Consider the following 112,683-nt stretch of genomic DNA (forward strand, 5'->3'; position numbering starts at 1 on the left):
CCCACCCCCAACCCCTCCCCTGAAGGGGAGGGGCTTGATCCTTGCCGCACTGGCGCTCTCCGCCTGCACCGCGACACCGCCGGTCGCGGTCGCGCCACCGCCGGTCGCCGTCCCCACCATCCCTCCCGGCATGCAATATCTCTACGGTTCGGGCGAAGCCGCCGCGGAGTCGGTGCAGATGTGGCAAGGGTTGGTCAGCTATGCAGAGACCCAGGTGCGCGCGCGTCCAAGCGCCAGCGTAATCCTCGACGAAGGCGCGACGTTGGCTTCACCGCGTTTCGTGTCCTGCGGCGCAAAGCCGTTTGCCGCCGTGTTCGACGTCGATGAGACAGTGTTGCTCAATCTCGGGTTTGAGTATGATGACGCAACACACCCCGGGCGCAGATACGACGAGAAGCGTTGGCAAGAGTGGGAACGCACCGGCGGTGGCAAGGTAGATGCTACGCCAGGCGCGACAAAGGCGCTTAACGCACTGCGCCAGTTGGGCATTACTGTCATCTTCAACACGAACCGGAGCGTCGAAACCGCCGACAGCACTGCCAAGACGCTAACCGACGCGGGGCTGGGCCCGGCGGTCCACAAGCAAACCTTGTGGTTAAAGGGCGACGACAACACCGGTGGTCTCAAGGATGTCCGCCGTTGGTGGATCGCTGACAAATATTGCGTAATCGCAATGGGCGGCGACCAGCTCGGTGATTTCAGCGACCTGTTCAACGCTGGGCTCGCCCCCGCCGCCCGCCGCACCGCGGTAATGAGCGCGCCGATCGCCGCCAAGTTCGGCGCGGGCTGGTTCGTCCTGCCCAACCCCGTTTACGGCACCGCGCTCAAAGGGGGCATCGACCAGGTCTTCCCCGCCGACAAGCGCTGGACGCCCCCTGTATCTGGAGAGAAATAATGGCCTGGACTCGTGACCAAATGGCAGCCCGCGCCGCGCGCGAATTGCAGGACGGCTTTTACGTCAACCTCGGCATCGGCATCCCGACGCTCGTCGCCAACCATATCCCCGAAGGCGTCACCGTCACGCTCCAGTCGGAGAACGGCATGCTCGGCATCGGCCCCTTCCCGCTCGCGGGCGAGGAAGATGCCGACCTCATCAACGCCGGCAAGCAGACGATCAGCGAGCTCCCGCAATCGGCCTATTTCGGCTCGGACCAGAGCTTCGCGATGATCCGCGGCGGGCATATCGACCTGACCGTGCTCGGCGCGATGGAAGTCGCCGAGAATGGCGACATCGCCAACTGGATGATCCCGGGCAAGATGATCAAAGGCATGGGCGGCGCGATGGATTTGGTCGCGGGCGTCAAGAAGATCATCGTCGTGATGGAACACACCAGCAAAAACGGCGACCCCAAGTTCATTCCCGCCTGCACGCTGCCGCTGACCGGCAAGAACGTCGTCGACATGGTCATCACCGATCTCGCGGTGTTCCAGCGCCCAGACCACGCCTCGCCGTTCAAGCTGATCGAGATGGCGCCGGGCGTCAACGCCGACGAGATCGCCGCCAAGACCACCGCGCACTATCTGGCGTAAGGCGATGGGCTATACGCTGATCACCGCGAACCGGAATTATTCGAGCTGGTCGCTGCGGCCCTGGCTGCTGCTGCGCGCGCTCGATATTCCGTTCGAGGACCGGCTCGAGCCCTTCACGCAGGCCGTCAATTACGACGCCTTCCGCGCCTTCTCGCCGACCGGGCAGGTGCCCGTGCTGATCGACGGCGACCGCACCGTGTGGGATTCGCTCGGGATCGTGCTGTACATCGCCGAGCGCCACCCCGGCGTCTGGCCCGAGGACGCAGCGGCGCGGGCCTGGGCGCAATGCGCCACCGCCGAAATGCACGGCGGCTTCGGCGCGGTGCGGAACGCCTATACGATGAACGTCGGCGTCCGGGTGCGCCCGCCCGCCCCGACCCCGACGCTCGCCCGCGAGGTCGCGCGGCTCGCCGAGCTGTGGTCCGAGGGGATCGATCGCTTCGGCGGCCCGTGGCTCGGCGGCCCGACGTTCGGCGCGGTCGATGCCTTCTTCGCGCCGGTCGCGTTTCGCGTGCGCACCTATGGCCTCGATGTCGGCGCCCACGGCGCGGCGTGGGTCGCGCGCATCCTCGAGCATCCGGCGATGCGCGAATGGGAAAGCGCCGCGCTCGCCGAAAGCTGGCGCGAGGCGGCGCACGAGGCCGAACTCGCCGCGGCCGGAACGCTCACCGCCGACTATCGCCTATGATCCGCTGGGCGCTGACGGGCATCGCGCTGCTGGTCGCGATCGCCGTCGGATCGATCTACGCGTTCGTGTCGCCGCCGGGCCAGCTCAGCTTGCTCGACGCGGCGATGGGCGGCGGCTCGGGCACCGAACGCCCCGGCAGCGCGATCCCCTTCGGCAGCGAGGGCCAGACGCTCGACGTTTGGCGTCCCGCCGGACCGGTGACGAAACGCCCGGTGCTGATTTTCTGGTATGGCGGCGGCTGGGTCGCGGGCACGCGCCAGGGCTATGCCTTCGCCGCGCGCGCCTTTGCGCGAAACGGCTTCGTCGTCGTAGTGCCCGATTACCGCAAGGTCCCGCAGATCCGCTTCCCCGCGATGCTTCAGGACGGCGCGCAGGCGGTGAAATGGACGCGCGACCATATCGCCGAATACGGCGGCGACCCCGCGCGGATCGGCGTCGCAGGCCATTCGGCAGGCGCGTACACCGTCGCGATGCTGACACTCGACCCGCGCTGGCTGAAGGCGGAGGCCGTCGATCCCGGGATCATCAGGGCTGCGATCGGCCTGTCGGGCCCGTACGATTTTTACCCATTCGACAAGAAGCGCTCGATCGACGCGATGCAGGGCGCGAAGGACCCGCTGATGACGCAGCCGATCCACTTCGCGCGCGGCGACGCCGCGCCGATGCTGCTCGTCACGTCTACAAAGGACACCGAGGTCCGCCCGCGCAACGCGATCCATCTGACGGCAGCGCTGAAGGCGAAAGGCGGGGCGGTCGAGTTCCGCAACTATCCGGGCATCACGCACGAGAATGTCGCGATGGCGCTGTCGGTGCCGTTCCGCGGCAAGGCGCCGGTGCTCGCCGACAGCGTCGCCTTCCTTAACGCGCATCTCGGGAGGCCGTAACGATACGCGTCCTGCCGACCCGATCGTCGGGTTGGCTGGGTCGTTTCCTCGCCCCGTTGCTGCGCCACGCCGGGCACGGCGTCACGAGGCTCGACGTCGCCCCCGGCGCCCGCACTAACACGATCGGCAGCGTCGCCGGCCGCCCGCCGAACCGCGACCCGCGCAGCGCGCGGGGACGCCGCGGCGTGGATCGACGAGGATGACGACACGCTTCGCATTCTCGATGGCGAGAACATGAAGGCCGACGAATGCCGCCATCGTGCCTTCAGTTTAAATCACCCCCGTCATCCCCGCGAAAGCGGGGATCCCGCTTCTGCTGCTCGAACCGGGCGAGGCAGCGGGCCCCCCGCTTTCGCGGGGGTGACGAGGGCTGTGCTCGATATTATCGCGGCTGGGCCTCGACGCCCGATTGCCACAGCACCACGGCATGCTGCTCGCGTGCCTCGCCCGGGCTTTAGAATCGTCCCGACTTGCCGCCATACCCCGCACCCAGATCGGTCTCGATCAGCGACACCCGCGATCCTGCGCGCGCTCCGCGACCACCTGCCGCTGCCGTTCGAACACACTTCACACTCCATTCCGCCGATCCTCGCGCAATAAGTGCCACGTCAAGCTTCCCGCCCGCGCATCTTTCGGCTACGGGCCGCGCATCATGGCCACCAAACCCCGCACCCTGTACGAAAAAATCTGGGCCGACCACGTCGTCGAGCAGCGCGACGACGGCACCTGCCTGATCTATATCGACCGTCACCTCGTCCACGAAGTGACCAGCCCGCAAGCCTTCTCCGGCCTCCGCGCCAACGGCCGTGCCGTCCGCCGCCCCGACCTCACGCTCGCGGTGCCCGATCACAATCTCCCGACCACCGCGCGCCGCGATGGGGCAGGCCGTCCGCTGCCGATCGCCGATCCCGAAAGCGCCGCGCAGCTCGACGCGCTGACGCGCAACACCCAGGATTTCGGGATCGACTATATCGACGCGCTCGCGCCTGCGCAGGGCATCGTCCATGTCGTCGGCCCGGAGCAGGGCTTCACGCTGCCCGGCACCACGCTCGTCTGCGGCGACAGCCACACTTCGGCGCATGGCGCGCTCGGCGCGCTGGCGTTCGGCATCGGCACGAGCGAGGTCGAGCATGTCCTCGCGACGCAGACGCTGCTGCTCGGCCAGTCGAAGACGATGGAAGTCCGCGTCGACGGCAAGCTCGGCTTCGGCGTGTCGGCGAAGGACGTCGCGCTCGCGATCATCGGCAAGCTCGGCGCCGCCGGCGGCACGGGCTATGTGCTCGAATATACCGGCTCGACGATCCGCGAGATGTCGATCGAGGGCCGCCTGACGATCGCCAACATGTCGATCGAGGCGGGCGCGCGCGCCGGGCTCGTCGCGCCCGACGAGACGACCTTCGCCTATCTCGAGGGCCGTCCGATGGCCCCCAAGGGCGCCGATTGGGACGAAGCGCTCGCCTATTGGCGCACGCTGCCGAGCGACCCCGGCGCGGTGTACGACGCCCTCGTCACGATCGACGCCGCCGAAATCGCCCCGCTGCTCACCTGGGGCACGTCCCCGGAAGACGTCGTGCCGATCACCGGCGTCGTCCCCGATCCCGACAGCTTCGCCGATCCCGCCAAGCGCGATGCCGCACGCAAATCGCTGGCCTATATGGGCCTGACCGCGGGCACCGCGATGCAGGACGTCGGGGTCGATTACGTCTTCATCGGCAGCTGCACCAACAGCCGCATCGAGGACCTCCGCGCCGCTGCCAAGGTCGCCGACGGCCGCCACGTCGCCGATGGCGTCACCGCGCTCGTCGTGCCTGGCTCGGGGCTGGTCAAGGCGCAGGCCGAATCCGAAGGGCTCGACCGCATCTTCATCGCCGCCGGCTTCGACTGGCGCGAGCCGGGCTGCTCGATGTGCCTGGCGATGAACCCCGATAAAGTCCCGCCGGGGCAACGCTGCGCTTCCACTTCGAATCGAAATTTCGTAGGGCGCCAGGGACCGGGTGCGCGGACACATCTGGTTTCACCGGCGATGGCGGCTGCGGCCGCGGTCACCGGACGATTGAGCGATGTTCGTAATCTGGTTACGAATTCCTGAGGGGCATGTGATGAAACGCGTTCTTGTTCTGCTCGTAATGGGCACCTTGTTGAGCGGGATGGCCGCCTATGTCGCCACCGCCCAGACCAGCGCCGCCACCCCGCCGACCCCGACCGGGCGCTAACGCATGCAGCCAGTGACGCAGGTTTCGGGCAAAGCCTATCCCTGGGGCCAGAAGAACGTCGATACCGACGTCATCATTCCCGCGCACTGGCTCAAGACGATCACCCGCGAGGGGCTCGGCAAGGGTGCGTTCGAAACGGTGCGCGCGGTCCCCGGCAACATTTTCGACGATCCGCGCTACGCCGGCGCGCCGATCCTGATCGCCGGCGACAATTTCGGCTGCGGTTCGAGCCGCGAGCATGCCGCCTGGGCGCTCGCCGACATGGGCATCACCGCGGTGCTCGCGCCGAGCTTCTCCGACATCTTCTCGGGCAACGCCTTCAAGAACGGGATCGTCGCGGTCGTGCTGCCGCAGGAGGCGATCGACCGCCTGCTCGAGGTCGCGCAGGACCAGCCGATCACCGTCGATCTCGAGACGATGACGGTCACCACCCCGTACCAGGATCGCTTCGGCTTCGAACTCGACGCGTTTCGTCGCCAGTGCCTGATGGAAGGGCTGGACGAGATCGGCCTGACACTGGCAAGAGATACCCAGATTTCGAAATACGAAGCCGGGGTAAAAGAACACCGGCCGTGGATGAGCGGAGACCGGGCACATGCGAGCACTTCTGTCGAAAGCGGCGGGCGGACCTGAAACTCTAGTCCTCGACGAGCTGCCCGATCCGGTGGCGACTGCGGGCCAGGTCGTGGTCGCGGTCAAGGCGTGCGCGATCAACTATCCCGACGTGCTGATCATCGAGGACAAATACCAGTTCAAGCCGCAACGCCCGTTCGCGCCGGGCGGCGAGATCGCCGGCGTGATCGAGAGCGTGGGCGAAGGCGTCACCGGCTGGAATGTCGGCGACCGCGTGATCGGCATGACCGGGCATGGCGGGCTGGTCGAGAAGGTCGCGGTACCGGCCGGCTCGCTCTACCCGCTCCCGCCCGAGCGCGATTTCGCCGAGGGCGCGGCGCTGCTGCTCACCTACGCCACCACCATTCACGCTCTGCTCGACCGCGGGCATCTCGCCGAAGGCCAGAGCCTGCTCGTGCTCGGCGCGGCGGGCGGCGTCGGTCTTGCGGCGATCGAACTCGGCAAGGCGTTCGGTGCGCGCGTCGTCGCGGCGGTGTCGTCCGAGGAGAAGGCGCAGGCAGCCCGCGAGGCTGGCGCCGACGAGACGCTGATCTACGCCCGCGCGCCGTTCGACAAGGACCAGTCGAAGGCGCTCGCCGAACAGTTCAAGGCACTCGGCGGCAAGGCCGGCTATAACGTGATCTACGATCCGGTTGGCGGCGATTATGCCGAACCCGCTTTGCGCTCGATCGGCTGGGAAGGCCGCTACCTCGTCGTCGGCTTCCCCGCCGGCATCCCCAAACTCCCGCTCAACCTGACGCTGCTGAAAAGCTGCGACGTCTGCGGCGTCTTCTGGGGCGCCTTCGCCGCGCGCGATCCCAAGGCCAATGCCGCGCATATTGAGCGTCTGTTCCAGCTGTGGGAAGACGGCAAGATCGCCCCGCGCGTCACCGAGACCTTCGCGTTCGAGGATGGCGGCAAGGCGATCGCCAAGATGGCAGCCCGCGCCGCGATCGGGAAGCTGGTGGTCAAGATCGCCGACTGACGCCCCTTCCCGTCACCCCCGGCCTCGGCCGGGGGGCCGCCCTGGGTCGGATCGAATCTCTTCTTTCTCCGCGTCCTTCGCGCCTCTGCGCGAACCAATCTTTTTTTTGCGCGCAGAGGCGCGGAGGACGCAGAGAGGTTGCCCTTCGTGTCTTCGCGCCTTCGCGTGAACCACCCTTCCTTTCCACGCGAAGCCGCGAAGACGCGAAAGCGGCTTACGAGCTGGCTACGCGCTCCGCCGACCGGCGCTCGGAGACCCAGACATAGAGCGCAAACACCACCACCACCGCTGCCATCACCCCAACCCAAACCGGCCCGATCGTCTCCCACAGCAGATAGACGTTGAGCGCCGCGATCACGCTGCAGATCGCGTACCCGACCACCTTCACCCACACAGGATTGGCATAGTCCCCCATCCGCGCGCGGCTGCTCGTCACCATCATCAGCGGGAAGATCGCGAACGGCAGCTGCATCGACAGCACGACCTGCGACACCACCAGCAGCGCGACGGTATCCTTGCCGCCCGTCGCCGAGATCACCACCAGCGCCGGCACGATCGCGATACCGCGCGTCACCAGCCGGCGGATCCACGGCGCGATGCGGATTCGCAGGAACCCCTCCATCACGATCTGCCCGGCAAGCGTGCCGGTAATCGTGCTCGACTGCCCCGAAGCGAGCAGCGCCAGCGCAAACGCCGTCGCCGCCACGCCGCCCAAAGCCGGCCGGAGCAACTCGAACGCCTGCCGCAGATCGTCGACCACGATCCCGCTGCGCCAGAACACCGCCGCCGCCAGCACCAGGATCGCGGCATTGACGAAAAACGCCGCCCCAAGCGCCAGCGCGGTATCGACCGTGTTGAACCACAAGGCCGCCTTGACGTCGCGCGGGGTGCGCCCGAACGCGCGCGTCTGGACGATCGAGCTGTGCAGATAGAGGTTATGCGGCATGACGGTCGCGCCGAGGATGCCGAGCGCGACCAGCAACGCCGCGGTATTGGGAATCGCCGGCGTCACCGCCCCCAGCGCCACCGCGCTCCAGTCGGGCCTGGCGAGCACGATCGTATAGACGAAGCACAAGGCGATCGTCGCGATCAGCGCCATCACCACCGCCTCGATCTTGCGGAAGCCGAGGTTGATCAGCAGCAACAACAACAGCACGTCGAGCCCGGTGACGATCACGCCCCACACCAGCGGCAGCCCGAGCAGCAGATTGAGCGCCACCGCCGAGCCGACCACCTCGGCCAGGTCGCAGGCGATGATCGCGATCTCGCACAGCAGCCACAACGCCACCGCCACGGGCCGCGGATAATATTCGCGGCACGATTGCGCGAGGTCCCGCCCGGTGACGATGCCGAGCCGCGCGCAGAGGATCTGCAGGAAGATCGCCATCAGGTTCGACGCGAGGATGACCCACAGCAAGCTATAGCCGAACTGGCTCCCGCCCGCGAGATCGGTCCCCCAATTGCCCGGGTCCATATAGCCGACCGACACCAGGAACCCCGGCCCGGCAAAGCCCAGCCATTGCCGCCACCCGGCCCGCCGCGCGTCGCCCGTCGCCCAGACCTTGAGCGTACGGTGCGCCTCGGGCAGCGAAGGCGCCAGGTCTTGCGCAGAGGATCGGTCGGGCAATGTGGCCATTGATGGTCGAAATCCCGGCATTGGACGGTGAAGCGATCGATTGCGTTTAGACCGATCCGTGCTGTCCCGGCTACGGCCAAGCAAGCGTTTCAGATGCGACAAAGCTGCTTTCGGTGCCAAGCCGCGCGGCGGGCGTTGCGCAAGCCCTGCAGCACGCTTATCTCGAAGGCGCTATTCGACAGGCCCAAGGGGACCGACCATGACCACTTTCGACGATCGCGAGCGCGCTTTCGAGACCAAATATGCCCGCGACGAGGAAGTTGCCTTCCGGATCGTGGCGCGCCGCAACCGTCTGCTCGGCCAATGGGCGGCGACGCAGATGAAGCTGACGCAGGAGGAATCGGACGCCTATGCCACCGCCGTGGTCCAGGCCGATTTCGAGGAAGCCGGCGACGAGGACGTGATCCGCAAGCTCGTCAGCGACCTCACCGCCGCGGGCGTCGAGATCGACGAACCGGCGATCCGCCACGCGATCGAGGAAAAGACCGTCGAGGCGCGCCGCCAGTTGATGGGGACCGAATAATGCCGATGCCCGCCGAAGAGATCGTCTCGCTGATCGTCGCCGGCATCCCAGATGCGCAGGTCGAGATGACCGATCTCGCGGGCGATAACAACCATTGGGCGGCGCGCGTCGTATCCGAGAGTTTCCGCGGGCTTCCCCGCCTCAAGCAACAGCGCGCCGTCTATGCCGCGCTCGGTGACAAGATGGGGGGCGTGCTCCACGCGCTCCAGCTGACCACCGCAGTCCCCGTCCAGGAGTGAGTATCATGAGCACCGACCCCGACCAGATCCGCATCGCCGAGCTCGTTCGCAAGGACGACGTCGTCCTTTTCATGAAGGGCAGCCCGCTCTTCCCGCAGTGCGGCTTTTCGAGCCGCGCCGTCGCGATCCTCAACCATCTCGGCGCCGAGTTCGGCAGCGTCGACGTGCTGCAGGACCAGGGCGTCCGCCAGGGGATCAAGCAATTCTCCGACTGGCCGACGATCCCGCAGCTCTATGTGAAGGGCGAATTCGTCGGCGGTTCGGACATCATGATGGAGATGTACGAGAGCGGCGAACTCGCTGCGCTGCTCGAGGAACAGGGCGTTTCGACCGAGAAATGAGGATGCCGGGTCGGGCGGGCCGCGCTCTGAAGCGCTGGCCCGCCCTGCTGAAGCGATTACCGCTCGGCGTACCCAGAGCGTTGCACCCTGCGTGCCAGTTTTAGAAAAGCCCGGTTCCCGGCGGTTTAGATGGTTAACGAACCCAGCCGTGATACCGGAGCTGTAAAAAATTCCGACATATCTGCAGGGAATGCACGGACGTACCGGATATCCGCGGGGCCCCGACAATCGCGGTGTCACCTGTACCGATGCGGTTCTAATCTCCTAAAAGCCCCTCCCCTTCAGGGGAGGGGTTGGGGTGGGGAAGTGCCTGCCGCTATCAGCCTCGCTGAGCCTTCCCCGGTGAAGGCCGGCGAACGCGGTCTAACCCGCACCACGCGCGGCTCTCAGACCTACCCAAGCCATCACACCCCCGCTACAAAATGGCGATGACCACCTCCCCCACCCCCCGCACCGGCGGGCGCATCCTCGTCGATCAACTCGTCGCGCAGGGCTGCGACCGGATCTTCACCGTCCCCGGCGAGAGCTTCCTCGCGGTGCTCGACGCGCTCCACGACACGCCGCAGATCGATCTGGTGGTGTGCCGGCAGGAAGGCGGCGTCGGCTTCATGGCGTGCGCCGACGGCGCCCTGACCGGACGCCCCGGCGTCGCCTTCGTCACGCGCGGACCCGGCGCGACCAACGCGTCGATCGGCGTCCATGTCGCGATGCAGGATTCGCAGCCGATGGTGCTGTTCATCGGCGACGTCGATCGCGGCACCAAGGACCGCGAGGCGTTCCAGGAAATCGATTTTCCCGCGATGTTCGCGCCGATCGCCAAATGGGCGGCGAAGATCGACGACGCCCGCCGCATCCCCGAATATGTCGCGCGGGCGTGGAACGTCGCGATGTCGGGGCGGCCGGGGCCGGTCGTGCTTGCGCTGCCGGAGGACATGCTGCTCGACGAAGTCGTGGCTGCCGACCGACCGCGCGTGGAGAAAATCGTCCAACCGTGCGACCCCGACGCGATCGCCCACCTGCAGGACATGATCGCAACCGCCGAACGCCCGCTCGCGATCGTCGGCGGCGCCGGCTGGGACAGCACCGCAGGTGCCACCCTTGCCGACTGGGCGGCCGAGGCCGGCGTCCCCGTCGCCGCCGCCTTCCGCCGCCAGGATGCGATCGCCAATGCGTCGCCCGCTTATGCCGGCAATCTCGGCTACGGCCCCAACCCCAAGCTCGCCGCCCGTGTGCGCGAGGCCGATCTGCTGCTCGTCATCGGCCCGCGCCTTGGCGAGGCGACGACCGATGGCTATACGCTCGTCACCCCAGAGCATCCCGGCCAGCGCCTCGTCCACGTCCATCCCGACACAGCCGAGCTCGGCATGACCTATCGCACCGATCTTGCGATCTGCGCGACGATGGCCGAATTCGCCGAGGCGCTGCGCGCGGTGCCCGGGCCGCTGCATCCGCATGCCACTGAGTCGCATGTCGATTACCTCGACTGGTCGACCCCGGTCGCGCGCGACGGCGTCGCGCTGGATCTCGGTCCGTGCGTGGCGGAGATGCGGGCGCAGCTTCCCTCCGACAGCATCATCTGCAACGGCGCGGGCAATTACAGCGGCTGGTGGCATCGCTACTGGCGCTATGCCGGCCCCGGCACGCAGCTCGCCCCGACCGCGGGCGCGATGGGCTACGGCGTCCCCGCCGCCACCGCCGCCGCGCTGCGCCACCCGGAGCGCACCGTCGTCGCACTCGCCGGCGACGGCTGCTTCCTGATGAACGGGCAGGAACTCGCCACCGCGGTCGCGCACGGTGCGAACATGCTCGTGCTGGTGATCGACAACAGCACCTACGGCACGATCCGGATGCATCAGGAGCGCGAATTCCCCGATCGCGTCAGCGGCACGGCGCTGCGCAATCCCGATTTCGCCGCGCTCGGCCGCGCTTATGGCTGCTGGGCGGAAACCGTCGAGACGACCGGCCAGTTCGCCCCGGCGCTCGCGCGCGCGATGGCGGAGACCGGCGTGCGCCTGCTCCACCTCAAGACCGACATCGAGACGATCACCGCCGCAACGACGCTGACCGCAATGAAGGCGCGCACGAAAAAGGCCGCCCCGTAACCGGAGCGGCCTTTCCTCACGCTTTACGCAAATGATCCGAAGATCAGATGTCGTCGCCGAGCGCGCCCTTGACCTTGCCAGCAGTCTGCTGGGCCTTGCCCTTCAGTTCCTGCGCGGCGCCTTCGGCCTGCGTGTCAGGATTGTCACTGTGCTGCTTGGCCTTGCCAATGGCTTCATTGACGTTGCCTTTGATCTTGTCGACGAACTCGCCCATGATACTTTCCTTCCACTGAGGGATGTCGGGGGGCCGACATCGTTTGCACCTGCCATCTCAACGGATCGGCACAAAGCTGGTTCCATGACGTATGTGTCATTTCGTGGCCGAACCGGTTATATCAGCCCCGCGAGCGGGCTCGACGGATCGGCATACATCCGCCGCCCCATCCGCCCCGCGCGGTACGCCAGCCGCCCCGCCTCGACCCCGGCTTTCATCGCCGCCGCCATCATCACCGGGTCCTTTGCTTCGGCGATCGCCGTGTTCATCAGCACGCCGTCGCAGCCGAGCTCCATCGCCTGCGCGGCCTCGGATGCGGTGCCGACGCCTGCATCGACCAGCACCGGCACCTTGGCGCCCTCGACGATCAGCCGGATCGTGACGCGGTTCTGGATCCCGAGCCCCGACCCGATCGGCGCGCCCAAGGGCATGATCGCGACCGCGCCGACATCCTCGAGCCGCTTCGCCGCGATCGGATCGTCGACGCAATAGACCATCGGCAGGAAGCCTTCCTTGGCGAGGATCTCGGTCGCGCGCAGCGTCTCGACCATGTCGGGATAAAGCGTGCGCGCTTCGCCCAGCACTTCGAGCTTGACCAGATCCCAGCCGCCCGCCTCGCGCGCCAGGCGCAGCGTGCGGATCGCCGATTCGGCGTCGAAGCAGCCCGCGGTGTTGGGCAGATAGGTGACCTTCTTGGGGTCGATGAAGTCGGTCAGCATCGGCGCATTGCGGTCCGAAACGTTGACGCGCCGCACCGCGACGGTGACGATCTCGGCCCCCGACGCCTCGAGCGCGGCGGCGTTCTGCGCGAAGTCCTTGTACTTGCCGGTGCCGACGATGAGGCGCGAGCGGAAGGTCCGGCCAGCGACGCTCCAGGTGTCGGCATCGAGCGCGGCGGCATGATCCCCGCCGCCGACGAAATGGACGATCTCGAGCTCGTCGCCGTCCTCGACCAGCACATCGGCGAGCGTCGAGCGCGGCACGACCGCGAGATTGCGCTCGACCGCGACCTTCTCGGGCATCAGCCCGAGATCGGCGGCGAGGTCGGCGAGGCTCAGCCCGGCGCGCACGCGGCGATGCTCGCCATTGAGCTGGATGGTGATGGTTCCGTCGCTATGCGATTGCACGATTGTCCAACTTCCGTTCGGGCGGGGTCTGACCCTGTCCCCGTCCTGCCCGGCAGAGGAGAACAGCCCTTCGACAAGCGCTGGGCGAACGGGCTATGGAGCTTTGCACCTAGGCCCCGCCCTGCCCGCATTCAACCGCCCACAGCCGGAAGTCCCCTCCGCGATGCCCGAAACCATCTTCGTCCTCAACGGCCCCAACCTCAACCTGCTCGGCACGCGCGAGCCCGAGATCTACGGCCACGACACGCTCGACGACATCGCCGGCCAGCTCGAGGACCGCTCGCGCGAGCTCGGCCTGTCGATCGACCTGCGCCAGTCGAATCACGAAGGGCATCTGATCGACTGGCTGCACGAGGCGCAGGCGCTTCCCGCCAAGGCGGTGCTGCTCAACGCCGGCGCCTATACGCACACCTCGATCGCGCTCTACGATGCGATCAAGGCGATCCGCACCCCGGTGATCGAGGTGCATCTGTCGAACCCGCACGCGCGCGAAACCTTTCGTCACGTGAGCCGTATCTCCCCCGTGGCGCACGGGACGATCTGCGGTTTCGGCGCGCTTTCCTACATGCTGGCGCTTGAAGCCGCCGCGCGTCTCTGACAGGACGCGCCCCAACAAGGGAGATACGGGTCTCATGGCCGAAGATTCACACAAGGACGCAATGCGGATCGACGTCGATCTGGTGCGTCAACTCGCCCAGCTGCTCGACGACACGCAGCTGACCGAGATCGAAGTCGAGGATGGTGGTCGCAAGATCCGCATCGCGCGCAAGGCCGCAGCCGTCGCCGGCGCGGTGCAATACGCCCCCGCGCCTGTCGCTAGCGCACCTGCGGCCACGAGCGCGCCCGAGATCGTCGCGTCGCCGGCGGCTGCGATCAACGCGGTCAAGTCGCCGATGGTCGGCACCGCCTACCTGTCGCCCAACCCCGAGGCGAAGCCGTTCGTCAGCGTCGGCGACAGCGTCGCCGCGGGCGACACGCTGCTGATCGTCGAGGCGATGAAGGTGATGAACCCGATCCTCGCGCCGAGCGCGGGCCGCGTCACCGCGGTGCTCGTCACCAGCGGCCAGCCGGTCGAGTTCGACCAGCCGCTCGTGGTCGTCGAGTAATCATGCCCGAGATCAAGAAGCTCCTGATCGCCAATCGCGGCGAGATCGCGCTGCGAATCCACCGCGCCTGCCACGAAATGGGTATCCAGACCGTCGCGGTGCATTCGACCGCCGACGCCGATGCGATGCACGTGCGACTCGCCGACCAGGCGATCTGCATCGGCCCGCCGTCGGCGACCGAGAGCTATCTCAACATCCCCAACATCATCTCGGCGGCCGAAATCTCGGGCGCCGACGCGATCCACCCGGGCTACGGCTTCCTCTCGGAGAACGCCAAGTTCGCCGAGATCATCGAAGCGCACGGCATCATCTTCGTCGGGCCAAAGCCCGAGCATATCCGCACGATGGGCGACAAGATCGAGGCCAAGCGCACCGCCGGCGCGCTCGGCCTGCCGCTCGTCCCAGGGTCTGCCGGCCCGATCAGCGATCTTGCGGAAGCCAAGGAAATCGCGGCGCAGGCCGGCTATCCGGTGATCATCAAGGCCGCGTCGGGCGGCGGTGGCCGCGGGATGAAGGTCTGCACCTCAGAGGACCAGCTCGAGACGCTGATGCAGCAGGCCGGCAGCGAGGCGAAGGCCGCGTTCGGCGATGCGACGGTCTATCTCGAGAAATATCTCGGCAACCCGCGCCACATCGAATTCCAGGTGTTCGGCGACGGCGAAGGCAATGCGATCCACTTGGGCGAGCGCGACTGCTCGCTCCAGCGCCGTCACCAGAAGGTGCTCGAAGAGGCCCCCTCCCCCGTGCTCGGCGAAGAAGACCGCGCGCGGATGGGCGGGATCTGCGCCAAGGCCATGGCCGACATGGGCTATCGCGGCGCCGGGACGATCGAATTCCTGTGGGAAAACGGCGAGTTCTATTTCATCGAAATGAACACGCGCCTCCAGGTCGAACATCCCGTCACCGAGGCGATCACCGGGCTCGATCTGGTGCGCGAACAGATCCGCATCGCGGAAGGCCACGGACTGACGCTCCGCCAGGAAGACGTCCAGTTCCGCGGCCATGCGATCGAATGCCGCATCAACGCCGAGGACCCGCGCACCTTCGCGCCGTCGCCGGGGCTGGTGAAGGCGTATCACGCGCCGGGCGGGATGAACGTCCGCGTCGATAGCGGGCTCTATGCCGGCTACCGCGTGCCGCCTTACTACGATTCGATGATCGCCAAGCTGATCGTCTATGGCACCACCCGCGCCGGCGCGATCCGCCGCCTGCGGCGTGCGCTCGAGGAGTTCGTCATCGACGGCCCGACGACGACGATCCCGCTCCACCAGGCGCTGATCGAGGACCCCGACTTCCAGAAGGGCGACTATACGATCAAGTGGCTCGAGGAATGGCTCGCGCGCCAGGACGGCTGATCCCAATCCCCTTGTTTTTCCTTGCGAACCCGTAATGATGCAGTCGTTGCTGCAGCTTATGGGCGGTGAGGACTAACAGGGGGACGACGGCTTGCGCACACGGATCTTCGGTGCAATCGCGGCGGCGATCTTCGCGTCGCTGTTCGTCGCCTTCCTTTACGTCCGCAGCCCCGACACCGATCCACACGCGATGCGCGCCAAATACGGCGCGGCGCCGTCGCAGTTCGTCGATCTCGGCGACGGGCTGACCCTCCATCTGCGCGATACCGGCCCGCGCGACGCGCCGGTGCTGCTGCTGCTTCACGGCATGAACGACTCGCTCTTCGCGTGGGAGCCCTGGGCGCAGCGCCTCGACGCGCGATATCGCGTTATCCGGATGGATTTGCCCGGCCACGGGCTGACCGGTGCGAGCCCGACCCGGGGCTATGGTCCGATCGCCATGGCGAAGGTGATCGAACGACTCCGCGCGCGGCTCGGCGTCGCGCGGATGGTCGTGGCGGGCAATTCGATGGGTGGCGGGGTCGCCTGGCATTATGCGCTGCTCCACCCGCAACGCGTTCGCGCCTTGGTGCTAATCGACTCGGTCGGGCAGCCCGGGCCCGCCGATGACGGCGCCTCGCTGGTGATGCGAATCGTGCAGACGCCCGGGCTGCGCGACCTCGCGCTCCAGATCACGCCGCGCTCGATGATCGCCGACGGCTTGCGCGGTGCGTTCCACGATCCCGCAAAGGTCAGCGCGGCGATGATCGATCGCAGCTGGGAGCTGTTGCGCTATCCCGGCAACCGCCGCGCGATGCTCGATCGCTTCGCCTTGCCCGCCGACGTGGCGACTCCGGCCGAGCTCGCGCGCCTGACGATGCCCGTCCTCATCCTGTGGGGCAGCGACGACCAGATGATTCCGGTCGCGTCGGCGCACTGGCTCCAGTCGCATATCCCCGGCAGCCGGCTGATCCTCTATCCCGCGACCGGCCACGCCGTGATGGAGGAACGCCCCGACCAGAGCGCCGCCGACGTCGACCGCTTCGTCACGGGGCTGCCGGCCGGATAGATCGTTCCCGACGCCCTACCCCGTCACCCCGGCCCTGTGCCGGGGTCCACCGCGACGCGCGTTCTGCCGCTCGAACACAAGCGGCACGGCGGGCCCCGGGAAGAGCCCGGGGTGACGAAGGAGAGGATCGCGTCGCGTCTTCCTCTGCGCCCCTCCGCGTCCTCCGCGCCTCTGCGCGAACCAATTTCTTTTTGCGCGCAGAGGCGCGGAGGACGCAGAGGGGTTGCGCATCGCGCCTTCGCGCCTTCGCGTGAACCAGACGTCTCTCCTACGCGAAGACGCGAAGACGCGGAGCGAGAGGATGACGCGACCGCCCCCGTCCGTCACCCGGCCCCGTGCCGGGGTCCACCGGGACACGCGTTCTACGCGTGCAGCGCTCGCGGGACGGTAGGCCCCGGCACGAGGCCGGGGTGACGAAGGAGGGCATCCGTCTCGCACCACGCACCCCGCGCTAACCGCTTGGCCTCCCAGCCCTACCCCCCTAAGCTCCCCCCCGACCGCCCCGGAGCCGCCATGACCCTCATCGAAAATCTCCGCACGCTTACCCCCTCGCAACGCAACTCGATCTGGGCGAGCTATCTCGGCTGGACGCTCGACGCGTTCGATTTCTTCCTGCTCGTCTTCATGCTGTCGGCGATCGCGACCGAGTACGGCACCGACGTCAAGCATGTCGCCGAGGCGACCTTCCTCACGCTCGCCGCGCGGCCGTTCGGCGCGTTCTTCTTCGGCTGGCTCGCCGACCGCGTCGGGCGGCGGCCGATCATGATGATCGTCATCCTGCTCTTCTCGATGTTCTCGCTCGCCTCGGCCTTCGTCACCTCGCTGACGATGCTGTTCGTCGTCCGCGCGGCGTTCGGCTTCGCGATGGGCGGCGAATGGGGGATCGGCGCGAGCCTCGTCATGGAATCGATCCCGCCCAAGCTGCGCGGGCCGGTGTCGGGCCTGCTCCAGTCGGGCTACCCGTCGGGCTATTTCCTCGCGAGCCTCGTCTATTTCCTGCTGTTCGACCAGATCGGTTGGCGCGGCATGTTCGTCGTCGGGATCGCGCCGGCGATCCTCGTCTTCATCATCCGCTCGCACGTCGACGAAAGCCCGGCGTTCGAGGCGCGCAAGGACGAGGCCAAGCCCAATCCGTTCGTCGAGCTCGCGCGCCACTGGAAGATCGCGCTGTATCTCGTTGTCCTGATGACCGCGTTCAACTTCTTCAGCCACGGCACGCAGGATCTCTACCCGACTTTCCTCAAGCAACAGCACAAGTTCGACACGCACACGATCGGCGTGCTCACCGCGATCATGAATATCGGCGCGATCGTCGGCGGGCTTAGTTTCGGCATCTGGTCCGAGACGATCGGTCGCAAGCGCGCGATCATCATCGCCAGCCTGCTCGTGCTGCCGGTGATCCCACTCTGGGCGTTTGCGCAGACGCCGCTGCTGCTCGGGCTCGGCGCCTTCCTCGTCCAGGTCGCGGTGCAGGGGGCGTGGGGGATCGTGCCGGTGCATCTCAACGAGCTGTCGCCGGCGCTGATGCGCGGCATGTTTCCGGGCTTCGCCTATCAGCTCGGCAATTTGATCGCGTCGCGCAACGGCCCGTTCCAGGCGGGAATCGCCGAGGCGCATGGCGGGAGTTACGGATACGCGATGGCGCTGGTCGCGGGGATAACTGCGGTGGTGCTGGTGATATGGACCTGGCTAGGCCCCGAACGCCGCGATGTGGATTTCGTGGCGGAAGCCAAGGCCTAGCCCCAAATCCTCCCCCGGGAACCGGGGGAGGGGGACCCTGAGCATTCAGCGAAGGGTGGAGGGGGCCTCTCCGCAAGCGTTACGCCCGTGGCGGCCCCCTCCACCACCAGCCTGAAGAAGGCTGGCGGTCCCCCTCCCCCGGTTCCCGGGGGAGGATTTAAGGGCGCTGTCCTACAGGCCGTGTTTCTGTTATGTTCCAGATCGCTCGTTGAAATCGTAGAGACCGGCAGCAGATCATCACAAATTCGGAAACAATCCCCCCGCACAACATCACGTCTAGGGGTCAATCGAGTCAACCAAACACGCTTCGTCGCACATCGCACCCGCGTGACAAGGGTGACGGACGCGCAACCGCCCGCTAAAGGCACAGCCATGACCGACATCACCCCAGAGATCGTCGCCCAGCACGGGCTGTCCACCGAAGAATATGAGCGCGTGCTCGTCGCGATGGGCCGCGAGCCCAATCTCACCGAGCTCGGCATCTTCTCGGTGATGTGGTCCGAGCATTGCTCGTACAAATCGAGCCGTATCCACCTGAAGAAGCTCCCCACCACCGGCCCGCAAGTGATCTGCGGCCCCGGCGAGAATGCCGGCGTGATCGACATCGGAGACGGCCAGGCGGCGATCTTCAAGATGGAGAGCCACAACCACCCGTCGTACATCGAACCCTATCAGGGCGCGGCGACCGGCGTCGGCGGCATCCTGCGCGACGTCTTCACGATGGGCGCGCGGCCGATCGCCAACCTCAACGCGCTGCGCTTCGGCCGGCCCGATCATCCCAAGATGCGCCATCTGATCGCCGGCGTGGTCCACGGCATCGGCGGCTACGGCAATTGCGTCGGCGTCCCGACCGTCGGCGGCGAGGTGAACTTCCATCCGGCCTATGACGGCAACATCCTCGTCAACGCGATGACCGTCGGCGTCGCGCAGCAGGACAAGATCTTCTATTCGGCCGCCTCGGGCATCGGCAATTCGATCGTCTATGTCGGCTCGAAGACCGGCCGCGACGGCATCCACGGCGCGACGATGGCATCGGCCGATTTCGGCGAGGATTCGGAATCGAAGCGCCCGACCGTTCAGGTCGGCGATCCCTTCACCGAGAAGCTGCTGATCGAGGCGTGCCTCGAACTGATGGCCTCGGACGCGATCGTCGCGATTCAGGACATGGGGGCGGCCGGCCTCACCTCCTCGGCGGTCGAGATGGCGTCGAAGGGCGGCGTCGGCATCGAGCTCGACATGAACGCCGTGCCGCAGCGCGAAACCGGCATGACGCCGTACGAGATGATGCTGAGCGAGAGCCAGGAGCGCATGCTCATGGTGCTGAAACCCGGCCGCGAGGACTTCGCCGAGGCGATCTTCAAGAAGTGGGAGCTCGATTTCGCGGTGATCGGCAAGGTCACCGAGACCGGCCACATGGTGCTGAAGTTCAACGGCGAGACGGTCTGCGACATCCCGCTCGCCCCGCTCGCCGACGAAGCCCCGCTCTACGATCGCCCCGCCGCGTCGAAGGAAGAGTATCAGGCCTGGGCGAAGGTGCCCCCGCTCGGCGCCACCCCCGAGGCGAGCGACATCGCCGCCGACCTGCTCAAGCTGATGGCCTCGCCCGACATCGCCTCGCGTCGCTGGATCTGGGAGCAATACGACACCCAGGTCGGCGCCGACACCGTCCAGCGCCCCGGCGGCGATGCCGCCGTGGTCCGCGTCCACGGCACGCAGAAGGGGCTCGCGATGAGCACCGACTGCACCCCGCGCTATTGCTATGCCGACCCGTATGAAGGCGGCAAGCAGGCCATTGCGGAGTGCTATCGCAACCTCTCCGCGGTCGGCGCGACCCCGCTCGCGGTGACCAACTGCCTCAACTTCGCCAACCCGCAGCGCCCCGAGATCATGGCGCAGATCACCGGCTGCCTCGACGGCATGAGCGAGGCGTGCCGCGCACTCGACTTCCCGATCGTCTCGGGCAACGTCTCGCTCTATAACGAGAGCAAGGCGACCGGCGGCGGCTCGGCGATCCTGCCGACCCCCGCGATCGGCGGCGTCGGCCTGCTCGCCGATTGGTCCAAGTCGGCGACGATCGCGTTCAAGGGCACCGGCGACGTCATCGTCCTGATCGGCGACCGTCGCGGCCATCTCGGCCAGTCGCTGTGGCTGCGCGAAGTCCATGGCCGCGAGGAAGGCCCGCCCCCGCCGGTCGATCTCGACGCCGAGCGCCGCAACGGCGAATTCGTCCGCGCCCACATCGCCACTGGCGCGCTGACCGCGGTGCACGACGTGTCCGACGGCGGCGTGGCGGTCACGGTCGCCGAGATGGCGCTCGCCGGCAATGTCGGCGCGATGCTCCACGCGCCGCTGCCGTGCGGCGTGGCGTGTTCGCTGTTCGGCGAGGACCAGGGCCTCTACGTCGCGACGATCGCCGACCATCTGCTGCTCGAGACGCTCACCGCCGCCGATGCCGCCGGGGTCGAGATCGAGCGGATCGGCCGGACCATCGCCGGCCGGCTGATCTTCGAGCTGCCCGACGACGATCATGTCGTCACGCTCGACGCGCTGCGGACGGCGCATGAAGGCTTCTTCCCCGCGCTGATGGGGACGACCGAGGCGGTGGCGGCCTAAGCGCCGCCGCCCAGGTCAGGCGATGTCGGGGGACAGCCCCTCGACGCAGACCCGGTTCCGCCCCTCGCGCTTGGCGCGATAGAGCAGCGCATCCGCCGCGGCGATCGCGTCGAGCGCGGCCCCGTGCGAGGTCATCACGATCCCCGCCGAGAAAGTGATCGGATCGAGCGCTTGATCCGTCTCGCGCAACCGAAAGGTCCGGCGTTGCAGCGCCTCGTTGGCCGCGGTGATGACCGCGCGGGCTTGGCTCCGCGTGACCCCGCGCATCAGGATGACGAATTCCTCGCCCCCCCAGCGCGCCACGATATGCGGCGCGCAACTGCGCGCGATCGCCTCCGACACCGCCTTGATCACCCGGTCGCCGACCGGATGGCCATAGCGGTCGTTGATCGCCTTGAAGCGATCGATATCGCAGATCGCCAGCGCGACCGGCGTACCCGCCTCCGCCTTGGCAAGCTCGGCTTCGAATCCGCGGCGGTTCACCAATCCCGTCAGCGAATCGCGCAGCGCGTCGTTCTGCGCGGCGGCGACCTCGGCATGGAGCGCATCGATCTCCTTGAGCGCCGACACCAGATGCCGCTCGGTCTCGCTCGAGCGCGCGATCATCGTGGTGATCGACTTGGCGATCGGCAGGTCATCTTCGTCGATCTGGTCGAGCTCGGCGCTGAGGTCACGGCCGAACCGCCCCGTCGCCGAGGCCGCATCGCTGGCGAGATCGTGGAGCTGGAGCGTCTGGTGCCGCAATCGCACGCCATTGCGCGACTCGGCCGCGATCTCGACGCCGGCGCCGCCCGTGGACGACAGCGCGCGATAGGCGCTGTAGATTTCGTCGGCCTGATCCTGCGAAAGCGACGCCCCCGTGATCAGAATCGCGTCGATCGCGCGCGCCGCGAGGCACGCCGGGTCAGTCTGGTAGAGATAGCCCAGTTCGTAATTGGGCGGAGTCGGATCAAGCGACTGCGTGGCAAGAAAAGCCAGGACGTCCGCCGCGACCGACTCGCTCGCCACGAAGCGTCCCGCATTCGTGATTGGCCCTTTCCGCGCGCGTCCGACGTTCATCACTCTGCCCTTTTCCTCCGGGCATAGTAGCGAGGGTCTCGTTAATAACGGATGCAAAACGACCCAAAATCGTATCCGGGTCGGCCCTTTTTACTCGACCCCATTCCACGTGCCGAACACGTCGAGCATCTGCGGCGTCAGCCAGCCGAAATGGAAGTTGAGCATGTAGAGCGACCATAGGATCGTCGCGACGATCGTCACGCGCTTCGCAATCTTGCCAGGATGGAATTCGTGCGGCGCACTTTCGGCCTGGCCAGGAACGCGCTCGACGCCGGCTTCATCGCTCGTTTTGACGCCGAACGGCAGCACGAAGAACACCGAAAACGCCCAGAACAGGAAGTAGATCGCCAGCGCCGAAGTCCACCGCATTGGTCCTGGTCCCGTCCTAGCCACAAGGTCGCCCCTCCCCTTCAGGGGAGGGGATGGGGGGTGGGGAAGTGCCTCGCAGAGACCTGCGCTCGCGACTGCCCCACCCCGACCCCTCCCCTGAAGGGGAGGGGCTAAGCTGTAGGCCTTACGCCTCGATCAGCAGTACGTCGACGTTCGGCTTCTTGCCGGTCCAGCGCGTCGCGACTTTCCGCGTGGCCAAGCGGATCTGCTCGCGCAGCTTGTCGCGGTCGCGTCCGCCCTGCTTGGTCGCCGCGATCACCGCGCTGACGGTTTCCTCGAGGAACGGCTCGCGATCCTCCTCGACCGGGATGCCCTGGATGCGGACCTGCGGCGTACCGATCAGCCCGCGCGAGCCAATCGCGACCGCGACCGAGATCTGCCCGTTTAGCGCCAGCTTGCGGCGCTCGTTGATCGTCTGGCCGTCACCCGGCAGGATCACGTCGCCGTCGAGCACGAGCCGGCCGACCGGCGCATTGCCGATCTTGGTCGGCGCGCCCGGCGCGAGCCGCACGATGTCGCCATTGGTCTGAACGAGGGCGCGCGGGACGCTCTCGGACAGGCCGAAGCGCGCATGCTCCATCAAATGGCGCATCTCGCCATGGACCGGCATCAGGATCTCGGGCTTCATCCAGCGGTACATCTGGAGCAGCTCGGGGCGCCCCGGATGACCCGACACATGGACATGTGCCTGGCGGTCGGTGATCATGATCACGCCCTTGGCCGCAAGCTGGTTCTGAATCCGCCCGATCGCGACTTCGTTGCCCGGGATCTGCTTCGACGAGAAGACGACAGTGTCGCCGGTCGCCAGCGCGATCGGGTGCTGGCCGTTGGCGACGCGCGCGAGCGCGGCGCGCTCCTCGCCCTGCCCGCCCGTCGCGACGACGAGCACCTTGTCGCGCGGCAGCCGCATCGCCGCCTCGGCGTCGACCGTCTCGGGGAAGTCCTTCAGATAACCCGTCGCGCGCGCGACCTTGAGGATGCGGTCGAGCGAGCGGCCCTGAACGCAGAGCGAACGGCCTGTCTCGATCGCGACCTTGCCGAGCGTGTGGAGGCGCGCGGCGTTCGACGCGAACGACGTCACCATCACGCGGCCCTTGGCCTTGCTGATCACGTCCATCAGCCCCGAGAACACGTCGCTCTCCGAGCCCGAAGCCTCGTTGTTGAAGATGTTGGTCGAGTCGCAGACCAGCGCCAAAATGCCTTCCTCGCCGATCGCCGCGAGTTCGGCCGGGCTCGACGGGTGGCCGATGACCGGGGCAGCATCGAGCTTCCAGTCGCCGGTGTGGAAGATCCGGCCATAGGGCGTGTCGATCAGCAAGGCGCTCGCCTCGGGGATCGAGTGCGACATCGGCACGAAGGTCACGCCGAACGGCCCAAGGTCGAACGGTGCGTTTGGCTGGATCACGCGAAGCTTGACGCGCGACGCGTTGCCCTCTTCCTCGAGCTTGCCGCGGATCAGGCCGGCGGTGAACGGCGTCGCATACAGCGGCACGCCGAGGTCTTCGGCGAGATACGGCAGCGCGCCGATGTGATCCTCATGGCCGTGCGTCAGCACGATGCCGACCAGATCGTCGAGGCGTTCCTCGATGAACTGCAGGTCGGGCAGGATCACGTCGATGCCGGGATATTGCGGATCGGCAAAGGTGATGCCGCAATCGACCATCAGCCACTTGCCTTCGCAGCCGTAGAGATTGACGTTCATGCCGATTTCGCCCGACCCGCCAAGGGCCAGGAAGAGAAGCTCGTTCTTTGGTTTCGTCACGTAGAATCGGTACTTTCATTTCGGCCGCGCCAAGCGCGTGCCTTCAGGTTTGCGCCTGTTAAGCGCGGAATATCGTAAGAGTTTGGGGAAGCGGGGCTCCGAAACACGGCGCACACTCGCTGACTCTAGGCTCCTATATGGGCGCGATCCCACAGAATCGCCAGCCCCTGAATGGTAAGATCGGGTTCGACCACGTCGAACATGCTGGTGTGCTGCTCGAACAGGATCGCGAGGCCGCCCGTCGCGACGACCTTGATCGGCCGGCCGACCTCGGCCTTCATCCGTGCGACCAGCCCCTCGATCATCGCGACATAGCCCCAGAAGATGCCGATCTGCATCTGGCTGACGGTATCGCGACCTATCACGCTGGCGGTCGCCGGCGCCTCGATCGCGATGCGCGGAAGCTTGGCGGCGGCGGTGACGAGCGCGTCGAGCGAGAGGTTGATCCCCGGCGCGATGATCCCGCCTTTGTACGCGCCGGTGTAATCGACCACGTCGAGCGTGGTGGCGGTGCCGAAATCGATCACGATCAGGTCGCCGGGGTGCCGCGCGTGCGCCGCGATCATCGTCACCGCGCGATCGGCGCCGACGCTCTTGGGCTCGAGCACGTCGAGCGCCATGCCCCATTCGACCGGCGGCTCGCCCGCGACGAGCGGCTCTGTGTTAAAATATTTGCGCGCGAGCGTCTGGAGGTTGTGGAGCGCGCGCGGGACGACGGTGGCGATGATCACGCCGGTTACCGCCGCGCGGTCATAGCCTTCGAGCGTGAGCAACTGGTGGAGCCACACGGCATATTCGTCGGCGGTGCGACGCGGATCGGTGGCGATGCGCCAGCGCGCCTTGATCGCTTTGTCCTCGACCAATGCGAAGACGATGTTGGTGTTGCCGGCATCGATCGCGAGCAGCATGGGTGTTGGCCTTCTACGAACGGATGGGACGCTAGATCAGAAACACGTCGCCGGCGTGAATGACACGGCTGCCGCCGTCCGCCAAGCGCAGGATGAGCGCGCCGTCGCCGTCGAGCCCGCCGAACAGGCCGTCGATCGCCTGTCCATCGGGCAGCCGCGCGGTGAGCGCGGTGCCGACCGGGTGCGCGCGCTCGAGCCAGCGCGCTCGGATCGGGGCGAGCCCCTGCCCGCGCCAGATCGCGAGCCAGCGGGCAAAGGCTTCGGCGAGGGTTTCGGCGAAGTCGGCAGGGTGTGGGGTTGCGCCGTGCTGAGCGAGGCTGGTGGCAAGGCGGTCAGTGTCGTCGGGGTAATGCGCGAGATTGACGCCGATCCCGACGATCACTGCGTCCCCGGAGCGCTCAAGCAGGATACCGGAAAGCTTCGCCCCGCCAAGGAGCAGGTCATTGGGCCACTTGATCCACATCGTCGCCCCGGCGGAGGCCGGGGCCGCTGGCGTATCGCGCGCGCCGGCCGGTGCGCTCCCCAACGCAGCGGCCCCGGCCTTCGCCGGGGCGACGGCCTTTTTCAGATAGACCCGAACCACCTCTTCCAAGGCAATCGCAGCAACCAGAGCCAGCGTCGCCGTCGCCGGATCCCCAGCGCGCACCCGCACCACCGTCGACCCGTAGAAATTTCCGACCGGCGAGGCCCAGACCCGCCCCTGCCGTCCACGCCCGCCACTCTGCCGCTCGGCCCGCAGCCACAGCCCCTCCACGGCGCCCGCAGCGGCGAGGAGGAGCATATCGGCGTTGGTAGACCCCGTCTCGGCGACGGTGCAGATCATAGGGTTCAGAACAGCGCCTTCGCCGCGAACATCGTCGCCACGCCGAGGGGCTTGAGCAGCAGCCAGCCGACCGGCGACACGAACACTGCCGACACCGCGATCACCGCGCTCTCGACCGGCGTCGCACGGCCCGAATAGGCCTCGGCCGGATCGTCGAAGTACATAACCTTGATGACGCGCAGGTAGTAATAGGCGCCGATCACCGAGGCGACGAAGCCGACCACCGCGAGCGGATAGAGCCCCGCATTCACGGCTGCTGTAAACACCGCCAGCTTGGCGTTGAAGCCGAGCAGCGGCGGGATACCCGCGAGCGAGAACATGAAGATCGCCATCGCCAGCGCGAGACCCGGCCGCGAACGCGACAGGCCGGCAAGGCTCGCCAGCGTCTCGACCGGCTGGCCCTCGGCATCCTTCATCTGCAGGACGACGACGAAGCTGCCGAGCGTCATCACGACATAGACGGTGAGGTAGAACAGCACCGACGCGACGCCCTCCTGCGTGCCGGCGGCAAGGCCGACGAGCAGGAAGCCGACATTGTTGATCGACGAGTAAGCCAGCAGCCGCTTGACGTTGGTCTGGCCGATCGCCGCAACCGCGCCGAAGATGATTGACGCGAGCGACGCGAAGATCACGATCTGGCGCCACTGGTCGGTCGCCGGGCCCATCGCCTCGATCGCGACGCGCACCGCGAGCGCGACCGCCGCAACCTTCGGCGCCGAAGCGAAGAAGGTCGTCACGGGGGTCGGCGCGCCTTCGTAGACGTCGGGCGTCCACATGTGGAACGGCACCGCGCTCATCTTGAAGGCGAGACCGGCGAAAACGAACACCAGCCCGAAGGTCAGGCCTAGCGAGTGGCCCGCGCCATACGCCGTCGCGATCGAGGAGAAGAGCGTCGTGCCGCTGAAGCCGTAAACGAGGCTGATACCGTAGAGCAGGATGCCGCTCGCCAGCGCGCCGAGCACGAAATATTTAAGGCCCGCTTCGGCCGACCGCGTATCGCGCCGCATGAAGCTCGCCAGCACGTACGCCGCAAGGCTCTGCAGTTCGAGACCGACGTAGAGCGTCAGCAGATCGCCCGCCGACACCATCATGCCCATGCCCGCTGCCGAGAGCAGGATCAGCACCGGATATTCCGGCCGCAGATCGTCACCGCGACCCTGTTCAAAGAACCGCGGCGCGATCAGGATCGCAACCGCCGAGGCGACGTAGATCAGCACCTTGGCGTAAGCCGCAAAGGCATCGGCGCGATACAGACCCTCGAATGCAGCGCCACCCTTGGAGGCCGGACCGAGCAGCGCCAGCCCGGCGCCGATCAGCACCGCAACCGAGGCCCAGGACACCAGACGCGTCGAGCCCTGCCCACCCCAGGCGGACACCAGCATCAGCGCAATAGCCCCCGCCGCGAGCACCAGCTCGGGCAGCGTCATCAACAGCGAAGCGTTCATGGCCGTGCCTCCGCATGGACCGCGGGTGTGGCCAGAGCCTTGCCCGGCGTCGGCAGCGAGTCACCCTTGGGCGTCGCGCGTGCGATCCGTGCCTCGAGCGTCGCGACATCGCTGCGCATCGGGGCGAGGAAGCTCTCAGGGTAAACGCCCATCCACAACGCGACCGCGGCGATCGGCACCAGCAACGCAGCTTCGCGCAGGCTGATGTCCTTCATCGCACGAACGTCGTCATGAACGATCTCGCCGAAAACGACACGGCGGTAGAGGTAGAGCATGTAGGCGGCACCCAGGATGATGCCCGTCGTGCAGAGCAAGGTGGCAGTGGTGGAGACGCGGTAGGTCCCGGCGAGCGAGAGGAACTCGCCGACGAAGCCGCTCGTCCCCGGCAGGCCGATCGAGGCCATCGTGAAGAACAGGAACAGCAGCGCATACCGCGGCATGTTGATCGCCAGGCCGCCATAGCGCGAAATCTCGCGGGTATGCAGCCGGTCATAGATCACGCCGACGCACAGGAACAAAGCCGCCGAGACGAGGCCATGCGACAGCATGACGATCATCGCGCCCTCGATGCCCTGCCGGTTGAAGGCGAACAGACCGATCGTCACGATCGCCATGTGCGCGACCGACGAATAGGCGATCAGCTTCTTCATGTCGGACTGCACGAGTGCGACGAGCGAGGTGTAGATCACCGCCACGGCCGACAGCGCGAGGATCAGCCAGGTCAGCTGTGCCGAGGCTTCGGGGAACATCGGCAACGAGAAGCGCAGGAAGCCGTATCCGCCGAGCTTCAGCAGCACGCCCGCCAGAATCACCGACCCTGCGGTCGGCGCCTGCACGTGCGCGTCGGGAAGCCAGGTGTGGAACGGCCACATCGGCATCTTCACCGCGAACGAGGCGAAGAAAGCGAGCCACAGCCAGGTCTGCACCTGCACCGGGAAATCGGTGTTGAGCAGGGTCGGGATGTCCGACGTACCCGCAAAATTCACCATCCACAGCATCGCGACGAGCATCAGCAGCGAGCCGAGCAGCGTGTAGAGGAAGAATTTGTACGACGCGTAGATCCGGTTCGCACCGCCCCAGATACCGATGATCAGGTACATCGGAATCAGCCCGGCTTCGAAGAAGATGTAGAACAGGAACAGGTCCTGCGCCGCGAAGGTCCCGATCATCAGCACTTCGGTGATGAGGAACGCCGCCATATATTCCTGGACGCGCTTCTCGATCGCGACCCAGCTCGCGCCGATGCAGATCGGCATCAGGAACACGCTGAGCATCACCAGCAGGAGCGCAAAGCCGTCAAGGCCGAGCTTCCAGCTGAACACGCCGAGGCTGCCGGCATTCTCGACGAACTGCCACTGCGCCCCGCCGATGTCGAAGCTCGACCACAGATAAATACCGAGGACGAAATCGATCAGCGTCGCGATCAGCGCGATCCAGCGTGCACCCTGCGCACTGACGAAGAGGCACGCGACCGCCGCAAGCGCGGGGATGGCGAGCATCACGGAGAGGATGGGGAAGCCGCTCACCGGGTGATCGCCCAGGTGACGGCGCCGGTCAGACCGAGCAGCATGACAAAGGCATAAGTGTAGACATATCCAGTTTGCAGCTTTCCAGCGACGCGCGAGCCTTGCGACACGACCCAGGCCGAACCGTTGGGGCCGAGCCGGTCGATCGTCTGCTCGTCACCGCGGTGCCAGAAGAAGCGGCCGATGGCGAAAGCGGGTTTGACGAAGAGCAGATTGTAGAGCTCGTCGAAATACCATTTGTTGAGCAGGAAGTCGTAGACCGGGGCATAGGTCTCGGCGAGCTTCCGCGGTGCGTGCGGCGAGCGGATGTAGAATATGTAGGCGCCGAGCAACCCGGTCAGCATCGCTATCGACGCCGACAGTTTCACACCCAGCGGCACTTCGTGCATCGCGTGCATCAGATGCTCGCGGAACGCGATCGCGCCGTGCCAATATTCCTCGCCCGCACTCGGCTCGATGAAATAGCCGTGGAACACGAAGCCCGCAGCGATCGCACCGATCGACAGGATGATCAGCGGCAGCAGGATCGGGAACGGGCTCTCGTGCGGATGATAGCCGCCCGTGCCGTCGCCATGCGTGGTGAACACCGGATGCGCCTGGACGACGTGGCCGTGGCCATGCGGCTCGCTGCCCTGCCCTTCCTCGGCGGCTTCGCCGTGGTGCGCATGCGCCGCGGTCGTGCCGTGGTCGTCATGGCCAGCGTGCACGGCGTCATGGCCGTGGCCATGCGCGTCGTGGATCGCATGCTGGATATGCTCGGACTGCTCCCAGCGCGGCTTGCCCCAGAAGGTCAGGAACATCAGGCGCCACGAGTAGAAGCTCGTCAGCAGAGCGACGATGATCCCGACGATCGACGCGCCATGCTGGCCCGAAGCCCAGGCCGCCTCGATGATCGCATCCTTCGAGTGGAAGCCGGCGAAACCGATTGCGAGCGGGTTGCCGAACACGGCCGGGATGCCGACGCCGGTGATCGCCAGCGTCCCCATCATCATGCCCCAGAAGGTGATCGGGATCGATTTCCGCAGGCCGCCATAATAGCGCATGTCCTGCTCGTGATGCATCGAATGGATCACCGAACCCGCACCGAGGAACAGCAAAGCCTTGAAGAAGGCGTGCGTGAAGAGGTGGAACATCGCGGCGCCATACGCACCACAGCCAGCGGCAAAGAACATGTAGCCGAGCTGCGAGCAGGTCGAATAGGCGATCACGCGCTTGATGTCGGTCTGCACCAGCCCGACCGTCGCCGCGAACAGGCAGGTCGCGGAACCCACCGTCATCACGACGGTCAGCGCGAACGGCGAGGTCTCGAACATCGGCGACAGGCGGCACACCATGAACACGCCTGCGGTGACCATCGTCGCCGCGTGGATCAGCGCCGACACCGGAGTCGGGCCTTCCATCGCGTCGGGCAACCAGGTGTGGAGCCCGAGCTGCGCCGACTTGCCCATCGCGCCGACGAACAGCAGCAGGCAGAGCACCGTCATCGTATCGAAGCGGCCACCGAAGAAGCCGATCGTCGACCCGGCCATCCCCGGCGCAAGCCGCAGGATCTCGGGGATCGAGACGGTGTTGAACACCAGATACGTGCCGAAGATGCCGAGCATGAAGCCAAGGTCGCCGACGCGGTTCACGACGAACGCCTTGATCGCCGCGGCATTGGCGCTGGGCTTGCGGAACCAGAAACCGATCAGCAGGTAGGATGCGAGACCCACGCCTTCCCAGCCGAAGAACATCTGGACGAGGTTGTCCGCGGTCACGAGCATCAGCATCGCGAAGGTGAACAGCGACAGATACGCGAAGAAGCGCGGCTGGTCGGGATCCTCCTCCATATAGCCCCAGCTATACAGATGGACGAGCGCCGACACCGACGTGATGACGACGAGCATAACCGCGGTCAGCGCGTCGACGCGCAGCGACCAGTCGATCCGCATGTCGCCGGAATGGATCCAGTCGAGCACCGGCGTGACCGTCGCTTGGCCACCACCGAGGTAGTGAATGAAGATCGGCCAGCTGAGCGCGCACGACGCGAACAGCGCGCCGGTCGTCACGACCTTCGGCAGGATCGCGCCGAAGCTCTTGTTCGCGAAGCCCGCGACGATCGCTGCGAGCAGCGGCAGGAAGACGATGAAGAGGATCGAGGTCATGCGGCGATTTCCGTCATCCCCGCGAAAGCGGGGATCCCGCTGCCTTGGCAACGGTCGAGGAGAAGCGGGACCCCCGCTTTCGCGGGGGTGACTGCGTAGTCAAACGTCACGGCCATCACCCCTGCATCCGGTTGGCGTCGTCGACCGAGATCGTCCCGCGGCTACGGAAATAGATGACGAGAATGGCGAGCCCGATCGCGGCCTCACCCGCCGCGACGGTCAGCACGAACATCGCGAACACCTGGCCGACGAGATCGTGGAGATACCCAGAGAAGGCGACGAAGTTGAGGTTCACCGCGAGCAGGATCAGCTCGACCGCCATCAGCATGACGATGAGGTTCTTGCGGTTGGCGATGATGCCGAGCACGCCGAGCGCGAACAGGATCGCGCCGACCACGAGATAATGGCCGAGACCAATCACAGCTCAATTCCCTTGCCGACGATGGGTTGCGTGTTGCGCGTGGCATCCTGCGGACGTCGCGCGTTCTGGCGGCTGACATTTTGCGCGCGCGCGCCCTTGCGCTCGCGGTGCGTCAGCACGATCGCGCCGATCATCGCGACGAGCAGCACGAGACCCGCGCCCTCGAACACGAACAGATAGCGCGTGTAGAGCAGCATCCCGAGCGCCTCGATATTGGGCACCGTGTCGGGCGTCGGCGCGGCGCGGCGCGCGAGCTCGATCTTGCCGGCGCTCCAGGCACCGAACGCGACCATGATCTCGGCGGCGAGGCCGACCGCGAACACCGCGCCGATCGCCGCATATTTGGCGAAGCCGGCGCGCAGCTCGGCGAAGTCGATGTTGAGCATCATCACGACGAACAGGAACAGCACCGCGACCGCGCCGACATACACGATGACGAGCAGCATCGCGATGAACTCGGCGCCCACCAGCACCATCAGCCCTGCGGCGTTGAAGAAGGCCAGGATCAGCCACAGCACGGCGTGCACCGGATTGCGCGCGGTGATGGTCAGCGCGGCGGACGCGATGACCAGACCAGCGAACAGGTAGAAGGCGATGGCCTGGATCATGCCGGCGCCCCCACACGACCAGCCGTCACCCCAGCGAAAGCTGGGGTCTCGTGGGGCGAGCACGCGCCCTTACGGCTTGAGATCCCGGCTTTCGCTGGGATGACGGGGGTTGGGTGCATCGTCGGGTTTCCAGAATTCATGGCGCGCTTAACGGTACGGTGCATCGGCGGCAAGGTTCGCCGCGATGGCGCTTTCCCAGCGGTCGCCGTTGGCGAGCAGTTTCGCCTTGTCGTAGATCAGCTCTTCGCGCGTTTCGGTCGCATATTCGAAGTTCGGGCCTTCGACGACGGCGTCGACCGGGCAGGCTTCCTGGCACAGGCCGCAGAAGATGCACTTGGTCATGTCGATGTCGTAGCGCGTCGTGCGCCGGCTGCCGTCGTCGCGCGGTTCGGCCTCGATCGTGATCGCCTGCGCCGGGCACACCGCCTCGCACAGCTTGCACGCGATGCAGCGTTCCTCGCCGTTCGGGTAGCGCCGCAGCACGTGCTCACCGCGGAAGCGGGGGCTCAGCGGGTTCTTCTCGAACGGATAGTTGATCGTCGCCTTGGCCTTGAAGAAATATTTCAAGGTCAGCGTGTGCGCCTTGAGAAATTCCCAGAGCGTGTACGACTTGATGATCTGCCCGATGTTCACGAGCGTTTCTCCGACTGGTTCGCCGACGCGGCCCGGCACACACCATCGGTCGGATAGCGTGGACGGCCGTCATCGTAGAGATATTGCTTGGTATGGACGCGGTCCTGCGGGGCGCACTCGGTGCCGACGCGGGTGAGCATCAGCACACCCGACACGAGAAACACCCAGAACAGCGACAGCGGAAGGAAAATCTTCCAGCCGAGCCGCATCAGCTGGTCGTAGCGATAGCGCGGGACGGTCGCCTTCACCCAGCTAAACAGGAAGAAGAACAGGCCCATCTTGAGCAGCAGCCAGATGATCCCCGGCACGAGATAGAGCGGCGCCCAGTTGAACGGCGGCAGATACCCGCCCCAGAACAGCGTCGCGTTGAGCGCGCACATCAGGATGACGTTGGCGTACTCGCCGAGCCAGAACAGCGCGAACGACATCGACGAATATTCGGTCTGATACCCGGCGACGAGCTCGCTCTCCGCCTCGGTCAGATCGAACGGCGCACGCTGCGTCTCGGCGAGCGACGAGATGAAGAACATCACTGCCATCGGGAACAGCAACGGGTTGATGAAGAAGCCGTTGACGATGCCGAGGCCCATGCCGCGCTGCGCCTCGACGATGGCCGTCAGGTTGAAGCTGCCGGTCCACAGCACGACCGAGATGAGGATGAAGCCGATCGCGACTTCGTAGCTCACCATTTGTGCCGCGGCGCGGATCGCCGAATAGAACGGATATTTCGAGTTCGACGCCCAGCCGGCGAGGATGATGCCGTAGACGCCGAGCGACGACGCCGCGAGCACGTAGAGCAGACCGACATTGATGTTGGCGACCGCGGCGCGCTGATCGAACGGCACCACCGCCCACACGATCAGCGCGACCGTGAAGGTGATGATCGGCGCGAGCAGGAACAGCGCCTTGTTCGACGCGGTCGGGATGATGGTTTCCTGAAGGAAAACCTTCAGACCGTCGGCGAACGACTGCAGCAGACCGAACGGCCCGACCACGTTGGGGCCACGGCGCAGCGCCATCGACGCCCAGATCTTGCGATCGGCATAGATGATCATCGCGACCGCGAGCATCAGCGGCAGCGCGATGACGAGAATGTCGATCAGCGTCGCGACGAACCAGGCCCAGCCGAACGGCAGGCCGAGATAGGTAAACCAGGAGGTCATGCGAGAATATCCGTCACCCCGGCGAAGGCCGGGGTCGCCAAGGTGGGAGAGAGACGGTTGGTCGTGCGAGACAACCCAGCGGCCCCGGCCTTCGCCGGGGCGACGTTGACGCGCATCATTCCGCTGCCTCCGCAAAGTCGACGCCGTGGACGAGTTCGGCCGAGCAGCGCTGCATCGTCGGGCTCGCCCGGCAGATCGCGTTGGTCAGATAGAAGTCCTGGATCGGATAGCCGGTGATCTCGCCGGTCACCGATGCGTCGAGCGCAGGCGGTGCCCAGTCGAAGCTGGCGAGGCCGAGATTTGCCAAAGCGGGCGTATCGACGGCCATGTTCGCGCGCAATTCCTCGATCGTGTCGAACGGCAGCGTCTTGCCGAGCACCGCCGAGAGCGCGCGCAGGATCGTCCAGTCGTCACGCGCGTCACCCGGCGGGAACACAGCCCGCTCGCCGCGCTGTACGCGACCTTCGAGATTGACGTAGGTGCCCGACTTCTCGGCATAGCTCGCGCCCGGCAGGATCACGTCGGCAGCCGCAGCGCCCTTGTCGCCGTGATGGCCGACATAGACCTTGAAGCTGCCAGCGAACTTGCTGAAATCGACTTCGTCCGCGCCGAGGAAGAATGCGAGCTTAGGCGACGCCGCGACGAGATCGGCGATGCCGCCCTTCTGCGCGTAACCGAGCATCAGTCCGCCCATCCGGCTCGCCGCCATATGGACGACGTTGAAGCCGTTCCACGCATCCTTGATCAGCCCGAGCGGCGAAACCAAAGCGAGTGCTGCGCCGAGCGCCTTGAGCCCTGCCCCGCCGACGATCACCATCGGACGCTCGGCCGAAGCGAACGCCTCGGTGACGGCTTCCGGCAGATTGCCGAGCAGCGCCAGATCGGCGCCGAGCCACTCGACCTTGTAGGTCAGCTCGGTTTCCGGCCCGATCGCGAAGACCTTGGCGCCCTTCTTGATGGCTTTCCGGATCCGCGTGTTTACCAGCGGCGCTTCCCAGCGCAGATTGCTGCCCACGAGCAGGATCACGTCGGCCTTTTCGGTGCCGGCGATCGTCGTGTTGAAATTGACCGCCGCGAGGCTCGACGTGTCGTAGTCCATACCGGTCTGGCGGCCTTCGAGCAGGGTCGATCCCATGCTCGCGAGCAGCGCCTTGGCGGCATACATCGTCTCGGCGTCGACCAGATCACCCGCGACTGCAGCAACGCTCGACCCTGCATCGACCGCGGCGATGGCAGCGAACGCCTCGTCCCACGTCGCCTTGGTCAGGCGCCCGTCCTTGCGGATGTACGGCGTGTCGAGGCGTTTGCGCACCAGACCGTCGACGGCGTGGCGAGTCTTGTCGCTCGCCCACTCCTCGTTCACGTCCTCGTTGATCCGCGGCACGGCGCGCAGCACCTGGCGACCACGGCTGTCGAGCCGGATGTTGGTGCCGACCGCGTCCATCACGTCGATCGTCAGCGTCTTCTTCAATTCCCACGGACGCGCCTCGAAGGCGTAGGGCTTCGAGGTCAGCGCACCGACCGGGCAGAGATCGACGACATTGCCCGACAGCTCGCTCGTGACCGCGCCTTCGAGGTACGACACGATCTGCATGTCCTCGCCGCGACCGATCGCGCCGATTTCCTCGACGCCGGCGACTTCCTCGGCAAAGCGGATGCAGCGCGTGCACTGGATGCAGCGCGTCATCACCGTCTTGACGATCGGGCCCATATACTTCTCGGTGACCGCGCGCTTGTTCTCGTCATAGCGCGAGTGGCCGCGGCCATAAGCGAGGCTCTGGTCCTGCAGGTCGCATTCGCCACCCTGGTCGCAGATCGGGCAATCGAGCGGATGGTTGATCAGGAGGAACTCCATCACCCCTTCGCGCGCCTGCTTGACCATCGGCGAGTTGGTGAAGATCTCCTGCTTGTCCGCCGCCGGCAGCGCGCACGACGCCTGCGGCTTGGGCGGCCCTGGCTTCACTTCGACCAGGCACATCCGGCAATTGCCGGCGATGCTCAGGCGCTCGTGATAGCAGAAGCGCGGGATTTCCTTGCCGGCGATCTCGCACGCCTGGAGCACGGTGGCGCCAGCGGGCACTTCGACTTCGACGCCATCGACTTTGACTATGGGCATTATTGAGTCTCTTCGGTGAGATCGAGGCGACGGTCGATGCGGTCCAGCCGATGATGGATCGCACTGATATCGGCCTGCATTCCAAACACGGACGTTGTCAGTCCACGCGAATAGTCTTCGAGCGCGGACATTCGCACCGCGAGCGAAGCGAGATCGCGCTTAACCGAGGCCATGTCGCCCTGCATCCGCTTGAGAATTTCAAGGATGAGGTCGCCCTGCTCCAGGGTCATTCCGCCGCCTCCATCATTGGGCTCAGCCCACCACCGCGCTTCTCGGTGATGCGCCGCTCCATCTCGGGGCGGAAGTGCTTGATCAGGCCCTGGATCGGCCAGGCCGCGGCATCGCCGAGCGCGCAGATCGTGTGGCCTTCGACCTGCTTGGTCACCTGATACAGTGTATCGATCTCGGAGATGTCGGCGTCGCCGGTGCGCATCCGCTCCATCACGCGCCACATCCAGCCGGTGCCTTCGCGGCACGGCGTGCACTGGCCGCAGCTCTCATGCTTGTAGAAGTACGAGAGGCGCGAAATCGCGCGGACGATGTCGGTCGACTTGTCCATCACGATGATCGCCGCGGTGCCGAGCCCCGAGCCGACCTTCTTCAGGCCGTCGAAATCCATCGGGCAGTCCATGATCTCGGCCGCCGGTACCAACGGCACCGAGGAACCGCCGGGGATCACCGCGAGCAGATTGTCCCACCCGCCGCGAATGCCGCCGCAATGCGTCTCGATCAGTTCGCGGAAGGTGATCGACATCGCCTCTTCGACGACGCACGGCGTGTTCACATGGCCGCTGATCTGGAACAGCTTGGTACCGCGGTTGTTCTCCGCGCCGAAGCTGGCGAACCACTCGGGGCTGCGGCGCAGGATCGTCGGGACGACCGCGATCGACTCGACGTTGTTGACCGTCGTCGGGCAGCCATAGAGCCCCGCCCCGGCCGGGAACGGCGGCTTCAAACGCGGCTGGCCCTTCTTGCCCTCGAGGCTCTCGAGCATCGCGGTCTCTTCGCCGCAGATATAGGCGCCGGCGCCGCGATGGCAGAACACGTCGAAATCGTAGCCCGACCCGCTGGCGTTCTTGCCGATCAGACCCTTGTCATACGCTTCGGCGATCGCCGCGAAGAGCACTTCGGCCTCGCGGATATATTCGCCGCGGATGTAGATGTAGGCCGCACGCGCACGCATCGCGAAGCCCGCGATCAGCGCGCCTTCGATCAGCTTGTGCGGATCGTGGCGGATGATCTCGCGATCCTTGCACGAACCCGGCTCGGATTCGTCGGCGTTGATGACCAGGAAGTTCGGGCGATCGGCCTTGGGCTCCTTGGGCATGAACGACCATTTGGTGCCGGTCGGGAAGCCGGCGCCGCCACGGCCGCGCAGACCCGACGCCTTGACCGCGTCGATCAGCGCATCCTGCCCGAGCGCCATCAGGCCCTTGGTGTCGTCCCAATCGCCGCGCATGATCGCGGCGTCGAGGTTCCACGGCTGATAGCCGTAGACGTTGGTGAAAATGCGGTCTTTATCAGCGAGCATCAGCGGGCATCCGTTAGATCAAGCCGGCGTTCAATTCGCTCCAATCGACTATCAAGCCGATCCATGCGATTGTTGATACCCGTCGTGGAAATGAAGATCCCCGACAGATGTTCGTCGGTCGCAGTGGCACGCATCTTAAGTTCGCCGATATCGGCTTTCATGTCGGCCATGTCTGCCTGCATCTTTTTCAAAATCTCATAAATGAGACTGGGATCGACTTCAGCCATCGATCTTTTCCCACTCATCGCGATAGTCGTGGTTCTCCTCGACCATCGCCTTGAGGTTGGTCGGGCCGCCCAAGGCAGCGCTGTCGCGACGCCCGATCTGCGAGCCCGGCGTGATCGGCCTTCCCTCGGCGAGCGCCTCGAGCACCGCGATCGTGCGATCATAATCGAGATCTTCGAAATTGTCGTCGTTGATCTGGACCATCGGCGCGTTGGCGCAGGCGCCGAGACACTCGACCTCGGTCAGCGTGAACATGCCGTCGGGCGTGGTCCGCCCCTTGATCAGGCCCTTGTTCTTGCATGCCGACAAAACGTCGTCGCTGCCGCCGAGCAGGCACGGCGTCGTGCCGCAGACCTGGACGTGATAGCGGCCGACCGGCGCCATGTTGAACATCGTATAGAAGCTGACGACTTCGTAGACGCGCATATACGGAACGCCGATCTGGCGCGCGACGAACTCGATCACCGGAACCGGCAGCCAGCCTTGCGTCTGAGTCTCGGCGCCGACCTGGCGCTGCGCGAGATCGAGCAGCGGCAGCGACGCGGATTGCTCGCGCCCCTTGGGATAGCGGCCGAGGATCTCGTTCGCCTTGGTCTGGTTCTCTTCGGTCCAGGCGAAAGAGCCCCAGCGGGCGCGAGTCTCTGCTTCGTCGGGGATCTTGGGGGCTTCAGCCATTAGCGGTCACATTCACCAAAAACGATATCCATCGCGCCGAGGATCGCGGTCGTATCCGCCAGCATGTGGCCCTTCGACATGAAGTCCATCGCCTGCAAATGCGAGAAGGCGGTCGGGCGGATCTTGCAGCGGTACGGCTTGTTGGTGCCGTCGGCGACGAGATACACGCCGAACTCGCCCTTGGGGCTTTCGGTCGCGACATAGACGTCGCCCGCCGGCACATGGAAGCCCTCGGTGTAGAGCTTGAAGTGGTGGATCAGCGCTTCCATCGAGCGCTTCATCTCGGCGCGCTTGGGCGGCACGACCTTGCGGTCAAGCGACGCGATCGGCCCTTCGGGCATCTCGCCCAGGCACTGCTTCATAATCCGCGCCGACTGGCGGACTTCCTCGACGCGCACCATGAACCGGTCATAGCAATCGCCGCGCGTGCCGACCGGCACGTCGAAGTCCATCCGGTCGTACACGTCGTACGGCTGCGACTTGCGCAGATCCCAGGCGATGCCCGAGCCGCGGATCATCGGGCCCGAGAAGCCCCACTTGATCGCATCGTCGCGGCTGACCGTGGCGATGTCGACGTTGCGCTGCTTGAAGATGCGGTTGTCGGCGACGAGCGAGATCGCGTCCTCGAACAGACGCGGCAGGCGCGTGTCGAGCCAGTCGGCGATGTCGGTCAGCAGCTTGAGCGGGGCATCCTGATGGACGCCGCCCGGACGGAAATAGGCGCTGTGCATACGGGCGCCCGAAACGCGCTCGAAGAAGTTCATGCAATCTTCGCGGATCTCGAACAGCCACAGGTTCGGCGTCATCGCGCCAACGTCCATGACGTGCGAACCGAGGTTGAGCATGTGGTTCGAGATGCGCGTCAGCTCGGCGAACAGCACGCGCAGATATTGCGCGCGCAGCGGCACTTCGAGATCGAGCAGTTTCTCGACCGCGAGCACATAGCTATGCTCCATGCACAGCGGCGAGCAGTAATCGAGCCGGTCGAAATACGGCAGCGCCTGCATGTAGGTCTTGTATTCGATCAGCTTCTCGGTGCCGCGGTGGAGCAGGCCGACATGCGGATCGACGCGCTCGACGATCTCGCCGTCGAGTTCCATCACGAGGCGCAGCACGCCGTGCGCGGCGGGATGCTGCGGGCCGAAGTTGATCGTGTAGTTCTGGATTTCGACGTCGCCGACCTCGGGCTTTTCGCCGTCGACATGCTTTTCCAGCTGATCGAGATAGTCGCTCACTGGTTCTGCCCTCCGCCGGTCCCGCGACCGCTGCCGTTGCTCGGCAGCACGTCGGGGTTCGGGTTCTTGCCGGGCGCATCGCCCGGGTTGGGATTGCCCGCGCCCGTCTGGGCAGTGGACTCGCTCGTCTTGGGCTCGCTCGGTGCGGCCTTGGCCGAGACGTTGGCGTCGGCCTTGACGATCTCGTCGGCCTTGAGCGGCGTCGGCGCGCCCTTCTCTTCGGGCAGTTTCGCCTTCTCGTCACCCGGAAGGACGTATTCGGCGCCTTCCCACGGGCTCATGAAGTCGAACGTGCGGAAATCCTGCGCGAGCTGGACCGGTTCGTACACGACGCGCTTGGCCTCTTCCGAATAGCGCAATTCGACATAGCCGCTCAGCGGGAAGTCCTTGCGCTGCGGATGCCCGCGGAAACCGTAATCGGTGAGGATACGCCGCAGATCGGCATTGCCCGAGAAGAGCACGCCGTACATGTCGTAGACTTCGCGCTCGAGCCAGCCGGCGACCGGCCAGATCCCCGTCACCGATGGCACCGGCTTCTCGTCATCGGTCTGCACATGCACGCGGATGCGATGGTTGCGCGTCAGCGAGAGCAGGCAATAGACCACTTCGAAGCGATCGACCCCGCGATCGGGATAGTCGACACCGGCGATTTCCATCAGCTGCTGATATTCGAGGCCGGGCGTGTCGCGCAGCGCGACCATCGTCTCGACCAGCGAGGCGCGATCAACGTGGAGCGCGACTTCGCCGACCGCGTCGAGCGAATGCAGCAGACGGCCACCGAGCGCAGCGGCAGCCGCATCGATCACGCCGTCATTGGCGACATAGGCAGGTGCGGGCGCCCTCACCGTTCAATCGTCCCGACGCGGCGGATCTTCCGCTGGAGCTGCATGATGCCGTAGAGCAAAGCTTCGGCGGTCGGCGGGCAGCCCGGCACGTAGATGTCGACCGGAACGATCCGGTCGCAGCCGCGCACGACGCTGTAGCTATAGTGATAATAGCCGCCGCCATTGGCGCACGAGCCCATCGAGATGACGTATTTCGGCTCCGACATCTGGTTGTAGACCTTGCGTAGCGCCGGGGCCATCTTGTTGCACAGCGTACCCGCGACGATCATCACGTCCGACTGGCGCGGGGACGCGCGCGGTGCGGCGCCGAAGCGCTCGAGATCGTAGCGCGGCATGTTGACGTGGATCATCTCGACCGCGCAGCACGCCAGACCGAACGTCATCCACCACAGCGAGCCGGTGCGTGCCCAGTGGAACAGGTCCTCGGTCGAAGTGACGAGGAAACCCTTGTCCCCGAGTTCGCCGTTGAGATCGTTGAAGAACGCCTGATCCGGCTGCACGATCGGGTTCGGCCCGGCATCACGCAACAGTTCGACAGGGCCCGAGTGACCGGGCAGGCTTGGTGCTACTCCCATTCGAGCGCTCCCTTCTTCCATGCATAGACGAGGCCAAGCGCGAGTTCGACGATGAACAGCATCATCGAGCCCCAGGCGACCCAGCCGAGTTTGAAGACCGATACGGCCCAGGGATAGAGAAACGCCGCTTCCAGATCGAAGATGATGAAGAGGATGGCGACGAGGTAGAAGCGCACGTCGAACTGGCTGCGCGGATCCTCGAATGCGGGGAAGCCGCATTCATATTCGCTGAGCTTTTCGGCGGTAGGCTTGTGTGCGCCCGTGAAGCGTGCCGCGATGATCGGCAGGAACACGAACGCGCTCGACAGCACCAGGGCTACGCCCAGGAACAGCAGAATCGGGAGATATTGCGACAGGTCGAGCATGATCAGCCTTGGGTGCTTCTCGCATGTGCGAACGGATGCCCGGGGCTTTAGGACGATGGTCCCGAGCGGGCAAGGCTCTGGACAGTGAGAATGACTCGCAAGAGTCACGGTTGCAATTGCCGTCCTTCCGGGGCACTCTTCGCGCAGACTCTGGCGGAGGGGGAACGCCCATGAGACTCAACGGACTTTACGCGATTGCTGCGGTTGCCATGATAACCGTCGCCACATCGGCGACGGCGCAGACGGTCGACGCCGCCCGCCCTTCCTCGCTGGTCGCAGCGCTGCAGGAAGGCGGCTACAAGGCCGCTCTCGACACCGATGGTTCGGGCGATCCGCGGATCAAGAGCGCGGCGTCGGGAGCGAACTTTTCGATCTATTTCTACGGATGCACGGCGAACACCAACTGCAAGTCGATCCAGTTTTCGACGAGCTATACCGTCAAACCGAAATTGACCTTGCAGAAGATCAACGAGTGGAACGCGAAAAACCGGTTCGCGCAGGCCTATCTTGACCAGGATGGCGATCCGGTCATCCAGTTCGACGTGGTGCTCCAGAACGGAGCACCGTCGCGCTTATTCCTCGCATCCGTCGAACGCTGGACGACCGCCATGGGGGCTTTCCAGACCTTCATCGGCTGGTAGGCCCGCCACTCCTCAGCGCAGTGCGTTCGCCAGCAGCTTGTGCAGCCGCGACTGCAGCGCATCGTTCGCCGCGAGGATCTCGCTGCGCTGGACCATCTGGTCGCTGCCGCGGAAATCGCTGACGAAACCGCCGGCTTCCTTGACCAGCAACAGCCCGGCCGCGACATCCCACGGCTTGAGGCCGCTTTCCCAATAGCCATCGTACCGGCCCGCCGCGACCCATGCGAGATCGAGCGCCGCCGACCCCATGCGGCGGATACCCGCGACTTCGGGCGCGATCGCACCGAAGATGCGGCTCCACTCGGTGAAATTGCCATGGCCGAGGAACGGAATGCCCGTCGCGATCAGCGAGTCGGCGAGGTCGCGGCGCGCCGAAACGCGCAAGCGCTGCTCCTGGACCCAGGCGCCCCGCCCCTTTTCAGCCCAGAACGCTTCATCGGTGATCGGCTGATAGACCATCGCCGAGGTAATCTCGCGCTTACCGTTGGGCAGCGTCTCCTCGACCGCGATCGAGATCGAGAAATGCGGAATGCCGTGGAGGAAGTTGGTCGTGCCATCGAGCGGATCGACGATGAAGCGCGGCTTGTTGGGGTCGCCGGCTACTTCGCCGCGCTCCTCCATCAGGAAGCCCCAATCGGGACGGGCGCGCGACAGTTCCTCGTAGATCGTCTGCTCGGCGCGCTGGTCGGCGATCGAAACGAAGTCGGCCGGCCCCTTGCGGCTGACCTGAAGCTGCTGGACTTCGTTGAAGTCACGGCGGAGACGCGGGCCAGCCTTGCGGACGGCGCGGTCGATGATCGTCATGAGACCGGAATGGGAGGGCATTCTTTTTCTTCCTTCTCCCTCTCCCCGCTTGCGGGGAGAGGGTCGGGGAGAGGGGGAGTATCGAGCGTTACCGCCGATGACTGCCCCTCTCCCTCGCTTCGCTTCGCTCGCTTGCCCTCTCCCCGCAAGCGGGGAGAGGGAGAGATTCAGTCAGCCCGTCGCACGTAGGTCTGCTCGTATACATCGACGACGATCCGCGTGCCTGCACCGATATGCGGCGGCACCATCACGCGCACGCCATTCTCGAGGATCGCAGGCTTGTAGCTCGACGAGGCGGTCTGCCCCTTCACGACGGCGTCGGCCTCGACGATCGTCGCCTCGATCGTGTCGGGGAGCTGCACCGAGATCGGACGCTCGTCCCACAATTCCATCACGACGTCCATGCCGTCCTGCAGGAAAGCCGCGGCATCGCCGAGGATGCCGGCGTCGAGCGTGATCTGCTCGTAATTGATCTTGTCCATGAAGGTCAGCGTGTCGCCCTCGCGGAACAGATACTGGAAATCGACCGTGTCCATGCGGACCTTCTCGACGCTTTCGGCCGAACGGAAGCGGACGTTGGTCTTGCGGCCGTCGATGAGGTTCTTCATCTCGACCTGCATATAGGCCCCGCCCTTGCCCGGCTGGGTATGCTGGATCTTGACGGTCTTCCAGATACCGCCTTCATATTCCAGGATATTGCCGGGACGAATTTCGACCGCGTTGATCTTCATGGGGGAGCCTGTAGTTGGAAAGAGCCAAGCGCACGGCACGCCGCGCGGAGGTGCGCCTTAGCGGGGCAAGGGCTTTCCGGCAAGATAGGGGTAGGGATCGACGTCCGTGCCCTCGTACCAATGCTGGTCGGGCGTCGTGTGGGTCAGCCCGAAATGAAGATGGAAATTCCCGGCCCCGGCGTTGCCCGTGTCGCCGACATAGCCGAGCACATCGCCGACCTTGACCGACTGGCCTTCTTGCAGCCCGGGTGCATAGCCGCTGAGATGGGCATAGTAATAGGTCCAGTTCCGCGCCGGCGAGCGGACATAGACCGTGGTGCCCCCCGCCGCGCTCACCCACAGCTTTTCGACCATCCCCGGCGCTGCGGCGGTAACCGGGGTGTTGGATGGCGCCATCAGGTCGGCGCCGTGATGTTCGCGCAAGCCATTCTCGCGCGGATCACCCCACGAATCGCGAAGGTCCTGCCGTCGCATACCGCCGACCGGGACCGCGAGTACGCTTCCCTCCCCCAGCGCGGCCGCCCCCGCCGCCGGCAAAGGCGTGCCGGCGGGGGATGGCGCTGCACTGCTCTCGATCCGGCGTGACGCCTCGGGCAGCAGGGCCAGCAGCGCGATCCACGCTGCCGCGATGATCGCCAGCGAGATCAGGATGAAACGCGCAACCCGGTTCACGCGATCACTTCTCGAAAATCGCCGGCGTGCCCGGCTTGACCATCATCGACAGCCGCGCGACGTCCCAATTGGTCAGGCGAATGCAGCCATGGCTCTCGGCGCGCCCGATCGTCTCAGGCGACGGCGTGCCGTGGATGCCGTAATGCTCCTTGGACAGATCGAGCCACACCACTCCGACCGGTCCGTTCGGCCCAGGGGGAAGCAAGGCAGCCTTCGCGCTGCCCTTGGCGTCCCAGAACAGCTTGGGGTTGTAATGGAACGGCGGGTTGTACGACGGACCGTTGATCTTCCACGTCCCGATCGGCAGCGGATCATGCTCGCTGCCCATCGTCGCCATGAACTGCGCGACGAGTTTGCCGTCCTTGTCGAGCACGCGGAGCACTTCGCGCGATTTGCTCACCACGATCTTGGCGCCTGTGGGCTGGGTCGAATCGATGTTGAGCGACGCGAGCGTCTGACGCCATTTCTCGGGCAGTTTGGGATTATACGCCATCGAGGATGCGACGGCGTTTGGCACGACGATCTTGCTGCCGGGCTTGAGCGGCGTGGTCGGGCTGTTGAGTTCGACCAGGACCGCCGGGGTGGTGTGGAACATCTCGCCAAGCTTCTCCATCGCATTGCGATAGCCGAGCTCCGTCAGCTTCGCCTGGAGCGCCGGGTCCTTCGGCAAGGGATTGGTATACGGCCCAGCAAGCATTTCCGGCGTCAGCGTCACCGTCACCGACGGACGCCACTTACGATCGGGGTACAGCGCCTGCAGCGTGGGCTTATCCAGTTCGCCGGTTTGCTGGAGGCCGCGCGCTTCCTGGAAACCCCTGAGTGCAGCGACCAGCGACTTGCCTTGGCGACCGTCGAGCACCCCCGGCGAAAAGCCGAGATGATCAAGGATGACCTGGACATGGAGCGTGGAGGGATCGAGCGTTGTCGCAGCGGGCGCGGATTTTGTTCCAGGCGCGGCTGCGGCGATCAGCCCAAAGGAGGCTATCGCCAGACAGGCCGTTCCGGCCACCATGTTCCGCATTACGCTCGGCTCCTACATATTCACTATGCAGACAACGACTTGTGACACGCTTGTGTCCGACCAAATACACGCCCCCGAAATGAAACTTTCGCGGCGGGGCCTGCTCGGTGGCGTTCTCGCCGGGGGCGCGGCGCTTGCTTTCCCGCTTCCCGCAATGGCGGTCGGCACCGAATGGCGTCTCGCGATCCGCAACGTCCATAATAATGAGACCGTCGATGCGCTGTTCGCGCGCAACGGCGCGTTCGTCCCGCAGGGTCTTGCCGAGCTCAATCACGGCCTGCGCGACTGGCGCACTGGTCAGGCGACCGCGATGGACCGGCGGTTGCTGGCTCTGCTCGTCCGGTTGCGCGACAAGCTCGAACTGACCGGCCGCACCAAGATCGACCTGATCTCGGGCTATCGCTCGCCGGCCACCAACGCGTCGCTACGCGCCAGGGGCGGCGCGCATACCGGCGTCGCGAGCCAGAGCCAGCACATGCTGGGCAAGGCGACCGACATCAAGATCGGCGGCGTGACGCTCGACCGGTTGCACGGCGCGGCGTTGGCGCTCGGCGGCGGCGGTGTGGGGTTCTATCCGCGCGACGGGTTCGTCCATGTCGATACCGGCCGCGTGCGGCACTGGTAACGCGTTAGGGGTAACTCTGGCGTGTATGCAACACGCGGACGACCCTGACGAGATCATCGTCGACCCGATAGACGACGACATAATTCGGGGTCACGACCGCTTCGCGCGTCGGGCCGACGCGGCCGCGACGATAGAGGTACGGATTGACCGTGATCAGCTCGAGAGTCCGATCCACGGCATCGTTGAGTCGTGTGGCAGCCGCTGGATTGCGATCCCCGATGTACCCGAGGATCCCGCGAAAATCGTCTACGGCTCTATCGTCCCAGATCAGCCGCATCGAGCTTCTTCGATTCGATCAGCGCGCGCATCTCGGCCATGACCACATCATGCGGAATGCCTGGGCCCGGCTCATCCAGCGCTTCCTGCACCTTGGCGCGAAACCAGAGGTCATACGCCTCGGCCTCCTCGGTGGTGGCGAATTCGGACTCGATCGGAGACAGTTTGGCCATGGCGGGTCCATAGCATAAATGCCCGCGAGTCTCTACCCGCCGAGCACCGCCGCGAAGGCCTGGACCGCCGCCGCCTCGTCCCCGCCCCACACCGCGTTAGACACCGCGACGAAGTCCGCGCCTGCCGCGACGAGCGGCGCGGCATTCGCCGGCGTGATCCCGCCGATCGCGACGCACGGGATTTCGAACACCGTTGTCCACCAGCTCAGCAGCACCGGATCGGCGACGTGTTCGGTAACCTTGGTCGTCGTCGGATAGAAGGCGCCGAACGCGACATAATCCGCCCCCGCCTCGCCCGCTTCCATCGCGAAATGACGGCTGTCGGCGCACGAAACCCCGATCTGCGCCGCCGCACCGAGTTCGGAACGCGCTTCGCGTGGGTCGCCGTCGTCTTGCCCGAGATGCACGCCATCCGCCCCGAGCCGCTTGGCGAGCGAAATGCTGTCATTGACGATGAACGCGACGTCGGCGTCGGCGCAGATCCGCTGCAGCGGATCGGCCAGAGCCGCCGCGACATGCTGGTCGACATCCTTGACGCGGAACTGGAACGCCGCGACCGGCCCCGCGTCGAGCGCGCGCCGCAGCCGATCGGGGAAACCGCCGGTCACGTCGAGCGGCGAGACGAGATAGAGCTGGCACGGCGGTCGCCGGATATCGCGCGTGAAGCGCGCCGCGAAATTGGGGTCGAGCGGGCCGAGCGGATCTTCGCCGCGTGCGTCTTCAATGTCCATGACGCGGCGATAGCGCCGCGATAGCGGCATGGAAAGCCACCGGATCATCGAGCTTGTGCGCGACGGCGTAGAGCTTGCGCCCGCGGCGCAGCTCGATCGGCGGGTCGAGATCGACGACCACGCTCGGCCAGCTCGCCAAAGCAAGGTTGAGGACACCGCGCTGCTTGATCGCCGCCGCATCCCAAGTCGCGCGCAAGCCCGCGATGTTCGCGACAGGGATCGTGACCGATCGCAGCGACCCGGCGCGCATCGTCAGCGCGCCGTCGGCCAGCGTCACCGGCAAGCGTCGAAACGATCGGATCAAGCCGATCAGCGCAATCACCAGTGACGCATCAAGTACGCCAGCCACCAGCGCCGCCCACCATCCGAGCCAGACGACGACGACGAGATGCACCACCAGCATCTCGACGATCGCGATGCCGAGCAGAACGCCTATCATCGGAGCCAGGCTACGATGATAGGCGAATTCCACGGCTTATTCTTCGTTCTTGTAGATCGAAATGATCTTGGCGAGCATCTCGAGCGCTTCCTCGCGCGGGCGCTGGAAGGTGTTGCGCCCGATGATCGAGCCGTTGCCACCACCGTCGCGAATGTCGCGCGCGTCCTGATAGATTGCGTCCGACCCCTTCGACGCGCCGCCCGAGAAGACCACCACGCGCCGTCCGGCGAAGCTCGCCTGGACGACATGCTTGACGCGGTCCGCCTGGTTCGACCAGTCGGTGCCTTCGTACAACGGCTTGGCTTCCTTCTGCTCGATGTGATCGCTCGGCAGCTTGACCTTGATAATGTGCGCGCCGAGCAGCGCCGCCATGTGCGCGGCATAGGCGCCGACGTCGAGCGCGAGCTCGCCCGACTTGGGGAGCATACCGCCGCGCGGATACGACCAGATCACGGTGGCGATACCGACCGATTTGGCTTCGGCCGACATTTCGCGAATCTGCCCGATCATCTCGAACAGATCGTCCGAGCCCGGATAGATGGTAAAGCCGATCGCCGCGCAGCCGAGCCGCACCGCATCCTCGACCGAGCCGGTCACCGCCTGGTTGGCGCCCTGCGCCCAGCTGTTCGAGCTGTTGACCTTGAGGATCGTCGGGACCTGCCCGGCGAAGGTCTGCGCGCCCGCTTCGATCATGCCGAGCGGCGCGGCGAAGGCCGAAAGGCCGGCATCGACCGCAAGCTGCCAATGGTAATGCGGATCGTACGCCGGCGGGTTGACCGCGAAGCTGCGCGCGGGGCCATGTTCGAAGCCCTGATCGACCGGAAGGATCACCAGCTTGCCGGTACCGCCGAGCTTGCCGTGCATCAGGATACGCGCCAGATTCGCCTTGGTCGCAGGGCTATCCGATTCATATTTGTCGAGAATGGCTTGGACTACGGGCGTCATCGACAGCTCTCCATGTGTGACTCTTTCAGCGGCTGATAGTCAGCCAGCCCCGCGACTGCAACGCAGCAATCTGCGGCACGGCGATTGTCGCGTGCGCACTTGCCTTTTGGCCGCGCCCACGCTTTCGCAGGCGGCATGAGCGATCCTGATACGCACGACCTGTCCCCCGCCGTCACCACGCTGATGGCGATCGCGTGCGGGGCGATGGTGGCGAACCTCTATTACGCGCAGACGCTGATCGGCATGATCGGCCCCGACATCGGGCTCTCGCCCTCGGTCGCGGGCGGGATCGTCACGCTGACCCAGCTCGGCTACGGGCTCGGCCTCGCCTTCATCGTGCCGCTGTCGGACCTGATCGAGAACAAGCGGCTGATCCTTGTCGCGACTGCGGGCGCGGCGCTCGGCTGTATCGGCATCGCGCTGGCCGAGGGGCCGCGGACCTTCCTGATCGCCGCCTCGGTCACCGGGATCTGCTCGGTCGGCGCGCAGGTCCTCGTCCCGCTCGCCGCCAAACTGAGCAGCCAGGCACGGCAAGGCCGCACGATCGGCCTGGTGATGAGCGGATTGCTCACCGGCATCATGCTCGCGCGACCGGTGGCGAGCTTCGTTGCGGGAAGCCTAGGCTGGCGCGCGCTGTTCTTCTGCTCGGCGGGTGTCACCGCGCTGGTCGGCCTCGCCTTGCTGCTGATGCTGCCGGCGCGGCGGCCCGACAGCACGCTGCGCTATTCGGCCCTGCTCGCCTCATCGCTCGACCTGCTGCGGCGCTATCCCGTGTTGCGGCTGCGGGCGGCGTATCAGGCGTTGCTGTTCATCGCGTTCAACCTGTTCTGGACGGCGGCGCCGCTCGTGCTGACGCAGCGTTTCGGTCTCGGCGCGAACGGTATCGCGCTGTTCGCGCTCGCCGGCGCGGGCGGCGCGCTCGCGGCGCCGATCGCCGGCCACTACGCCGACAAGGGGCACGCCCGCGCGACGACGCTGCTCGCGTTGCTGTTGCTGACCGTGTCGTTCGTCGCTGCCGATCTGGTCGTCGCGGCAAGCGGCCTGATCGCCTTCGCAGCAACCGCAGTGCTGATCGACGCCGCGGTGCAGCTCAACCAGATCTCGGGCCAGCGCATCATCTTCGGGCTCGACAGCGCGGCCGGCGGGCGGATCAACGCCGCCTATATGACGATCGTCTTCGTGTTCGGCGCGAGCGGATCGCTGATCGGCAGCGCGAGCTTCGCCGCGGGCGGCTGGCTGCTGTCGAGCCTGATCGGCGCGGCGATCGGCGGCACGGCGCTGTTGCTGTACCTGCTGTTCGATCGTCGCTCCGCGAGTGACGGAGCCGAGCCTCGCCAGGATTGACCGCTTCCGCGATCCGCGACACTCTCATGCGATAGCGGGGGGCGGGACGATGCGGATTTTATCGGGGATTTCACGGTGCCTGGGGCTGGTTGCTGTCGTGGCGCTATCGGCCGCGGCGAGCCCGCAACCCAAGGTCGGCGAACTCGCTCCGCGGTTCGAGCTGACGCTGATCGAAGGCAGCAAGGTCTCGTCGGACCAACTCCGCGGCCAGGTCGTCGTGCTCAATTTCTGGGCGACGTGGTGCGGACCATGCAAGAAGGAGCTGCCGCTGCTCGACGCCTATTACGAGGCGCAGAAAACCCACGGCCTCAAGGTCTTCGCGATCGCGACCGAGGATTCGCTCCAGCCGTTCCAGTTGAAGAAGCTGTTCGCGGTGATGCACATGCAATCGGCACGCCGAATCAAGGGGCCCTACACCGCGCTGGAAGGCGTGCCGACCAACTTCATCATCGATCGAGCGGGTCGGTTGCGCTACGCCAAAGCCGACGCGTTCGACCTCGATGCACTCAACACATTGCTCGTCCCGCTGCTGCAGGAGTCCGCACCGCAAGGATGAGGACGGCCAGTCCGCCCCTCTCCCCATTGCGTCCCAAGCCCCGCTTACCGCGACAGAGCAGCAACGCCTGGCAAGTCCTTGCCTTCCATCCATTCCAGGAACGCGCCGCCCGCGGTCGAGACAAAGGTGAAATCGTCGGCCGCGCCTGCCTGGTTGAGCGCGGCGACGGTATCCCCGCCACCCGCGACCGAGACGAGCGAGCCGCTCTTGGTCAGCGCCGCGGCGGTCTTCGCCAGCGCGACCGTCGCCGTATCGAACGGCGGGGTCTCGAACGCCCCGAGCGGGCCGTTCCACACCAGCGTGCGGCAGTTCTTCAGAACGTCGGCAAGCGCCTCGGTCGCGGCGGGGCCAACGTCGAGGATCATCTCGTCGGCGGCGACCTCGTGGACGTTGACGGTGCGCACCGGCGGATTGGCGCGGAATTCCTTTGCCACCACGACGTCATAGGGCAGATGAATCGTGCAGTTCGCGCGCTCCGCAGCTGCGAAGATTTCTTCGGCAGTGGCTGTAAGCTCATGCTCGCACAGGCTTTTCCCCACATCGACGCCGCGCGCCGCGAGGAAGGTGTTGGCCATACCGCCACCGATGATCAGATGATCGACGCGCGCGACGAGGTGCTTGAGCACGTCGAGCTTGGTCGACACCTTGGCGCCGCCGACCACCGCCGCGACGGGATGCTCGGGATTGCCGAGCGCCTTGTCGAGCGCGTCGAGCTCAATCTCCATCGCCCGGCCGGCGAACGCCGGGAGCAGATGCGCGAGCCCCTCGGTCGAGGCGTGCGCGCGGTGTGCGGCAGAGAAGGCATCGTTGACGTAGAAATCGCCGAGCGCGGCGAGCTCTGCCGCGAACGCCGGGTCATTCTTCTCCTCGCCTGCGTTGAAGCGCGTATTCTCGAGGATCGCGACGTCGCCCGGCTGGAGGTTCGCCATCGCGTCGGCCGCGCCGTCGTAATCGACGAACTGGACCGGGCGGCCGAGCACGTCCGAATACGGGCGCGTCAGCAGCGCGAGCGACATATCGGGATTGCGCATGCCCTTGGGCCGCCCAAAATGCGCAAGGATCAGTATGATCGCGCCCTTGTCCGAGAGTTCGGTCACGGTCGGCAAGGTTGCGCGGAAGCGCGTGTCATCGCTGACTTTTCCGTCCGCCATCGGCACGTTGAGGTCTTCGCGGACCAGCACGCGCTTGCCGCGCACGTCGCCCATGTCGTCGAGGGTCTTGAAAGCCCGAGCCACTGAAGAGTCCGTCATGGTTCCACCCTGATAGAATCGCCGACGCGGATGATCCCGCCGACAAGAACACGCGAACAGGCGCCGCCACGCCAATCTAGCAGGAGCGCCGCTTTCAAGCCCGGCGCGAGCGCTTCCATCCGCTCGCACGGATCGGTCTCGCGCGTGATGGTGAGGACGACGTCGTCGCCGATGCGCAGTTTCGCGCCCGCAAGCTGTGGAAGATCAAGACCTTCGACGAGGAGGTTAGATCGCCGTTCGAACCATGGCAGGCTATGCCCAACCTCGGCCATCGCGGCATCCCAGTCGGTCCGCTCGATTAGCGTGACCTGCCGTTTGCCCTTGCCGCCGGGTTTGATCGTCCCGCGGAAATCACCGTGGAGCCCGCCGTCGAGCGTGACCTCGACATGATCGACGGTCTCCATCGGCCCCTTGGGTCGGCCGTGGCGCGCGATGCCCGCCAATGTTCCAACCACGGTACTCAGCACACCCGCCGTCACCCCCGCGAAAGCGGGGGTCGCGCTTCTTTCCGCCGGAGCAGAAGAGGCGGGATCCCCGCTTTCGCGGGGATGACGGGGGGAGGCAAACGTCACCTTAGAGGAACTTCCCCATCGCCCCGGCGGTATCGACCATACGGTTCGAGAAGCCCCATTCGTTATCGTACCAGCTGACGACGCGGACGAGCTTGCCGTCCATCACCGCGGTCTCGAGGCTGTCGATCGTCGACGATGCCGGCGTGTGGACGATGTCGATCGAAACGAGCGGCTCGTCCGAATAGACCAGCACGCCCTTGAGCGGACCGCTCTCCGACGCCGCCTTGAGGATCGCGTTGACCTCGTCCTTGGTCGTCTCGCGCGACGGCATGAAGGTGAGGTCGATCAGGCTGCCGTCGGGAACGGGGACGCGGATCGCCGAACCGTCGAGCTTGCCCTTGAGCTCGGGCAGAACCTCGCCGACGGCACGCGCGGCACCGGTCGTGGTCGGGATCATCGACATCGCGGCGGCACGGGCGCGACGCAGATCGGGGTGGATCTGGTCGAGGATCTTCTGGTCGTTGGTATAGGCGTGGACCGTCGTCATCAGGCCGCGCTCGATGCCGATCGCATCGTTCAAAACCTTGGCGACGGGCGCGAGGCAGTTGGTCGTGCACGAGGCGTTCGACACGATCGTATGCTCGGCGGTCAGCTTGTCGTGGTTGACGCCGAACACGACGGTCAGGTCGACGCCCTTGCCCGGCGCCGAGATCAGCACCTTCTTGGCTCCCGCATCGAGATGCTTCTGGCAGCTCTCGCGGTCGGTGAAGAAGCCGGTGCATTCGAGCACGATGTCGACGCCGAGTTCCTTGTGCGGGAGATCGGCGGGGTCACGCTCGGCAGTGACGCGGATGCGCTTGCCGTCGACGACGAGATCGTTGCCCTCAGCCGAGACCTCGCCCGGATATTTGCCGTGGACCGAATCGCGGCTGAACAGCCAGGCGTTCGACTTGGCATCGGCGAGATCGTTGATCGCGACCAGTTCGAGGCCGGTATCGCCGCGCTCGAGCACCGCGCGCGCGACAAGGCGACCGATGCGCCCGAAACCGTTGATCGCTACCTTGATCGTCATCGTCCTGGCTCCTTCAAGCACTTGGGTCGATCGGCGGCGCGCCGCCGACTCTGTTTCGATGGGCGCGTCTTTGCGGGCGCGCGGGCAGCGCGTCAACCGCCCCGAACGCGCGGCGAGTCGGGCGGCGCGAGCGCCGACGCGCCTTGTTCGAGCGGTGTGCCATGCTATCTCACTCGGAATGGCAGACACCACGACATCTTCGACCCTCGACCGTATCGACCGTGCGCTGGAGCGCATCGAGGCCGCCGCCGCAGCCCGCACGGCCAGCACTGTTGCCCTTCAGAAACGCCACGAAAAGCTTCGCACGCGGATGGCCGAGGCGGTTTCCGCGCTCGACGCAGTGATCGCACGCGAGAGCGAAGCCTGATGGCCGACGTCACGCTCGAGATCGGCGATCGTCGCCACGTCGTTTCCTCGCCCGACGGGCAGGAAGACCAGTTGCGCCGCCTCGCGGCAATGCTCGACGAGCATTGGCCGATGGCGGTGCGCGCGTCGGGCGGACTCAGCGGCGAGCGTACGATGATGTTCGTCGCGCTGATGCTCGCCGACTCGCTCGAGGAGGCCAATCGCCGCCCGGCCGAGATCAAGGACGAGGTGCTGCTCACCACGATCGCCGAGCGGCTCGAATCGCTTGCCGACTCCCTTGAGCAATAGTCGCGGAGCGCCTATATCGGTCGGTGGCGGGCACTGCCCGGTACGAGCCTTTATTATCCCTGAGGCTATTCATCATCCAAGGGGGTTGTCCCTGCCAGGGTCTTGGCCCGAAGCACATGATCCCCACCTGACGTACCGCGCGTCAGAGGATAACCCGGCACACGGCCATGGCGGTCCCGCCACCGCTTCTGAAACCATGCGACGCTCCCGTCGCCCCGGCGCAGGCCGGGGCCGACCGGCGGTGCGCACGCGGCCAACCCAGCGCGCCCGACATAGCGGCCCCGGCCTACGCCGGGGCAACGGCTCGTGATCGACAAGCGCGCCTTGCGCGCGCGCATCCGTGCCGAGCGGGACGCCTTCTTCGCGAGTAGTCCGCCCGCCATCGTGCCGCCTCCGCAATTCCTCGCGCTGCTGGACTCGGGTCTAACGGTGACCTCCTACGTCCCGATCGGCAGCGAAGCCGACCCCTCCCCGCTCGCGCGCGCGGCGGTCGAGGCCGGATGCAGCATCGCGCTGCCGCACGTCACGACGCGAACCGAACCGATGCGCTTCCTCGCCTGGGATACCGAAGCCGCGCTGCAGGCGGGCCCCTACGGCCTCCACCAGCCTGCCAGCGCGGCCGGCGCGCTCGCCCCCGACATCATCCTGACGCCGCTGCTCGCGTTCGACGCCAAGCTCGACCGGCTCGGCCAGGGCGCGGGCTATTACGACCGCGCCTTCGCGCAATTCCCGCACGCGCGTCGGATCGGTGTTGCGTGGAGTGTTCAACAGGTCGACACCCTGCCGACCGATCCGTGGGACATGCCGCTCCACGCGATCATCACCGAAACCGGATGGATCGAACGCCGATGACCCCAAGCTGGCGCAAACCCGTCGGGATGCTCGCCATCCTCGCCTTGATCGGCTTGTGGTGTGTGGCGGCGGCAAGTCTGTCGGGCGTGGTCGGCCAGTGGCATCCGCTGCTGCAGGCGCTGTTCTACCTCGTCGCGGGAATTGCCTGGATCTGGGTTTTGCCGCTGCGGCGGATGTTGGTGTGGATGGAAACCGGCACCTGGTAGGCCGCGGATGGTTCGCAGAGATGCGCCCTGGCGTCCCAGACGATCCTATTCAACAGGACCAACATTCCTGCCGCAGCCGGACGGTGTCGGGAGGTTTGCGCTCTAATGTCTGGGATCCAAGTCCGCGAAACGCCATCCCAAATCAGGGAATGGCGCGAGTGACGGGACTCGAACCCGCGACCTCCGGCGTGACAGGCCGGCGCTCTAACCAACTGAGCTACACCCGCTTATTCAGCGTGAGGCGCGTCTCTATGGGGGTGACTCCAGCCTGTCAACCGCCCGTTTCGCGTTCATCCGAAGAATTTGCAAAATTGCCGGGACGGCGCTGGGTCAAGGTCCCGTGTTCAAACAGGAAACCCGCAATGTCGGGTTTTCCCGCCGCCCCCAGCACCGTCTGCAGGATGATGAGCAGCGGCACCGCGAGCAGCGTTCCCGCCGTCCCCCACACCCACGACCAGAAGGAAATCGACACGAGAATCATGATCGGGTTGATCGTGAGGCGATGCCCGACGATCAGCGGGGTGATCGCATTGGCCTCGACCAGATGGCAGCCGATCATCACCAACGCCGGCACCAGCGCGACCCAGATATCGTGGAAGGTCATCAGCCCGCCGAGCGCGAGCAGCAACGCTGCGGTGATCGGCCCGAAATATGGCACGTAGTTAAGCAGGGCGACGATCCCGCCCCACATCAGCGGGAAGGGCATCCCCATCAGGTAGAGCAGCCCCGAAATGGCGAGCCCGAGCGCGAGGTTGATGATCGTGATCGTCCCGAGATAGGCCGACGTGTCATCGACCACGCTCTGGATGACGCGCGCGGTCGCCATCGCCCCACCGAAGCTCGAGCGGCTGGTGATCGTGCGACGCCGCAGCCGCGTCCAGCCCGACAGGAAGAAGAAGACCACGAGAATCCCGAAGAACACCTGGACGATCACCGACGGCGCGAAACTCGCGGCGAGTTCGAGGATCGAGCTCGGCGGCGTCACTGCAGTGGTCGGCGGTGCCTTGACCGGCCCGGTCGCGGCGAGATGCTGCACCGTGCGATTGAGATATTTCTGAAAGCTCGAATAGAGATCGATCAGCGGCGCGATGTTCATCTGGATCCGGTCGATCCGCTCGGGCAGCCGCCGGAAGAATTCGGTCGCGGGCACGATGATCGCCGCCAGCGCGACGTTCGCGGCAACGAGAAACAGCAGCACGCAGGTCAACGCCGCAAGCGCCGAAGGCACGCGCCGCCGCTCGAGCCATTCGAGCACGGGAACGAGCGCGATCGCGATCACCAGCGCCGCGGTCGTCGGGAGGAAGAATTCCGCCCCCGCCTTGAGCGCGAACGGCAATGCGACCGTCAGGCCCACCCCCGCGATCAGCGTCAGCGCCGCCAGCAGCCGGTCGCGGCGCATCGCGATCCGCCATTCATCCTCGGGCTCCTCGGTCGGAACCGGCGGCAGCCCGAGCGCCCCGCTGTTGTTGATGTCGCGATCTGCCATAGGCGTGACCGTAGCGGCATTCGCTCGCCACGCAAACGCCGTGCGTTTCCCACACTATCCGGGTCGCATGATGCCGCCGGCGCCGATGCCTGCCCTTGGCGCGCCGCTGCGGCGCGGGTACCGTCGGCACCGCAACGCGGCGGTCGTCGGGGATTTGACCGCCAGGAAACAGGAACAGCGATGACCGATACCGAAGCGACGAAGCGCCCGCGCGCGCAATGGGCCCATCTGTTCTTCGGAAAGGACGGGTTGCGCGCGGGATGGAGCATGGCGCTGTTCCTCGTCCTCGTCACGGTCCTGACCTTCGTGGCGGTCGCCGTCACCACCGGGTTCCACCAGCCGACCACGAGCAAGGCCGGAACGCCGCAGCCAGTCTGGCCGACGATTGGCGTCGAGGCGGCGAGCTTCGCGGTCGTCGGGCTCGCCGCCTTTATCGTCTCGCTGGTCGAGCGTCGTCCGTTCACCCGCTACGGCCTGCGGCGCGAGGCGATGCTGCCCGACCTCCTCAAGGGCATGGCATGGGGTCTGGCGATGCTGTCGGTGTTGACCGGCCTGCTCGCGCTCGCGGGGGCGCTGGTGTTCGACGGCGTCGCGCTGAGCGCTGGCGCCGCATTGACCTATGGCGCGCTATGGCTCGTCGCGTTCGCGCTGGTCGGGCTGTTCGAGGAGTTCCTCACGCGCGGATTCCTGCAATATACGCTCGCACGCGGCGTCGCCGGGATCGTCACCGCGGTCGCGCCAAACAATCGCCATGCGCGGACGATCGGCTTCTGGGGCGCCGCCGCGGTCTTCTCGGTCGGGCTGTTCGCGATCGGGCATCTCTTCAACAAGGGCGAGACCGCGATGGGGCTGGTCAGCGTCGCGCTCGCCGGGCTGACCTTCGCCTATGTGCTCTACCGCACCGGCTCGCTGTGGTGGGCGATCGGCTTCCACGCGACGTGGGACTGGGCGCAGTCCTTCCTCTACGGGGTGCCCGATTCGGGCGCGATGATGCAGGGGCATCTGCTCGTCACGCACCCTGTCGGCGCAACCTTGCTGTCGGGCGGGCCGACCGGCCCCGAGGGCAGCGTGCTGATCGTGCCGACCTTGCTGCTGACGCTCGTCATCATCCACCGCACGCTGCCGCGCCGCGCGACGGCGTTCGACGCCTGAGCTTCAGGCCGCGCGCGGGCGCAGCCGGCCGGCGGGCTGGCGTGCGGNNNGAGCCGGCGCAGGATCGCCGCCAGCGTCCAGCCCGCCGCGAGGATCAGGAATGGCATTGCGGGATAATGGTAGCGCGTCTGCCCGGTGAAGCCGAACGCCGTCAGCGTCGCGAACGCCGGCATGCACCCGAGCAACAGCAGCGGCGCATGATCGAACCTACCGCGCAGCCGCTCGCGCACCGCCACGCCGAGCGCGAACAGGCCAAGTCCGACAATCGCCATGTAATAGAGCTGATCGATCCCCTGCACCGCGCGCCACGCGCCCGGGCGATCGGGATAGGTCTTGTCGAGCGACCAGAAGGCGTCTGAATCCTTCACCCACAGCAGCGCCATCTTGCGGACGCCGAGCGCGGTCCATTGCGCGGGGTGCGCCTTGATCCATGCGGTCGCGCGCGCCTTGAAGCGCCGGTCGAGCTCGACCTGTTGCGCGACGCGCTCGCTATAGGGAATACCGACCATCTCGTCCCAATACGGGGTCCGCTCCCATGCGAACCAGTCGCCGGTCGCGCGGTCGTTCGCGCCATAGAAGAGCGCGACCCCGCCATTGGTCGACACGGGGACGAACGCCCCCATCTGCTCGACATTGCGCAACGACCACGGCAGGACCACCGCCGCGAGCGTCACCTGGACCAGCACCGCCGCGCGCAGCGCATCGCGCCAGCGAAAATCGCGATATGCCAGCAGCAACGCGACGATGACGCCAAGCGGGAACAGCATCATCTGCGCGCGCATCAGCGTCGCCAGCCCGAACAGCGCCCCTGCCGCGATCAGCAGCACGCTGCGCTTGCGCCCGACGACCAACAGCGCGAACGCCACCATGCCGAGCGCGGTCGACGCGGTCTCCGAGCAGGGCTGCCCGGCATAGGCGATATGCGCCGGATAGAGTGCGTAGAGCAGCAGCGCGATCCGCGTCGCGAGCGCCCCCACACCAAGCGCGCGCCCAAGCCACACGATCGCGCCGAGGATCACCGCGACCGACAGCAGGTTGAGCAGCAACGGCCCGAACAGCCCGGGCCCGAACAGCATCATGCTCCCCGCGAGCAAGGCCGGATAGCCGACCGGCCAGAACGCGGTCGGGTGCCCCGCCTCCTGATAGCCCATCCCGCGCGCCATCTCGGCGGCACGGACCATATACCATTCGCCGTCGGACACGGCGTGCTGCGGCAGCAGCAGCAGCACGGCGAGCCGCAGCAGCAGTGCGAGCGCAAAAAGCGCCGGGACGACCCATGGCGCGGTTTCGAATGTCGCGACGCGCGCGCTCCATGATCGAATCGCTGCCATGCCCTGCCCTTCCGTGTTCCCCGCGAACAGCAAAGCGCGAAAGCGGGTCGCGCGGCTAGGGCGTTAATGACGAATGTACCCGGCGCGCGTGCGCGCCCACCGCCGGGGCCTTAACGAAGCGGGTTAAGGTCCTCGGCTGGGACCGCTCACGCCACCGCGCTCAGCCGATCCTCGAACAGCGCCTTGAGATCCTTTTTGAGGATCTTGCCATTGGCGTTGCGCGGCAAGGTGTCTTCGACGAACCGGATCGCCACCGGCGTCTTGAAGACCGCCAGCCGCGCGCGGACCCACGCCTGGAGCTCGGCCTCGCTCGCGCTCGTGCCGGGCCGCAGATGCACCACCGCCGCCGGTTCCTCGCCGAGCGTGCGGTGCGGGATGCCGATGAGTGCGCAATCGGTCACCGCGGGATGCGCGTAGAGCACGTTCTCGACCTCGGACGAATAGATGTTCTCGCCACCGCGGATGATCATGTCCTTGGCGCGATCGACGATATAGAGGAACCCCTCGGCATCGAGCCGCGCGAGATCGCCCGTGCGCACCCAGCCATCGACGAAGGTCGCCGCGGTCGCCTCGGGCTTGTTCCAATAGCCCTTCACGATCATCGGCCCACGCGCCCACAGTTCGCCGACCTCGCCCACTGCGAGCTCGGTCGTCCCGTCTTCGTCCATGATCTTGAGATCGGCGACCGGCGCGGGCGGCCCGGCGCTCGTCGGCCGCGCAAGATAGTCCTCGCCGCCATGCCCGGTGACGGTCGCCATCGTCTCGGTCATCCCCCAGCCGTTCGACGGCAGCGCGCCGAATTCGGTGTAGATCCGCCGCACCAGTTCGGGTGCCGAGGGAGCACCGCCATAAGCGATCGCCTCGAGCGAGGAGAGATCGTAATTCGCGCGGTTGGGATGTTCGAGGATCTGCCAAGCGATCGTCGGCACACCGCCGGTGACCTGCACCTTCTCGCGCTCGATGATCTCCATCGCGCGGACCGTGTCCCATTTGCGCATGAACACGAGCGTGTTGCCGAGTGCGACCGACATCATCATCGTCGCACTGCACGCGGTGACATGGAACATCGGGATCACGGTGAGGAAGGTCTTCGGCGTCGGCGCAGGCGGCACTTCGCCGCGCCGCAGGAAGGCACGCGCGCCACCGAACGCCGAGGTCAGGATGTTGGTGGTGAGGTTGCGATGCGTGCCAAGCGCGCCCTTGGGATGGCCGGTCGTGCCGCTGGTATAGAAGATCGTCGCATCGTCGTCGGTGTCGAGCTCGACCGCCGGGAGATCGCGTTCGGCAAGGCTCGCATAGGCGTTAGGCGTCCCGATGATATCCTCGAGCCGAACCGCGCCCGCACCCAGCGCGATCGAAGCGCGCGCGACGACGGTCGTTTCGAGCGCGGGAAAATCGGGCGCGTCGGCGATCAGCCGCTGATAGCGCTCGTCATCGACGAACAGCAGGCGGCAACCCGAATCGATGATGCCATAGGCGAGCTCGCCCGCGGTCCACCATGCGTTGAGCGGCACGACGATCGCGCCGATGCTCGCCGCGGCGAAGAAGATCACCGGCCATTCGGGCAGGTTGCGCATCGCCAGCCCGACGCGGTCGCCCTTGCCGATCCCCAGCTCGACGAGTGCATGGGCTAGCGTCGCGACGGCGCGGAAATTGGCGTCGTAGCTGACCCGCTCGTCCTCATAGACGGTGAAGATCCGCTCGCCATGCGCGCGCGACGCCGCGATCAGCCAGGCGAGCGTCGGCGGCGCGTGCTTCCACACGCGAGTCGGGATGCCGCGAATCGGGACGGTCTCGATCTCGAACTTCCCGCCTGGCGTGACCAGCGCTGCATCGACCTGATCGAGCGTCATCTTGGGCCAGGCCGGATCAAGCGCGACGAGCGGTTCGATATCCACGATCATCTCTCCTTCAGCGCGCCAAATACCCTGCGAGTTGAAACTCGGGTTTGCCGCGAAACACCGTTCAAGCAAGGTTAGTGTTGATTCGCGCGCCGCTCAAGGCAATAGGGTGTCTTCGCTTTCGAACAGGGGGTATGGAAACGATGATGCTGGATACCATGCCCTCCGCCACGCGATTCGACGCGGGCCGCCTTGCCCGGATCGATGCCTTTCTCAAGGATCGCTATCTCGATTCGGGCAAATTGCCCAATGCGCAGATCCTGATCGCACAGGGTGGCGAGATCGCGCACTTCTCCTCGCTCGGCGCGGCGCGCGAGGGGGGCGGCGCGATCGACGAAGGGTCGCTGTTCCGCATCGCCTCGATGACCAAGCCGATCACCTCGATCGCCTTCATGATGCTGGTCGAGGAGGGCAAGGTCGCGCTCGACACGCCGGTCCATCACGTGCTGCCCGAATTCAAGGATATCGGCGTCTATAATGGCGGCGGCGCGGGGGTGCCGTTCCAGACCAAGCCGACCGGCGAGCCGATGCGGATGATCGACCTGCTGCGTCATACCTCGGGGCTGACCTATAGCTTCCAGAACCGCTCCAATATCGACGCCGCGTACCGCGAGGGCCGGATCGAGAATTGGCATGGCGGGCTCGACGTCGACGGCTTCGTCGCGGCGCTCGGCCGGCTGCCGCTCGAATTCTCGCCCGGCACGGCGTGGAATTATTCGGTGTCGACCGATGTGCTCGGCGCGGTGGTCGAGCGCGTGTCGGGACTGACGCTGCCCGATTTCTTCGCGACCCGCATCTTCACGCCGCTCGGGATGCACGACACCTTCTTCCATGTCCCCGCCGACAAAATCGACCGGCTGACGGACTGCTACACGCTCGCGCCGGGCAAGGGCCGCGTGCTGTATGATCGCGGCGAGGCGAGCGCGTGGAGCAAGCCGCCCAGGCTCGTCTCGGGCGGCGGCGGGCTCGTCTCGACCGCGCTCGATTATCATCGCTTCTGCACGATGCTGCTGAACGGCGGCGCGCTGGAAGGCGCGCGGGTCGTCGGGCGCAAGACGATCGAGCTGATGACGATGAACCACCTCCCCGGCGGCGCCGACCTTTCGACGCTGTCGAAGTCGCTGTTCAGCGAGGCGGCGAATGCCGGCACCGGCTTCGGGCTCGGCTTCGCGGTCAATATCGATGTCGCGCGTTCGATGATCCCGGGGTCGGTCGGCGAATATTATTGGGGCGGCATGTTCTCGACCGCCTTCTTCGTCGATCCGGTCGAGCGGCTGCACATGGTGTTCATGACGCAGGTCTCGCCGTCGAACGTCTACCCGATCCGACGTGAGTTGAAGACGTTGATCTACAGTGCGTTGACGTAACCCATCCGTCGCCCCGGCGCAGGCCGGGGCCGCTGGGTCGGGCGCGCGTCGCTGACGTCGCGGACCACCTCCAGCGGCCCCGGCCTTCGCCGGGGCGACGCCCGTAGCAGGAGAAAACCATGACTTCGCCGATCACCACCGAACTTCACGACGACATCCTCGTCATCATCTCGAACAACCCGCCGGTCAACGCGCTCGGCGCGGCGGTGCGGCAGGGGCTCGAGGCTGGCATCAAGCAGGGCCTCGCCGATCCGCAGGTCAAGGCGATGGTGATCCGCTGCGACGGCCGCACCTTCTTCGCCGGCGCCGACATCACCGAGTTCGGCAAGCCGATGCAGGAGCCCGGCCTCCCCACCGTAGTCGACATGATAGAAGCCTCGGACAAGCCCGTCGTCGCCGCGATCCACGGCACCGCGCTCGGCGGCGGGTGCGAGGTGACGCTTGGCTGCCACTATCGCATCGCCGTGCCGAGCGCGAAGATCGGCACGCCCGAGGTCAAGCTCGGCCTGCTCCCCGGTGCCGGCGGAACGCAGCGCATCCCGCGCATCGCCGGCGTCAAGCTCGCGCTCGAAATGACCGCCAAGGGTGACCCGATCCCCGCCAAGCTCGCGCTGTCGGCCGGCTTGATCGATCGCCTGGCGGGCGAGGACAGCCTCGAAGCCGACGCGATCGCCTTCGCGCGCGAAATCGCCGACGCCCGTCCCCTGCCCCGCGCCCGCGAGAAGGTCGCGCAGGCCGACCCCGAAGCCGTCGCTGCCTTCAAGAAGGACAATGCCAAGCGCTTCCGCGGTTTCGACGCGCCCGCCGCCAACATCGCCTGCGTCGAGAAAGCCGCCGACGGATCGAGCTTCGACGAGGGGATCGCCTTCGAGCGGCAGGAATTCATGAAGCTGATGATGGGCGTGCAATCCGCCGCACAGCGCCACATCTTCTTCGCCGAGCGGCAGGCCGCCAAGATCGACGGCATCGACGCCAACATCCAACTGCGCGAGATCAAGCGCGTCGGTGTGATCGGCGCGGGTACGATGGGCGGCGGCATCTCGATGAACTTCCTGTCGGCCGGCATTCCGGTGACGATCGTCGAGATGGCGCAGGAGGCGCTCGATCGCGGCGCGGGCACGATCCGTAAGAATTACGAGGCCTCCGCCGCCAAGGGTCGCTTGAAGTCCGAACAAGTCGAGGCTGCGATGGGCGCGCTCAACCCCACGCTCGATTTCGAGGCGCTCGCCGAGTGCGACCTCATCATCGAGGCGGTGTATGAGAATATGGAGGTGAAGAAGGACATCTTCACCCGGCTCGACGCGATCGCCAAGCCCGGCGCGATCCTCGCGTCGAACACCTCGTATCTCGATATCGACGAGATCGCATCGGTCACCAAGCGGCCCGGCGACGTGGTGGGCATGCACTTCTTCTCGCCCGCCAACGTGATGAAACTGCTTGAAGTCGTCCGCGGTGCGCAGACCGACGACGATGTGCTCGCGACTGTGATGGCGCTGTCGAAGACGATCAAGAAGGTCGCGGTGGTGGCCGGCGTGTGCGACGGGTTCATCGGCAACCGGATGCTCAAGCCCCGCCAGGTCGAGGCGATGAAGCTGCTGATGGAAGGCGCGACGCCCGAGCAGATCGACCGCGTCCATGTCGCCTTCGGCATGCCGATGGGTCCGTTCCAGATGAGCGATCTCGCCGGCGTCGACATCGGCTGGCACCGCGACCCCAATCGCATCGAGAACATCCGCGACGCGCTCGCCGCCGAGGGGCGCTGGGGGCAGAAGACCGCCAAGGGCTTCTACGATTATGACGAGAAGCGGAACCCGACGCCCAGCCCCCGCGTGGCCGAAATCATCGAGGATTTCCGTTCCAAGTCGAATATGCAGAAGCGCGAGATCAGCGACCAGGAGATCGTCGAGAAGACGCTCTACACAATGGTCAACGAAGGCGCGCTGATCCTCGAGGAGAAGATGGCGCAGCGCGCGAGCGATATCGATGTGGTGTGGATCTACGGCTATGGCTGGCCAGTCTATCGCGGCGGGCCGATGTTCTGGGCCGATACCGAGGGGCTCAAGACGATCGTCGCGGGGTTGGAGAAGCACGGCTTCGCGGTGGCCGAACTGCTCAAGTCGAAGGCGGAAAGCGGCGGTCGTTTCAATGGATAACCTTCTTCTCCCTCTCCCCGCTTGCGGGGAGAGGGTCGGGGAGAGGGGGACGCACGCGATCGCTGGCGTTTCTCACTCCCCCTCTCCCGCGCTTCGGCTTCGCCTCGCTTGCCCTCTCCCCGCAAGCGGGGAGAGGGAGAGATGAGATCCGCAATCCAGACCGCCGCGGCGATCCGCAGCGGTGAAACCACCGCGCTCGCCGAATGCGATGCCGCGATCGCGCGCATCGAGGCCGGCAACGCCGAGATCAACGCCGTCGTCGTCCGCGACTATGACCGCGCCCGCGACGCCGCGCGCGCGATCGACGCCGGCTCGAAGGACGATCGCGCCCTCCTCGGCGTGCCCATGACGGTCAAGGAAAGCTTCGACATCGCCGGGCTGGCGACAAGCTGGGGCTTCTCCGAACACGCCGACCACATCGCCACCGAAGACGCCGTCGCGGTCCAGCGCCTCAAGGCCGCGGGCGCGATCATCCTCGGCAAGACCAACGTTCCGGTCGGCCTTGCCGACCTCCAATCCAACAACCCGGTCTACGGCCGCACCCGCAACCCGCACAATCATGACCGCGTCAGCGGCGGTTCGTCGGGCGGGTCGGCTGCCGCGCTTGCCGCGGGCTTCGTGCCGCTCGAATTCGGCTCGGACATCGGCGGCTCGATCCGCGTCCCCGCCGCCTTCTGCGGTGTCTGGGGCCACAAGCCGACCTTCGGCATGCTCGACACCGACGGCCATTACTTCCCCCGCACCCGCGGCGCGGCGCTCAATCTCAGTGTGATCGGCCCGCTCGCGCGCGATCCCGATGATCTCGCGCTCGCGCTCGATCTGACCGCCGACTTGCCGCTGCCCAAACCCGCCGCCCGTGAACCCCGAGAATGGCGCATCCTGCTCCTTCCCCAGCACCCGCTCGCCCCCGCCGCGCAAGCGGTCCGCCATGCGGTCGAGGCGATCGGCGCGGCGTTCGCCGCCGCCGGCGCGACCGTCGAGCGCGAAAGCGACCTGCTCCCCGATCTCGTCGAGCAGCACGCCGATTACATGCGCATCCTCGCGGTCGCGATGGCGCGCGGCCAGCCGCCCCGCGCCGGCCCACCCTCGACGCCGATGCCCGTGCTGCTCGATCGCCAGGCCGAATGCCGCCGCGCGTGGCGCCGCCTGTTCCGGCAGTTCGACGCGGTGATCGCCCCCGCCTGGGGCACCACCGCCTTCGCGCACGACGACACGCCGATCGAAACGCGCGAGGCGTGGATCGACGGCGCGCCCAGCCCGTTCGGCGCGCAGATCGCCTATCCCGGCCTCGCCACCTTCCCGCTCCTGCCCGCCACCAGCGTCCCCGTCGGCACCGACCCCGACGGAATGCCGATCGGCGTGCAGGTGATCGCCGAACGTTACGCCGACCATACCGCCATCGCCGTCGCGCGCCTCGCGCACGACCTTACTCGGAGCCGATAGATGACCCAGGATCTCGACACCTTCCGCAGCGAAACCCGGGCCTGGCTCGAAGCCAATTGCCCGCCCGAAATGCGCGAGCCCGTGCGCTCCGAAAAGGACGCCAATTGGGGCGGCCGCAATCCCGATTTCCAGCCCGGCCAGAAGGAATGGATGGACGCGATGGCGTCGCGCGGCTGGACCGTGCCCGACTGGCCCAAGGCCTATGGCGGCGGCGGCCTCAACCCCGCCGAGACCAAGATCCTCCGCGAGGAAATGGCGGCGATCAAGGCGCGCAACCCGCTCAATTCGTTCGGCATCTCGATGCTCGGGCCGGCACTGCTCAAATACGGCACCGAAGAGCAGAAGCTCACCCATCTCACCAAGATCGCGCGCGGCGAGATCCGCTGGTGCCAGGGCTATTCCGAGCCCAACGCCGGCTCGGATCTCGCCAGCCTCGCCACCTCGGCCGAGGATGCCGGCGACCATTACATCGTCAACGGCCAGAAGGTGTGGACGTCGTACGCCGACAAGGCCGACTGGATCTTCTGCCTCGTCCGCACCGACAAGAGCAGCAAGCAGGGCGGGATCAGCTTCGTTTTGTTCGACATGGCGAGCGAAGGCGTGTCGACCAAGCCGATCCTGCTGATCTCGGGCTATTCGCCGTTCTGCGAGACCTTCATGGACAATGTGAAGGTGCCCAAGTCGCAGCGCGTGCATGACGAGAACAAGGGGTGGGACGTCGCCAAATATCTGCTCGGGCATGAGCGCGAGATGATCTCGGGCATGGGTCTCGCGTCGAGCGGCGGCAATCCGTTGCTCGACGGCGCGATCGCGACGATCGGGCTCGATGCCGAGGCGCGGCTCGCCGATCCGCTGCTCCGCGCCGCGATCGCGATGTTCGAGGTGCGTGCGAAAGCCTTCGGGTCGATGTCGGAGCGCTTCATCGACGAGCTGAAGGCCGGCCGCGCGCACCCCGCCCAGCCCTCGATGATGAAATATTACGGCACCGAGCTCAACAAGAGCCGCCACGAGCTGATGATGGCGGCCGGCGGCTCGGACGCGCTCGAATGGGAGAGCGAAGGCTCGCGCGGCGGCGCCGAGGCGCGCGCCTGGCTGCGCACCAAGGCCAATTCGATCGAGGGCGGGACGAGCGAGGTCCAGCTCAACATCATCGCCAAGCGCATTTTGGAATTGCCGAGCTAGGTACGTCACCCCAGCGAAAGCTGGGGTCTCCCCGCAACGAAGCGTGCCCGTGCGGCACGAGACCCCAGCTTTCGCTGGGGTGACGGAGTAAGAAATGCCCCTGTTTTTGAACGAAGACCAAACCGCCCTGCAGGACACGATCCGCGATTTCGTCGCGGAACAAGCGCCGGTGAGCCACATGCGTGGCTTGCGCGACGCCAAGGACGCCACCGGCTTCAGCCGCGACCTCTGGAAAAACTTCGCCGAAATGGGCTTCACCGGCATCCTGATCGGCGAATCCGAAGGTGGCCTCGGCCTCGGCCATGTCGAGGCAGGCGTCGTGCTCGAGGAGATCGGCCGCAACCTGTCACCCTCGCCCTTCCTTACTACTGCCGTCGCGGCGGTCGAAGCGCTCAAGGGCACGGCGCATGCCGAGCGCTGGTTCCCTGGCATCATCGCCGGCGACACCGTCGCCGCGCTCGCGATCGACGAGGCCGCCAAGCATCGCGACAGCATCGGCCTCAAGGCCGAGCGTTCGGGCAACGGCTTCAAGCTGACCGGCAAGAAGCAGTTCGTCACGCACGGCCATGTCGCCGATCTGCTGATCGTCGCCGCGCGCACCGCCGGCAGCGCCGACGATGCCGAGGGCGTCACGCTCTTCGCCATCCCCAAGGACACCGCCAACCTCACCGCCACCCCGGAGCGCCTTGCGGACGCGAGCCTCGCCGCCCGGCTCGAGTTCGATGGCGTCGAAGTCGATGCCGATGCGGTGATCGGCGAGATCGACGGTGGCCGCACCCCGCTTGAGCGGCTGCTCCGCGCCGGCCGCACCGGCGCGTCGGCCGAACTGCTCGGCGTCGGCGCCGGCGCGATGGACATGACGGTCGGCTATCTCAAGGAGCGCAAGCAGTTCGGCACGCTGATCGGCAGCTTCCAGGCGCTCCAGCACCGCGCGGCGCATCTCTATTCCGAGATGGAAGTCGCGCGCGCCGCGGTGATGAAGGCGCAGCAACTGCTCGATCTCGACAGCCCGCACGCCGACACCGCGGTCTCGGTCGCCAAGGCGATGACCGCGCTGGCGACGACGCTGTCGGTGCAGGAAGGCGTGCAGATGCACGGCGGGATCGGCATGACCGACGAATATGACATCGGCTTCTACATGAAGCGCGCGCGCGTGCTGGCCGAGATGTTCGGGGATGCGAACTTCCACGCCGACAAGGTGGCGCGGGCAGCGGGGTACTAATCTCCCTCTCCCCTCCGGGGAGAGGGCAAGCGAGGCGAAGCCGAAGCGCGGGAGAGGGGCTGTTACACGCCGGTCGCTTTTCAGATACAGCCCCTCTCCCCGGCCCTCTCCCCGGAGGGGAGAGGGAGAAGAAGGACGCCATGACCGACACCCAGCCCACCCCCGCCCAGCTCGCGCAGCAACTCGTCGACCTGCTCGCCGTGGAGGAAATCGACACCGACCTCTACCGCGGCCCCCGCGGCACCGACGGCTTCGGCCGCGTGTTCGGCGGACAGGTCATCGCGCAGGCGCTGCAAGCCGCGCAACGCTCGACCGAGGCGCCCAAGCAGGCGCATTCGCTTCACGCCTATTTCATGCGCCCCGGCGACGAGGGTCACCCGATCCTCTACCGCGTCGTGCGCGACTTCGACGGCAAGAGCTTCGCCACGCGCCGCGTCATCGCCACCCAGCGCGGCGTGCCGATCCTCAACCTCGCCTGCTCGCTGCAGATCCCCGAGGGCGGCCTGGCGCATCAGGATGCGATGCCCGACGTGCCCCCGCCCGAAGAGCTGACCAGCGACCGCGACCTCCGCCTCGCGATGATCGACCGCATCCCCGAGAAATTCCGCGCGATGTTCCTGCGTCCGCGGATGGTCGACATCCGCCCGGTGTCCCCGCGCAGCTGGCTCGACCCGGTCAAGCAGGAACCACGTCAGAACAGCTGGTTCCGCGTGGTGGCCCCGATTGGCGACGACCCCGCGCTGCACCGCGCGATCCTGGCCTATGCCTCCGACATGTCGCTGCTCGGCACCGCGACGCTGGCGCACGGCGTCAACTGGATGACGCACAAATTGCAGACCGCCAGCCTCGACCATGCGCTCTGGCTGCACGAGGATTTCCGCGCCGACGATTGGCTGCTCTATGTCTGCGACAGCCCATGGGCGGGCCATGCGCGCGGCTTCAACCGCGGCAAGATCTTCGCGCGTGACGGGCGGCTGGTGGCGAGCGTCGCGCAGGAAGGGTTGATCCGCCTGCGCGAGTGATCGCTACACCGCGGTCTTGCCATATTCCTGCTTGGTCACAGGATGGCTGCTCGACAGGCCGCCATCGACCGCGATCGCCTGGCCGTTGATATAGCTCGCCGCATCCGAAGCGAGGAACGCCGCCACTTCCGCCAGTTCCTCGGGCTGTGCGCCGCGGCGCAGCGGGTTGAGCCGGCCGATCCGGTCGGTCTTGCCCGCCTCGCGCGCATAATCGAAGGTCGGCTTGGTCATGCCCGTCTCGGTCAGCCCGGGGCAGATCGCATTGACGCGGACGTTCGATCCCGACAGCTGCTGCGCCGACACCATCGCGAGGTTGATCACCCCCGCCTTCGATGCCGAATAGGCCGGCGACCCCGCGCCCGAGCGGATCCCCGCGACGCTCGCGGTCAGCACGATCGCGCCCCCCTTACCCGTTATGGCGCCGCGCTCGGCGATCTTGGGCGCGGCGTGTTTGATCGCCAGGAACGGTCCGATCAGATTGACGCGCAGCACCTCGGTGATCAGCGCGACATCGGTATCGAACAGGTTCGCCATCCCACCGGAAATGCCGGCATTGGCGAACATCACATCGAGTCCGCCATAATATTCGCACGCGACGTTGACCGCGCGGATCACGTCCTCCTCATTGCCGGCGTCGATCTGGATAGCGTGCGCCGCGCCGCCTGCCCGATCGATCATCGCGGCAGTCTCGTGGACCGTGTCGCTCTGGTCGGCGACGAGCACGCTGCCGCCCTCGCGCGCGAACAGCAACGCCGTAGCCCGCCCGATCCCCGAGCCCGCGCCGGTGACGATGATCGATTTTCCGCTGAACCGTGCCATTGCATCCTCCGTCGCCCCGGCGAAGGCCGGGGCCGTTTCGTTTGAGGCACCCGCGTGCCAAGCCACACACCGGCCCCGGCCTCCGCCGGGGCGACGGCGCTAGATGGTAACGCCGCCGTCGAGCACGATCGTCTGCCCGGTCATGAAACTACTCGCCGCGCTGGCGAGGAAAACAACCGCGCCGGCGATCTCCTCGGGCTCGCCGATGCGGCGCAGCGGGACTGTCTTGTTCGCCGCCTCGATCCGCTCGGGATCCTCCCACAAAGCGCGCGCGAAATCGGTCTTGATCAGACCGGGCGCGATGCAATTGACGCGGACATTGTCGGGCCCGAATTCATGCGCGAGGTTGCGCGCGAGCTGCATGTCGGCAGCCTTCGAGATGCAGTACGCACCAATAACGGTCGACCCGCGCAGGCCGCCGATCGAGGATACGATGACGATGCTGCCCGATCGCCGCTCGCGCATCTCGGGCGCGACCATCGCGATCAGCCAGTGGTTCGAGACGATGTTGTTGTCGAGGATCTTGCGGAACTGCTCGTCGGCGATCCCCGCCTGCGGGCCGTAATAGGGGTTGGAGGCGGCATTGCAGACGAGCACGTCGATCTGCCCGAATGCCGCCCGCGCCGCGTCGACGAGGTGCTGCAGCCCAGCTTTGTCCGAGATATTGGCGGCGACCGCGATCGCCGTGCCGTCGCCGAACCGCGCGTTGAGTTCGGCGGCGACCGCGTCGCAGGCATCCTGCTTGCGGCTGGAGATGACGACCTTGGCGCCGTGTTCGGCCAGCTCGAACGCGCTCGCCTTGCCGATCCCGCGCGAGGACCCGGTGACGATGGCGACTTTGCCCGTGAGATCGAATTGCGACATCTTCTTCTCCCCTCCCGCTTGCGGGAGGGGTCGGGGGTGGGCGCCCGCTCTCCTTCAAGCTGTGTTCTCGATCGTGAGCGCGAGCCCACCCCCAGCCCCTCCCGCAAGCGGGAGGGGAATAAGAAACTAAGCCCCCGCCTTCACCGCGAAATCCCACGCCGCATCGGCCAGCCGGTACACCCCCGCCGCCGATTTCTCCGCCTGCGCGCTCGACGCCGTCCCCTCGACGATCCGCTTCTTGATCCCCTGGACGATCCCGGTCAGCCGGAAGAGATTGTACGAGAAATACCAGTTGAGATCGGGCACGCCGTCGCGCCCCGTCGCCGCGCAATAGCGCTCGACCATCGCCTCGATCGTCGGGATCCCCGTCGCCGGCCCGGTATGCCCGAGCACCCCCGATCGCCCCTCGGGCGCGGTCACCCAGCTCATCAGGAAATAGGAGAAGTCGGCCAGCGGGTCGCCGAGCGTCGACAATTCCCAGTCGAGCAAAGCGATCACGCGCGGCTCGTCACGCGCGAAGATCATGTTGTCGATGCGGTAATCGCCATGCACCACCGAGGTGCGCGTCTGCTCGGGCACCGTCCGGCCGAGATAGTCGATTAGTTTCTCGACCTGCGGCATCGGCTCGGTCTCGGACGCGCGATACTGCTTGGTCCAGCGCGCGACCTGGCGCTCGAAATAATTGCCCGGACGGCCGTACTCGCCGAGCCCCGCCGCGACATGGTCGGTATTATGCAACGCCGCGAGCGTGTCGCACATCGCGTTGTAGATCCCGGTGCGCGCGTCGGGCGTGTAGTCGGGCAAGGTGCCGTCCCACAGATTGCGCCCGTCGGCGAAGCCCATAACGTAGAAATCGGTGCCGATCACCGCGGGATCGGTGCACAGCCCGTAAGGCCGCGCGACCGGGAAGCCGGTCGGATACAGGCCTGCAATCACCCGATATTCGCGATCGACCGCATGCGCCGAGGGCAGCAACACCCCCATCGGCTTGCGACGCAGCACATAGGTGCCAGACGGCGACTCGATCTTGAAGGTCGGGTTCGACTGCCCGCCGGCGAACTTCGCGTAGGTCAGTGGCCCCTCGAACCCATCGACATTGGCGACCATCCACGCCGTCAACGCGGCCTCGTCGAGCCGGTCCTTCTCGGGAACGGCGATCGTCTGGGGGGCGGCGTCGTCCATCACGAAAACTCGATCACGGAGCGCACCGTGTCGCCGGTGCGCAGATTGGCGAGCGCATGGTTGACGTCCGCGAGCTTGATCCGCTCGGCGACCATCGTGTCGAGATCGAGCTTGCCGTCGAGATACATCTGCACCAGCCGCGGCAGATCGATCGGGAAGCGCGTCGAACCCAGCAGCGAGCCCTGCAGCTTCTTCCCCGTCAGGAAAGTCGGCCCGGCGATCTTCACGTCATTGCCCGGCGCGATCATCCCGAGGATCGTCGCGGTGCCGCCGCGCCGCAGGATCGTCCAGGCGAGCTCGGCGGTGTTGCTCCGCCCGACCGCCTCGATCGCATAATGCACCCCGCCGCCGGTCAGGCCCGCAACCTTCTTCGCCAGATCGGCATCGTTCGAATCGAGCGTGTGCGTCGCGCCGAGCTTTTCGGCGAGTGCGCGCTTGTCGGCGACCGGGTCGATCGCGATGATCTGCCCCGCGCTCGCGATCTTGGCGGCGTTGATCGCGGCGAGCCCGATCCCGCCGCAGCCGATCACCGCGACGCTTTCGCCGGGCCGCAACTGGCTGTCGTTGAAGATCGAGCCCGCGCCCGTGATCACCGCGCAGCCGAGCAGGGCGGCGCGGTCGAGCGGCATCTCCTTGCTGATCGCGACACAGGCATTTTCGTGGACCAGCATCATCTCGGCGAACGCCGAGAGGTTGAGGAAGGGGCTGAGCGGCGTGCCGTCCTGCAGGCTCAACCTTGGCGGTGCCCCCTTGGGCCGCCGCGTCGAGGGATCGACGCACAGCGACGGCCGCCCGGTGACGCACATCTCGCACGCCCCGCAGAACACGGTGAAGAAGGTAATGACATGATCGCCGACCTTCAGATGCGCGACGTCCGATCCGACCGCCTCGACGATCCCCGCCGCCTCGTGGCCGGGAACGGTCGGCATCGGATGCGGGAAGGCGCCGTCGACGAAATGGAGGTCGCTACGGCACACCCCGCACGCCATGGTGCGGATCAGCACCTCGCGCGGGGCCGGATCGGAGATCGCGACGTCGTCGATCACCAGCTCGGTGTTGGGGGCGTAGAGGATGGCTGCTTTCACGTCTTCTCCCTCTCCCCTTCAGGGGAGAGGGCCGGGGAGAGGGGCAGTCTCTCCTCACCGGCCCATATCTTTGTGGTAGCGGACTGCCCCTCTCCCCTACCCTCTCCCCGCAAGCGGGGAGAGGGAGTATGTTACCGCCGCACCGCATCCTTCGCCGCGACCGCCGCCGGCAGATCGGCGTACTTGCCGAACTCGTTGCGAGCGATCGCCCGGTTGTGCACCTCGTCCGGCCCATCCGCGAAGCGCAGCGTCCGCATCGCCGCCCAGTCGTGCGCCAGCGCGAAATCGCCCGACACGCCGCCGCCGCCATGCGCCTGGATCGCATCGTCGAGGATCTTGAGCGCCATGTTCGGCGCCTGCACCTTGATCATCGCGATCTCCTGCTGCGCCGACTTGTTGCCCGCCCGGTCCATCATGTCGGCCGCCTTCAGACATAGCAGCCGCGTCATCTCGATGTCGATGCGCGCGCGCGCGATGCGCTCCTCCCACACCGACTGATCGGCGATCCGCTTGCCGAACGCGACGCGGCTCAGCAGGCGCTTGGCCATCGCCTCGATGCCCGTCTCGGCGACGCCGATCGTGCGCATGCAATGATGGATGCGGCCCGGCCCGAGGCGGCCCTGCGCGATCTCGAACCCACGCCCCTCGCCGAGCAGGATGTTCTCGGCGGGAACGCGGACATTCTCCAGCACCACTTCGCCGTGGCCGTGCGGCGCATGGTCATAGCCATAGACCGACAGCATCCGCTTGATCGTCACGCCCGGCGCATCCATCGGCACGAGGATCTGGCTCTGCTGGCTGTGGCGCGAGGCGTCGGGGTTGGTCTTGCCCATCGTGATAGCGATCTTGCAGCGCGGATCGCCGACGCCCGACGACCACCATTTCGTGCCGTTGATGACGTACTCGTCGCCATCACGGACGATCGAGGTTTCGATATTGGTCGCGTCCGAAGAGGCCACAGCCGGCTCGGTCATCAGGAAGGCCGAGCGGATCTCGCCGTTCATCAGCGGGCGCAGCCAGCGCTCCTTCTGCTCGAGCGTGCCGTAGCGGTGGAGCACCTCCATATTGCCGGTATCGGGTGCCGAACAGTTGAAGCATTCGCTCGCCCAGCCGACCTTGCCCATCTCCTCGGCGCATAACGCATATTCGAGATTGGTCAGCTGCGTGCCTTCGAACTCGAACGTATCGTCGACATGCGCCTGCCCCGAATGTGGCGGCATGAAGAAATTCCACAGGCCAGCGGCCTTGGTCTTTTCCTTCATCTCCTCGATCACCGGAATGACCTTCCAGCGCTCGCCGTCATGGTGCTGCGCGTCATATTCGGCCTGGCGCGGACGGATCTGCTGGTCGATGAACGCCTTCACGCGATCCCGGAAATAGATCTCGCGTTCGCTGAAGCTGAAGTCCATCTGCTCTCTCCGATCATGCCGTCGGAAGGCTGGGTATACCGTACCGCGTTTTCGGTAAAGCGTCTTTGGCGCGGAAAAGCCACGCATTGACCGCGCGCAACAAAGGGACTGTTTCTTCTAAAAGATGATGGTACAGATTATCGGATGGAGGCCCCCAACACCGTTCCGACTGAGGAAGAGACCAGCACCAAGCGCTTCCGCGCCAAGCGGGACGCGATCCTCGCCGCCGCCGCCGAGGCGATCAACGAGCAGAGCGCGAAGGGCATGACCTTCGCCGACGTCGCACGCCGCGTCGGGCTCAACACGACGAGCGTCACCTACTATTTCAAGCGCAAGGAAGACCTCGCCGCCGCCTGTTTCGAGTATACGCTCGAAAAGCTGCTCGCGATGCTCGACGAGTCGCTGCTCGAGCCGACGCCGCAGGCGCGCGTCGCGAAATATCTGTCGCTCAACATGGTGCGGCTCGCCCGCATCCAGCGCGGCGAGGAGACCGCGTTTGCGATCCTGTCCGATCTGCGCGCGATGGAAGAGCCGGTGCTCGGCAAATTGATGGCGGGCTGGCGCGAGGTGTTCCGCAAGACGCGCAGCCTGTGGGGCCCCGCCGCCAACCGCGCGCAGACCGATCTCCACGGCGGCCGCGCGCACGTGCTGCTCGAGAACACCTTCTGGCTGCCGATCTGGCTGACGCGCTACGATCCCGACCAATATGACCGGGTCGAGGAACGGCTGATGGACGTGTTCGCGCACGGCATCGCCGGGCCGAAGGCGACCTGGGATCCCGAACTGATCGACCTCGCGCATGACGAGCCCGAGCCCGGCCGCGAGGCGTTCCTGCTCGCGGCGACGCGGCTGATCAACCAGCTCGGCTATCGCGGCGCGTCGGTCCAGCGGATCGCCTCGGAGCTCAACGTCACCAAGGGCAGCTTTTACCACCATCTCGACGCCAAGGACGATCTGGTGCTCGCCTGCTACAAGCGCAGCCTGGATACCGTCGCCGACGCCCAGCGCCTCGCCGACGAGCGCGGCGGGAGCCATTGGGACCGGCTGTCGGGAACGATCGCAACGCTGCTCGACGTGCAGTTTTCCGAACGTGGGCCGCTCTTGCGCACCACCGCGCTGTCGGGCCTCCCGCCCGAATCGCGCACGCAGATGGTCGACCGCTCGAACCGCATCGCGCGCCGCTTCGCGGGTACGATGAGCGACGGCATCGCCGAAGGCTCGATCCGCCCGGTCGATCCGCTGATCGCGGCGCAGGCGCTGATGGCGATGCAGAATGCGGCGTTCGACATGCGAAAGTGGGCGCACACGATGACGCGCGAGCGCGCGATCGGATATTATGCCTCGACACTGGCGTTCGGCCTGTTCGACGACCGGATTTTGGATCAATAACCGTCGCCCCGGCGCAGGCCGGGGCCGCTGGGTTTGGGGCACGACCTTCGCGTCATAACCCAGCGGCCCCGGCCTCCGTCGGGGCGACGCGGAAATCAAAGGACCTGACATGGCCGACATGGCGCGTTTCGATTGGGCTGACCCCTTCTTCCTCGACGATCAGCTCGAAGATGACGAGCGGATGATCCGCGATGCGGCGCGGGCGTACGCGCAGGACAAGCTCGCCCCGCGCATCATCGACGCCTTCCAGAACGAGACCACCGATCCCGAGATCTTCCGCGAGATGGGCGCGCAGGGGCTCCTCGGGCCCACCGTTCCCGAGGAATATGGCGGGGTCGGCGCGTCCTACGTCGCCTATGGCCTCGTCGCGCGCGAGGTCGAGCGGGTCGATTCGGGCTATCGCTCGATGATGTCGGTCCAGTCGAGTCTCGTGATGTACCCGATCTTCGCGTACGGCTCGGAAGCGCAGAAGCAGAAGTATCTGCCCAAGCTGGCGAGCGGCGAATGGATCGGTTGCTTCGGCCTAACCGAGCCCGACGCCGGCTCCGATCCCGGCAGCATGACGACGCGCGCGAAGAAGGTCGACGGCGGCTATCTGCTGTCGGGCGCGAAGACGTGGATCTCCAACTCGCCGATCGCCGACGTTTTCGTCATCTGGGCGAAGTCCGAGGCGCATGGCGACGGCATCCGCGGCTTCATCGTCGAAAAGGGCGCCAAGGGCCTCGCCACGCCGAAGATCGAGGGCAAGCTCAGCTTGCGCGCCTCGATCACCGGCATGATCCTGATGGATGAGATCGAACTTTCCGAGGACGCTTTGCTCCCCGACGTCCAGGGCCTGAAAGGCCCGTTCGGCTGTCTCAACCGTGCGCGCTACGGGATCAGTTGGGGCGCGCTCGGCGCTGCCGAGTTCTGCTTCCATGCGGCACGCCAGTACGGGCTCGACCGCAACCAGTTCGGCACCCCGCTCGCCGGGCGTCAGCTCTACCAGAAGAAGCTCGCCGATATGGAGACCGAGATCGCGCTCGGGCTGCAGGCGTCACTGCGCGTCGGTCGCCTGATGGACGCGGGCAAGTTTGCGCCCGAGATGATCTCGATCGTCAAGCGCAACAATGTCGGCAAGGCGCTCGATATCGCGCGGATGAGCCGCGACATGCATGGCGGCAACGGGATTTCGGGCGAATATCAGGTGATGCGCCACATGATGAACCTCGAAACGGTCAACACCTATGAGGGCGCGCACGACGTCCATGCGCTGATCTTGGGCCGCGCGATCACGGGGATCGCAGCGTTCTGATGCGCCGCCTCCCCTGCCGTCACCCCCGCGAAAGCGGGGGTCCCGCTTCTTCGGGCGGCGGGAAGAAGCGGGATTCCCGCTTTCGCGGGAATGACGGAGCATGAGCGGGAATGACGGAGGATAGGATGAGCGGCCAAGCATCAGCCCCCCTCGCCGGCCTCAGGATCCTCGAAATGGCGGGGATCGGCCCCGGTCCGTTCTGCGGGATGATGCTGGCCGATCACGGCGCCGAGGTGATCCGCGTCGAGCGCCCCGGCCCACCCGGGATGGTCGACCCGATGCGCGACCCGTTGCTCCGCTCGCGCCGCACGATGTCCCTCGATCTCAAGCAGCCTGAGGCAATCGCGGCGGTGCGCCGCCTTGCGGCGACCTGCGACGGCTTGATCGAGGGCTTCCGCCCCGGCGTGATGGAGCGGCTAGGGCTCGGCCCCGAAACACTGCTCTCCGACAACCCGGCACTCGTCTACGGTCGGATGACCGGCTGGGGCCAGACCGGCCCGCTCGCCCACGAACCCGGCCATGACATCGACTATCTCGCCATCTCGGGCACGCTCCACGCGCTTGGCGAGGCAGGCCGCAAGCCGACCGCGCCGATCAACCTCGCCGCCGATTTTGGTGGCGGCGGGATGATGCTCGCCTTCGGCATGCTCGCCGCGATCCTGCAGGCGCAGGTCAGCGGCGTCGGCCAGGTGGTCGATTGCGCGATGACCGAAGGGTCGGCGGTGCTCGCCAGCATGGTCTGGGGTTTCCGCGCGCAGGGGATGTGGAGCGACGCGCGCGGCACCAATCTGCTCGACGGCGGCGCGCCGTTCTACGACACCTACGAGACCGCGGACGGCAAATGGATCGCGGTCGGCGCGATCGAGCCGCAATTCTATGCCGCGCTCCGTCGCGTGATGGAGCTCGACGGCGCCGAGTGGAACGCGCAATTCCTGCCCGCGGTGTGGCCGGTCTTGAAACGCGAGCTGGTCCAGCGCTTCAAGCGCCGCACCCGCGACGAATGGGTCGCGGCGTTCGAAGGGCATGAGGCGTGCATCGCGCCGGTGCTCGGCTTCGACGAGGCGATCGCGCATCCGCACAACCTCGCGCGCGCGGCGTTCGTCACTGCAGGCGGCGTGACCCAGCCCGCCCCCGCCCCGCGCTATTCGGTCAGCGAAACCGTGTCGCCGCGCATGGCCGGCGACCATGAGGGCGCGGCGATCCTGGCCGAGGCGGGCTTCGCCCCGGCCGAGATCGCAGCGCTGGGCTTCTGAAGTCAGGCGTCGGCGTATTGGGGCGCCGGCCGCGCGGCGTAAACGCCGAACACGCAGATCACCACATAGCACGCCACCGGGATCAGCAGCGCGAGCGTCAGGCTTCCGCTCGCATCGGCCAACGACCCGGTGGCGAGGGGCAGCACGGCACCACCGAAAATCGCGACGTTGATGATCCCCGATCCATCTGCCGCACGTGCACCGAGACCTTCACACGCAAGACTGAAGATCGTCGGGAACATGATCGCGTTCATCAGCCCGACCGCCAGCAGGCTGTAACCCGCGACCGCCCCTGTCGTGTAGCTCGAGATCAGGATGAGCGCGATCGCACCGACGGCGACGCCCGCCAGGACCTTGCCCGGGCTGACGACCCGCAAAACCGCAGACCCGATAAACCGGCCGATCATCGCCCCGCCCCAGTAGAGCGGTATCATCTTGCCCGCGCTGGCGGTGTCGAGGTTCATGACGCCGGGCTGCTTGAGGTAGTTCACGATCAGCGAGCCGATCGATACTTCCGCGCCGACATAGAGGAAGATGCAGAGCGCGCCGAGCGCGAAGCGCGGACGTTGCATCAGGTCGTTGCCGTACAACCAGACTACAGGCGCCAGCAAGATGAGGACCAACCCAATCCACGCCTGCACTTCAACCGCGACGACCGCACCGAGCGCGACCAGCGCCAGGCCCGCGACATAGCGCGGGGCAGCGACGAGGGGCTTGTCCTTCGCGGCGTTGGCGTCACGCGGCAGCCGATTGCGAAACAGCCAGACCGCGGCCGCGACGACAGCCAGCGCCACCGCCAGACCGAGATACCCCCGAACGATCGCGCCGCTCTCGGCGGTGCGATAGGCGTCCAGCGCGGCCCCGGTCAGGTCCGACGCCGAAATCTTCGAAAGGCTGCCCAAAATGATGATCGCGCCGGCATACGGAAATATCGTCGTGCCGAGCGAATTGAACGCCTGGGCGAAGGTCAGTCGGCTGGATGCGGTTTCGGCTTTGCCGAGAAGGCTTATCAGCGGATTGGCCACGATCTGGACCAGCACCACGCCCGCCGCCAGAATGAACAGCGCGAACAGGAAAAGCGCGTACGTCGCTGTGCTCGACGCCGGAATGAACAGCAGGCAGCCAATCAGCATCGTCACCAGCCCGGCGACCGCGCCGCGCATGTAGCCGATCCGCTTGACCAGCGCCGCCCCCGGAATGCCGATCACGAGATAGGCAGTGAAGAAGCAGAACTGCACGAGCATCGCCTGCGTGTAGGTTAGCGTGAACAGCTCCTTCAGTTTGGGAATGATCACGTCGTTCAGGCTGGTGATGCCGCCGAAGATGAAGAACAAAGCGAACACGAAGACCTGCAGCCCCGGCGCCGAGACGCCCGCTGCTGCGGCGTCGTTGGAATGCGGCGAAGTGGGGGAATGGATCTGCATGAAGCCTCCATGCCCGCCCACCCCCGGTCTGGCAATCCGCAGAATGTCATGCGATATAGGTTGCATAACAAAATACAGATCAGGAGAGTCCGTCATGGCTACCGCCGCTGTCGTTAGACCGCAGATGACCGAAGCCGAATGGGAAGCGCGCCAGGAACTCGCCGCCTGCTACCGCGTGTTCGCGATGCTCGGCTGGTCGGAGATGATCTACAACCATATCACGCTGAAAATTCCGAACGAGGACGGCGCCTTCCTGATCAACCCGTTCGGGCTGCATTTCAGCGAAGTGACCGCCTCGAGCCTCGTCAAGATCGACATCGATGGCAACAAGCTCGACGACAGCCCCTATCCGGTCAACCGCGCCGGCTTCGTCCAGCATGCGCTGTTCCACCGCCATCTGCCCGACGCGCATTGCATCATGCACACGCATACCACCGCCGGGATGGCGGTGAGCTCGCTCGAGGGCGGGCTGCGCGCCACCAATTTCTACGCCTGCAATTTCGCCGGGCAGATCGCCTATCACGATTTCGAGGGCGTGACGGTGCGCGACGAGGAAGGCGCGCGGCTGCTCGAGCATCTTGGGAGCAAACGCGTGATGCTGCTCAAGAACCACGGCATATTGGTGATGGGTCGGACCTTGCCCGAGGCGTTCATCAAGCATTGGTCGCTCCAGCGCGCGTGCGAGATCCAGATCGCGACCATGTCGATGGGCACCGCGATCGAGGTGACTCCCGATGTGGTCGCGGTGCATCAGCGCGATCTGCATATGGCGCAGGTTCCGGGCGGCCCAGGTGCGGCCGACTTCGCGGCGATGGTGCGTCTGGTCGACAAGATCGACACGGGCTGGCGTGCTTGAGATTTGAATATAACCAAACGAATCAATAATCTAATTTAGAGTTCTTGCCTCTCACGGATGCGCGCTTAACCTTCGTTAGGCTCGTATGTGTGGAGACGAAGAATGCTCAAGATCCTGCTCGCCGCTGCAACGCTTTCGCTCGCCTCGGCGCCCGCGCTCGCCGCACCCTGCAAGGATGCCAAGGGCCGCTTCATGAAGTGCCCCCCCGCCAAGCCGGTCGCGACCAAGTGCCGCCTGAACGGCAAGTTCGCCAAATGCGGCACCCCCGGCGCCAAGCCCGCCTGATCGCTGCGGGGCGGCGACGCGCCGCCCCGCACGTTCACCCGAAGCGATAGCCCGAAACCACCCAGCCGAACACGACATCGCGATAGTCGCAGGTCGCCGCATCCTCGCCGCCGGCACCGAGCGCGACCATCAGCGGAAGCAGATGCTCGGCCTCGGGATGCGCGAAGCGGGCGTTCGGCAGTGTGTCCCATGCGGCGACGCGTGCGGCGCGCGCCACCGGATCGGGATCGGTCACCGCCGCGGTCAGCGCGGCATCCCATGCCTCGGCGACCGGCGTGACCCGTGGACCGCGGGCGCGCAGGTTGTGGAAGCTCATCCCCGACCCGACGAGCAGCACGCCTTCGTCGCGCAGCGGTGCGAGCGCGCGCCCGATCGCGATATGCCCCGCTGGGTCGAGATCGGCGCGCAGCGACAGCTGGAGGAGCGGGATGTCGGCGTCGGGCACCGCGACCATCATCGGAATGAACACGCCGTGGTCCCAGCCGCGCGCCTCGCCATGATGCGCGATCCCCGCGTCGGCGAGCAGCCCGCTCACGCGCTGCGCAAGCGCCGGATCGCCGCGCGACGGCCAGTCGAGCCGATAGGTATGCGGCGGGAAGCCGAAATAGTCGAAATCGAGCGGATGCCCGTCGCCGGTGTTGATCGCCAATTCGGGCGTCTCCCAATGCCCCGAGACGAGCAGGATCGCGCGCGGCCGTTCGGGCAGCGAGGCGACCAGCCCGGCGAGATAGGCCTGCATCGGCCGCCACATCGGATCGGGCGGGCCGCCCGCCGGATCCATGAAGAAGCACGGCCCGCCACCATGCGGGATGAAGAGCGTTGGGAGTTTCATGGAAAGGATATCGCGCGCGCGCGCGACATCGACAATCGTCTGCCCGGAAACGGCGCGTTTCGCGATCGTCACGGCGCTTGCCGGGCGAGTCGGCGGCAGGCATGATCCCGGCATGACCCGGCCGAACGCCCCCCGCCCTGCCCCCCGCGCTGCCCTCGCCCTGCGCCGCCGTCCAGAGGCGGCGGCATGACGCGCTTCACCGTCAACAACCAGCCGGTCCAGTACAAGCTCGATCCAAACACGCCGTTGCTCTGGGCGCTGCGTGACGCCTCGAACCTGACCGGCACCAAATATGGCTGCGGCACCGGCGACTGCGGCGCCTGCACCGTCGATGTGGACGGCGAGGCGGTGCGATCGTGCCAGCGCACGATCGGCGCGATCGAGGGCAGCTATGTCACCACGATCGAAGGCCTGTCGCGCGACCGCTCGCATCCGGTGCAGATCGCGTTCCTCGACAGGAACGTGACGCAGTGCGGCTTCTGCATTCCCGGCATCGTCATGGCCGCGGCGACGCTGCTCAAGAGGAACCACAATCCGAGCGAGGACCAGATCCGCGCCGGCATCACCAATCTGTGCCGCTGCGGCATCTATCCGCGCCTGGTCGAGGCGATCCTGCTCGCGGCGAGCGTCCAGCGCGGTGACGAGACGATCGCCGCGCCCCCGCTCCCTGCGATCACCCCCGCCGACGCCGCGCGCGAAGTCCCCGCGCTGACTCCGCCAAGATAAGCCAAAGCTTTCGCAACGCTGTCATCCGAATTCAGCCGCGGCTCATCGCACGGCTGCCATAAGCGATGTAACGACCGGGCATGCTGTCCGGACGAAGATGAGGAAGTATCGATGCGCAAGTCTTTGCTCGCCGCGATCATGGCGGCTTCTGCGTTGATTCCCGCCGCCGCAATGGCGCAGGACGATGGCGCCCGGCCGCATCGCGGCGAGGGTCGAGGCCGCGACGGCCAGCAACAGGCGCGGCCGCAAGGCCAACCCCAGGGTCAGCCGCAGGGCCAACGCCAGCCGGTTCCCGGCGCCGAAGGCCGTACCAACTGGCAGCGCCCCCAAGGCCAGCCGCAACCGCAGCCACAGGCTCAGCCCCCGGTCCAGCCGCAGCAGGCGCGCCCCGATCGACAGGGCGGCGGCGGGCGCGACTTCGGCGGGCGTGGCGACTATCGCGGCCAGCCGCAGGGTGCTCCGCCCCAGGCACAAGGCGGCCAGCCTGGCGTTCCCGGCGGCCAGCCTGGCGGTCGGCCGGGCTTCGACCGCGGTCAGCGCGACGGCCGCCCCGATTTCAACGGCGGGCAACGCGACGGTCGGCAGGACTTCAACCGCGGTCCGCGCGATGGTCGTCCCGGCTTCGAAGGTGGCGCGCGCGACGGTCGCCCGGCCTTCGACGGGCAGCAGCGCGGCGGTGATTTCCGCGGCAACGATCGCGGCGATCCCCGCAACGGACGCGGCGGCGATGTCCGCGGAAATGACGGGCGCTTCGGCGATCGCGGCAACGGGGGAGGCTATGCCGGCGGCTATGGCCGGGGCGACAATCGCGGCGACTGGAACCGCGATTGGCGGCGCGACAACCGCTATAATTACAACAGCTACCGCACGCAGAACCGCAATGCCTATCATCTCCCGCGCTATTATGCGCCGTCGGGCTGGTCGGGCGGATATCGCCGCTTCTCGGTCGGCTTTTCGCTGAGCTCGGTGTTGTTCGACCAGAATTACTGGATCGACGACGCCGATTACTACCGCCTGCCGCCGGCCTACGGTCCGTATCGCTGGGTGCGCTATTACAATGACGCGCTGCTGGTCGATATCCGCACCGGCTATGTCGTCGATACGGTGTACGACATCTTCTGGTAAGCGCCGGACGGCGACTTTGGGGGGCCGCGAGCGCAACGCTTGCGGCCCCCTTGTTTTTTCGGAGGCCAGCGGCAAAGTCGCGCTCATGGCTCTCTTCGCAAAGAAACCCAATGGCGCCTCGCCGCTACGCCGCCACATCGGCGAAACCGTCGCGGCGCGGCTCGACGCCAATCCCGCGGTGAAGCGCTTCGCGGTCGATGGCGCGCAAATCTATCACCATCCCGATTTTCTCGACGCCGCGACGTGCGACACACTCGTCGCGATGATCGACGCCAACAAGCGCCGCTCGACCGTGCTCGCCGAGGAGAACGTCCAGGAGTTCCGCACCAGCGAGAGCTGCGACATGGATCGCTGGTCGCCCGACGTGCGCCCGACCGACGAGGCGATCGCGCATCTGCTCGGGATCGACCCGGTCTATGGCGAGACGATGCAGGGCCAGCGCTATGCCGTCGGCCAGCATTTCCGCGCGCATTTCGATTATTTCAACGAGAAGCAGGCCTATTGGCCGCAGATGATCGAGACCGGCGGGCAACGCACCTGGACCGCGATGATCTATCTCAACCATGTCGCGGAAGGCGGCGCGACCTGGTTCCCGCAGATCGGCATTCGCGTCGCACCCAAGAAGGGGCTGCTGCTCGCCTGGAACAACATGAACGCCGACGGCAGCCGCAACACCGAGACGCTCCACGAGGGCATGCCCGTGGTCAGCGGCACCAAATATATCGTGACCAAATGGTTTCGCGAGGGAAAGTGGATCAAGGCTTGAGCTGACTGCCCAGATTTGCGCTTGCTCGCCAAGCGCGTAGGAGGGCGGGCAATGAACACCGTCCTCAACATCAGCCATTCGATCCTCGGCCAGCCCTGGCGCTGGCGCATGCTCGAGACCGACGCGCGCGACCCCGGCTTCGCGCCCGACGATCTCGTCACGCAATTGCTGCTCGCGCGCGGCTGCCCGCGCGATGCGCTCGACGCGCACAAGGCGCCGAGCATCCGCGGCTTCATGCCCGACCCGTCGATCTTCCGCGACATGGACCGCGCCGCTGACCGCCTCGCCGATGCGGTGCAGGCGGGCGAGCAACTCGCGATCTTCGGCGATTACGATGTCGACGGGGCGACATCGGCGGCGCTGATGATCCTGCTGCTGCGCGATCTCGGTCTCGAGGCGCGGCCCTATATCCCCGACCGGATGCTCGAGGGCTATGGCCCGACGGGCGCAGCGCTGATGCGGCTCAAGGACGAAGGCGCGACGTTGATCGTCACCGTCGATTGCGGGGCGCAGGCGTTCGACGCGCTTGCGACGGCGCGCGATGCCGGGGTCGACGTGCTGGTGGTCGATCACCACAAATGCGCCGCCGCGCTCCCGCATGCGCATGCGCTGGTCAACCCCAACCGGCTCGACGAGACCGAAGGCGCCGAACACGGCCATCTCGCCGCGGTCGGCGTCGCCTTCCTGCTCGGCGCGGCGCTGATCCGCACGCTGCGCAGCCGCGGCTACTTCGCCGACCGGGCCGAGCCCAAATTGCTCGACCTGCTCGATCTCGTCGCGCTCGGCACCGTCGCCGACGTGGCGGCACTGCGCGGACTCAACCGCGCGTTCGTCGCGCAAGGGCTCAAGGTGATGGCGCAGCGTCGCAACATCGGGCTCAACGCGCTGATCACCGCGTCGCGCCTGACGCGCGCGCCGACCAGCACCGATCTCGGCTTCGCGCTCGGGCCACGGATCAACGCCGGCGGTCGCGTCGGCAAGTCCGATCTCGGCGTACGCCTGCTCACGACGCAAGACCCGGCCGAGGCCGAGCGGATCGCGATCGAACTCGATCGGCTCAACGAAGAACGTCGCGCGATCGAGGGCATCGTCCAGGAAGCCGCCGAGCTGATCGCGCCCAACCAGAGCAACCGCGCGGTGCTCGTCGTCGCGGGGCATGGCTGGCACCCCGGCGTGATCGGCATCGTCGCAGGCCGTTTGAAGGAGAAATACGGCCGCCCTGCCCTCGTCATCGCGCTCGACGATACGGGGCTCGGCAAGGGCTCGGGCCGCTCGATCACGGGCGTCGATCTCGGCGCCGCAGTGCTCGCGGCGAAGGAGCAAGGCCTGCTCGTCGCGGGTGGCGGTCACGCGATGGCGGCCGGGCTGACGATCGCCGAGGACCAGGTCGATCGCTTCGCCGCCTTCCTGAGCGAGCGACTCGAGGCGGCGGTGGCACGCGCGATGGGCGACCGCGCGCTGCTGCTCGACGCGGTGCTGACAGCGGGCGGCGTCACGCCCGATCTCGTCGCGGCGATGGAACTGGGCGGCCCCTACGGCATGGGCTGGCCGCAGCCGCGCGTCGTTGCCGGGCCGGTGCGGATCATCAAGGCCGATGTGGTCGGCAACGGCCATGTCCGCGCGATCGTCGCGGGCGATGGCGGGGGTTCGCTCAAGGCCGTCGCCTTCCGCCAGGCCGACACCGCGCTCGGTCAGGCGCTGCTCGGCGCCGCCCCGCACCGCCGCCTGTGGCTCGCCGGCCGCGCCAAGATCGACGACTGGGGATCGCGTCCGGCGGCCGAACTCCATATCGACGACGCGGCCTGGGCCGACTGACTCGCATTTCCTGCAACACATGGCTTGACCAGCGCAGCGAGTTTCCCTAACCGCCTCCAACCAACCGGCCACGCCGGCATGGCCCCTTCGTCTAGCGGTTAGGACGCGGCCCTTTCACGGCTGAAGCACGGGTTCGATTCCCGTAGGGGTCACCAGCATTGCGCCAACCCGCGGCGTTCGGCGGACACAGTACACCATCACCGCTGCATCGAACTGTGCTCGGCAACGGCGAAACGGCTGACGCGATCGACGAGGCCGTTTCGACAATCTTCCCCGTTCGCGACCGTATGTGCCTGAGCACGGGAAAGCCTGCGCAGATCGGACGATAGCTCACGCTCGCCCGCAACGTTCACGCGATTGCGCCATGCTCCTCGGCTTAGCGCGCGTAGCCCGCAAATTCTTTCAGCATCACGCGACGGAAATCGGCGCGCGCGCCGTTGAAGCAGGACTGGCGGCACACAGGCCGTCGGCCATTCATGCTTGGAGCACATCATGAGAAAGATCCTGCTAGCAGCCCTCGCCGCCAGCGCCGCCCTGATTTCGGTCGCCCCCGCCGACGCGCGTCAAGGGTGCGGCCCGGGCGGACATCGCGGGCCCGCGGGCTATTGCCGACCCGACCGTGGCGGCGTGTTCGTCGCGCCCGGCGTGCGCGTCGGTGTCTTCTATCCTGGCCGCGGCTATTGGGACGGGCGACGCTATTGGGGACATCGCGACCGCTGGCATGGCGGCTGGCGCTACCGCTGATCCCGCGATCGGGGCGTCGTTTCGGCGCCCCGATCGTCCAGGCCAAACCGATCCACATCCTCAGGCCATGAAGGTGACACGATGAAGCGACATTTCGGTCCGATGCTGCGCAGCGCAGCGCTTTTCCTCGCATTCGTTCCGATCGGGGCGTGCGCTAGGCCTGCCGCGCAAGGCGATACGACGGGGGGCACGGATGGCGCGCGATCAACCGGCGTGTCGCTTCAGCGCTTTGTGGCGGGGCACGAAAAGAAGCTGCTCGCCGGCGATACCAATGCCGACGGGAAGGTCAGCAAGGCCGAGTTCCTCGCCGCCGCAAAGCCCGGCAAGGCCGATCCGGCACGCCGCTTTGCAAAGCTCGACACCAATGGCGACGGATCGCTCGACCGTTCCGAGATCGATGCGATGCTCACGCGTCGCTTCAAACGCCTCGACACGAACGGCGACGGGGTCGTCAGCGCCGAGGAGCGCGCCGCGGGGCATGCCGGAAAGGGCAAGGTCGCGCGCGCCGACGCACAGCCATGATGCGGGATGACCTGGGATGGGCCTAGGATCGCGAGCCGTTGAGCGCAGACGATCCGGATTCGGCCCTGGTCGCGCGGGTCGCGCGCGGCGACCCCGCCGCGACGCGCCTGCTCGTCTCGGCCAAACTGCCCCGCATTCTCGCGCTTGCGGCGCGGATGCTGCGCGACACCGCCGAAGCGGAGGACGTCGCGCAGGAGACATTCGTCCGGGTGTGGCGCACCGCCGCGGCGTGGCAACCCGGTCGTGCCCGCTTCGACACGTGGCTGCATACGGTCGTGCTCAATCTCTGTCGCGATCGCTTGCGCCGACGACGCGAGGTCAACGGCGATACTATGCCGGAGGTGGCCGATCCGACCCCCGATGCCGAGGCCGCGCTGATCGAAAGCGAACGCGGATATGCGGTGGCGGAAGCGATCGCAGCCCTTCCCGAACGCCAGCGCGAGGCGATTCTGCTGGTGCACTATCAGGAGCTTTCGGGCGACGAGGCCGCAGCAGCCCTCGGGGTCAGCGTCGAGGCGGTCGAATCGCTGCTCGCGCGCGGTCGGCGGACGCTGCGCGCGCGGCTTGCAAGCCCGCAGGCGGGTGAACCATGAACGGACCATTGCCCCTAGAGCGATTTCGCGAGCTTGCCGACGCCTATGGCGGCGTCATCGCGCGGTGGCCCGAAGCGTATCGCGACGCCGCGATGCGGACGGCGCGTTCGCCCGCGGCGCAGACTCTGCTCGCGCAAGCCGTCTTGCTCGACGTAGCGCTCGACACCTGGCGCGCGCCGCCGCCCCCGGCCGACCTGCGGAGCCGGATCCTGGCGAGCGCACCGTCGCGCGCGCGTCGGTTTGCCCGCGCGCGGCTGTGGTGGTCGGGCATCGGCATTGCGGCCGCGTTGAGCGGCGCGGTCGCCGGATCGGCGGCGGTCGCGATGATCACACCCGCCGATGCGTCGGATAGCGGGACGTCGTTCGGTGACGTCGTAGCACAGGATAGCTGATCGATGAGCAAGCTTCGCATCGCCCTCGCGGTTTCGATCGTTCTCAACCTGTTCCTCGCCGGGGCGCTTGCCTCGGGCTATCTCACCCTGCGGTCGGGGACGCGCATGATCAATGCGGGGTCGCTGCGGATCGCGGGCGCCGAATTGCCGGCGGGAGTCAGACGGCCGTTTCGCGCGGCCTTGCGCGAAACCCGTCGATCGATGCGCCCGACGATCGATGCGGCCCGCGCCGCAAAGGCACAAGCGGCGCTGCTCCTGCGTCAGCCCGCCTTCGACCAAGCCGCGACCCTCGCCGCGCTCGACCGCGCGCGCGCGGCGGACCTTGCGGTACGCGCGGCGCTCGAACGCCGCGCCGTGGCCTATGCCGCCAGCCTTTCCCCCGCCGAGCGCGCCACATTGGCGGACGCGATGAAGCGGCGGTCGGTCCGGGTGCCGCCAGCGCCCGAATGAGACCCCAGCAACGCCGCTTGATCGCGCCGTTCGCAGCGATCGATTGATATTCTCAGCGGGACGCGGGGTTCGCTCGGCCCGCATCATTTCCCTGAACGTCGGGCATGGCGGGAGGGCCGCGTCCACTTTACAAAACGAAAGCGGATCCATACCCCCGCGTCCCGGAAGACGCTGGCGCTTGGCGGCGCGCGCGTCCACGCCGGCTCGGCACGGCCGCCCCTTTCGCGCGCTCCGCCAGACCGACGCCACCCGGGGGGAGACGAGCCGACGTGACCACGCGCTATGACATATTGATCGTCGGTGCCGGACACGCCGGCGCGCAAGCCGCGATCGTGCTACGCCAGATGCAGTTCGAGGGAACGGTCGCGCTGCTTGGTGCGGAAGACGATCTGCCGTACGAGCGCCCGCCGCTGTCCAAGGACTATATGGCGGGCGACAAGCCGTTCGAGCGCCTTCTGATCCGCCCCGAAAGTTTCTGGCACGAGCGCAAGGTCGCGCTGTTGCTCGGGCGCCGCGTCACGCATGTCGAACCCGACCGGCATCAGGTGCGCACCGCCGATGGCGACGCGATCGGGTACGGGACGCTGATCTGGGCGACCGGGGGTGCCCCGCGCCCGCTCACCTGCCAAGGCGCCGAGGCCGATGGCGTGCACGCGATCCGCACGCGCGTGGACGTCGATGCGGTGATGGCGCGACTGCCGCAGGTCGAGCGCGTCGTCATCATCGGCGGCGGCTATATCGGGCTCGAGGCGGCGGCGGTGCTGACCAAGCTCGGCAAGCAGGTGACGTTGCTCGAGGCGCTCGACCGGGTGCTCGCGCGCGTCGCGGGTGAGGACCTGTCGCGCTTCTACGAGGCCGAGCATCGCGCGCACGGTGTCGACCTTCGCACCCGGGCGATGGTCGCCGGAATCGAAACGGACGCCGAGGGCCGTGCGCGCGCGGTGCGGCTCGCCGACGGAACGCGCATCGCGTGCGACCTGGTGATCGTCGGGATCGGCATCATCCCTGCGGTCGGGCCGTTGCTCGCGGCCGGGGCCGCGGGCGCGAACGGCGTCGACATCGACGCGCACTGCCGCACCACCCTGCCCGATATCTATGCGATCGGCGATTGCGCGGCGCACGGCAATCGCTTTGCGGCGGGCGGCCAGGTGCGGCTCGAATCGGTCCAGAACGCGAACGATCAGGCCAAGGTCGCGGTGCAGGACATTCTGGGCGTGCCCCAACCGTATGACGCCGTGCCGTGGTTCTGGTCGAACCAATATGATCTGAAGCTGCAGACGGTCGGCTTGTCGTCGGGGCATGACGCGACGGTGCTGCGCGGCGATCCGGCGACGCGGTCGTTCTCGGTGATCTACCTGCGCGACGGCGCGGTGATCGCGCTCGATTGCGTCAATGCGGTCAAGGACTATGTCCAGGGCCGTGCCTTGGTGACCGCCGGTGCTCGCGTCGCACCGGCGTCGCTCGCGGACGCATCGGTACCATTGAAAGCGATCGCGATCGCCTGACTGTAGCCGCTATTGCGTCCAGCTGTCGGGCACCGGGCGCGGGCCGCCGGGGGTCAGCCAGCCGCTGTCGGACAGCCAGTCGTCGAGCCGATCGGGCCAGTGTGCCAGCGAGACGCGCTCGGAATGCATCGCCACGTTGAAGGCATGCCCGGTGTCGGCGAACAGATGCATCTCAGCCGAAACTCCCGCGGCGCGGAGTTGCTGGTACAACGTCAGGGCCGGGGTGGCGCAGCAGGCATCGAGCGTGCCCGCGACGAGAAAGGCCGGCGGCGCGCCCTTCACTGCCGTCGCCGGGATGCCGAGCGGCCCCGGATAGACCAGCACCTGGAAATCGGGCCGCGCGCTCAGCTGATCGACCGCGTCCCCGCCCGGCGACGGCGCAGGCGCGGGATTGTCGGCGACCATCGACACGAGCTCGCCGCCGGCCGAAAATCCCATGATGCCGATCCGGTGCGGATCGACGCCATAGGCGGCGGCATGCGCCCGCACCCAGCGCACCGCGCGGCGCACGTCGGCGGCGGCATCGCGTTCGATGCCGTAAGGCGAGCCGGGCTCGCGCGCGAGGCGGTATTTCAGCACGAACGCGGCCACGCCGAAGCGGTTGAGCACGTGCCCCGCATTGATCCCCTCATTCTGCCACACCAGCATCCGATGCCCGCCGCCGGGAATGACGATGATCCCGACGCCGTTGGCGTGCGCCGGCGCGGCGCGCAGCACCGTCAGCGACGGCGCGTGGACGTTGTGGATATAGCTGTTCTCGACGATTTCGGGCTCCCGCGCGCGCGCCTGCGAGCCCGGCGCGCCGTCCGGCCAGAGCGCGATCTGCGGGGGCGGCATCGTGACGGGCAAGGTCTGCGCGCAAAGCGGTGTCGCCAGCGTGAGCAGCCCCGCGAGCATCAGTGCGATCTTCATGCGACCTCCAACCAACCGAGTGTCTCGCGGCACAGCACGGCGGGCGGCCGCGTCGCGTCGAGCGTAAGCGCCGCCTCGTCCGCCCCGGGCGGCTCGAGCGTCTCGAGCTGGCTCGTCAGCAAGCTCGCCGGCATATAATGGTGCGGGCGCGTCTCGAGCCGGTGCAGCAGCTCGTCGCGTCCGGTATCGAGCAATACGAAGCGCGTCGGCGCGTCGATCGCCGCGCTGAGCCGCTCGCGATAGACGCGCCGCAGCGCCGAGCACGCGACGACGCAGACGCTCTCGCTTCGCACCGCGGCGCCGACAGCAGCGCCGAGCCGGTCGAGCCATGGCCAGCGGTCGGCGTCGGTCAAGGCGTGGCCAGCACGCATCCGCGCGATCGCTTCCGCATCGTGAAACGCGTCGCCTTCGACGAAACGACAGCCGAGCACGGCTGCGAGCGCGGTGCCGAAGGTCGATTTGCCGCTGCCGCTAACGCCCATGACGACCATGGCGAGCGGCCCGGCGACGGCATGCGCGACGGGTCGCGGATCGGGTTCGTCCGAAGACGCTTCGACTGGCACGGCAAAAGAGTCCTGCGCAAGACCACCACAGCGGCGGCCACAGCGACCCTGCGGCGCTCCGCCACCGGGGCGCAAGTACGACCATGGTCGCGGATTACCCGGGCGACGAGCGGGGCTATCCAGACGCATCGGGGCGAACCCGAATGTGGAGGATGTGGGCGGATGGCGATGGGACGCAAGAGGGCAGCGTGGCTTTGCGCGACGATGCTCGCGCTGACGCCCGCGCTCGCCGCGGCCGCGCCGGGCGCGTCCTGGCTGACCGCAAAGCCTGACGACCCGCGTGCCGTCACCGTGTCGCAAGGCGGCGACGGCAAGGCCGACGATACCGCGATCCTGCAGCGCGCGATCGACGCGTCGCGCGCGAAGAGCGGCGACGGCATCGTCTTCCTGCCCTCGGGTCGCTATCGCCTGACGCGCAGCCTGCTCGTTCCCGCCGGCGTGCGGCTGTTCGGCGTTGGGCCGACGCGGCCGGTGCTGGTGCTCGGCGATGCGACGCCGGGGTTCCAGCGCGGCGTGGCGACGCTCGTCGTCTTCACCGGGGGCGACCAATATCAGGTCGGGCGCGTGCCCGTGCCGATCCCGACCTTGGTCCCGCCGAGCGACACCGTGCGCGATGCCAATTCGGCGACCTTCTATTCGGCGATGAGCAACATCGATATCGAGCTCGGCGAGGGCAATCCCGCCGCGGCGGGGGTGCGCTTCCGCGTCGCGCAGCATGCCTTCCTGTCGCACATGGAGCTGCGGATCGGGTCGGGTTTCGCCGGGATCTACCAGGCCGGCAACGTCATCGAGGACGTCCATTTCGTCGGCGGCCGCTACGGCGTGGTGAGCGAGAAGACCTCGCCCGCCTGGCAGTTCACCGTGCTCGATTCGCGCTTCGACGGGCAGCGCGACGCCGCGATCCGCGAGCATGAGGCCGATCTCACGCTCGTCAACGTGAGCATCGCCAACACCCCGGTCGGGATCGACATCGACCCCGGCTATAGCGACTCGCTATGGGGCAGCGACGTCCGCTTCGAGCATGTCTCGCGCGCGGCGGTCGTCATTTCGCAAGAGAAGAGCGTCTTCACCCAGATCGGCTTCGACACCACGCTCGCGCACGACACGCCGGTGTTCGCGCGCTTCCGCGAGAGCGGCAAGACGCTCGCCGCGCCGGGCGCAGCATACCGCGTCGCGAGCTTCAGCCATGGGTTGAAAGTGCCCGCGCTCGGCGCGATCGGGCAGATTGCGACGGATTGGCAGGCGACCGCCCTCCCCGCGCTGCCCGCCGCGGGCGCCTCCGCGATCCGCGCATTGCCGCCCGTGGCGGAATGGAACAACGTCCACACGCTCGGCGTACGCGGCGACGGGACGAGCGACGACAGCGCCGCGCTCCAGCGCGCGATCGACACGCACCGCGTGCTCTATTTCCCGGCGGGCTTCTACAGCGTCACGCGCACGCTGCACCTGCGCCCCGACAGCGTGCTGATCGGGCTGCACCCTGCGCTCACTCAATTGGTCGTGCCCGACGATACGCCGGCCTTCGCCGGCGAGGGCAGCGTCGTGCCGTTGCTCGAAACCGCGCGCGGCGGCGATGCGATCGTCTCGGGGCTCGGCCTGTTCACCGGACGCGTCAATCCGCGCGCGAGCGCGCTCATGTGGAAAGCCGGCGCGGCCTCGCAGCTCACCGACGTCAAGATCATGGGCGGCGGCGGCACCCCCACCGCCGACGGCAAGGGCCTCGACACGCGCGCCGCGCACAGCGGCGATCCGATTGCCGACCGCCGGCTCGACGCGCAATATCCGAGCATCTGGGTGACCGACGGCGGCGGCGGGACCTTCGCCGATATCTGGACGCCGAACAGCTTCGCGCAAGCGGGCTTCTACGTCTCGAACACCGATACGCCGGGCCGCGTCTATCAGCTCTCGAACGAGCATCACGTCCGCAACGAAATCGTGCTCGACCATGTCGCGCACTGGCGCTTCCTCGCGCCGCAAACCGAGCAGGAAGTGCCCGAGGGGATGGACACGGTCTCGCTCGAGATCCGCGACTCGCACGATCTGCTCTTCGCCAATTACCACGCCTATCGCGTGACGCGGACCTTCCACCCGGCGGCGACCGCGGTGAAGCTGTTCAACAGTTCAGGAATTCGGTTCCGCAACCTCCACACCAATGCCGAGAGCGCGTTCGCGAGTTGCCAGGCGGATGGCTGCGGCACCTATCTGCGCGCGAGCAAATTCCCGTTCGAGGATGCGATCACCGACGTGACGCACGGCCTTACCGTGCGCGAGCGCGAGTTCGCGTCGCTCGACCTGGGCGCGCCGCCAGCGACAGCGGCACCGGCGACGCTGGGCCATCCGGTCCGCAAGCTCGCCGACGGCTTCTTCTCGATCTCGGGCGCCACGGCCGATGCCAAGGGCGCGCTCTATTTCGTCGAGCATCGCTTCCAGAAGATCTGGCGCTGGAGTGCGGCGCGCGGGCTCGAAGTGGTGCGCGACAATGCGCTCGACCCGGTCAACCTCGCGGTGGCCAAGTCGGGCGACCTGCTCGTGCTCTCCTCGCTCGGCGCGCAAGGGACCGTCTACAGCTTCGATCCACGCGCGCCGAAGGACGGCCAGGTGACGACGATCGCGCTGACCCCTGTCGCGCCGCATCCCGGCGCGGCGACGCTGCTGCCGGGCAATTGGTGGAACAACGGCGAATTCCGCGATCAGTACGACCCCGCCACCGACCATTTCACCACGCTGCCCGAGATGTTCGCGCGCGACGCCGCCACGCCCAAGGCAATGGAATATGTCGCGCCCGACGGGAGCCTCGCGCTTCCGGCGTTCCGCGTCTGGCAGCAGGGCCCGCCCGACCATATCGGCTGGCGCTTTTCGGATACGCTCGACAGCTACGGCCTGGTCGCCGCGCCGCCGGGCCAGCGCGTATTCGTCACCAACGCGTCGGAGAACCGCACCTATTCGGCGGTCGCCGGCGCGGGCGGCGCGCTGAGCGACCTCAAGCCCTTCGCCGATCGCGGCGGCGAAAGCGTCGCGACCGACCGCCAAGGCCGCGTCTGGATCGCCAACGGGCAAGTCTTCGGCTTCGACGCAGCGGGCAAGCCGCTCGGCCGGATCGACGTGCCCGAGCGGCCGATCCAGCTCGTCGTTGGCGGCGCCGATCGCCGCACGCTTTTCATCCTCACGCACCACGCACTCTACGCCGTCGGAATCTGAACGAAGACTTTTCAACACATAAGGGGGAGATGCAGCATGAACCGGATCGCAACCACGTTCGACACACGCCGCGGACGGCGGCGGGCGCTCGCCGTCGGCGCCGCGCTGATCGCCATTGCCGCCGCGGCCCCGGCCTGGGCCGACCCGGGCGCAGCGCAAGCGCCCTCGCTCGCCCAATCCACGCCCCCGGCATCGAACGCGCCGTCGACCGTGCCCGACGAGGCGGCGCGCGACATCGTCGTCACCGGCTCGCGCATCCGCACCAGCGGCTTCACCGCGCCGACCCCGACCCAGGTGCTCACGGCGGATTCGATCGCGAAGAACGCCGAGCCCAACATCTTCACCACGGTCGCGCAGCTGCCGTCGCTGCAGGGCTCGGCCAACACCTCGACCAACGTCAATTCGACCTCGAGCGGGCAGCAGGGCCTGAGCTCCTTCTCGCTGCGCGGGCTCGGCACGATCCGCACGCTGACGCTGCTCGACGGCCAGCGCGTGGTCGGCGCGAACGTCACCGGCGTGCCCGACATCAGCCTGTTCCCGCAATTGCTGATCGAGCGGGTCGACGTCGTCACCGGCGGCGCCTCGGCGTCGTATGGCTCGGACGCGGTCGGCGGCGTGGTCAACTTCATCACCAACAAGCATTTCGAAGGCTTCAAGGCCAATGTCTCGGGCGGCGAGACGACCTATGGCGACAACGCGCAATATCTCATCCAGGCGGCGGCGGGGCATCGCTTCGGCCGCTTCCACGTCGAGGTCAGCGGCGAATACGACCATGAGGACGGCGTACCCAGCCCGCGCTTCGGCGAGGCCGGCACCAACGGCCGCGACTGGTATCGCACCAGCACCTTCATCAATCGCGGGGTAACCAACGACGGCTCGCCGCAATATCTCGTGCGCGACCATGCGCAGGCCTATACCTATACCAAATACGGCCTGATCACCGCCGGCCCGCTCCAGGGCACCGCGTTCGACGTCAACGGCCAGCCGTTCCCGTTCCAATATGGCGGCGGAACGCCGGCCAAGAATGCGGCGGGCACGGTCAACGGCTGCTATTCGGCGGGCGCCTTTTGTCTCGGCGGCGATCTGTCGGGCAATGTCGGCAACGGCACGAGCTTGCAATCGGCGCTGAAGCGCGCGAACGGCTATGGCCGGATCGGGTTCGACATAGACGATCACAACGAGATCTACGCGAGCGTCAACGTCGCGCGCGTCGATTCGATGAATGTCCCCAACCCCGGCGCAACCAAGACCGGCGTCACGATCCAGTGCGGCGTGAATAACCCCCTTGCCAATCCGTTCGTCCCCGGTTCGATCCAGCAGGCCTGCACCAATGCCGGCATCTCGAGCTTCCAGTTCGGCTCGTCGAACGGGCAGCTGCCGGCCGACATCAGTGTCTATCCGACGCGCCGGCAATATCGCGCGGTGCTCGGCGCGGACGGTCAGGTCGGGCTGTTCGGCACCAATTGGAGCTATGACATCTACGGCGAGCATGGCGAGAATATCACCGACATCCACGTCAAGAACATCACGCTCAACGGCCATTACAACGCCGCGGTCCAGGCGATCACGCTGGGCGGCCAGATCGTCTGCGCCGACCCGGTCGCACGCGCCAATGGCTGCGTGCCGTACAACATCATCGGCGGCGCCCCGCCGAGCGCGGCGTCGCTCGCCTATATCGAGCCGGCGAACGGGCCGTTCCAGCATACCCGCCAGACGCAGGACGTGGTCAGCGCGAGCTTCTCGGGCGCACCGTTCAACTCCTGGGCAGGCCCCGTGTCGGTCGCGGCGGGCGCGGAATATCGCCACGAATTCTATCACGTGCTCGCCGACCCGTACGGCAATGGCGTCACCACCGAGAGCCCGTACAGTGCCGCCTATCCCGCCGATCCGACCGTCTCGACCAATGGTGCCGCCTGGTACGCCGGCAACTATCACAACGGTCGCGGCGCCTATTCCGTCTATGAGGGCTTTCTCGAACTCAACGTGCCGTTCCTGAACTCGGTGAGCGTGGGCAAGGCCAATCTCAACCTCGCCGGCCGCGCGACGCATTATTCGACCTCGGGCACGGTCTATAGCTGGAAGATCGGCGGCACCTGGGACACGCCGCTCGACGGCCTGCGCTTCCGTGCGGTCGAATCGCGCGACGTGCGCGCGCCCAACCTCTCCGAACTGTTCGCCGCACCCGTGTCGGTGACCAACAACAATTTTACCAACCCGTTCACCAATTCGGCGGTGAACATCATCCAGAACACGATCGGCAATTCCGCTTTGAAGCCCGAGATCGCGTACAATACCGAAGTCGGCCTGGTCTATTCGCGGCCGCACTGGCTGCCCGGCTTCTCGGCGTCGGTTGATTATTACCGGATCAAGATCAACGGCGTCATCTCCTCGCTTTCGGCGCAGCAGGAAGTCAATCTGTGCCAGCAAGGCGTGACCTCGCTGTGCAACACCTTCTCGCTGCCCGCGCCGCCGGCGGTGGGCTTCGTCAACAGCCAGTCGTTCAACCTCGCCTCGATCAAGACCAGCGGCTTCGATATCGAGGCGAGCTATCGCCAGAAGGTGAAAAACGCGACCTTGAGCCTGCGCGCGCTCGCGACCCATGTGCGGGAATTCGTCACAGATCCCGGCATTCCCGGCACGATTCCGGTCGATACGGCCGGCGTGAACGCCGGCAACACGCCGCACTGGAAGGTGCTGATGATCGAAAGCATCGACACCGACCAGTTCAACTTCTTCCTGCAGCAGCGCTGGTTCTCGGCCGGGACCTACGCCAACACCTATGTCGTGTGTGCGCCCGGAACCTGCCCGGTCTCGACCGCAAACAATCCGACGATCGACAACAACCGCATGGCCGGCGCGCTCTATGTCGATATCGGCGCGTCGTACAAGATCGGGCCGAAGCTGAACTTCTATTTCAAGATCGACAATATCGGCGACCGTGCGCCGACGGCGTCGCCGCAGACCAACACCGGCGTCGATGTCAACGCCGCGCTCTACGATCTGCTCGGCCGCACCTATCGGGGCGGGGTCCGCTACAATTTCTGAGCTGCGGCCGATCCTTCGCGTCCGGGTCGCCACGACCCGGACGTCTTTATCTGTAGCGACAGTGCGTTAGACCGGCGGTAGGACCTTCGTTTATGAAAATGACCGCTATCGCGCTGCTCGCTTCCACCGTGCTCGCCTCCCCCGCGCTGGCGTCGCCATCGGTTTATACGGTCGCGCCCGCCGACCCGCGCGCGGTGACCGTCAAGGGCGTCGGCGACGGCCGCGCCGATGACGGCCCCGCGATCCAGGCGGCGATCGATGCGGCGGCGGCGCGCAGCGACACGCCCGGCCACCCGGCGAGCCTCGCGGGCGGGATCGTGTTCCTGCCAGCGGGCACCTATCGCATCCAGCGCACGCTGTTCCTGTGGCCGGGGGTGCGGCTGTTCGGGGTCGGCGCGACGCGTCCGGTGATCCGGCTCGCCGACCATGCCGCGGGCTTCCAGCGCGGGATTTCGACGATGCTGGTGTTCGCCGGCGCGCGGCGCGATCCGGCGCAGCGCGTGCCCATCCCCGTGGTCAACAGCGTGCCGTTCGATCCGCAGATCGCCGACGCTAACCCCGGCACCTTCTATTCCGCGCTAAGCAATGTCGATTTCACGATCGGCGCGGGCAACCCGGCGGCGACCGCGATCCGCTTCCACGCCGCGCAGCACGCCTATCTCGGGCATATCGACTTTCAGATCGGCTCGGGGCTGGCGGGTGTCTATCAGGTCGCCAACCAGGCCGAGGATCTGCATTTCCACGGCGGGCGCTATGGCATCCTGACCGAGAAGCCCTCGCCGGCGTGGCAGTTCACGCTGATCGATTCGAGCTTCGACGGCCAGCGCGATGCCGCGATCCGCGAGCATGAGGCGCAATTGACGCTGGTCAACACCAGCTTTCGCGACATGCCGGTCGGGATCGAGATCGATCGCGGCTATGGCGACTGGCTGTGGGGCCAGGGGGTGCGCTTCGAGCGCGTTCGCAAGGCCGCGGTGGTGATCTCGAACGAGGCAAGCGCCTATACCCAGATCGGGTTCGAGAACACGCTCGCGAGTGGCACCCCGACCTTCGCGCGCTTCCGCGACAGCGGGAAGGTTGTCGCGGGCAAAGGCGCGACGTACCGCGTCGCGCGGTTCAATCATGGCCTCGCAGTGCCTGCGCTCGGGCAGATGGGGACGATCGCGACCACCTTTGACGCCGCTGCGCTGCCGACCCTGCCTACCGCGACCCCACCTGCGCTGCGCGCGCTCCCGCGGGTCGCCGACTGGGCCGACGTGCGGAGCCTCGGCGCCAAGGGCGATGATGCGAGCGACGACACCGCGGCGATCCAGCACGCGATCGACACGCATCGCACGGTCTATTTCCCGACCGGGCATTACCGCGTGTCAGGAACGCTGCGCCTCAAGCCCGACACCGTGCTCGTCGGCCTGCATCCCGGCCTAACGCAGATCGTGCTGCCGGATCGCACCCCCGGCTTCCAGGGGGTCGGCGGCCCGCAGGCGCTGATCGAGTCCGCCAAGGGCGGCGACGCGATCGTCTCGGGACTCGGCCTGGCGACCGGCGGGATCAATCCGCGCGCGACCGCTTTGCTATGGCGCGCAGGCGCAGCGTCGATGGTCGACGACGTCAAGATTCAGGGCGGCCACGGCACCGACCGCGCCGACGGCACGCGCGTCGACCCGTACAATGCCGACCATAGCGGCGATCCCGACCCCGCACGGCGCTGGGATTCGCAATATCCGAGCATCTGGGTGACCGATGGCGGCGGCGGCACCTTCTCCAAGCTGTGGAGCCCGAGCACCTATGCGGCCGCCGGCTTCTATGTCTCGGACACCGACACGCCGGGGCACGTCTACCAGCTGTCGAACGAACATCATGTCCGCACCGAGATCGGGCTCAACCGTGTCGCCAATTGGGAGTTCCTCGCGCCGCAGACCGAGGAAGAAGCCGGCGAGAGCGGCAACGCGGTATCGTTCGAGATCCGCGAATCGCGCAACATCCTGATCGCCAACTACCACGCCTATCGCGTGACGCGCTCGATCACGCCTGCGCCGACCGCCGTGCGGCTGTACGGCGACAACCAGATCCGTTTCCGCAACGTCCACGTCAACGCCGAGAGCGGGATCGGCTATTGCGACCACGACACGTGCGACACCTATCTGCGCGCGAGCCGCTACCCGTACGAGAATGCGATCCAGGACGTGACGCACGGGCTCGAGCTGCGCGAGCGCGAGTTCGCCACGCTCGATGTCGGTGCGCCGCCGCCGCCCCCCGCTGCCGCCACCATCGCGGTCGAGAAGCTCGCGGCCGACTTCACCTCGATCTCGGGCGGCGCGGTCGACTCGCACGGCGCGCTCTATTTCATCGACCATCGCAAGCAGCGCATCTTCCGCTGGGCGCAGGGCGCGGGCCTGACGCTGGTGCGCGACCAGCCGCTCGACGCGGTCAATCTCGCGGTCGACCGTTCGGACAATCTGCTGGTCCTGTCCTCGGCGGGGGCGCAGGGCACGGTCTACAGCCTCCGCCCCGGCGCGCCCGACAGCCAGGTGACGGTGATCGCCCCCACTCCGCGCGCCGAGCATCCCGGCGCGGCCACCGTGCTTCCCGTCAACTACTGGAACAATGGCGAATTCCGCGACCAGCTCGATCCCGCCAGCTATCGCTTCACGACGCTCGCCGAGATGTTCGCGCGCGACATGGCGCTCGCCAAGCCGCTGGAATATGTCTCGCCCGACGGCAGTCTTGCGCTGCCCGCTTATCGCACCGTCCAGCAGGGGCCGCCGACCTTCCAGGGCTGGCGCTTTTCCGACTCGCTCGACGCCTATGGCTTCACCACCGCCAGGCGCGGGGCGCGCGTGTTCGTCACCAACGAGTCCGAAGACCGGACCTACTCGGGCCTCGTTGGTGCCGGCGGCGCCGTCACCGAGCTCAAGCCCTTCGCCGAGCGCGGCGGCGAGAGCGTCGCGACCGACGCGCATGGTCGCGTCTACGTCGCCAACGGGCAGGTGTTCGTCTACGATCCCGCCGGGCAGCCCGCCGGTCGGATCGACGTGCCCGAACGCCCGTTGCAATTGCTGTTCGGCGGCGCGGACGGCCGCACGCTCTTCATCCTGACGCACCACGCGCTCTACGCCGCGCGGCCCTAGCGGGTTATCCGGCGATCCGCAGCGGCACGCGCAGCACGCGGTCGGAGGCGGTCAGGAACAGCGTCTTCCCGCCCTCGCCGAACGCGCAATTGGCGATTGGGCCGCCATTGGCGATCAGGCCGAGCGGCTCGGCTTCGGGGGTGAGGAACATCATGCCGCCCGGCACCGAGCAGACCATCGTCCCGTCGCGCGCGATCTTCATCCCATCGGGCAGCCCCGGCGCGCCGCCCGCCTGCAGCGGCTTCGCGTCGAGCCAGATCCTCGAACCCGTCGGAAGGCCGCGCGCGTCGAGATCGTAGACGCGGATCACCGGCGCCACCTCGTCCGATACCGACACGTACAGCCGCCGCTCGTCGGGCGACAAGGCGATGCCGTTGGGCCGCGTCAGCGTTCCGTCGAGCAGCACCGCCTCGCCGCCGGGCGTCCAGCGATAGACGCCGTTATGCGGCTGCTCTTTGATCGGCGAGGTATCGCCATCGGCGAGCCCATAGGGCGGATCGGTGAAATAGAGCGCGCCGCTGCGCGCGACGTGGAGGTCATTGGGGCTGTTGAAGCGCTTGCCCCGGTAGCGATCGACCAGCACGCGCCGCCGCTTGGTCGCGAGATCGAAGCGGTCGATGCTGCGCCCGCCGCTATTGGCGATCAGCAACGCGCCGTCATGCCCGAGCGCGAGCCCGTTCGAACCCGCCTCACGCACCAGCTTGGGATCGGTCCCCGCTGCGCCCGAGGGCGACAGGAACGCGCGCGTGCCCCCCGCGCGCGTCCAGCGCCGCATCAGATTGGCGGGCGGGTCGGAGAAGAGCAGCCCCGTCCCCGCCACCCACACCGGCCCCTCGGCCCAACGGATCCCGGTCGCAATCGTCTCGATCACCGCGTCGGGCGCGATGATCCGGTCGAGCTTGGGCGACAGCCGGCGGATCGCAGGGGCGGTCGCCAGCGCGGCGGCGGGCATCGCGACACACGCCGCACCGAGCGCGAGCACTCGACGACGGTCGATCACTTCCGCGGCAGCTTCATGCCGAGCAGGACGAGCTTGCCTCCGGTGATGCCGAAATAATGCGGCGTCCCCGCCGGGATCAGCATCACGTCGCCGACCCTGAGCGTGCGCGTCGTGCCGCCCTCGATCCGGCTGCCCTCGACCAGATCGGCGCGCGTGGGGTGCGGATCGACCATTCGCCCGCCCGAGATCAGCGTACCCGCACCCGCGATGACGATCGTGTATTCGGCATCGTCGGGATGCACCGCGGGCTTGCCCGGCGCTTTCCAATATTCGAGCGCGGCAACGGTCGCGCCGTCGCGCACCAAAGGCGCATAGGCGAACCCCTGCCCCGGCTGCATCCCCGCCGCCATCTTCGCGACCGCCGCCTGAACGTCGGCCGCCGAGGCGAACCCGGTCGGATCGGCCGCGGTCGCCTGCGCGGCAGAGGGAGCAGCAAGCACCAGCGTAGCCATCAGCAGCAACCGCTTCATGCCCGTCCGTCCAGCCGGATCGTGCGACCCTCGCGCGCCGAGCGGTAGATCTCCTCGACGATGCGCATGTCGCGCAATCCTTCCGCGCCACCGACGATCGGCTCGCGCCCGGTGACGATGCAGTCGGCGAGATGATCGAGCTGCCCCGCGAACTGCGTCGCGCGCGGCCCCGGCGGCGGGGTCAGCTCGCGCTCGCGCCCGTCACGTCCGGTCCACATATGGTTGCCGCTGTAGCGCGTCGCGGGCTCGAGCTCGATCCGCCCCTTGTCGCCCATCAGCAGCACGTGGTTCTGATTGGCGCTGTACATCGACTGGCACCCCGCGATCGCGCCCGAGGGGAATTCGAGGTTCCATTCGATCATGTCCTCGACCTCGCGGAAGCGCGGATCGCTGCGATCGGTCGATTCGCGCGCGGTCACCGCGATCGGCTCCTCGCCGGTCATGTAGCGCGCCGCCTGGAGCGAATAGACCCCCATGTCCATCAGCGACCCGCCGCCCGACAGCGCACGCTTCAGCCGCCATTTCGACGGATCGCCCTGGGTGAAGCCGTGTTCGGTCCGGACGTAGCGGATATTGCCCGCCGCCCCGCTGCGCGCGAGCCGCATCGCCTCGAGGTTGAACGGCTCGAAATGGCAGCGATAGCCGATCATCAGCTTGCGGTCGGCTTTGCGGCACGCGGCGATCATCGCCTCGCATTCGGCGACCGAGATCGCCATCGGCTTCTCGCACATCACATGCTTGCCGGCCTTGGCGGCGCGGATCGTATAGTCGGCGTGCATCGCATTGGGCAGGCAAACATAGACGATGTCGACATCGGGATTGTCGCGAATGCTGTCGAAATTCGCATAGGAATAGACCGCGCTCGCCGGCAGGCCGTGCTCGGCCGCGACGCGCGCGCCCTTGGCGGCGTCGCCCGTCACCACCGCCGCGAGCCGGCTGTTCTGGCAGCGCGCGAATTCGGGGATGATCACGCCGAGGCCGTAGGTCCCGAGCCCGACGATCGCATAGCCGAGCTTGCGTCCGCCCGGCGCGGCGAGCGGCTGCGCGCCCGCGGTTCGCAACATCATTTCAGGCGCGACCGCGCTGGCAGCGGCCAACAGGAGGAGATTGCGGCGTTCGAAATTCAAGGTCCATCTCCCGGCAGGGTAAGCGTGGGCAGCGTCGGGTCAGGACGCCTTGGCGGTTCCGCTCAGCGTTTGCGCGGCGATCGCCACTTGCGTACGGTTGTGGACGTTGAGCTTGCGCATCAGCGCGGTCATGTGCGCCTTGACTGTCGCTTCGGCAATGCCGAGGTCGTAAGCGATCTGCTTGTTGAGCAGGCCCGAATGCACGCCGCGCATCACCTTCAACTGGGTCGGTGTGAGCTGATCGAGCGGTCCGCCCGGCCGCGTCGCGCGCTCGCCGCGACTGTCATACTGTCGACCTTCCATGGCATCTTTCCTCTTCCCCGCCGCGCCAGGACTGCTCGCCTCGCTACGGAATCGCCTGCGCCCGTGGGAGCGCTAACGGACGTACCAATACCGAAATCGGTCGGACAGATTCAAGCGTAAATCGTGCTCGCCCTCTCTTTTTCGTGCGTTTTGTCTGGAAAGCCGCAATAACCTGTCCTACCAATATCGCACATCGCGCATCGACGCGAGATTCTGGGGGGTGGCTGATGGAACGACCGACACAGCGACGTGCGGCGCGCGCATGACCGAGCTTGACATCAGACTCGTACTTGCCGCGATTGCGGGGATCGCGCTGTCGATCGTGCTGATCGTGCGCGGTCGGCTGCACCCCTTCGTCGGTCTGCTCTGCGGTGCCTTCGCGGTCGGGCTGCTCGCCGGGCTGCCAGCAACCGACACCGCCAAGGCCGTGCAGAAGGGCGCGGGCGACATCCTCGGCGGCACCGGGCTCGTCGTCGCGCTCGGCCTGTCGCTCGGCGCGATGCTGCAATTGTCGAACGGCGCCGCGTCGCTCGCAACCGTCATGCTGCGGCGCACCGGACCGCGCGGCGCGCCCTGGGCGAGCCTCGCGATCGGGCTGCTGATCGGCCTGCCGCTGTTCTTCGAAACCGGGCTGGTGCTGGTGATGCCGATCATCGCGGCGGTGGCGGCAGCCCTGCCGGCGGGGCCCGATCGCGACGAACGGCGGCTGCGGATCATGCTCCCCGCGCTCGCCGGCCTGTCGGTGCTGCACGCGCTGGTCCCGCCGCATCCCGGGCCGTTGCTCGCGGTCGAGGCGCTTCACGCCAATCTCGCGCGGACGATGGGCTATGGCGTGCTGATCGGCATCCCGACCGCGATCATCGCCGGGCCGCTGCTGGCGCGCTTCACCGCGCGCGGCGTGACGCTCGGCACCCCGATCATCGAGACGGTCGCGGCGATGACCCCCACCCCTGCCCTGTGGCGGTCGCTGAGCGTCGTGCTCGCGCCGGTGCTGCTGATCGCTTTGGGGCAGGTCACGCTGCTGCTGCCGGGCGCGCAGCTCGGCTGGCTGTCGGCGGTGAGCAACCCGATCGCCGCGCTGCTGATCGCCAATCTCGCCGCGCTTCCGCTGCTGTTCGGACGGCAGCTGTTCGGGCGCGTGCTGCAGGGCGCGATCTGGGCCGAGACGATGAAGCCCGCCGGCGCGATCCTGCTCGCGATCGGCGCGGGCGGCGCGCTGAAGCAAGTGCTCGTCACCGCCGGCCTGTCCGATCTGCTCGCGCGCGTCGCGACGCACGGCGCGGTGTCGCCGATCCTGCTCGCCTGGCTGGTGGCGGTCGCGGTGCGGCTCGCCACGGGCTCGGCGACGGTCGCGACGATCACCACCGCCGGGATCATGCCCGGGCTCGCCGCCGCATCGGGCACCCCGCCCGAATGGATCGTGCTGGCGATCGGCGCCGGGTCGCTGTTCTTCAGCCATGTCAACGACCCGGGCTTCTGGCTGGTCCGCGGCTATCTCGGCACCGATACGCCGACCACCTTCCGCACCTGGTCGATCATGGAGACGGTGGTGTCCGTCGTGGGGCTGATCCTGGTGTATGTCGTCAGCGTGCTGACATGACCGCCTGGACCGTGCGATGAGCGAGGAACGACTGGCCGACCGCGCCTATGCCGGGATCATCGGGATCATCGACAGCGACGCGCTCGCGGTCGGCGATCGGCTCCCGTCGGAGGCGCGACTCGCAGAGATGTTCGGCATGTCGCGCGCAGTGGTGCGCGAGGCTTTGGTGCGGCTCGCCTCGGACGGGGTGACCGAGGCGCGGCGCGGTGCGGGGTCGTTCGTCAAGAGCCGCCCGTCGGAACGGCTCGTCGCCTATATGCCGATGGCCGCGCTGTCGGCGACGCTCGGCACCTATGAAGTGCGCTTCGTGCTCGAGGCGGAGGCGGCGCGGCTCGCCGCGGTCCGCCGCTCGGCCGTCGAGATGGAGGCGATCGACGAAGCGCTCGCGCGGCTGCGCGAAGCGCTGTTGTCGAGCGCGCCGGCGCATGACGAAGACATGGCGCTCCACCGCGCGATCATCCGCGCGACCGCCAACCCCGCGTTCGAGCTCGCCTTCGATGCGCTTGCCGGCGAGATCGACCGGATCATGCGCGCCGGGGTCGATATCTCGCGCTCGCGCCCGCCCGAGGTGATCGGCGCAATGATGCGCGAGCATGAGATGATCGTCGACGCGGTGCGCGTGCGCGACGGCGAAGGCGCCGCGCTGGCGATGCGCTGGCATCTGTCCGAGGGCCGCAAGCGGTTGATGCCGTGACGATTCGCGAATTGGCAACCCGCCCCGCTTCGGCTAAGACCATGAGCGAGGGCCGTTAAACGGCTCTCGTAGATCGCGCCGGTGCCCCGCGAGGGGCTTGAATGGGAATGCGGTGCGGGGGTCTTCCCCCAAATCCGCGGCTGTCCCTGCAACTGTAAGCGGTGAGCGAAAGCGTCATGCTCCTAGTAATGGGAGCGGCCACTGGAACATGCCGATCCTCGGATCGGCCCTCTGGGAAGGCGATGCTCGAGCTGCGACCCGCGAGCCAGGAGACCTGCCGGCGATAAGGTCGCTCTTGCCTTGGCCCAGGGGATGGCCGCGGCACGGTTCTCCGTCTGAGCGACGAGCCTATGCGGCTGGGGCTGCATCGGTGCGTGGCGCGGGCGGCTTGTGGCGCTCGTCCGTCGTCGCGCGTCGTCCGAAATCGGCCCCTTCCGTTCGTTGCTGTCGCGCCGCGGGGAAGAGCATGTCCGATCTATCGAAGGTTCCCGTCACCATCGTCACCGGCTTTCTGGGGGCCGGCAAGACGACCCTCATCAGCCACCTGATCCGCAACGCCGGCGGGCGCCGGCTCGCCGTGGTGGTCAACGAATTCGGCACGCTCGGCGTCGATGGCGACATCCTCAAGGGCTGCGCGATCCCCGATTGCCCGGCCGAGAACATCGTCGAGCTCGCCAATGGCTGCATCTGCTGCACCGTGGCGGATGATTTCATCCCGACCGTCGAGACGCTGCTCGCGCTGGACCCACGTCCGGATCATATCCTGATCGAGACGTCGGGGCTCGCTTTGCCCAAACCCCTGCTCAAGGCGTTTGACTGGCCCGCGATCCGCTCGCGCATCACGGTCGACGGGGTGATTACGCTCGCCGATGCCGAAGCGGTCGCCGCCGGGCGCTTCGCCCCCGATCTCGCCGCGATCGACGCGCAGCGCGCCGCCGATCCGAGCATCGACCATGAGACGCCGCTGTCCGAAGTGTTCGAGGATCAGCTCGCCTGCGCCGACCTCGTCTTGCTCACCAAATGCGATCTGGCCGGCCCCGCCGGGATCGCCGCGGCGCGCGCGATCATCGCCGCCGAGACGGTGCGGCCGCTGCCCGTGGTCGAGCTCGTCGACGGCGTAATCGATCCGCGCGTCGTGCTCGGGCTCGGCGCGGCGGCCGAGGACGATATCGCCGCGCGCCCCTCGTACCATGACGGCGAGGACGAGCATGAGCATGACGATTTCGACAGCTTCGTGCTCGCATTCGGCGAGATCGCCGACCCGGAGGATCTCGCCCGCCGGATCGAGACGCTCGCGGCGGGCGGCGCCGTGCTGCGCGTGAAGGGCTATGCGGCGGTGGCGGGCAAGCCGATGCGGTTGCTGGTCCAGGCGGTCGGCGCGCGGGTGCGAATCCAGTACGACCGGCCGTGGCGCGGCGACGAAGTGCGCGGCACGCAGTTGGTCGTCATCGCCGAGCGCGACCGGCTCGATCCGCCGGCGGTCAGGGCGGCGCTGGCGGCCTGATCCGCCATGCATGTCGTCTTCCGCGAAAGCCACGGGCTGGAGGAAAGCGCCACGCCGCGCGATCTGGGGCAGGATGCCGCGGATCTCGTGCTGCTGTCGTTTTCCGACAGCGACCTCGGCGCGTTCGCGGCCGGGTGGCGCGCGGGCGGTGACGCGATGCCGAGCCTGCGGCTCGCCAACCTCGCCGAGCTGACGCATCCGCTGTCGGTCGATACCTATGTCGAGCGCACGCTGGGCGCGGCGAAGGGCATCCTGATCCGGCTGATCGGCGGGACCGCCTATTGGCCGTACGGTGTCCAGCAAGTGACGGCGCTCGCCCGGCGGCGGGGAATCGCGCTCGCGATCATCCCCGCCGACGGCCGCATCGACTCGCGCCTCGATGCCGCATCGACGGTGCCGGTGTCGACGCTGCGCCGGCTGACGCAGCTGTGCGACATCGGCGGCGCGGCCGCGGCGCGCGCGGCGATCGCGCACTTCGCACTGGCGGCGGGGGTGTACGTAAAGGCCGCCCCGCCAGCGCGCGCGATCGCCGCGGTCGGCGGCTGGCAACCCGCGCCCGGGGTTACCTGCCCCGCCGCGTTCGCAATGACCTCGGTCCGGCCGCGGGTCGTGCTGGTGTTCTACCGCTCCTACCTCATGGCCGCCGATCTCGACCCGATCGCGGCGCTGCACGCCGCCCTCGTCGCCCGTGGCTATGACGCGATCGCGCTGTTCGCGCCGTCGCTCAAGGATGGCGACGCGCGCGGCTGGCTGGGCCGCTGGGTGTCCGCGCTCGGCCCCGCCGCGATCGTCAACGCGACCGCTTTCTCGGCGCGCGATGCAGCGGGGGCGACCCCGCTCGACATGGCTGGCGTGCCGGTCTTCCAGATCGCGCTGGCGACCTCGGACCGCGCCGCCTGGGCCGATGCGGCGCGCGGCCTCTCGCCTGCCGATCTCGCGATGCACGTCGTGTTGCCCGAGGTCGACGGCCGCCTCTTCGCGGGTGTGGCGAGCTTCAAGGACACCCGCCTGCGCGACGCCGACCTGCAATATGCCCGCCGCGAGCACCGCGCCGAGCCGGAACGGATCGACGCGATCGCCGACCGCGTCCACGGCTGGATAGCGCTCGGCGCCAAACCCACAGCGGAGCGGCGGCTCGCGATCGTGCTGTCGACCTATCCGGGCAAAGCGCACCAGATCGCGCATGCCGTCGGACTCGATGCGCTCGCCTCGGTCGCGGCGCTGCTCGGCGATCTGGCGGAGGCGGGCTATGCGACGACGGCGCTCAGCGCGGCGGATCTCCCGTCGGCGCTGGCAGCGCGAAGCAGCGCCTGGCCGGTGGCCGGCTACCGCGCAGCGCTGGCAAGGCTCCCCGCCGCGCTTCAGGCCGACATCGCCGCGGCGTGGGGCTCGCCCGAAGACGACCCCGATGTCGCGGACGGCGCCTTTCGCTTCGCCGCGGTCGCCGCGGGAAACAGTCTCGTCGCGCTTCAGCCCGAACGGGGAAGCGCCGCCATCCGCGCGCAGGAGTATCACGATCTCGCGCGCTGCCCGCGGCACGGCTATGTCGCTTTCTACCTCTGGCTGCACGCGCGGGGGACCGATTCGCTGGTGCATGTCGGCGCGCATGGCACGCTCGAATGGCTGCCGGGCAAGGCGGTGGCCTTGTCCGAGGCGTGCTGGCCCGAGGCGCTGACCGGGGCGATGCCGGTGCTTTATCCGTTCATCGTCAACGATCCCGGCGAGGCGGCGCAGGCTAAGCGGCGGATCGGCGCTGTGACGATCGGCCATGTCCCGCCGCCGCTGGTGGCCTCGGGCGGGGGCGCCGGGCTCGGGCGACTCGAGGCGCTGCTCGACGAATTCTCGAATGCCGACGGGCTCGATCCGGCGCGGCGCGACCGCCTGCAAAGCGACATTGCTGACGAAGCGATCGCGCTCGGGCTCGCCGACGTGCTCGCGCTCGACCAGGCACGATCAAGCGCCGAGGCGATCACACGGATCGACACCTTCGTCTGCGACGTCAAGGACAGCCAATATGGCGACGGCCTCCACGTCTTCGGGCGTGGCGACCAAGGCGTGGCGGAGCGCGACGGGTTACTCGCGGCGCTTGCCGGGCGGCGGGTCGCGCCCGGGCCATCGGGGTCGCCGTGGCGCGGGCGGCGCGACGTGCTGCCGACCGGGCGCAACCTCTACACCACCGACCCGCGCGCGGTGCCGTCGCGCTCGGCGCATGCGCAGGGGGTTCGGCTCGCCGACGAGCTGATCCGACGCCATCTGCAGGATCATGGCGATTATCCGCGCGCCCTGGTGGTCGACCTGTGGGGATCGGCGACGATGCGCACCGCCGGCGAGGAGTTCGCGATGGCGCTCCATCTGCTCGGCGCGGAACCGGTGTGGGATCACCAGTCCGACCGCGTCACCGGGGTCGAGATCCTGCCGCTGATGCAGTTCGACCGCCCGCGGATCGACGTCACGCTGCGCGTCTCGGGGTTGTTCCGCGACGCCTTTCCGACGCTCTGCGCGATGTTCGGGCAAGCGGTGCGCGCGCTCGCGGCGCGTGACGAGCCGGCGGATCGCAATCCGTTCGTCGGGGCATCGCCCGGTGCGCGCGTGTTCGGCCCGCGCGCGGGCAGCTATGGCATCGGGCTCGGCGATAGCGCCGACACCTATACGCCCGAAGCGCGCCGTGCGGCAGGTGCCGCTTGGCTCGCCGCCTCGGCGCATGCGCTCGACGACGGCGACGGACGAGCCGATTCAGCGGGAATCGCCGCGCGCGTCGCGGCGGCCGATGCCTTCGTCCACGTCCAGGACTTGCCCGAAACCGACCTTCTGCTCGCCGCCGATTATGCCGCGCATGAGGGCGCATTTGCTGCGGCGCAGGCGATCACTGGCGGCAAAGCCGCGCTTTATCACCTCGACGCGACCGACCCGGCCCGCCCACGCGCCCGTGCGCTCGGCGAGGAGATCGCGCGCGTCGTGCGCGCGCGCGCCGCGCATCCGGGCTGGGTCGCGGGCATGATGCGGCATGGCTTCCGCGGCGCGGCCGAGCTTGCCGCGACGCTCGATCAGCTCGGCGCGTTCGCGCATCTCGCGGGTGTCGTGACGCCCGAATCGATCGACCTCTACTACGACGCGACGCTCGCGCGCGACGAGGTCCGCGCATTCATGGCCGACGCCAATCCGCAGGCGCTCGCGGCGATGGAGGCGCGGTTCGTCGCGCTGCACGCGGCGGGGCTGTGGCCGACGCGACGCAATTCGATCCTCGCGCAGCTGGGGCCGAGCGCATGAGCGTGGTCCGCGGCTGGTGCCCGACGGCGCATCGCCCGATGGCGGCGGGCGACGGCCTGCTGGTCCGCGTGCGCCCGCGCCTCGCGCGGCTGACGCGCGAGCAGGCGCTCGGCCTGTGCGCGGCGGCGGCAGAGCATGGCAATGGCGCGATCGACGTCACCAACCGCGCCAATCTGCAGATCCGCGGCGTTCGCGAGCAGAGTTGGGCGCCGTTGATCGCCACGCTGTGTGCGCTCGACCTCGTCGATGCCGATCCGGTCCGCGAGGCGCGGCGCGCACTGCTGCTGGCGCCCGACTGGCATGCCTGCGACGATACGCATCGGATCGCAAGCGACTTCGCCGCTCGGCTGGCCGAGCTTCCCGAGCTCCCCGGCAAATTCGGCTTCGCGATCGATGCGGGGGCCGCGCCGGTGCTGCACCACGCGCCCGCCGACATCCGGATCGAGCGGGCCGTCACCGGCGCATTGATGGTGCGCGCGGATGGGCATGCGCGCGGCGCCGTGCTTCGTGCCGGCACCGAGGTCGATATTGCGGTGGCGCTCGCGTACTGGTTCGTCGCGAGCGGCGGGATCGCCGCCGGTCGGATGGCGCGCCACCCCGCCGCCTTGCCCGCATGGGCGGATCACGCGGTATCCCCGTCGCCGCCCGGTCTTGCGATCGCAACGGGACCGCATCCGCTCGGCGCAGTGGTCGGCCTCGCGTTCGGACGGATCGACGCGGCGGAGCTCGCCGCCTTGGTTAAGGACGCCGGCGCGATCCGCGTCACCCCATGGCGGCGGCTGATCGTCGAGGACGGCGCCGCCGCCGAACAGCCCGAGCCCGCGCTCCTGCACACCGACGCCTGCGTCGGCGCACCCGCCTGCTCGCAAGCGAGCGTCGCGACGCGCGCGCTCGCGCGGCGCCTCGCGCCACATGTCCAGGGCCAGCTGCATGTCTCCGGCTGCGCCAAGGGCTGCGCGCGCGCGCAGCCCGCCGATGTCGTGCTCACCGGGCGCGATGGCCGTTTCGACCTCGCCTTTGGCGCCCGCGCCGGTGCGCCGCCCGCCGTATCGGGGCTCGATGAGATCCAGATCCTCGCCCGTTTCGGAGCCGCCTGATGCCGCATGTCTATCAAACCGACGGCGCCGCGATCTATCGCCAATCCTTCGCGACGATCCGCGCCGAGGCCCAGCTGGCGCGCTTCACCGCCGAGGAGGAACCGGTCGCGGTCCGCATGATCCACGCCGCGGGCCTCGTCGGGCTGGCCGAGTACATCCGCTTTTCGCCCGACTTCGCGTCGATCGCGCGGCGCGCGCTTACGGCAGGCGCGCCGATCCTGTGCGATGCACGAATGGTGACCGAAGGGATCACGCGCGCTCGGCTTCCCGCCGACAA

107 protein-coding genes, 2 tRNA genes, 1 pseudogene and 1 riboswitch (1 of these 111 only partly in view) are annotated in these 112,683 nt (G+C 67.1%); of the genes and pseudogenes, 58 read left to right on the forward strand and 52 right to left on the reverse strand.

All coding sequences use genetic code 11. The annotated features are described in order from the left end of the window. Positions 1–34: 34 nt before the first annotated feature. The 8 genes and pseudogenes from RH90_RS16495 to RH90_RS16525 all read left to right on the forward strand — a co-directional run bounded on the left by RH90_RS16495 (position 35) and on the right by RH90_RS16525 (position 6,912). The gene (locus tag RH90_RS16495) at positions 35–895 is read left to right on the forward strand and encodes an HAD family acid phosphatase (RefSeq protein WP_010187174.1); all 861 of its coding nucleotides are present in this window, start codon (positions 35–37) and stop codon (positions 893–895) included. Further along, entirely contained in the window at positions 895–1,530 is a 636-nt protein-coding gene (locus tag RH90_RS16500; protein ID WP_010187176.1) for a 3-oxoacid CoA-transferase subunit B, read from the forward strand. Before RH90_RS16495 ends, RH90_RS16500 begins: the two co-directional genes overlap by 1 nt. A 4-nt stretch (positions 1,531–1,534) precedes the next feature. Further along, positions 1,535–2,218 carry a glutathione S-transferase family protein gene (locus RH90_RS16505; protein ID WP_010187178.1) on the forward strand — a complete coding sequence of 228 codons (684 nt, stop codon included), beginning with the start codon at positions 1,535–1,537 and terminating at the stop codon, positions 2,216–2,218. Beyond that, entirely contained in the window at positions 2,215–3,102 is an 888-nt protein-coding gene (locus RH90_RS16510; RefSeq protein WP_010187180.1) for an alpha/beta hydrolase, read from the forward strand. The genes RH90_RS16505 and RH90_RS16510 overlap by 4 nt, the downstream gene beginning before the upstream one ends. A 2-nt stretch (positions 3,103–3,104) precedes the next feature. Further along, positions 3,105–3,245, forward strand: a pseudogene (locus tag RH90_RS24335) (NAD-dependent epimerase/dehydratase family protein); the annotation flags it as partial. Between the two features lie 509 nt (positions 3,246–3,754). Next, positions 3,755–5,191 (forward strand): 3-isopropylmalate dehydratase large subunit, encoded by a 1,437-nt coding sequence (leuC, locus tag RH90_RS16515; protein ID WP_010187182.1) that lies wholly within the window; start codon positions 3,755–3,757, stop codon positions 5,189–5,191. Positions 5,192–5,318: 127 nt separating this feature from the next. Continuing rightward, positions 5,319–5,948: a 3-isopropylmalate dehydratase small subunit gene (leuD, locus tag RH90_RS16520; RefSeq protein ID WP_010187184.1), complete on the forward strand. Its 630-nt coding sequence runs from the start codon at positions 5,319–5,321 to the stop codon at positions 5,946–5,948. Further along, on the forward strand, positions 5,911–6,912 hold the full coding sequence (locus RH90_RS16525) for an NADPH:quinone oxidoreductase family protein (protein ID WP_029625383.1): 1,002 nt from the start codon (positions 5,911–5,913) through the stop codon (positions 6,910–6,912). Before leuD ends, RH90_RS16525 begins: the two co-directional genes overlap by 38 nt. A gap of 214 nt (positions 6,913–7,126) precedes the next feature. On the opposite strand, the gene RH90_RS16530 is transcribed toward RH90_RS16525, so the two are convergent. Further along, complete coding sequence (locus RH90_RS16530) at positions 7,127–8,548, reverse strand: Nramp family divalent metal transporter (RefSeq protein ID WP_010187188.1); 1,422 nt, start codon at positions 8,546–8,548, stop codon at positions 7,127–7,129. A 199-nt stretch (positions 8,549–8,747) separates the two neighbouring features. Here RH90_RS16530 and RH90_RS16535 point away from each other — a divergent pair, with 199 nt between their 5' ends. The 4 genes from RH90_RS16535 to RH90_RS16550 all read left to right on the forward strand — a co-directional run bounded on the left by RH90_RS16535 (position 8,748) and on the right by RH90_RS16550 (position 11,753). Next, entirely contained in the window at positions 8,748–9,071 is a 324-nt protein-coding gene (locus RH90_RS16535) for a DUF1476 domain-containing protein (protein WP_010187190.1), read from the forward strand. After that, a complete protein-coding gene (locus RH90_RS16540; protein ID WP_010187192.1) occupies positions 9,071–9,310 on the forward strand; it encodes a BolA/IbaG family iron-sulfur metabolism protein in 240 nt (79 codons plus the stop codon). Before RH90_RS16535 ends, RH90_RS16540 begins: the two co-directional genes overlap by 1 nt. Positions 9,311–9,315: 5 nt before the next feature. Beyond that, a complete protein-coding gene (gene grxD / locus RH90_RS16545; protein WP_010187195.1) occupies positions 9,316–9,651 on the forward strand; it encodes a Grx4 family monothiol glutaredoxin in 336 nt (111 codons plus the stop codon). A 428-nt stretch (positions 9,652–10,079) separates the two neighbouring features. Beyond that, the gene (locus tag RH90_RS16550; RefSeq protein WP_010187196.1) at positions 10,080–11,753 is read left to right on the forward strand and encodes a thiamine pyrophosphate-binding protein; all 1,674 of its coding nucleotides are present in this window, start codon (positions 10,080–10,082) and stop codon (positions 11,751–11,753) included. 43 nt (positions 11,754–11,796) lie between these two features. On the opposite strand, the gene RH90_RS16555 is transcribed toward RH90_RS16550, so the two are convergent. After that, complete coding sequence (locus RH90_RS16555) at positions 11,797–11,967, reverse strand: CsbD family protein (RefSeq protein ID WP_010187197.1); 171 nt, start codon at positions 11,965–11,967, stop codon at positions 11,797–11,799. Positions 11,968–12,083: 116 nt separating this feature from the next. Next, positions 12,084–13,094, reverse strand: a complete 1,011-nt coding sequence (gene thiS, locus RH90_RS16560) for a sulfur carrier protein ThiS (protein WP_010187198.1) — start codon at positions 13,092–13,094, stop codon at positions 12,084–12,086. 163 nt (positions 13,095–13,257) lie between these two features. Between thiS and aroQ the strand changes: the two genes are divergently transcribed. The 6 genes from aroQ (at position 13,258) to purL (ending at position 20,956) form a co-directional block, all read left to right on the forward strand. Next, entirely contained in the window at positions 13,258–13,692 is a 435-nt protein-coding gene (aroQ, locus tag RH90_RS16565) for a type II 3-dehydroquinate dehydratase (RefSeq protein ID WP_010187201.1), read from the forward strand. A gap of 34 nt (positions 13,693–13,726) precedes the next feature. Continuing rightward, positions 13,727–14,200 carry an acetyl-CoA carboxylase biotin carboxyl carrier protein gene (accB, locus tag RH90_RS16570; protein WP_010187203.1) on the forward strand — a complete coding sequence of 158 codons (474 nt, stop codon included), beginning with the start codon at positions 13,727–13,729 and terminating at the stop codon, positions 14,198–14,200. A 2-nt stretch (positions 14,201–14,202) separates the two neighbouring features. Continuing rightward, positions 14,203–15,555 (forward strand): acetyl-CoA carboxylase biotin carboxylase subunit, encoded by a 1,353-nt coding sequence (accC, locus tag RH90_RS16575; protein ID WP_010187205.1) that lies wholly within the window; start codon positions 14,203–14,205, stop codon positions 15,553–15,555. A gap of 91 nt (positions 15,556–15,646) precedes the next feature. Further along, the gene (locus RH90_RS16580) at positions 15,647–16,603 is read left to right on the forward strand and encodes an alpha/beta fold hydrolase (RefSeq protein WP_010187207.1); all 957 of its coding nucleotides are present in this window, start codon (positions 15,647–15,649) and stop codon (positions 16,601–16,603) included. Positions 16,604–17,116: 513 nt separating this feature from the next. After that, positions 17,117–18,343 (forward strand): MFS transporter, encoded by a 1,227-nt coding sequence (locus tag RH90_RS16585; RefSeq protein ID WP_010187208.1) that lies wholly within the window; start codon positions 17,117–17,119, stop codon positions 18,341–18,343. 372 nt (positions 18,344–18,715) lie between these two features. Further along, the gene (gene purL / locus RH90_RS16590; RefSeq protein WP_010187209.1) at positions 18,716–20,956 is read left to right on the forward strand and encodes a phosphoribosylformylglycinamidine synthase subunit PurL; all 2,241 of its coding nucleotides are present in this window, start codon (positions 18,716–18,718) and stop codon (positions 20,954–20,956) included. Positions 20,957–20,971: 15 nt separating this feature from the next. On the opposite strand, the gene RH90_RS22160 is transcribed toward purL, so the two are convergent. The 21 genes from RH90_RS22160 to ndhC all read right to left on the reverse strand — a co-directional run bounded on the left by RH90_RS22160 (position 20,972) and on the right by ndhC (position 41,405). Continuing rightward, entirely contained in the window at positions 20,972–22,015 is a 1,044-nt protein-coding gene (locus tag RH90_RS22160) for a GGDEF domain-containing protein (RefSeq protein WP_010187210.1), read from the reverse strand. A 90-nt stretch (positions 22,016–22,105) separates the two neighbouring features. Then, positions 22,106–22,384, reverse strand: a complete 279-nt coding sequence (locus tag RH90_RS16600; protein WP_010187211.1) for a DUF1467 family protein — start codon at positions 22,382–22,384, stop codon at positions 22,106–22,108. Between the two features lie 145 nt (positions 22,385–22,529). Next, positions 22,530–24,167, reverse strand: a complete 1,638-nt coding sequence (locus tag RH90_RS16605) for a ribonuclease J (protein ID WP_010187213.1) — start codon at positions 24,165–24,167, stop codon at positions 22,530–22,532. Positions 24,168–24,292: 125 nt separating this feature from the next. Next, a complete protein-coding gene (locus RH90_RS16610; protein ID WP_010187215.1) occupies positions 24,293–25,075 on the reverse strand; it encodes a type III pantothenate kinase in 783 nt (260 codons plus the stop codon). Between the two features lie 31 nt (positions 25,076–25,106). Continuing rightward, positions 25,107–25,898: a biotin--[acetyl-CoA-carboxylase] ligase gene (locus RH90_RS16615; RefSeq protein WP_010187217.1), complete on the reverse strand. Its 792-nt coding sequence runs from the start codon at positions 25,896–25,898 to the stop codon at positions 25,107–25,109. A 5-nt stretch (positions 25,899–25,903) separates the two neighbouring features. Further along, complete coding sequence (nuoN, locus tag RH90_RS16620) at positions 25,904–27,343, reverse strand: NADH-quinone oxidoreductase subunit NuoN (RefSeq protein ID WP_010187219.1); 1,440 nt, start codon at positions 27,341–27,343, stop codon at positions 25,904–25,906. Continuing rightward, a complete protein-coding gene (locus RH90_RS16625; RefSeq protein ID WP_010187221.1) occupies positions 27,340–28,869 on the reverse strand; it encodes an NADH-quinone oxidoreductase subunit M in 1,530 nt (509 codons plus the stop codon). The genes nuoN and RH90_RS16625 overlap by 4 nt, the downstream gene beginning before the upstream one ends. Next, entirely contained in the window at positions 28,866–31,013 is a 2,148-nt protein-coding gene (nuoL, locus tag RH90_RS16630) for an NADH-quinone oxidoreductase subunit L (RefSeq protein ID WP_010187222.1), read from the reverse strand. Before nuoL ends, RH90_RS16625 begins: the two co-directional genes overlap by 4 nt. 115 nt (positions 31,014–31,128) lie before the next feature. After that, positions 31,129–31,434 carry an NADH-quinone oxidoreductase subunit NuoK gene (gene nuoK, locus RH90_RS16635; protein WP_010187224.1) on the reverse strand — a complete coding sequence of 102 codons (306 nt, stop codon included), beginning with the start codon at positions 31,432–31,434 and terminating at the stop codon, positions 31,129–31,131. Next, a complete protein-coding gene (locus RH90_RS16640; protein WP_010187226.1) occupies positions 31,431–32,042 on the reverse strand; it encodes an NADH-quinone oxidoreductase subunit J in 612 nt (203 codons plus the stop codon). Before RH90_RS16640 ends, nuoK begins: the two co-directional genes overlap by 4 nt. Before the next feature lie 147 nt (positions 32,043–32,189). Continuing rightward, entirely contained in the window at positions 32,190–32,675 is a 486-nt protein-coding gene (gene nuoI / locus RH90_RS16645; RefSeq protein WP_010187228.1) for an NADH-quinone oxidoreductase subunit NuoI, read from the reverse strand. Continuing rightward, complete coding sequence (nuoH, locus tag RH90_RS16650; protein WP_010187230.1) at positions 32,672–33,838, reverse strand: NADH-quinone oxidoreductase subunit NuoH; 1,167 nt, start codon at positions 33,836–33,838, stop codon at positions 32,672–32,674. The genes nuoI and nuoH overlap by 4 nt, the downstream gene beginning before the upstream one ends. Before the next feature lie 115 nt (positions 33,839–33,953). Beyond that, positions 33,954–35,954 (reverse strand): NADH-quinone oxidoreductase subunit NuoG, encoded by a 2,001-nt coding sequence (nuoG, locus tag RH90_RS16655; RefSeq protein ID WP_010187233.1) that lies wholly within the window; start codon positions 35,952–35,954, stop codon positions 33,954–33,956. Continuing rightward, complete coding sequence (locus RH90_RS16660; RefSeq protein ID WP_010187236.1) at positions 35,954–36,184, reverse strand: hypothetical protein; 231 nt, start codon at positions 36,182–36,184, stop codon at positions 35,954–35,956. The genes nuoG and RH90_RS16660 overlap by 1 nt, the downstream gene beginning before the upstream one ends. Continuing rightward, positions 36,181–37,485: an NADH-quinone oxidoreductase subunit NuoF gene (nuoF, locus tag RH90_RS16665; RefSeq protein WP_010187238.1), complete on the reverse strand. Its 1,305-nt coding sequence runs from the start codon at positions 37,483–37,485 to the stop codon at positions 36,181–36,183. The genes RH90_RS16660 and nuoF overlap by 4 nt, the downstream gene beginning before the upstream one ends. Next, positions 37,485–37,712 carry a hypothetical protein gene (locus RH90_RS16670; RefSeq protein ID WP_010187240.1) on the reverse strand — a complete coding sequence of 76 codons (228 nt, stop codon included), beginning with the start codon at positions 37,710–37,712 and terminating at the stop codon, positions 37,485–37,487. The genes nuoF and RH90_RS16670 overlap by 1 nt, the downstream gene beginning before the upstream one ends. Beyond that, positions 37,705–38,385, reverse strand: coding sequence for a complex I 24 kDa subunit family protein (locus RH90_RS16675; protein ID WP_010187242.1), 681 nt, complete (start codon positions 38,383–38,385; stop codon positions 37,705–37,707). The genes RH90_RS16670 and RH90_RS16675 overlap by 8 nt, the downstream gene beginning before the upstream one ends. Continuing rightward, positions 38,385–39,620: an NADH-quinone oxidoreductase subunit D gene (locus RH90_RS16680; protein WP_010187245.1), complete on the reverse strand. Its 1,236-nt coding sequence runs from the start codon at positions 39,618–39,620 to the stop codon at positions 38,385–38,387. Before RH90_RS16680 ends, RH90_RS16675 begins: the two co-directional genes overlap by 1 nt. Further along, complete coding sequence (locus tag RH90_RS16685; RefSeq protein ID WP_010187246.1) at positions 39,617–40,465, reverse strand: NADH-quinone oxidoreductase subunit C; 849 nt, start codon at positions 40,463–40,465, stop codon at positions 39,617–39,619. Before RH90_RS16685 ends, RH90_RS16680 begins: the two co-directional genes overlap by 4 nt. Then, a complete protein-coding gene (locus tag RH90_RS16690) occupies positions 40,462–41,040 on the reverse strand; it encodes a NuoB/complex I 20 kDa subunit family protein (protein WP_198283416.1) in 579 nt (192 codons plus the stop codon). The genes RH90_RS16685 and RH90_RS16690 overlap by 4 nt, the downstream gene beginning before the upstream one ends. Next, positions 41,031–41,405 carry an NADH-quinone oxidoreductase subunit A gene (ndhC, locus tag RH90_RS16695; RefSeq protein ID WP_010187250.1) on the reverse strand — a complete coding sequence of 125 codons (375 nt, stop codon included), beginning with the start codon at positions 41,403–41,405 and terminating at the stop codon, positions 41,031–41,033. The genes RH90_RS16690 and ndhC overlap by 10 nt, the downstream gene beginning before the upstream one ends. A gap of 110 nt (positions 41,406–41,515) precedes the next feature. Here ndhC and RH90_RS16700 point away from each other — a divergent pair, with 110 nt between their 5' ends. Next, the gene (locus tag RH90_RS16700; RefSeq protein ID WP_157134614.1) at positions 41,516–42,046 is read left to right on the forward strand and encodes a YbjN domain-containing protein; all 531 of its coding nucleotides are present in this window, start codon (positions 41,516–41,518) and stop codon (positions 42,044–42,046) included. A gap of 12 nt (positions 42,047–42,058) precedes the next feature. On the opposite strand, the gene RH90_RS16705 is transcribed toward RH90_RS16700, so the two are convergent. The 4 genes from RH90_RS16705 to RH90_RS16720 form a co-directional block, all read right to left on the reverse strand. After that, entirely contained in the window at positions 42,059–42,871 is an 813-nt protein-coding gene (locus RH90_RS16705) for an inositol monophosphatase family protein (RefSeq protein WP_010187253.1), read from the reverse strand. A 146-nt stretch (positions 42,872–43,017) separates the two neighbouring features. Next, positions 43,018–43,581 (reverse strand): elongation factor P, encoded by a 564-nt coding sequence (efp, locus tag RH90_RS16710; protein ID WP_010187254.1) that lies wholly within the window; start codon positions 43,579–43,581, stop codon positions 43,018–43,020. 57 nt (positions 43,582–43,638) lie between these two features. After that, entirely contained in the window at positions 43,639–44,253 is a 615-nt protein-coding gene (locus RH90_RS16715) for a M23 family metallopeptidase (protein WP_010187255.1), read from the reverse strand. A gap of 4 nt (positions 44,254–44,257) precedes the next feature. Then, entirely contained in the window at positions 44,258–45,274 is a 1,017-nt protein-coding gene (locus tag RH90_RS16720) for a L,D-transpeptidase family protein (protein WP_010187257.1), read from the reverse strand. Between the two features lie 79 nt (positions 45,275–45,353). Here RH90_RS16720 and RH90_RS16725 point away from each other — a divergent pair, with 79 nt between their 5' ends. Beyond that, positions 45,354–45,899, forward strand: coding sequence for a DUF882 domain-containing protein (locus RH90_RS16725; RefSeq protein ID WP_010187258.1), 546 nt, complete (start codon positions 45,354–45,356; stop codon positions 45,897–45,899). Positions 45,900–45,903: 4 nt separating this feature from the next. Here RH90_RS16725 and RH90_RS16730 read toward each other — a convergent pair whose 3' ends face one another. Genes RH90_RS16730 through RH90_RS16750 form a run of 5 tightly spaced genes read right to left on the reverse strand, consistent with a single transcriptional unit; the run spans position 45,904 to position 48,463 of the window. Continuing rightward, a complete protein-coding gene (locus RH90_RS16730) occupies positions 45,904–46,176 on the reverse strand; it encodes a type II toxin-antitoxin system RelE/ParE family toxin (protein ID WP_010187259.1) in 273 nt (90 codons plus the stop codon). Continuing rightward, positions 46,154–46,348 carry a type II toxin-antitoxin system RelB family antitoxin gene (gene relB / locus RH90_RS16735; protein ID WP_010187260.1) on the reverse strand — a complete coding sequence of 65 codons (195 nt, stop codon included), beginning with the start codon at positions 46,346–46,348 and terminating at the stop codon, positions 46,154–46,156. Before relB ends, RH90_RS16730 begins: the two co-directional genes overlap by 23 nt. Before the next feature lie 32 nt (positions 46,349–46,380). Next, entirely contained in the window at positions 46,381–47,079 is a 699-nt protein-coding gene (thiE, locus tag RH90_RS16740; protein ID WP_029625386.1) for a thiamine phosphate synthase, read from the reverse strand. After that, on the reverse strand, positions 47,069–47,551 hold the full coding sequence (locus tag RH90_RS16745) for a hypothetical protein (protein WP_010187262.1): 483 nt from the start codon (positions 47,549–47,551) through the stop codon (positions 47,069–47,071). The genes thiE and RH90_RS16745 overlap by 11 nt, the downstream gene beginning before the upstream one ends. Positions 47,552–47,554: 3 nt before the next feature. Continuing rightward, positions 47,555–48,463, reverse strand: a complete 909-nt coding sequence (locus RH90_RS16750; RefSeq protein ID WP_010187263.1) for a class I fructose-bisphosphate aldolase — start codon at positions 48,461–48,463, stop codon at positions 47,555–47,557. Positions 48,464–48,598: 135 nt separating this feature from the next. Here RH90_RS16750 and RH90_RS16755 point away from each other — a divergent pair, with 135 nt between their 5' ends. Continuing rightward, positions 48,599–49,807, forward strand: coding sequence for an MFS transporter (locus RH90_RS16755; protein WP_010187272.1), 1,209 nt, complete (start codon positions 48,599–48,601; stop codon positions 49,805–49,807). Between the two features lie 49 nt (positions 49,808–49,856). Next, entirely contained in the window at positions 49,857–50,363 is a 507-nt protein-coding gene (locus tag RH90_RS16760; RefSeq protein ID WP_029625388.1) for a TlpA family protein disulfide reductase, read from the forward strand. Between the two features lie 44 nt (positions 50,364–50,407). Here the strand turns inward: RH90_RS16760 and RH90_RS16765 are convergent, their stop codons facing one another. From RH90_RS16765 to gap, 3 genes are all read right to left on the reverse strand, one after another. Further along, the gene (locus RH90_RS16765) at positions 50,408–51,598 is read right to left on the reverse strand and encodes a phosphoglycerate kinase (protein ID WP_029625389.1); all 1,191 of its coding nucleotides are present in this window, start codon (positions 51,596–51,598) and stop codon (positions 50,408–50,410) included. An 11-nt stretch (positions 51,599–51,609) separates the two neighbouring features. Then, positions 51,610–52,017: an MOSC domain-containing protein gene (locus tag RH90_RS16770; protein ID WP_051124702.1), complete on the reverse strand. Its 408-nt coding sequence runs from the start codon at positions 52,015–52,017 to the stop codon at positions 51,610–51,612. Positions 52,018–52,186: 169 nt separating this feature from the next. Beyond that, complete coding sequence (gene gap / locus RH90_RS16775) at positions 52,187–53,197, reverse strand: type I glyceraldehyde-3-phosphate dehydrogenase (protein WP_010187278.1); 1,011 nt, start codon at positions 53,195–53,197, stop codon at positions 52,187–52,189. Positions 53,198–53,375: 178 nt separating this feature from the next. On the opposite strand from gap, the gene RH90_RS16780 reads away from it, so the two are divergent. The 4 genes from RH90_RS16780 (at position 53,376) to RH90_RS16795 (ending at position 54,909) form a co-directional block, all read left to right on the forward strand. Next, positions 53,376–53,564 (forward strand): hypothetical protein, encoded by a 189-nt coding sequence (locus tag RH90_RS16780; RefSeq protein ID WP_010187280.1) that lies wholly within the window; start codon positions 53,376–53,378, stop codon positions 53,562–53,564. Next, positions 53,564–53,851: a cell division protein ZapA gene (locus RH90_RS16785; RefSeq protein ID WP_010187281.1), complete on the forward strand. Its 288-nt coding sequence runs from the start codon at positions 53,564–53,566 to the stop codon at positions 53,849–53,851. The genes RH90_RS16780 and RH90_RS16785 overlap by 1 nt, the downstream gene beginning before the upstream one ends. Before the next feature lie 306 nt (positions 53,852–54,157). Next, positions 54,158–54,703, forward strand: a complete 546-nt coding sequence (locus RH90_RS16790) for a 5-formyltetrahydrofolate cyclo-ligase (RefSeq protein ID WP_010187283.1) — start codon at positions 54,158–54,160, stop codon at positions 54,701–54,703. After that, positions 54,700–54,909 carry a DUF2842 domain-containing protein gene (locus RH90_RS16795; protein ID WP_010187298.1) on the forward strand — a complete coding sequence of 70 codons (210 nt, stop codon included), beginning with the start codon at positions 54,700–54,702 and terminating at the stop codon, positions 54,907–54,909. The genes RH90_RS16790 and RH90_RS16795 overlap by 4 nt, the downstream gene beginning before the upstream one ends. Before the next feature lie 150 nt (positions 54,910–55,059). Here the strand turns inward: RH90_RS16795 and RH90_RS16800 are convergent. Then, a tRNA-Asp gene (locus tag RH90_RS16800) sits at positions 55,060–55,136 on the reverse strand. Between the two features lie 44 nt (positions 55,137–55,180). Then, positions 55,181–56,395 carry an AI-2E family transporter gene (locus RH90_RS16805; protein ID WP_010187299.1) on the reverse strand — a complete coding sequence of 405 codons (1,215 nt, stop codon included), beginning with the start codon at positions 56,393–56,395 and terminating at the stop codon, positions 55,181–55,183. 180 nt (positions 56,396–56,575) lie between these two features. Between RH90_RS16805 and RH90_RS22690 the strand changes: the two genes are divergently transcribed. Continuing rightward, the gene (locus RH90_RS22690) at positions 56,576–57,547 is read left to right on the forward strand and encodes a CPBP family intramembrane glutamic endopeptidase (RefSeq protein WP_010187300.1); all 972 of its coding nucleotides are present in this window, start codon (positions 56,576–56,578) and stop codon (positions 57,545–57,547) included. 1,477 nt (positions 57,548–59,024) lie between these two features. On the opposite strand, the gene RH90_RS16820 is transcribed toward RH90_RS22690, so the two are convergent. Then, positions 59,025–60,782 carry a class I adenylate-forming enzyme family protein gene (locus RH90_RS16820; protein ID WP_010187304.1) on the reverse strand — a complete coding sequence of 586 codons (1,758 nt, stop codon included), beginning with the start codon at positions 60,780–60,782 and terminating at the stop codon, positions 59,025–59,027. Positions 60,783–60,913: 131 nt separating this feature from the next. Between RH90_RS16820 and RH90_RS16825 the strand changes: the two genes are divergently transcribed. From RH90_RS16825 to RH90_RS16850, 6 genes are all read left to right on the forward strand, one after another. After that, positions 60,914–62,146, forward strand: coding sequence for a serine hydrolase domain-containing protein (locus RH90_RS16825; protein WP_010187306.1), 1,233 nt, complete (start codon positions 60,914–60,916; stop codon positions 62,144–62,146). A gap of 119 nt (positions 62,147–62,265) precedes the next feature. Further along, positions 62,266–64,299: a 3-hydroxyacyl-CoA dehydrogenase NAD-binding domain-containing protein gene (locus tag RH90_RS16830; RefSeq protein ID WP_010187308.1), complete on the forward strand. Its 2,034-nt coding sequence runs from the start codon at positions 62,266–62,268 to the stop codon at positions 64,297–64,299. 141 nt (positions 64,300–64,440) lie between these two features. After that, complete coding sequence (locus RH90_RS16835; protein ID WP_010187310.1) at positions 64,441–65,742, forward strand: amidase family protein; 1,302 nt, start codon at positions 64,441–64,443, stop codon at positions 65,740–65,742. Then, positions 65,743–66,924, forward strand: coding sequence for an acyl-CoA dehydrogenase family protein (locus RH90_RS16840; RefSeq protein ID WP_010187312.1), 1,182 nt, complete (start codon positions 65,743–65,745; stop codon positions 66,922–66,924). A 94-nt stretch (positions 66,925–67,018) separates the two neighbouring features. Continuing rightward, positions 67,019–68,146: an acyl-CoA dehydrogenase family protein gene (locus RH90_RS16845; RefSeq protein ID WP_029625395.1), complete on the forward strand. Its 1,128-nt coding sequence runs from the start codon at positions 67,019–67,021 to the stop codon at positions 68,144–68,146. A gap of 140 nt (positions 68,147–68,286) precedes the next feature. Further along, complete coding sequence (locus tag RH90_RS16850; RefSeq protein WP_010187316.1) at positions 68,287–69,168, forward strand: acyl-CoA thioesterase; 882 nt, start codon at positions 68,287–68,289, stop codon at positions 69,166–69,168. A gap of 3 nt (positions 69,169–69,171) precedes the next feature. Here the strand turns inward: RH90_RS16850 and RH90_RS16855 are convergent, their stop codons facing one another. From RH90_RS16855 to RH90_RS16875, 5 genes are all read right to left on the reverse strand, one after another. After that, positions 69,172–69,987 (reverse strand): SDR family NAD(P)-dependent oxidoreductase, encoded by an 816-nt coding sequence (locus RH90_RS16855; RefSeq protein WP_010187318.1) that lies wholly within the window; start codon positions 69,985–69,987, stop codon positions 69,172–69,174. Positions 69,988–70,086: 99 nt separating this feature from the next. Next, complete coding sequence (locus RH90_RS16860; RefSeq protein WP_010187320.1) at positions 70,087–70,851, reverse strand: SDR family NAD(P)-dependent oxidoreductase; 765 nt, start codon at positions 70,849–70,851, stop codon at positions 70,087–70,089. Positions 70,852–70,977: 126 nt separating this feature from the next. Then, entirely contained in the window at positions 70,978–72,033 is a 1,056-nt protein-coding gene (locus RH90_RS16865) for a phosphotransferase family protein (protein ID WP_010187322.1), read from the reverse strand. Continuing rightward, positions 72,033–73,118: a Zn-dependent alcohol dehydrogenase gene (locus tag RH90_RS16870; RefSeq protein ID WP_010187324.1), complete on the reverse strand. Its 1,086-nt coding sequence runs from the start codon at positions 73,116–73,118 to the stop codon at positions 72,033–72,035. The genes RH90_RS16865 and RH90_RS16870 overlap by 1 nt, the downstream gene beginning before the upstream one ends. A gap of 131 nt (positions 73,119–73,249) precedes the next feature. Next, positions 73,250–74,527, reverse strand: coding sequence for an acyl-CoA dehydrogenase family protein (locus RH90_RS16875; RefSeq protein WP_010187327.1), 1,278 nt, complete (start codon positions 74,525–74,527; stop codon positions 73,250–73,252). A 144-nt stretch (positions 74,528–74,671) separates the two neighbouring features. Between RH90_RS16875 and RH90_RS16880 the strand changes: the two genes are divergently transcribed. From RH90_RS16880 to RH90_RS16890, 3 genes are all read left to right on the forward strand, one after another. Beyond that, positions 74,672–75,916, forward strand: a complete 1,245-nt coding sequence (locus RH90_RS16880) for a TetR/AcrR family transcriptional regulator (protein ID WP_010187329.1) — start codon at positions 74,672–74,674, stop codon at positions 75,914–75,916. 109 nt (positions 75,917–76,025) lie between these two features. Then, positions 76,026–77,210, forward strand: coding sequence for an acyl-CoA dehydrogenase (locus RH90_RS16885; protein WP_010187331.1), 1,185 nt, complete (start codon positions 76,026–76,028; stop codon positions 77,208–77,210). A 125-nt stretch (positions 77,211–77,335) separates the two neighbouring features. Continuing rightward, the gene (locus RH90_RS16890) at positions 77,336–78,463 is read left to right on the forward strand and encodes a CaiB/BaiF CoA transferase family protein (RefSeq protein WP_037493572.1); all 1,128 of its coding nucleotides are present in this window, start codon (positions 77,336–77,338) and stop codon (positions 78,461–78,463) included. A gap of 2 nt (positions 78,464–78,465) precedes the next feature. On the opposite strand, the gene RH90_RS16895 is transcribed toward RH90_RS16890, so the two are convergent. Continuing rightward, positions 78,466–79,887 (reverse strand): sugar MFS transporter, encoded by a 1,422-nt coding sequence (locus RH90_RS16895; protein WP_010187335.1) that lies wholly within the window; start codon positions 79,885–79,887, stop codon positions 78,466–78,468. A gap of 94 nt (positions 79,888–79,981) precedes the next feature. Between RH90_RS16895 and RH90_RS16900 the strand changes: the two genes are divergently transcribed. Both RH90_RS16900 and RH90_RS16905 read left to right on the forward strand, forming a co-directional pair. Beyond that, positions 79,982–80,743: a class II aldolase/adducin family protein gene (locus RH90_RS16900; RefSeq protein WP_010187337.1), complete on the forward strand. Its 762-nt coding sequence runs from the start codon at positions 79,982–79,984 to the stop codon at positions 80,741–80,743. A 102-nt stretch (positions 80,744–80,845) separates the two neighbouring features. Then, positions 80,846–81,028: a hypothetical protein gene (locus RH90_RS16905; RefSeq protein ID WP_010187339.1), complete on the forward strand. Its 183-nt coding sequence runs from the start codon at positions 80,846–80,848 to the stop codon at positions 81,026–81,028. 34 nt (positions 81,029–81,062) lie between these two features. On the opposite strand, the gene RH90_RS16910 is transcribed toward RH90_RS16905, so the two are convergent. Next, on the reverse strand, positions 81,063–81,860 hold the full coding sequence (locus tag RH90_RS16910) for a DODA-type extradiol aromatic ring-opening family dioxygenase (RefSeq protein WP_029625397.1): 798 nt from the start codon (positions 81,858–81,860) through the stop codon (positions 81,063–81,065). A 186-nt stretch (positions 81,861–82,046) separates the two neighbouring features. On the opposite strand from RH90_RS16910, the gene RH90_RS16915 reads away from it, so the two are divergent. The 11 genes from RH90_RS16915 (at position 82,047) to RH90_RS16965 (ending at position 90,498) form a co-directional block, all read left to right on the forward strand. Beyond that, a complete protein-coding gene (locus RH90_RS16915) occupies positions 82,047–82,586 on the forward strand; it encodes a (2Fe-2S)-binding protein (RefSeq protein ID WP_010187342.1) in 540 nt (179 codons plus the stop codon). Between the two features lie 111 nt (positions 82,587–82,697). After that, positions 82,698–83,711: an RcnB family protein gene (locus tag RH90_RS16920; RefSeq protein WP_010187344.1), complete on the forward strand. Its 1,014-nt coding sequence runs from the start codon at positions 82,698–82,700 to the stop codon at positions 83,709–83,711. A gap of 85 nt (positions 83,712–83,796) precedes the next feature. Further along, positions 83,797–84,477: a prolyl hydroxylase family protein gene (locus RH90_RS16925; RefSeq protein WP_010187347.1), complete on the forward strand. Its 681-nt coding sequence runs from the start codon at positions 83,797–83,799 to the stop codon at positions 84,475–84,477. A 51-nt stretch (positions 84,478–84,528) separates the two neighbouring features. Next, entirely contained in the window at positions 84,529–86,292 is a 1,764-nt protein-coding gene (gene recJ, locus RH90_RS16930) for a single-stranded-DNA-specific exonuclease RecJ (protein WP_010187348.1), read from the forward strand. Positions 86,293–86,372: 80 nt separating this feature from the next. Beyond that, a tRNA-Glu gene (locus tag RH90_RS16935) sits at positions 86,373–86,447 on the forward strand. Between the two features lie 337 nt (positions 86,448–86,784). Beyond that, a complete protein-coding gene (locus RH90_RS16940; protein WP_010187350.1) occupies positions 86,785–87,036 on the forward strand; it encodes a GCG_CRPN prefix-to-repeats domain-containing protein in 252 nt (83 codons plus the stop codon). 81 nt (positions 87,037–87,117) lie between these two features. Next, complete coding sequence (locus tag RH90_RS16945) at positions 87,118–87,558, forward strand: EF-hand domain-containing protein (protein WP_010187352.1); 441 nt, start codon at positions 87,118–87,120, stop codon at positions 87,556–87,558. A 38-nt stretch (positions 87,559–87,596) separates the two neighbouring features. Next, a complete protein-coding gene (locus RH90_RS16950; protein ID WP_010187353.1) occupies positions 87,597–88,151 on the forward strand; it encodes an RNA polymerase sigma factor in 555 nt (184 codons plus the stop codon). Next, positions 88,148–88,543, forward strand: coding sequence for a hypothetical protein (locus RH90_RS16955; RefSeq protein WP_010187354.1), 396 nt, complete (start codon positions 88,148–88,150; stop codon positions 88,541–88,543). Before RH90_RS16950 ends, RH90_RS16955 begins: the two co-directional genes overlap by 4 nt. 3 nt (positions 88,544–88,546) lie before the next feature. After that, positions 88,547–88,993: a periplasmic heavy metal sensor gene (locus tag RH90_RS16960; protein WP_010187355.1), complete on the forward strand. Its 447-nt coding sequence runs from the start codon at positions 88,547–88,549 to the stop codon at positions 88,991–88,993. A 269-nt stretch (positions 88,994–89,262) separates the two neighbouring features. Beyond that, positions 89,263–90,498, forward strand: a complete 1,236-nt coding sequence (locus RH90_RS16965) for an NAD(P)/FAD-dependent oxidoreductase (RefSeq protein WP_010187356.1) — start codon at positions 89,263–89,265, stop codon at positions 90,496–90,498. A 9-nt stretch (positions 90,499–90,507) separates the two neighbouring features. On the opposite strand, the gene RH90_RS16970 is transcribed toward RH90_RS16965, so the two are convergent. Together RH90_RS16970 and RH90_RS16975 are read right to left on the reverse strand one after the other, a co-directional pair. After that, positions 90,508–91,410: an alpha/beta hydrolase gene (locus RH90_RS16970; protein ID WP_010187358.1), complete on the reverse strand. Its 903-nt coding sequence runs from the start codon at positions 91,408–91,410 to the stop codon at positions 90,508–90,510. Next, entirely contained in the window at positions 91,407–91,973 is a 567-nt protein-coding gene (locus RH90_RS16975) for a gluconokinase (protein WP_010187361.1), read from the reverse strand. Before RH90_RS16975 ends, RH90_RS16970 begins: the two co-directional genes overlap by 4 nt. Before the next feature lie 162 nt (positions 91,974–92,135). Between RH90_RS16975 and RH90_RS16980 the strand changes: the two genes are divergently transcribed. From RH90_RS16980 to RH90_RS16990, 3 genes are all read left to right on the forward strand, one after another. After that, positions 92,136–95,171, forward strand: coding sequence for a glycosyl hydrolase family 28-related protein (locus tag RH90_RS16980; protein ID WP_010187362.1), 3,036 nt, complete (start codon positions 92,136–92,138; stop codon positions 95,169–95,171). Between the two features lie 36 nt (positions 95,172–95,207). Beyond that, positions 95,208–98,216, forward strand: coding sequence for a TonB-dependent receptor plug domain-containing protein (locus RH90_RS16985; RefSeq protein ID WP_010187372.1), 3,009 nt, complete (start codon positions 95,208–95,210; stop codon positions 98,214–98,216). 92 nt (positions 98,217–98,308) lie between these two features. Then, entirely contained in the window at positions 98,309–101,344 is a 3,036-nt protein-coding gene (locus RH90_RS16990; RefSeq protein WP_010187373.1) for a glycosyl hydrolase family 28-related protein, read from the forward strand. A 4-nt stretch (positions 101,345–101,348) separates the two neighbouring features. Here the strand turns inward: RH90_RS16990 and RH90_RS23180 are convergent, their stop codons facing one another. Genes RH90_RS23180 through RH90_RS17010 form a run of 4 tightly spaced genes read right to left on the reverse strand, consistent with a single transcriptional unit; the run spans position 101,349 to position 104,244 of the window. Then, positions 101,349–102,296 (reverse strand): SMP-30/gluconolactonase/LRE family protein, encoded by a 948-nt coding sequence (locus tag RH90_RS23180; protein ID WP_086011227.1) that lies wholly within the window; start codon positions 102,294–102,296, stop codon positions 101,349–101,351. 44 nt (positions 102,297–102,340) lie between these two features. After that, entirely contained in the window at positions 102,341–102,814 is a 474-nt protein-coding gene (locus tag RH90_RS17000; RefSeq protein WP_010187377.1) for a cupin, read from the reverse strand. Next, entirely contained in the window at positions 102,811–103,941 is a 1,131-nt protein-coding gene (locus RH90_RS17005; RefSeq protein ID WP_010187378.1) for a Gfo/Idh/MocA family protein, read from the reverse strand. The genes RH90_RS17000 and RH90_RS17005 overlap by 4 nt, the downstream gene beginning before the upstream one ends. A 39-nt stretch (positions 103,942–103,980) precedes the next feature. Then, positions 103,981–104,244: a LuxR family transcriptional regulator gene (locus tag RH90_RS17010; protein ID WP_010187379.1), complete on the reverse strand. Its 264-nt coding sequence runs from the start codon at positions 104,242–104,244 to the stop codon at positions 103,981–103,983. A gap of 262 nt (positions 104,245–104,506) precedes the next feature. Between RH90_RS17010 and RH90_RS17015 the strand changes: the two genes are divergently transcribed. The 6 genes from RH90_RS17015 to RH90_RS17040 all read left to right on the forward strand — a co-directional run. Beyond that, positions 104,507–105,844 (forward strand): GntP family permease, encoded by a 1,338-nt coding sequence (locus tag RH90_RS17015; protein ID WP_029625400.1) that lies wholly within the window; start codon positions 104,507–104,509, stop codon positions 105,842–105,844. A gap of 16 nt (positions 105,845–105,860) precedes the next feature. After that, on the forward strand, positions 105,861–106,538 hold the full coding sequence (locus RH90_RS17020) for a FadR/GntR family transcriptional regulator (protein ID WP_010187381.1): 678 nt from the start codon (positions 105,861–105,863) through the stop codon (positions 106,536–106,538). A gap of 62 nt (positions 106,539–106,600) precedes the next feature. Further along, positions 106,601–106,834: riboswitch (cobalamin riboswitch) on the forward strand. Between the two features lie 170 nt (positions 106,835–107,004). After that, positions 107,005–108,042, forward strand: coding sequence for a cobalamin biosynthesis protein CobW (cobW, locus tag RH90_RS17025; RefSeq protein ID WP_010187385.1), 1,038 nt, complete (start codon positions 107,005–107,007; stop codon positions 108,040–108,042). A 6-nt stretch (positions 108,043–108,048) separates the two neighbouring features. Continuing rightward, the gene (cobN, locus tag RH90_RS17030) at positions 108,049–111,309 is read left to right on the forward strand and encodes a cobaltochelatase subunit CobN (RefSeq protein WP_010187386.1); all 3,261 of its coding nucleotides are present in this window, start codon (positions 108,049–108,051) and stop codon (positions 111,307–111,309) included. Continuing rightward, the gene (locus RH90_RS17035; protein WP_037493573.1) at positions 111,306–112,406 is read left to right on the forward strand and encodes a cobalamin biosynthesis protein CobG; all 1,101 of its coding nucleotides are present in this window, start codon (positions 111,306–111,308) and stop codon (positions 112,404–112,406) included. Before cobN ends, RH90_RS17035 begins: the two co-directional genes overlap by 4 nt. Further along, positions 112,406–112,683, forward strand: the 5' portion of a protein-coding gene (locus RH90_RS17040) for a precorrin-8X methylmutase (protein WP_010187388.1). Its footprint extends 352 nt past the window's final position; only the first 278 of its 630 coding nucleotides appear in the window; it begins with the start codon at positions 112,406–112,408; its stop codon lies off the right edge, out of view. Before RH90_RS17035 ends, RH90_RS17040 begins: the two co-directional genes overlap by 1 nt.

The sequence above is a fragment of the Sphingomonas sp. PAMC 26605 genome (assembly GCF_000241485.1).
GTDB lineage: Bacteria > Pseudomonadota > Alphaproteobacteria > Sphingomonadales > Sphingomonadaceae > Sphingomonas.

Bases quoted from the DNA above. Each gene is read 5' to 3' on its own strand.
- RH90_RS16500 (WP_010187176.1), top strand. From the start codon at position 895: ATGGCCTGGACTCGTGACCAAATGGCAGCCCGCGCCGCGCGCGAATTG.
- RH90_RS16505 (WP_010187178.1), top strand. From the start codon at position 1,535: ATGGGCTATACGCTGATCACCGCGAACCGGAATTATTCGAGCTGGTCG.
- RH90_RS16510 (WP_010187180.1), top strand. From the start codon at position 2,215: ATGATCCGCTGGGCGCTGACGGGCATCGCGCTGCTGGTCGCGATCGCC.
- leuC (WP_010187182.1), top strand. From the start codon at position 3,755: ATGGCCACCAAACCCCGCACCCTGTACGAAAAAATCTGGGCCGACCAC.
- leuD (WP_010187184.1), top strand. From the start codon at position 5,319: ATGCAGCCAGTGACGCAGGTTTCGGGCAAAGCCTATCCCTGGGGCCAG.
- RH90_RS16525 (WP_029625383.1), top strand. From the start codon at position 5,911: ATGCGAGCACTTCTGTCGAAAGCGGCGGGCGGACCTGAAACTCTAGTC.
- RH90_RS16530 (WP_010187188.1), bottom strand. From the start codon at position 8,548: ATGGCCACATTGCCCGACCGATCCTCTGCGCAAGACCTGGCGCCTTCG.
- RH90_RS16535 (WP_010187190.1), top strand. From the start codon at position 8,748: ATGACCACTTTCGACGATCGCGAGCGCGCTTTCGAGACCAAATATGCC.
- RH90_RS16540 (WP_010187192.1), top strand. From the start codon at position 9,071: ATGCCGATGCCCGCCGAAGAGATCGTCTCGCTGATCGTCGCCGGCATC.
- grxD (WP_010187195.1), top strand. From the start codon at position 9,316: ATGAGCACCGACCCCGACCAGATCCGCATCGCCGAGCTCGTTCGCAAG.
- RH90_RS16550 (WP_010187196.1), top strand. From the start codon at position 10,080: ATGACCACCTCCCCCACCCCCCGCACCGGCGGGCGCATCCTCGTCGAT.
- RH90_RS16555 (WP_010187197.1), bottom strand. From the start codon at position 11,967: ATGGGCGAGTTCGTCGACAAGATCAAAGGCAACGTCAATGAAGCCATT.
- aroQ (WP_010187201.1), top strand. From the start codon at position 13,258: ATGCCCGAAACCATCTTCGTCCTCAACGGCCCCAACCTCAACCTGCTC.
- accB (WP_010187203.1), top strand. From the start codon at position 13,727: ATGGCCGAAGATTCACACAAGGACGCAATGCGGATCGACGTCGATCTG.
- accC (WP_010187205.1), top strand. From the start codon at position 14,203: ATGCCCGAGATCAAGAAGCTCCTGATCGCCAATCGCGGCGAGATCGCG.
- RH90_RS16585 (WP_010187208.1), top strand. From the start codon at position 17,117: ATGACCCTCATCGAAAATCTCCGCACGCTTACCCCCTCGCAACGCAAC.
- purL (WP_010187209.1), top strand. From the start codon at position 18,716: ATGACCGACATCACCCCAGAGATCGTCGCCCAGCACGGGCTGTCCACC.
- RH90_RS22160 (WP_010187210.1), bottom strand. From the start codon at position 22,015: ATGAACGTCGGACGCGCGCGGAAAGGGCCAATCACGAATGCGGGACGC.
- RH90_RS16600 (WP_010187211.1), bottom strand. From the start codon at position 22,384: ATGCGGTGGACTTCGGCGCTGGCGATCTACTTCCTGTTCTGGGCGTTT.
- RH90_RS16610 (WP_010187215.1), bottom strand. From the start codon at position 25,075: ATGCTGCTCGCGATCGATGCCGGCAACACCAACATCGTCTTCGCATTG.
- RH90_RS16615 (WP_010187217.1), bottom strand. From the start codon at position 25,898: ATGATCTGCACCGTCGCCGAGACGGGGTCTACCAACGCCGATATGCTC.
- nuoN (WP_010187219.1), bottom strand. From the start codon at position 27,343: ATGAACGCTTCGCTGTTGATGACGCTGCCCGAGCTGGTGCTCGCGGCG.
- nuoL (WP_010187222.1), bottom strand. From the start codon at position 31,013: ATGACCTCGATCCTCTTCATCGTCTTCCTGCCGCTGCTCGCAGCGATC.
- RH90_RS16640 (WP_010187226.1), bottom strand. From the start codon at position 32,042: ATGATCCAGGCCATCGCCTTCTACCTGTTCGCTGGTCTGGTCATCGCG.
- nuoH (WP_010187230.1), bottom strand. From the start codon at position 33,838: ATGACCTCCTGGTTTACCTATCTCGGCCTGCCGTTCGGCTGGGCCTGG.
- nuoG (WP_010187233.1), bottom strand. From the start codon at position 35,954: ATGCCCATAGTCAAAGTCGATGGCGTCGAAGTCGAAGTGCCCGCTGGC.
- RH90_RS16660 (WP_010187236.1), bottom strand. From the start codon at position 36,184: ATGACCCTGGAGCAGGGCGACCTCATCCTTGAAATTCTCAAGCGGATG.
- nuoF (WP_010187238.1), bottom strand. From the start codon at position 37,485: ATGCTCGCTGATAAAGACCGCATTTTCACCAACGTCTACGGCTATCAG.
- RH90_RS16670 (WP_010187240.1), bottom strand. From the start codon at position 37,712: ATGGCTGAAGTCGATCCCAGTCTCATTTATGAGATTTTGAAAAAGATG.
- RH90_RS16675 (WP_010187242.1), bottom strand. From the start codon at position 38,385: ATGGCTGAAGCCCCCAAGATCCCCGACGAAGCAGAGACTCGCGCCCGC.
- RH90_RS16690 (WP_198283416.1), bottom strand. From the start codon at position 41,040: ATGGGAGTAGCACCAAGCCTGCCCGGTCACTCGGGCCCTGTCGAACTG.
- ndhC (WP_010187250.1), bottom strand. From the start codon at position 41,405: ATGCTCGACCTGTCGCAATATCTCCCGATTCTGCTGTTCCTGGGCGTA.
- RH90_RS16705 (WP_010187253.1), bottom strand. From the start codon at position 42,871: ATGCCCTCCCATTCCGGTCTCATGACGATCATCGACCGCGCCGTCCGC.
- efp (WP_010187254.1), bottom strand. From the start codon at position 43,581: ATGAAGATCAACGCGGTCGAAATTCGTCCCGGCAATATCCTGGAATAT.
- RH90_RS16720 (WP_010187257.1), bottom strand. From the start codon at position 45,274: ATGCGGAACATGGTGGCCGGAACGGCCTGTCTGGCGATAGCCTCCTTT.
- RH90_RS16725 (WP_010187258.1), top strand. From the start codon at position 45,354: ATGAAACTTTCGCGGCGGGGCCTGCTCGGTGGCGTTCTCGCCGGGGGC.
- RH90_RS16730 (WP_010187259.1), bottom strand. From the start codon at position 46,176: ATGCGGCTGATCTGGGACGATAGAGCCGTAGACGATTTTCGCGGGATC.
- relB (WP_010187260.1), bottom strand. From the start codon at position 46,348: ATGGCCAAACTGTCTCCGATCGAGTCCGAATTCGCCACCACCGAGGAG.
- thiE (WP_029625386.1), bottom strand. From the start codon at position 47,079: ATGGACATTGAAGACGCACGCGGCGAAGATCCGCTCGGCCCGCTCGAC.
- RH90_RS16750 (WP_010187263.1), bottom strand. From the start codon at position 48,463: ATGACGCCCGTAGTCCAAGCCATTCTCGACAAATATGAATCGGATAGC.
- RH90_RS16755 (WP_010187272.1), top strand. From the start codon at position 48,599: ATGAGCGATCCTGATACGCACGACCTGTCCCCCGCCGTCACCACGCTG.
- RH90_RS16760 (WP_029625388.1), top strand. From the start codon at position 49,857: ATGCGGATTTTATCGGGGATTTCACGGTGCCTGGGGCTGGTTGCTGTC.
- RH90_RS16770 (WP_051124702.1), bottom strand. From the start codon at position 52,017: ATGGAGACCGTCGATCATGTCGAGGTCACGCTCGACGGCGGGCTCCAC.
- gap (WP_010187278.1), bottom strand. From the start codon at position 53,197: ATGACGATCAAGGTAGCGATCAACGGTTTCGGGCGCATCGGTCGCCTT.
- RH90_RS16780 (WP_010187280.1), top strand. From the start codon at position 53,376: ATGGCAGACACCACGACATCTTCGACCCTCGACCGTATCGACCGTGCG.
- RH90_RS16785 (WP_010187281.1), top strand. From the start codon at position 53,564: ATGGCCGACGTCACGCTCGAGATCGGCGATCGTCGCCACGTCGTTTCC.
- RH90_RS16795 (WP_010187298.1), top strand. From the start codon at position 54,700: ATGACCCCAAGCTGGCGCAAACCCGTCGGGATGCTCGCCATCCTCGCC.
- RH90_RS16805 (WP_010187299.1), bottom strand. From the start codon at position 56,395: ATGGCAGATCGCGACATCAACAACAGCGGGGCGCTCGGGCTGCCGCCG.
- RH90_RS22690 (WP_010187300.1), top strand. From the start codon at position 56,576: ATGACCGATACCGAAGCGACGAAGCGCCCGCGCGCGCAATGGGCCCAT.
- RH90_RS16820 (WP_010187304.1), bottom strand. From the start codon at position 60,782: ATGATCGTGGATATCGAACCGCTCGTCGCGCTTGATCCGGCCTGGCCC.
- RH90_RS16825 (WP_010187306.1), top strand. From the start codon at position 60,914: ATGGAAACGATGATGCTGGATACCATGCCCTCCGCCACGCGATTCGAC.
- RH90_RS16830 (WP_010187308.1), top strand. From the start codon at position 62,266: ATGACTTCGCCGATCACCACCGAACTTCACGACGACATCCTCGTCATC.
- RH90_RS16835 (WP_010187310.1), top strand. From the start codon at position 64,441: ATGAGATCCGCAATCCAGACCGCCGCGGCGATCCGCAGCGGTGAAACC.
- RH90_RS16840 (WP_010187312.1), top strand. From the start codon at position 65,743: ATGACCCAGGATCTCGACACCTTCCGCAGCGAAACCCGGGCCTGGCTC.
- RH90_RS16845 (WP_029625395.1), top strand. From the start codon at position 67,019: ATGCCCCTGTTTTTGAACGAAGACCAAACCGCCCTGCAGGACACGATC.
- RH90_RS16850 (WP_010187316.1), top strand. From the start codon at position 68,287: ATGACCGACACCCAGCCCACCCCCGCCCAGCTCGCGCAGCAACTCGTC.
- RH90_RS16855 (WP_010187318.1), bottom strand. From the start codon at position 69,987: ATGGCACGGTTCAGCGGAAAATCGATCATCGTCACCGGCGCGGGCTCG.
- RH90_RS16860 (WP_010187320.1), bottom strand. From the start codon at position 70,851: ATGTCGCAATTCGATCTCACGGGCAAAGTCGCCATCGTCACCGGGTCC.
- RH90_RS16865 (WP_010187322.1), bottom strand. From the start codon at position 72,033: ATGGACGACGCCGCCCCCCAGACGATCGCCGTTCCCGAGAAGGACCGG.
- RH90_RS16875 (WP_010187327.1), bottom strand. From the start codon at position 74,527: ATGGACTTCAGCTTCAGCGAACGCGAGATCTATTTCCGGGATCGCGTG.
- RH90_RS16880 (WP_010187329.1), top strand. From the start codon at position 74,672: ATGGAGGCCCCCAACACCGTTCCGACTGAGGAAGAGACCAGCACCAAG.
- RH90_RS16885 (WP_010187331.1), top strand. From the start codon at position 76,026: ATGGCCGACATGGCGCGTTTCGATTGGGCTGACCCCTTCTTCCTCGAC.
- RH90_RS16890 (WP_037493572.1), top strand. From the start codon at position 77,336: ATGAGCGGCCAAGCATCAGCCCCCCTCGCCGGCCTCAGGATCCTCGAA.
- RH90_RS16895 (WP_010187335.1), bottom strand. From the start codon at position 79,887: ATGCAGATCCATTCCCCCACTTCGCCGCATTCCAACGACGCCGCAGCA.
- RH90_RS16900 (WP_010187337.1), top strand. From the start codon at position 79,982: ATGGCTACCGCCGCTGTCGTTAGACCGCAGATGACCGAAGCCGAATGG.
- RH90_RS16905 (WP_010187339.1), top strand. From the start codon at position 80,846: ATGCTCAAGATCCTGCTCGCCGCTGCAACGCTTTCGCTCGCCTCGGCG.
- RH90_RS16910 (WP_029625397.1), bottom strand. From the start codon at position 81,860: ATGAAACTCCCAACGCTCTTCATCCCGCATGGTGGCGGGCCGTGCTTC.
- RH90_RS16915 (WP_010187342.1), top strand. From the start codon at position 82,047: ATGACGCGCTTCACCGTCAACAACCAGCCGGTCCAGTACAAGCTCGAT.
- RH90_RS16920 (WP_010187344.1), top strand. From the start codon at position 82,698: ATGCGCAAGTCTTTGCTCGCCGCGATCATGGCGGCTTCTGCGTTGATT.
- RH90_RS16925 (WP_010187347.1), top strand. From the start codon at position 83,797: ATGGCTCTCTTCGCAAAGAAACCCAATGGCGCCTCGCCGCTACGCCGC.
- recJ (WP_010187348.1), top strand. From the start codon at position 84,529: ATGAACACCGTCCTCAACATCAGCCATTCGATCCTCGGCCAGCCCTGG.
- RH90_RS16940 (WP_010187350.1), top strand. From the start codon at position 86,785: ATGAGAAAGATCCTGCTAGCAGCCCTCGCCGCCAGCGCCGCCCTGATT.
- RH90_RS16945 (WP_010187352.1), top strand. From the start codon at position 87,118: ATGAAGCGACATTTCGGTCCGATGCTGCGCAGCGCAGCGCTTTTCCTC.
- RH90_RS16955 (WP_010187354.1), top strand. From the start codon at position 88,148: ATGAACGGACCATTGCCCCTAGAGCGATTTCGCGAGCTTGCCGACGCC.
- RH90_RS16960 (WP_010187355.1), top strand. From the start codon at position 88,547: ATGAGCAAGCTTCGCATCGCCCTCGCGGTTTCGATCGTTCTCAACCTG.
- RH90_RS16970 (WP_010187358.1), bottom strand. From the start codon at position 91,410: ATGAAGATCGCACTGATGCTCGCGGGGCTGCTCACGCTGGCGACACCG.
- RH90_RS16980 (WP_010187362.1), top strand. From the start codon at position 92,136: ATGGCGATGGGACGCAAGAGGGCAGCGTGGCTTTGCGCGACGATGCTC.
- RH90_RS16985 (WP_010187372.1), top strand. From the start codon at position 95,208: ATGAACCGGATCGCAACCACGTTCGACACACGCCGCGGACGGCGGCGG.
- RH90_RS16990 (WP_010187373.1), top strand. From the start codon at position 98,309: ATGAAAATGACCGCTATCGCGCTGCTCGCTTCCACCGTGCTCGCCTCC.
- RH90_RS23180 (WP_086011227.1), bottom strand. From the start codon at position 102,296: ATGCCCGCCGCCGCGCTGGCGACCGCCCCTGCGATCCGCCGGCTGTCG.
- RH90_RS17000 (WP_010187377.1), bottom strand. From the start codon at position 102,814: ATGAAGCGGTTGCTGCTGATGGCTACGCTGGTGCTTGCTGCTCCCTCT.
- RH90_RS17010 (WP_010187379.1), bottom strand. From the start codon at position 104,244: ATGGAAGGTCGACAGTATGACAGTCGCGGCGAGCGCGCGACGCGGCCG.
- RH90_RS17015 (WP_029625400.1), top strand. From the start codon at position 104,507: ATGACCGAGCTTGACATCAGACTCGTACTTGCCGCGATTGCGGGGATC.
- RH90_RS17020 (WP_010187381.1), top strand. From the start codon at position 105,861: ATGAGCGAGGAACGACTGGCCGACCGCGCCTATGCCGGGATCATCGGG.
- cobW (WP_010187385.1), top strand. From the start codon at position 107,005: ATGTCCGATCTATCGAAGGTTCCCGTCACCATCGTCACCGGCTTTCTG.
- cobN (WP_010187386.1), top strand. From the start codon at position 108,049: ATGCATGTCGTCTTCCGCGAAAGCCACGGGCTGGAGGAAAGCGCCACG.
- RH90_RS17035 (WP_037493573.1), top strand. From the start codon at position 111,306: ATGAGCGTGGTCCGCGGCTGGTGCCCGACGGCGCATCGCCCGATGGCG.